The organism is Promicromonospora panici, assembly GCF_900608595.1.
GTDB lineage: Bacteria > Actinomycetota > Actinomycetes > Actinomycetales > Cellulomonadaceae > Promicromonospora > Promicromonospora panici.
In genome coordinates this window covers 113997-229339 of the sequence record NZ_UWYY01000001.1, presented here as the reverse complement: position 1 = coordinate 229339, position 115343 = coordinate 113997, and the positions used below count along the sequence as shown (strand labels likewise).

Below are 115343 nucleotides of genomic sequence, written 5' to 3'. Positions count from 1 at the left end.
ATGCCGTCGCCGCCCGTACGGGCGCCGAACAGCACCACCTTGTTGCCGAGGCCGGTGGCGTTGGCGAGGTGGATGTCCTCGTGCCGCAGCACGCCGAGGCAGAGCGCGTTGACCAGCGGGTTGCCCTGGTAGGAGCCGTCGAAGACGAGCTCGCCGCCGATGTTCGGCAGGCCCAGGGAGTTGCCGTAGCCGCCGACGCCGGAGACGACGCCGTGCACGACGCGCGCCGTGTCCGGGTGGTCGACGGCGCCGAAGCGCAGCTGGTCCATGACCGCCACGGGGCGCGCGCCCATCGAGATGATGTCGCGGACGATGCCGCCCACGCCGGTCGCGGCGCCCTGGTACGGCTCGACGAACGACGGGTGGTTGTGCGACTCGACCTTGAAGGTGACGGCCCAGCCGTCTCCGATGTCGACGACGCCGGCGTTCTCACCGATACCGACGAGGAGGTGCTCCTTCATCTCGTCGGTGACCTTCTCGCCGAACTTGCTCAGGTGCACCTTCGACGACTTGTAGGAGCAGTGTTCGCTCCACATCACGGAGTACATCGCGAGCTCGGCCGCGGTGGGGCGGCGGCCCAGGATGTCCTTGATGCGCTGGTACTCGTCCTCCTTGAGTCCGAGCTCACCGTACGGCTGCACCTCGTCGGGGGTGGCCGCGGCGATCTCGACGGTGTCCAGTCTCGGAGCGTCGAAATTCGGGCGGGAGGGTGCCTGGAACGCGGGCGCGGTCATGTAGTTCCTCGCGTGCGGGGTAGGTTTCTGGGCGCCGAAGCGCCCCGCCAGTCTACGACGGGTCACGCACCAGAGCGGTCCCACCGCCGTCGGACGCCGTGACCGCCCGCCGCCAGAACCCCGCTACATGTCAGACGCACCGGTCACGGGAGTGACCTGTGCGTCTGACATGCCGGTGTGCCGGTCAGAGCTGGGAGTCGTACACACGCACGTAGTCGACGACCATCTGCTGCGGGAACTGGGTGGTGCCGTCCGGGTTGCCCGGCCAGTTGCCGCCGACGGCGACGTTCAGGATGAAGAAGAACGGCTGGTCGAACACCCACGGGTTTCCGCCCGTGTCGGCGGTGGTACGGGTCTGGTAGGCCACCCCGTCCACCGACCAGGTGATGGACCCGGGGGACCAGTCGATCGCGAACGTGTGGAACGTGTCGGCGAACGACCAGCCCTGCGGGTGGGTGTACGCGGCACCGATGCCGTTGCCCCCCGAATAGCCCGGGCCGTGCAGGGTGCCGTGCACCATGTGGGGCTCGTAACCGACGTTCTCCATGATGTCGATCTCGCCGGAGTCGGGCCACGGGGTGTTCGGGAACTGGCCGCCGAGCATCCAGAACGCGGGCCAGATGCCTTGCCCGCGCGGGATCTGGATGCGGGCCTCCAGGCGCCCGTACCGGGGCTGGACCTTGCCCTTGGTGGTCAGGCGGGCCGAGGTGTAGCCACCGCCGTCCTGCCGGGCGGTGATGACGAGGTTCCCGTTGCCGTCCAGCGCCGAGTTGTCCCGGGAGTCCGTATAGGTCTGCAGCTCGTTGTTGCCCCAGCCGCCGCCACCGGTCTCGTGGTTCCAGTTGGCTGGGTCGGGGGCACTGCCGGCGGCGCCGTCGAACTCGTCGGACCAGGTCAGCGCGCCGACGGCGGCGTCCCGCGCGGGCGGTGCGGAGCCGCCGTCGGGCGCCTTCGGGGCCGCCGCGGAGGCGACGAGCGAGGCGGACAGGACGAGGGCCGCGGCAGCAGCCGCCGTGCCGGTGGTGCGGATGGTGCGGTGTCTCGTGCTACGCATCGGACGCTCCTTCGCGAACATGTGTCTCCCGTGGCACACGCTGCGTCGCGGGAGTGCGGTCGATCGCACTGGCAATTGTCAGGAGACGCTACTTTTCACCCGATCCGTGGAACAAGATCGGGAAAACACGTAGTCAGCGGCACTCGACCGTTCAGTCCCGCTGAACACTCGACCAGAGATACTCGCTGGACGTACAGGGTTGCTCCGGCCGACGATGACCGCATGCCCCTGCGCCACTCGCTGCTCGCCGTGCTCGTCATGATCATCTGGGGCGCGAACTTCCTCGCGATCGACCTCGGCGTCGGCGACGTACCGCCCGTGCTGTTCGTCGCGATCCGCTTCGTCGTCGTGCTGGTCCCGGCGATCTTCCTGGTGCCCCGCCCGGCGGCCGGATGGAAGGACGTGCTGGTGGTCGGGCTGTTCCTCAGCCTCGGCCAGTTCGCCCTCCTGTACACGGCGATGTGGCTCGGCATGCCGCCCGGCCTCGCCTCGCTCGTGCTCCAGGCGCAGGTGGTCCTCACCGTCCTGTTCGCGACGGTCGCGCTCCGCGAGCGCCCCACGACGCCGCAGCTCGTCGGGGTTCTGCTCGGTGCGGTGGGCCTGGTGATCGTCGGGATCGGCCGGTCGGCGGCGACGCCGGGGCTCGCGTTCCTGCTCACGATCGCCGCCGCGGCGTCGTGGGCGACCGGCAACGTGATAGTGCGGCGGCTGGGTTCTGCGACGCAGGCGGCCGGCACCCGGCAGAGCCCGCTGGCCGGTCTGTCGATGACAGTGTGGTCGGCGCTCGTGGTGCCGGTGCCGATGTTCGCGCTGGCCCTGGTGCTGGACGGCCCGGCCGCCGTCGGCTACTCGCTGACGCACCCGACCTGGGCCGCCGTGCTGTCGACCCTGTACACCGCGTGGCTCGCGAGCCTGGTGGGCTACGGCGTCTGGAACACGCTGCTGGACCGGTACCGGGCGAGCGCGGTGGTGCCGTTCACGATGCTGGTGCCGGTTGTCGGAATGACCGTGGCCTGGCTCGTGCAGGGCGAGGTGCCCAACGGGGCGGAGGCCGGCGGGGGCGTGCTGCTCCTGCTGGGCGTGGCGATCACGTCGGGGCTGCTGCGGTGGCCGCGCCGGCCGGGCTACAGCCCCCGGACGTCGTGACAGCAGCAGGACGTCGTTACAGCTCCAGCACGTAGCAGAGCAGGCCCACGCCCGGCACGGGCGTCCAGTCGCGGGCGGGTTCGCGCACGAACCCGAGCCGCTCGTAGAGCCGGTGCGAGCCGTGGGCGACGGTCTGGGTGGAGAGCACGACCCGCAACGTCCCCGCGCCGCCCGCGGACCGCGTCCTGGCCGCGCGGGCCAGGCACTCCCGCATCAGCGCGGTGCCGACGCCCCTGCCCTGGGCGTCCGGCGCCACGCCGAGCATGCGGATCTCCGCCTCGCCGTCCCGGGCGATGTCAGCCATGGGGCCGCCGTGCGGCACGAAGGTCACGCCACCCACCACGACGCCGTCGGCCAGCGCCACGATGATCTCCGCGGCAGCCGCGCGGCTCGCGACGTCCCGCAGGACGTCAGCGTAGAAGACGGCGTCGGGCGCCTCGAGCTGCCCGTCCGCGAAGAACGCCTCCGCGACGATCTCGCCGACCGCCGCGTACTCCGCGGGCTCCGCGTCCCGCACCTCGATGGCCCGTCCCGTAGCGGCCCGTCCTTCGATGCTCATGCGTGCACGGTAGGCCGTGCCTCTGACATTGCCCGGGTCGTGCCCCCGGAGACGCCCCGGGGCGCCGTCCGCGAGCGCCTGCGGCCTCCTGGCTTGTACACGGAGAGCAGGGTGGCCACGGCGAGCATGGTGAGCGACACCGCAGGCGGGAACACGAGGTTCGAGAGGTCGGTGGCCGGGACCTGGCCGGCCTCGATCGCGACGCCGGCGGCGCCGACGTCGGCCATGCCCGGTTGCAGCGCCACGACGATCAGGACGCACAGCAGCACGTTCATCACGAGCTTGACCGCCACCCACCAGTAGCGCACCAGGCCCCACTTGGTCGCGAGGCCGAGCAGCACGCCCGAGCCGAGGCAGACGAGCCCGGAGATCAGCATGGGCGCAACGACGAACTCGGCGAGGGCGCGCAGGGCGAGCCCGCGGGCGGCGTCCGAGCCGCCGGCGAGACCCACCCCGACGAGCACGGCGACGAGCACGTCGATGCCGATCCACGCCCCGGACGACACGATGTGCACGGTCAGCACGGCCTTGCGGGCGCGCGGTGCCAGCTTCACGGTGTCACCTCCCCCGCGGAACGGGCCGGCCCCGTCCGGGACGGGCGCCGCACCACGAGCACCGTCCCCGCCGCGAGCGTCGCAAGCACACCGACGACACGCAGGGCCGTCCCCGCACCCAGCAGCGGCTCGGCGAAGCCGAGGTTGCCGAGGCTCCCGGTCGCGACGACGCCCGCGGCCTCCGCGAGCGCCACGACCACGGCGACGACCGCGGGCCAGGTCCGGGTGCGGAACACGGCGAGCAGCACCGCTGCCACGACCATGAGCACGACGGCCGGCGGCACGATCGGCGCCGGCGCGCCGCCCGCCCGTGCCACGTAGATGCCGATCGTCGCGACGACGAGTCCGGCGATGGCGACTCCCCTGAGTTTCATGGTCCTGTCCCTCCTCGGACGCCGGGCGGCGTCCACGGTCCCAGCGTCCCGGCCCCGGTCCGGCGGGGGATCGGCCGTGGGACGGCACTCGGCCTGCGCCGCCCGACGTCGCCGGGCGGCGTCGCCTACGTCCGGGTGCGTACACCGGCATACGGCGCGCGGGGGGTGACGCCGGGTCCGCCGTCGGCCACAGTGGGGCTGGAGGTGAGGAACATGGGGAAGCTGCGTCTGGTCGACGTGGGTGTGACGGCGGCGCTGACGGCGCTCACGCTGGTCTCGCTGCCGTTCCTGGGCGAGGCGTACGGAGTCCGCCCGGTCGACGGCACGGCATATGTGCTGGCGATGACGGCCGCGGTGGGAACGCTCTTCCGTACCCGCTGGCCGGTGCCCGCGCTGGGTGTGGTCGTCGCTGCCACGGTCACCTACCTGCTGCTCGCCTACCCGTACGGCCCGGTGATGGTGTGCCTGGTGGTGGCGGTCTACTCCCTGGCCCGGAACCGCCCGCTGCGCCCTGCCCTGCTGTACGCCGGGGCGACGCTGATGCTGCTCCTGGTGCACGTCTTCACGCATCCGGCGGCGCTCGGCATGCCGGAGGGGCTGATCCCGGCGAGCGCCATCGTGATGGTGCCGTTCAGCATCGGCGTCGCGCGGCGGATGTGGCACGAGGCCCGGGCTGCCGAGCGGGACGCGGCGGAGCAGCAGGCACGCGACGACGAGCGGCTGCAGCTCGCGCACGAGGTGCACGACGTCGTCGGGCACGGGCTGGCCGCCATCCAGATGCAGGCCGACATCGCGCTCCACCTGGGCCGGCCGCAGGATGCGGCCACGGCCCTGGAGGCCATCTCGAAGGCCGCGAACGAGGCCCTGACGGAGCTGCGGACCACGCTCGCGGAGATCCGGCCCGGTTCCACCTCCGGGTCGGGCCCCGAGCGTGCTCCGACGGCCGGGCTCGCCAACCTGGAGGTGCTGGCAGAACGAGTGCGCACCGCGGGGGTCTCCGTGGACCTCGAGGTCAGCGGCACGCCCAGGCCGCTGCCCGACGCCGTCGACCTCGCCGCCTACCGTGTCCTCCAGGAGTCGCTGACGAACGTGGTCAAGCACGGGGAAGGTTCGGCGGCACGCGTCGAGGTCGTGTACGAGCCGGACGGCGTCCGGCTGGCCGTACGCAACCCCCGCGCGCCGGGCAGCGCCTTCGTCGCCGGCTTCGGCATCACCGGGATGCGGCATCGTGTCGAGTCCCTGGGCGGGCAGCTCGACGCCGGGCCCGTCGACGAGTCCTTCGAGGTGCGGGCGGCCCTGCCCGTTGGAGGTGTCGCATGATCTCGGTACTGCTCGTGGACGACCAGGACCTGGTCCGGATGGGCCTGCGAGCCCTCATCGCCGGTGAGGAGGACACCACTGTCGCGGGCGAGGCCGCCGACGGTATCGCCGCCGTGGCCGAGGCCCGCCGCCTGCGGCCGGACGTGGTGCTCATGGACATCCGGATGCCGGGCATCGACGGCATCGAGGCCACGCGGCGCATCGCCGAGGACCCCGATCTCACCGCCACCCGCGTCGTGGTGCTCACGACGTTCGAGCACGACCAGTACGTGGTCGACGGCCTGCGCGCCGGGGCCAGCGGCTTCCTCCTGAAGAACACGCCGCCGGCCGACCTCGTCGCCGCCATCCGCACGGTGCACGACGGCGGTGCGCTGCTCGCGCCGTCGGCCACGCGAACCCTGATCAGGGAGTTCACCGCCGCCTCGCCACGCGCCCTCGTGCCGCACCCGCGGATCGGGGACCTGACCGACCGCGAGCACGAGGTGGTCTCCCTCGTGGCGCAGGGGATGAGCAACCACGAGATCGCCGAGCACCTGGTGCTCAGCCCCGCCACCGCCCGGACCCATGTGTCGCGCGCGATGATCAAGCTGTCCGCACGCGACCGCGCCCAGCTCGTGGTGTTCGCCTACCAGTCGGGCCTGGCCTGAGTCGGCGGCCGCTATTGAGTTCTGACGTAACAAAGATGTCATCGGGGGGTTCCCGTCGTTTACCCGGTAGTGGTTTCATTCGGACATGAAGCTGCTCCGAACTTTTCCGAAGGTTGCCTTCGAGTTCGGGCTTGCCTCATGGCGGTGGATGGGGATTCGCGAGCAGACTCCTCGCTTCGCGACCTGTTTCGGCGACATCTTCCTCGAGTCGCTGGACGGATGGTGGTTCCTGGACACGGTCGAGGGCACGCTCGAGCTCCGCTGGACCTCAGCCGTCACGATGTACGCGGAACTCGAGTCGCCGGAAGGCCGCGCTACGTATCTCATGGACGACCTGGTCCGCGACGCGCGGAGCCGCGGCATCCACCTGGGCGAGGAGGACGTGTACACGTTCAACCCGCACCCCGCCGTCGGGGGCGAGCTCGGGGTGAACGGCCTCGGCACCATGCGCTTCGAGCTCGCGGTCAACTGGGCGGGGCAGGTGCACGACCAGGTGCTGCACAGCTCGGGCGAGATCAGGATCCCCCCGATGCCGGACGACGGCCGGCGCTCGACGGCGCCACGGGTCGCGGCGGCCTGGGACGCGGCGTGGTCGGACGACGAGACGTTCGACGTCCCGTTCGAGCAGTACCTCGCCACCACCACGTTCGCCGCGGTGACCGCCCCCGCGCCGAACGACAGCGGCTACCCGTCGCTCCCGCCCTCGCGGAGTCGCGAGCGGGACGACTCGGGCCACGTCCCGTACGCCGCGCAGAGCTATGGCGCCCACGGCTACGGCGCGGCAGCCCCGGGCGCCCCGGCCCAGGACGCGCTCACCGGCCCGGCCCAGCCGGATCCGACGACGCCCTGGCCGGGACCGGACCAGTCGGCAGCGCCGTGGTCGGGGCAGACCGCGTCGGCACAGCACTGGCCCGAGCCCAGCCAGGCGCCCCACGACGCCGCGCCGCCGGAGGGATACGACGCCCCGTACGACACATACGCCGCCGCGCCCGAGCAGTACGGGACGGACGAACAGCAGCCCGGCGAGCCGTATGCCCAGGAGACCTGGTCTCAGTACGGCGCCGACCACGACGCCGGCGCCCAGGTCGAGCCCGACCCGAACGGGGCCACGTGGGGAAATCCCGCCTGGGGCAACACCGGCTGGGGCGGGCAGACGCCGGCGGTCGCCGCGGGCGGCAGCCCGCAGCAGAACCCCTCCGCCGACCCCTTCACCGCGTGGGACGACCTCTGGGGGAAGCGCTGACCCGCTGACGCCTGGCTCTGGCCGCCGGAGCGACCCGCGGCTCTGCCTTGCGTTCCGGCCGGAGCCGCCGCTCGCGCTCGGTCCGCGCGACGAGGCTCAGCTCCCCGGGCGTCGTGGTGCGCGCGTGCTTGAGCAGGCGGGTTTCCAGCGCCACCCGGTTGGCCCGGCGCAGCCCGTCGGTGTACCCGAGGATCGTCTGCGCGTGCGCGTGGCTGATGTGCCCGCCACGCAGCGCGGCCAGCGTGCGCGGATGCTCGTGCACCAGCGCACGGGACTCCTCGATGAACGCGATCGCAGAGCCCTCCGGCACCCGCAGCGCCCTGGCGAGCTGCTCGACGAGCTCCGGCGCGAGCCCCGCGACGTCGTCCGCCTCAGCCTCAGGAGCGCCGAACAGCTCGGGCTGGTCGGCCACCCACTCCCGGACCGATTCCATGAGCACGGCACGCGAGGCAGCGAGCGAGGCAAGGAGCGCATCGACCGCCGCCACGGCGTCGACCGCCTCCGTGAGATTCGCGAAACCGCCCGCGAACCCCGACTCGCGCGGTGCGACCGCACCACGCGGAGACCGGCCCGGCACGTTGACCGGACCCTGAGTCACCACCACCTTGTTCGAACGCATGTTCTAAACATAGAGGGTGGCGCCGACACGCGCCACCCCGGCACGCCGACCGCGCCGGCTACCCGCACAATGGGTCCGTGCCCATCCGACCAGCCGTTGCGCGGCCCTTCGCTGTGTGCGCCGCGCTGGCCACGCTCCTCGCGATCAGCGGCTGCGACGTGCGCGAACGGGCGGACAGGGGCGGGACCGAGTCCGGAGCGACGTCCGAAGCATCGCAGCCGCCACCCACATCCAGGGATCCGGAGGCAGCCGGCGACAGCCGTCCGAAGCTGCGCGCCAGGACGATCACCATCGACGGAGTGGTCCTCCGCGTCGCCGCGCGGAAGGCGCCCGTCGTGACGGCCGACGAGGTCACGCCGGGCCTGCACACGGTCACCCTGGCCCTCGCCCGCGGCGGCTCGGCGCGCGTGGCTCTCGTCTCGCCCGGCGCGCTCGACGTCGACACCGACGGCAGCATCACGGTGCTCGACGGCAACGGCACCCCCGTCGCGGCGATCGGCCCGCCCGCACCGCCGTCGGGCACCGAGGGCAACACGCCCCGCATCGATGTCACCGATACCGACGCGACCCACGCCAGAGTGGAGGTGGACGACCGGGTCAGGCCGGTACAGGGGTCCGGGACCGCAGGGTCCGGGCCCCTGCAGGTCACCCTCGCGGTCGGGACGGACGCGATAGAGAGTGCCACCTGGGGGGAGAACGAGGGCGGGCGCTCGCTCGCCGTCGACCCGGCGGACTGGGCCCGGCACGCAGGCCAGGCGGGCGTCGACCTGATCCGGACGCAGCTCGTGGCCGCCGAGCCGGACGCGGGCAGCACCACCATGGACGACCAGCTCGTGTGTCATGCGGTAGGCGCGCCGGAGAAGGCCACGTGGAACCTCGAACCCTGGCGACCCGAGGTCGGACTGATCCTCACCGCCACCGCGCAGTGCAACCCCGTCTGACGCGCCCGGTCTGACCCAGGCCGTCCGGCAACCGGAGTCGTGACCGAGTCGTGACCAGGCGCGGGGCGATTCGAGGTGCGAACCAAGGCGGGTTGGGGTTTCCTGGAAACGACGGCGAGGCAGGCTCGCCACACAATCTGATGAGCCCCAGCTCAGCCGGACCTCCGCTGATGGTGCCGTGCGCTCCCAAGCGCCTGGGCACCATGCGCGGACGCCCAGCGATCCACGGGAGTTACCACCTGGGGTCAGGCATTTGCTCCTCGGAGACACCTTGGCAGGGAGGCTCCTGATGACCCGTGTACTAGTCCTGGGATCGATCGTGGCCGTGGGCAGCGGCGTACTGCTCGGGTTCACTCTCGCGTACCAGCTCATACCGCTCACGGTGCTCGCCGCCCTCCTGGGGCTGGCGGGCACTTTCCTTGTCGCCCGGGCGACGCCGGAGCCAGTGCCGGAGCTGCGCGTCCCGGTCACGCTCGGCGGGCCGCTCGCGCGTCCGGTGGAGGAGGACGAGGAGTCCGCCGCGGAGCCCGTCCCGGCTCCCGTGCAGCAGCTCCCCGTCCCCGTCGTGGCGTCGGTACCCGACGCCGCGTGACCACGGGCGTCAGGCCCGCTTGGCCTCCTGCTTGCGCAGCTCCTTCTCGCTGATCGGTGCCGTGCCGCTCGCGCGCAGCTCGCGGTAGTAGGCGCGCGCCTCGTCCTGGCGCACCTTCTCCGAGCCGTCGGCGATCGGGGCACGCAGGTGCTCCTGCGTGAAGCCCCAGGCGTCGACGACGTCGAGCACGTGCGGGCGGAGCTCCTTGAGCAGCCGGTCGATCGTCGTCGTCACGGCCTTCGCCCGCCCCGCCGAGATGCGGCCGTTGACCAGGTGCCAGTCGAGGTGACGCTCGATGGTGGTCAGGCCGTAGATGTCGCGGAGCAGCGTGAGCACCTGGCGGGTGCCGGCGTCGGACATCTTGGCGATCGCCTTCGTGAACGCGTCCCAGCGCACCAGCTCGGCCCATGCCTCCGCGGAGGCGAGGAGGCGCACCTGGTGGGCGTCGAAGATCTCCTGCGCCTTGATCGAGTCGGCCTTGAGCGCGGGCCGCATGCCCATCGCGACGTCCGCGACCATGCCCTCGAAGCGGTCGGCGATCAGCGCGCGCTGCAGTTCGGCGTCCAGCAACCGGTCCGCCGAGCGTGCGCCGCCGCCGTCGGCCACCGACTGGCCGAGCTTCTTCAGCGGGAGCTTGTGCAGCAGCGCGTCCTTGGCCTGCCCGGCCACGATGCCCGCCATACCGGCCGGGGTCTTGGCGGCCTTCGCCATCTTCTTGCCGTAGTCCCCTACGAGGCGCTTGGCCGCGAGCTGCAGCAGCACGTGGTTGTCACCCTCGAACGTCGCGTAGATATCGAGGTCCGCGCGCAGGCTCGTGAACCGGTTCTCGGAGAGGAAGCCGGCTCCGCCGCAGGCCTCGCGGCACTCCTGCAGGGTGTCGAGGGCGTACCAGGTGGACGTCGCCTTGAGCGCGGCCGCCGTCGTCTCCAGGTCCTCGCGCATGGCCGGGGTGTCCTCGCGGCCAGAGAAAACCGCGTCGAACAGGTCGAGCAGCTCGTCGTGCGCGAAGTGCATCGCGTACGCCTCGGCGATCTTGGGGAAGAGCCGGCGGCGGTGCGTCGCGTAGTCGAGCAGCGTCAGCTCGTCGGCGCCGGCCGACGGCGAGAACTGGCGGCGCTGGTCGGCGTACTTCGTGGCGATCGCGAGGCCGATCTTGGCCGCGGTGATCGCCGCGCCGTCGAGGGACACTCGGCCCTGCACCAGGGCGCCCAGCATGGTGAAGAAGCGACGACCGGGGCTGTCGATCGAGGAGGTGTAGGTGCCGTCCGCGGCCACCTGGCCGTAGCGGGCGAGCAGGTCCCTCCGGGGCACGCGCACGTTCGTGAAGTACAGCTTGCCGTTGTCGATGCCGTTGAGGCCGCCCTTCTGGTCGTCGTCCTCACCGCCGACGCCGGACAGGAACTCCATGGTCTGGGGGTCGCGGATGGGCACGTAGAAGCAGTGCACACCGTGGTCGACGCCGTTGGTGATGAGCTGCGCGAACACCGTGGCGGCGACGCCGTGCTCGGCCGCGTTGCCGAGGTACTGCTTCCACGCCCCGCGGAACGGGGTGTTGAGCAGGAACTCCTCGGTCTCCGGGTCGTACGTCGCGGTGGTGCCGATCGAGGCGACGTCGGAGCCGTGGCCCGTCTCGGTCATCGCGAAGGCGCCGGGGACCGAAAGGTCCATCGCGCTGGGGAGGAGCCGGTCCTGCTGCTCCTCGGTGCCCAGATGGAGGATCGCGGCGGCGAAGAGGCCCCACTGCACGCCGGACTTGATCTGCAGCGACGGGTCGGCGGCGACGAGCTCCTCGAAGCCCACCAGGTTGGCGCCCGCCTGGTCACGACCGCCGAGCCGCTCCGGGAACGCCCGGAGAACCTGGCGGTAGGTCACCAGCTCCTTCATCTGGGCGAGGGTGATCTCCCGGTGCTCCTCCTTGGTGATCCCTTCCTTCTTCCAGAGCTCGGGGTGCGCGGCCACCAGGCGACGCGCCTCCGAACGCTCCTCGGGCCAACGACCGAGCAGCATGTGCTGCAGGGCGGGCACGTCCACGCGGACGCCCGACGCCGGACGGGTCGCCTCGGGCTGGGGCGCCACGGCCTCGGTGGCCGTGGGGGTGGTCACGGGCTCGGAGGTGGTCGTCATCGGTTCTCCTCGGTGTTCGGCCGGCGGGGCCAGGTTCAGGTTCTCGGGAGGATGGGGTTCGCGGGAGGGCGGTCAGGGTCAGGCGGTCACGGATGCGGAGCCGGGACGGTTGTGGTGCAGCACGCCCACCGGGCCGGTCCAGAGCCAGAGCGACACGCGCTCGGTGAGCTCCTCCCGGGTCAACGGGCTGGCCTCGACGTTGCGGTGGCCGAGCCACCACTCACCGGAGCCCCGCACGAAACCGACGGCGCCCGCGGCCCAGGCCGCGGCGTCGGCATGGGGGACGTCGGTGGCCCGCGCGAACGGTTCGGCGACGAGCTCGATCACCGAGTCGAGGTAGGCGCCCAGGGGGTGCAGGTCGACTGGCGTGGTCGGCACCGCGGCATCGACCACGTCCTCGGCGGCCGGGGCACGACGGCCGCGGCGGCCGCTCTCGACCGGCGCCGGCTCGTTCCCGCCGATTGCGGTCCGGGTGACGAACCAGTAGACGTTGGGCGAGCTCTCGATCATCTCGAGGTAGACCCGTACCATCTCGCGGAGCGCCATCTCGGGGCTGTCGGCACCCTGCGCGGCGGCCCGCAGGGCGTCGTGCATCTGCATCACCACGGTCTCGGCGACGGCGAGCCGGAGCCCGGCCTTGTCGTCGAAGTAGCGGTAGACGATGGACTTGGACGTGCCGGCGGCGGCGGCGATCTCGTCCATCGACACCGCGGGTCCGAGGCGGTGCACGGCCTTGCGCGCGGCGCGGACGAGCTCGGCCCGGCGCGCCGTGCGGTGGTCGTCCCAGCGGGTCGAACGACCGTCGACTCCGATGCTCATCAGTCCGCCTCCCCACCGTGACTCGCTAGCGGTCTTGTGATTCGTCTCACGAGACTGAGAGTATCAGGTACTGTGAGTCCTGGGCACCATCCCGGTCGAGGCCGGGTCGCGGCCCGCCCCGGTCTCGACCAGGCTCAAACCAAGAAGCCACCCTGCCCGACGATGAGTGAGAAGGAACAGCGACGTGTCCACTACCCCCTCCCCCGTCCCGTCCACGCGCGAGGCCGTCATCATCGGCGGCAACCGCATCCCGTTCTCCCGCGCCGGCAAGAAGTACGTCCGCACCAGCAACCAGGACATGTTCACCGCAGCGCTCGAGGGCCTCGTCGCCCGGTTCGGCCTGCAGGGCGAACGCCTGGGTGAGGTCGCCGGCGGCGCTGTGCTGAAGCACAGCAAGAACTTCAACCTGATCCGCGAGTCCGTGCTGGGCTCCTCGCTGGCGCCCACGACGCCGGCCTACGACGTGCAGCAGGCCTGCGCCACCGGCCTCGAGGCCGCCATCGCGGTGACCAACAAGATCAAGCTCGGCCAGATCGAGTCCGCGATCGCCGGCGGCACGGACACCGTGTCGGACGCGCCCATTGTCGTCAGCGACCGCCTGCGCGCAGCCCTCCTGGACGCAAACCACGCCAAGACGACCGGTGGGAAGCTCAAGGCGCTCGCCGCGATCCGCCCGAAGGACCTGGCCCCCGTCAGCCCGAGCACCGGGGAGCCGCGCACGCACCTCTCCATGGGCGAGCACCAGGCCATCACCACCGCCAAGTGGGGCATCACCCGCGAGGACCAGGACGAGGTGGCGTACAACTCGCACCAGAACCTCGCCCGCGCCTGGGAGTCCGGCTTCTTCGACGACCTGGTCACCCCGTACAAGGGCCTGACCCGCGACGACAACATGCGTCCCGACACCTCGCTCGAGAAGCTCGCGAAGCTCAAGCCGGTCTTCGGCGCCAAGCTCGGGGAGCAGGCGACGATGACCGCCGGCAACTCCACCCCGCTGACCGACGGCGCCTCCGCCGTCCTGTTCTCGTCACGCGCGTGGGCCGAGGAACGCGACCTGCCGATCCTGGCGAAGTTCGTGGACGCCGAGACCGCCGCCGTCGACTTCGTGCACGGCCACGAGGGACTGCTCATGGCCCCGGCCGCCGCCGTGCCGCGCCTGCTGGCCCGCAACGACCTGCGGCTGGAAGACATCGACTTCTTCGAGATCCACGAGGCGTTCGCCTCCACCGTGCTGACCACGCTCGCCGCATGGGAGGACGAGGAGTACTGCCGCACCGAGCTCGGCCTGGACGGCGCGCTCGGCAAGATCGACCGCAGCAAGCTCAACGTGAACGGCTCCTCGCTCGCCGCAGGCCATCCGTTCGCCGCGACCGGCGGCCGCATCATCGCCACCGCCGCGAAGCTGGTGGCCGCGAAGGCCGCCGAGACCGGGCAGCCCGCACGGGCGCTGATCTCGGTCTGCGCGGCGGGCGGCCTGGGCGCCGTCGCCATCGTCGAGTCGGTCTGATCTCCCCAGAACTGGAAGGAAACCCGTGGCTGACAACTACACCAGGTTCGTAAACGGCGGACTCGGTAAGAAGCTCTCGAAGCAACTGGGCCTCCCCCGCCCGGCGATCCTGCGCCGCTATGTGCCCGACGCTCCGCTGACGGTGGGCCCGGTGCTCGTCGTGTCCGACGACGCCTCGGCCGCCGACGCCGACGCGCTCGCCAAGGCCCTCATGACCTGGGACGTCGACGTGCGCCGCACGCCCGAGGACGCCGGCGACGCCCGGTGGGGTGGCGTCGTGCTCGTGGGCACGGCCGCCGAGACCCCCGAGGCCGTGTCGGAGGCGGTGCTCGCCCTGGGCGGCACGCTGCGCAGGCTCGCCGGCAACGGCCGGGTCGTCGTGGTGTCCCGGGCGGCCGAGGCCGGGGACTCGCCGACGCTCGCCGCGACGCGAGCCGGTTTCGAGGGCTTCACGCGCTCGGTCGGCAAGGAGCTGCGGGACGGCGCCACGGCGAACGGGGTGCAGCTGACCGGCGGCGCCGCCGTCGACTCGGCGTCGGCGCTCGGCACGCTCCGCTTCTTCCTGTCGGCCAAGTCGGCGTACGTCGACGGTCAGGTGCTGCCCGTCGGCCCGTCGGAGGCGCCGTCCGACGTCGACTGGGAGCGGCCGCTGGCCGGCAAGGTCGCCGTCGTGACGGGTGCCGCGCGCGGCATCGGCGCCGCGATCGCGCGCACCCTGGCCCGCGACGGCGCCAAGGTCGTGGTCGTGGACGTGCCCGCGGCGGGCGAGTCGCTGGCCGCGGTCGCGAACGAGGTCAAGGGCACAGCCGTGCAGCTCGACGTGACGGCCGCCGACGCCGGCACCAAGATCCTGGAAGCCGCCAGGCACCTCGGAGGCCTCGACATCCTGGTGCACAACGCGGGCATCCTGCGCGACAAGCTGCTCGCGAACATGAAGCCCGCCCAGTGGGACGCCGTCATCGCGGTCAACCTCGCCTCGCAGCTGCGCATCAACGAGCAGCTGCTGGCCGCCGGGGTGGAGGGCCTGCGCATCGTGTCGCTCGCCTCGACGTCGGGCATCGCGGGCGGGAAGGGCCAGACCAACTACGCGTACTCGAAGTCCGGGGTGATCGGCCACACCGCCGCGACCGCGCCGCTCGTGGCCGAGCTGGGCGGCACCGCGAACGCGGTGGCGCCGGGCTTCATCGAGACCGAGATGACCAGGTCGATCCCGTTCGGCACGCGGGAGGTGGGCCGACGCGTCCTCCCGTCGCTCCAGCAGGGCGGCCTGCCGCTCGACGTCGCCGAGGCGATCGCGTTCCTGTCCTCCCCGGCGGCCGACGGCGTCAACGGTCAGGTGCTGCGGGTCTGCGGCCAGTCCATGCTGGGCAAGTGATGGCGTTCAACGCGACGGGAGCACCGGCGTCGTACGGCGTGACCGAGCTGGCCCAGCTGCCGAAGCTGGGCGGGCTGTTCGTGCGGGGTGTCGCAGGCTCGGTCGGCAAACGCCCGAAGGGCGCGGTCCGGCTGCCCGAGACGGCCTACCAGGTCGTCGGCGTCGAAACCACGGGCGAGGCGGCTCACCTCGCGGCGTACCAGCGCCTGCTCGGTGAGCCGGCGTCCGAGGTGCTGCCTGCCGGGTTCCTGCACGTGCTGGCGTTCCCGCTGGCCACGGCCGTCATGGTGCGGGGCGACTTCCCGCTGCCGCTGCTCGGCCTGGTCCATCTCAGGAACGTGGCGCGCGTGCTCCGGCCGGTGCGCCTGGGCGAGACGCTCGAGGTCCGGGCGTGGGCGCAGGACGCCCGCACCCACCGCCGCGGCGTCCAGGTGGACCTGGTCGCGGAGGTGCTGGTCGGCGGCGAGCTCGCCTACCAGGGCGTGTCGACGTACCTTGCCAAGGGCTTCACGGCGCCGGACGGCGGGGCCGCGGCCCCGGAAGCGCCCGACGCCGCCCCGGCCGCCGAGGCGCCTCGCGAGGAGTGGACGGCGCCCCTGCCGACCGCCCGCTGGCAGCTCGGCGGCGGAACCGGGCGGGCGTACGGCGCGGTCTCGGGCGACCAGAACCCGATCCACACGTCGAGCCTGGGCGCCAAGGCGTTCGGGTTCCCGCGAGCGATCGCGCACGGGATGTACACGGCGGCACGGGCCCTGGCCGAGGTCGGCCCGGCGCGACGGGGCGACACCTACGAGTGGACCGTCGAGTTCTTCAAGCCCGTGCTGCTGCCGGGCACGGTCGACGTGGCGATCCGGTACGCGAGGGACGCCGCCCCGACAGACGGCCCCGAACCGGTCCCGGCAACCCTGACCAGCGAGAACGGGGCTGCCGCCGGCCAGGGCTTCGTCTACGACGGCTGGCGCTCGGGCAAGAACACCCGCCACTTCCAAGGCACAATCACCCCTCTCTGACCCACTTCGCCGAGGTAGAGCTCTGGCGAGGTAGGACTGTGGCGAAGTAGAACGCCAGCGGGCAAGAATGCCAGCGGGGCCGAGCGCGCTTTCTGGCTACGGTCCTACTTCGCTGCGCTCCTACCTCGCCAGAGTTCTACCTCGCCAGAGTTCTACCTCGCCGGGGTTCTACCTCGGCAGGGTGGTGGCCAGGCGGGGGAGGAGGAGCTTCTCCCAGAGGATTGCGCGCTTCGGGCGGAAGAAGCCCGAGTGGCCGATGCGGCTCAGGCCATGGTCGGCGGCCCGCATCTCGACGAGCTCGATCTCCGCGTTCGGGAACTCCCGGCTCCAGTACCGGATCGAGTCCGGGGAGATCAGCTCGTCGTCAGCGGTCCAGAGGGCGGCGACCGGCGTCTCGACCTTCGCGAACCGGTCGCGCAGCCCGGGGTGTTCGCTGAACAGGTAGTCCGGGTGCAGGCACCAGCGGCCCCACTGGCGCATGACGCCGCCCGGCAGGTCGTCCAGGATTCGCAGCCGGCGCCCTGGGTAGTAGCCCGCTAGCGCCGTCGCGGCCGGTGCGACGACCCGCCACAGCAGCGGCGACCAGGTCTTGATCGTCGGGGCGGCCTTGCCCCGCCAGCCCGTCCCCGAGGCCACCATGACGCAGCGGTCGACACCGACGTCCGACAGGAAGCCCAGGCTCTGCCCGCCGAACGAGTGGCCCACCCAGGTGAACGGCACGCCGGCGGCGTCGGCCCGCGCGCGGGCATGAGCGGCGGCCACCTCGGCGTCGTGATACCAGTCGAGGGCGGTGACCGCGGAGTCCCGCATCGGGCCGTACAGCTCGGGCTCCGAACCGCGGTACGAGAAGGTGAGCACGGCGTATCCGCCGTCCGCGAGCCAGGCCGCGAGGTACCGGTAGAACCGCATGGGCATGGCCATTGCGGGCGCGATCGCCACGACGCCCACCGGTTCCCCGTCCGGCAGGAACCAGCGGCCGGCGACCTGCTCGCCGTCGACGGCGGGAAAGCTCACGTCCTCGGTGCTCACGTGCCGGAGGCTATCAATCGCGTATCCTCGCGACGGCGCTGCGAACCTCGTCCCGCGGGAGGATGCCCATGCTCGGCGACGTGCTCGGCCTGACCAAGTCGCAGTCGCTCGCCTACCGCGACCTGGTGGGCTCTCCGTCCCTCGACGCGGCGGAGCTGGGACGCCGGCTCGGCTGCGACCCGGGCGACGCGCTGGACGTGCTCCGCGCGCTGGAGAGCCACGGCCTGGCGACCCGGCAGAGCGCCGATGACTCCCGCTTCCAGGCCGCACCCCCCGAGATCGCGCTGGGCGCGCTGCTCGCCCTCCGGAAGGACGAGATCCGCGCGGCGCAGGAGGAGCTGATCGAGCTCGAGAGCGAGTTCCGGCGTTCGTCGGCGCTGCGGCCGGCGACTGACGTCGTCGACGTGGTGCGCGGGGCGGACGCCGTGAAGCACCGCATCATCCAGCTGCAGCTCGGCGCGCGCGAGACCGTCGAGTCCTTCACCAAGCCACCGGTGTTCGTGATGCCGGCCGACGAGAACACCGCCGAGGACCAGGCGGTGGCGCGCGGCGTCCGGTACCGGGTGGTGATCGACCGGGTGTTCCTCGACACGGGCGTGCTGCGGGTCGACGACATCGCCGAGGCGATCGAGAACGGGGAGGACGTTCGGCTGTCGGAGCGGGTACCGATCAAGCTGTTCATCATCGACCACCGGCTCGCGTTCGTGCCGATCCAGACCGTCGTCGAGGCGGGCACTGAGGGGTCCGGCCTGGCGCCCGACCTGGTGGGCGCGCTCATCATCCACCCGTCCGGGCTGCTGGACGCCCTCATCGCGCTGTTCGAGAGCGTGTGGCGCGACGCCACGCCGTTCACCCCGCCGGGGGAGGAAGCGCAGAAGTCCGGCCTCGACCGGGAGGACACCCGCATCCTCGCGCTCATGCTGGCCGGCCTCACCGACCAGTCGGTGGCCCACCAGCTCGGCATGTCCCTGCGGACGGTGCAGCGGCGCGTCAAGGTGCTGATGGGCGTCGCCGGCGTCTCCACCCGGATCCAGCTGGGTTGGCACGCCGCACGTAAGGGCTGGATCTGACCGCTCGCTCCATGACAGCGTGTGGGCCATGACCACACTGGCGTGCATCATCCGCCCCTCGACCCCGCCGTCCCGCATCATCCCGCTCGCCCGCGCCGTCGAGGCGGCGGGGATCGAGGAGATCTGGCTCTGGGAGGACTGTTTCCAGACGGGCGGGATCTCCGCCGCCAGCGCGATCCTGTCCGCCACGGACCGGGTCCGCGTGGGGATCGGCGTCATGCCGACGCCCCTGCGGAACGTGGCGCTCACCGCGATGGAGGTCGCGACGGTCGACGGGATGTTCCCGGGCCGGCTCATACCCGGCATCGGGCACGGTGTGCAGTCGTGGATGGCCCAGGTGGGGGTCAAGGCGGCGTCGCCACTGACTCTCATGCGCGAGTACTCGACCGCGCTGCGGGCGCTGCTCGCCGGCGAGCGGGTGACGACGTCGGGCAGGTACGTGTCCCTGGACGATGTCGCACTGGACTGGCCGCCGGCCGAGCCCGTGCGAGTGCCGGTGGCCGCGACGGGGCCGAAGTCGCTGCGCCTCGCCGGCCAGGTCGGCGACGGCGTGGTGCTCGAGGGTTCGGTCGGCCTGCCCGGGCTCCCGGCCGCGCTGGAGCGGGTCGCCGAGGGCAGGGCCGTCGCGGGCCGGGACGCCGCCGACCCGTTCCCGGTGATCCAGAACGTCTCCGCGGGAACAGGCCCGGACGCCGCCGCGCGGCTGCGTGCGGAGCTCACCGGCTGGGGCACGGACGTGGCCGACGACGCGGCGCTGGCGTCCTACGCGCTTTGGGGCGACGCGCAGGCTGTGGCCGACGGTGTGCGCCGGTTCGGGAAGGCGGGCGCGGACACCGTGGCGCTCCAGCCGACGGAGGACGACCCCGACCTCGAGCGGTTCATCGGCGTGCTGGGCGAGGCCCAGGACCTGCTGAGCAAGGACTGACGGCACCCGCTCGGGCCCGTACGCAGGTTCGCGGAGTAGAGCGCCTGTCCGGGTCTCCCTGATGTCGTCAGGGAGACCCGGACAGGCGCTCTACCTCGCGAACCTACCTGCCAGCCGGGTGCTCAGATGTCGCGCGGCGGCGGGGGCGCGAACGAACCCGACGCGGGAGCCGCGCCAGGTGCCGCCTCCGGAGTGGTGCCCGGCTCCGCGGCGGGCGTGGCAGCGGCGCCACCGCCCGACGACAGGGTGCCGAGGAAACCCTCGACGCGCGGCCGCATGGGGCCGATGAGCGCACCGCCGACACCGACGATCAGAATGCCGGCCAGCGTGGCCAGGAATGCCACGAGGATGGGCAGTGTCACCGTCGTGGCGACACCGATCTGGTTCACGGCGGCAATGACACCCAGCGCGATGATCAAGAACGAGACGGCCTTCGCAACAAGAGGGCCGTAAGAAACGCGGCCCATGGAGTTGAGAATGAGGTCCTTCACCGCATTCGCGATGGCACCCGCGATCACCACGATGACGATCGCGACGACCAGGCTCGGGAGCCAGGCGACGATGTCGTTGACGATCGCGCTCACCGGATTGGTGGGCCCGAACGCACTCAGCGCGAGCTGGAGCGTGATCAGCAGGATGAAGTAGTAGATGATCTTCGTGAGCAGTGAGATCGGCTCGATACCCGAACCCGCCAGGAGCCTGTTGGCCCCGGCCCGCTCAAGAACCCTGGTGAAGCCGATCCGCGTCAGGATCATCCCGACGAACCGGGCGATCGCCTTGGCGATGAAGTACCCGATGAGGAAAACGACCAGGAACACGAGGAGCTTCGGGATGAAGCTCGCGACCGCGCTGAGCGCGCTCGTGAGCGGCTCCAGCCAGTCGACCGCGTTCGGCACAACGAGACCTGCATTGAGGAATGGCATAGTTCTCTCCCCCTTCGAGACCTTTCTTGTCACCTCTGGCACGCCACGGTGGCGTGCCGTAAAGGTGCCGGCACTCCTTGAACATATGCCGGAGAAGCGCATTCTGCGCGGCGGGAATTGCTGCCTCAGCAGACCATTTGACATTGAGCGGAACATATGCGCAGGTCAGCCTCCTGGGAGCGACGTGTCACGTTCATGAATCTGGCTGAATCGCCCGTAGAGCGGGTGAGACATGCCAGACATTCCTCCGCACGTCGATGCCCGCCCGGCCCTCCGCCGACGAGCGCATAACCTGACCGGATGGATCCCCTGCATGAGCGGACCGCCGTCGAGCTCCGCGACCTCCTTGCCGCCGGCGAGCTCACGCCCGCCGAGGTCACCGAGTACTTCCTCGACCGGGTGGAGCGGCTCGACCCCGACGTCGGCGCCTTCGCCACCGTGACCCCGGAGCTCGCCCGGGAGCGGGCGGCGAGTCTCGGGAAGCCGCCGGCCGGGGACTTGGCCCCGGCACCGGGCAGCCTGTGGGGCATGCCCACCGGCGACAAGGACCTGTGGAACCGCGCGGGGGTTCCGACGGGCTTCGGGTCGCGCGCGTTCGCGGGCATGCCGCCGGCCGAGGAGAGCGACGAGATCGTCCAGGTGCTCGACGCCGCCGGGATCGTCAGCCTCGGCAAGACCGCGGCGCCCGAGCTCGGCTTTCCCGCCTACACCGAGCCCGTCGGCGCCCCGCCGGCGCGCACCCCGTGGGACCTGACCCGCGGTGCGGGCGGGTCGAGCGGCGGCGCGGCGGCCGCGGTGGCGGCCGGGATGCTCCCGTTCGCGCCCGGGTCCGACGGCGGCGGCTCGATCCGCATCCCGGCGGCCGCCTGCGGCGTCGTCGGCCTCAAGCCGACGCGCGGGCTGCTGCCCGCGGGCAGCGGCGTCGACTCGCTGGGCGGGCTGGTCGTCAGCGGGCCGATCGCACGCACTGTCGCCGACGCCGCCCTCCTGCTGGAGGCGATGCTCGCGCGGGACGCCGGGGGCGGCGTCGCGCACCCGTACACGCTGCGTGCGCCGTCGTACGCGGCGGGCGCGTACCTGGCCGCCGCTCAGCGCGCGACGCTGCCCGCGCCGGGAAGTGGGGAGCCCGGGCGCGCCGACCGGGTGGCACGGATCGGGGTGACCACCTCATCGGCGTGGGACGGGTACTACGCCATCACCGTGTCGCCGGAGGCGCGGGCGGCGCTGGACGCGGGGGTGCGGGCCCTGGCCGGGCTCGGGCACGAGGTCGACGAGACGGTACTGGCCGAGGCGCCAGAGTACGCACCGGCATTCCGAAGCCTGTGGATGGGCGGCGCGTCGGCGGTGCCCATCGACGACGCGGAGACGCTCGGCAAGCTGGAGCCCCTGACACGGTGGCTGATCCGGCGGGGCCGGGAACTGCCCGCGCGACAGCTCGCGGAGGCGGTGCGCACGCTCACCGCTTACGAGCGGTCGCTGGTCGCGCAGGTCAGCGCGCACGACGCCGTCGTCACGCCGGCCCTCGCGCTCACCCCTCGACCCATCGGCTGGTACGACGCCGAGGACCCGGAACGAAACTTCGAGCAGCAGTGCCAGTACACGCCGTTCACGTCGATGCTGAACGTCGCCGGGCTGCCCGCGATCACGGTGCCGACGCACTGGACCGAGCCCACCGCCGACGCGCCCGCCGGCCTGCCGATGGGTGTCCAGATCATCGGGCGGCCGGGCGGCGAGCTCACGCTGCTGGCACTGGCCGCGCAGCTGGAGGCGGCGCTCCCGCGCCCGCACGCCTTCCCCCTCTGACGTGTCAGACACGTGGGTTCGGCGGTGGCCGAAAATGGTACCGCTCCATGCGCGCCGGTGCTTGGATACCCAATGGGGGTATCAACTCGCACTCGGGACGAGGGGAACGGAACCATGACGGAGGCATTCGAGACCGCCGCTCGGGCTCGGCCGAGCCGCTGGACCGGGACCTGGCCCACCAATACCGCGTGGATCGTGGTCGGGGCGATCGCGGGCTTCGGGCTCCTGGTCGGCACGACGGCGGCCACGGGCGGCACCTGGCAGGGGGCGACGGCCGAGGAACCGGCCACCATCGTCGGCGTAGCGGCGCTCTGCTACCTGGCCGCCGCGGTGACCGGCGTGCGGTGGGCAGGATGGGTGGCCGTGATCCCGGCGTCCGCGATCCCGGTCGTGTCCGAGCTCGGCGACCTGCCGCGCTGGATCCCGTTCGCCCTGGTGGGCGTCGTGCTCGCCGGCGTGGGGCTGGCGCGCGGGCGCGCGGCGACCTGGCCGCAGACCGCCGCCATGATCGGCTACTTCGGGGTGGCGGCCGTGGCCCTGTACCTCGATCCGCAGCTGGGGCTCGTCCTCGCGGGGCTCGCCCTGGCCGCGCACGCCGCGTGGGACCTGGTGCACTACCGCCGCGACGTGGTGGTCAACCGCTCGCTGGCGCTGTGGTGCATCGGGCTCGACGTGACGGCGGGCGCCATCTGCGTGGCCCTCGCATTCTGACACCAGCAGTCAGACGTGCAGGTCACTCTGGTGACCTGCACGTCTGACACGCGTCAGGCCTCGTCCGGGAGGCAGCCGAAGGCCTCGTCGAAGCCGAGAGCGGCGGTCGCCAGCAGGCCCGCGAGGCCGGAGCCCTCGGGGACCGGGCGCGGGTCGTCGGTCACCACCCAGAGTCCGTCGACGACGTCGTACCCGGCCTGCGGGCCCTCCGCGACCAGCCGGCCGACGGCGGCGACGAGCCGCTCGACCTCTTCGCCCGCGGTGCCGACACCGACCGAGGCGCGCACCGCCCCGGCGTCGAACCCGAGGCGGCCGAGCAGCGGGTGCGCGCAGAAGCGGCCGTCCCGGACTCCGATGCCGTGCTCGGCGGACAGGTAGGCGGCCACGAGGCCGGGGTCGTAGCCGGTCACGGTGAAGGTCACGACGCCCACGGGGTCGACGGCGTCGGCCCAGACCCGCACGACCTCGACCCGGTCGATCGCCTCGAGCCCGGCCACGAGGCGGCGGCGCAGCGCGTTCTCGTGGGCCGCGACCTCGGCGGGGTCGAGCGCGGCGAGCTCCTCGCACGCGGCCGCCAGGGCGACGGCGCCGATCACGTTGGGCGAGCCGGCCTCGTGCCGGGCGGGGCCCTCGTGCCAGTCGGTGCCCGCCACCCGCACGCGGCGCACGGCACCGCCGCCGGCCAGGTACGGCGTGCCGGCATCGAGCCAGTCGCGGCGGCCCACCAGGGCACCCGCACCGAACGGGGCGTAGGTCTTGTGCCCGGAGAAGGCCAGGTAGTCGACGCCTGTCGACTCCAGCGAGATGCGGCGGTGTGGCACGAGCTGGGCGCCGTCGAGGACCACCCGCGCACCGAACTCGTGGGCGATCTCGACGATCCTGTCGACCGGGAGCGACTCGCCCGTCACGTTGGAGGCGCCGGTGAGGGCGAGGAGCGCGAACGGCCGGGTCGCGGCGGCGTCGGCCAGCTCCTCGCGGATCTGGGCGAGCGTCTCGGCCACGGTGCCACCGCCGGTCAGCACCGTCGCGTCGGTGTCGCGCTGCCACGGCAGCAGGTTCGCGTGGTGCTCGACGTCGAGCACGAGCACCCGGCCCGGCTCGCCGTCGGCCTGCGCCGGGACGCAGCCGGCCAGCAGGTTCAGGGAGTCGGTGGTGTTCCGCGTGACGATCGTCACGTCGTCCTCGCGGGCGCCCACGAACGCGCCGATGGTGCGGCGGGCGGTCTCGTAGAGGGCCGTGCTCACCTGGGAGAGGTACCCCGCACCGCGGTGCACGCTCGCGTACAGGGGCAGCACCTGGGTGACCCGGTCGGCGACGGCCTGCAGCGCCGGGGCCGACGCCGCGACGTCGAGGTTGGCGTACGGGACCCGGGTGCCGTCCACGAGCGGGACGAGCGTCGCGCCGCCGACGACGGGGCGCAGCGGTGCGACGTCGGCCACCGTGGCGTCGCGGGTGAGGGTTGCAGACATGGCGTCCTCCAGCACAGTCCTGGGGGAGGTTCCCCCGCGCTTGCCACGTGCGGCTGCACGCGGCCAGGTCGTCACCCGGGGCACCCCACCGCGGAGGGAGGGTTGCCGGCCAGCGAGCCGGGGCTTCGCGCTGGCGCTCATGACCTGACGCAATGTTGCGTGGCCGCACCGCGCGATGTCAACGATTGGGACGGACGTCTCGCATGTCGGACCGCTTGCGTCTCGTTTCTTTCGTTCGGAACGTCCCGAACAACGCGATAGGCTGGTCGCATGAGCGCCATCGAAGACTTCACCGAGGAAGCCGGGCTGTTCTACGAGCGGCTCGGCCTGAGCCGCACCGCCGGCCGCGTCGTCGGGCACCTGCTCGCGTCGGACGACGACAGCGCGGACGCCCCTGACCTGTGCGAACACCTCTCCGTCGCCAAGAGCAGCATGAGCGTGGCACTGCGCCAGCTCGAACAGGCGGGGATGGTCGAGCGGTTCCGGCGCCGGGGTGAACGCCGCGACCGGTATCGCCTCGCCGAGGACGTGTTCGGCCGGGCGTTCCGGGCGAAGATGGCCGAGTTCGACGCGTTCCAGGAGCTCGCCGCCCACGGGCTGGCCGCAGTGGGGGACGACCCGCACCGACGCAAGCGGCTGGAGAACATGCGCGACATGTACGCCTTCATGGCGGACCGGTTCCCCGCCCTCCTGGACGAGTGGGAGGCCACACGATGAGGGTTCTCCTGGTCACGATGGGCAGCCGGGGCGACGTCGAGCCGTTCGCCGCGCTCGCCGCCGGGCTCGCTCGCACGGGCCACGACCCGCTGCTGGCGGCCCCGCGACGCCTCACCGAGCACGCCGCGGCCCGCGGGGTTCCGGTGGCACCGCTCGACGACGGCATCTTCGCCCTCCAGGCGGAGGTCGCGGGGAAGGGGACGCGCGCGTCCGTTACAGCGGCCCGCTCGGCGCTGCCGCTGCTGCGCCGCTGGCTGGACGACGTGGCCACGCTGCAGGACAGTGACGCCGACGTCGTCGTCTACGCCCCCAAGTCTCTGGGCGCGCACCACCTGGCGGACCGCCTGGGGGTGCCGTCGATCGCCGCCCTGCCTGTCCCGCTGTTCAGCCCGACGGCGCGGTTCGCCTCCCCGCTCAGCCCGGTCCGGCTACCCCGGTTCCTCAACCGGGCGAGCTGGCGGCTCGCGGGTGCCGTCGAGGCGCCGTACCGGCGCATGGTGCGCACCTGGCGGTCCGAGGCGCTCGGCCTCACGGGCCCGACGTCGGGCCTCGTCAACCGGGTCGCGCGCGACGGCATCCTGCACGCGTGGAGCCCGCACCTGCTGCCCGCGCCGGACGACTGGCCCGCGGAGCTGGCGCCGATCGGCTTCTGGAGCGGCGCGTCGCACGACCGCTGGACGCCGCCCGACGCGCTGGCCCGGTTCCTGGACGCCGGTGAGCCGCCCGTCTACGTCGGCTTCGGCAGCATGCTGGCCAAGGATCCGGACGCCTTCACGCGGACGGTGCTCGACGGGCTGCACCGGTCCGGCCGGCGTGCCGTGCTGGCGACGGGCTGGGGCGCGCTCCGGCCGTCTGACGTGCCGGAGACCGTCCACGTGCTCGACCAGGCGCCGCACGACTGGCTGCTGCCGCGCACCTCCGTCGCGGTGCACCACGGCGGCGTCGGCACGGTCGCAGCCGCCCTGCGGGCCGGGGTTCCGCAGGTGATCAAGCCGTTCCTGGGGGACCAGCCGTTCTGGGCGCGGCGCGTGCAGGAGATCGGGATCGGAGCAGCGCCGCTGGCCGGGCGGCTCACCGCCGACCGGCTGGCGACGGCGCTCGACGACGCGGCGTCCGCCGCCGGTGCGGCCCGCGAGACGGCTGCCCGGGTGCGGGAGGAGGACGGCGTGGGCGTGGCCGTCGCGCGGATCGAGCGGCGGGTGGACGGGGCCTGACGCGGTCAGGCAGGCGCGGCCGCGTCGGCGAGCGCCGCGATCCGGTCCGCGTCCGCGCGGTACATCACGGCGTGCTCGCGCAGCTCGGCCGGGCCGCCGCCGTCCGCCCGGGCCTCGGACCAGGCGGCCAGGTCGCGCAGCTTGCCCACCGTCGCGCCCAGCACCTCCGTGCGCAGAAATGGCATCCCGTAAGCTCTGGTCAGCGCGTCGAGCCGCGCCATGGGGGCCAGGTGTCCCACGTCGTACGCCGCCCCCGCGAAAGCGTCACCCGACAGCGGCGCGAGCCGGTAGGCGAGATACGCCAGGTCCAGGATCCGCGGGCCCGGCGAGGCGGTGTCGACGTCGATCAGGCCGACCAGGCGGCCGTCGCGGAACACCATGTTGTAGGGCGCCGCGTCGTTGTGGCAGATCGCCTCGGCGGGCTCGGTCACCGGGAGGCGCCATTCGGCGTCGGCGTCGGCGAATCCAACCGTGGCGTCGTGGAAGCGCCGCAGGAGGCGGCCGGCGTCGGTCAGGACGCGCTCGGACCAGAGCCATTCGGGGGCGGGCCAGCCGGGCACGTCGCCGGGCAGGAACGAGACGACCTCGCGGCCCTCGGCGTCCAGGCCGAGCGGCTCGGGAACCTCGGCCAGGCCCCTCGCGCGGACGTGGGCGAGCAGCTTCTGGATCGTGGGCGTCCAGGGGCCCGCCGCGCGGTGCACGGTGTTGCCGATCCGCACGACGGCGGTGGTGTTGCCGCCGGTCAGTTCCTGCTCGTCCACAGCCTCGTCCACAGCCTCGTCCACACCGAGACTCTAGACCGACCAGCGTGCGAGACGGCATCCCACCCACCGGACGACATGTCGTACGATCGCGAACGACCATCCCGAGCGGCCGAGTGACGTGGCACGACGACGCCGCAGCAACCCAGCGTTCCCGCCCCGTGGCGAGGACGGACGAGGGTGCTACCGCCACGACCGATGGAGGAGCACCATGAGCGATCCCACGCACCTCGGAGCCCGGCCCGCCGACGGCTACGCCGGCGACATCACTCCCCAGCAGGCCTGGGACCTTCTCGCAGCCGACCCGGACGCCACGCTCGTCGACGTCCGTACGGAGGGCGAGTGGCAGGCGATCGGCGTCCCCGACACGGCGACGCTGGACAAGAAGCCGGTCTTCGCCGAGTGGGTGCGAGCCGGCGGACGCCCTAACACCGGGTTCCTCGAGGAGCTCAAGGCGGCGGGCGTCACGGGCGGCCCCGTCGTCTTCCTCTGCCGGTCCGGCCAGCGTTCGATCGGCGCGGCGCGGCTCGCCACGGCGGCCGGCGTCGCGCCGTCGTACAACGTGCTGGAGGGCTTCGAGGGCGCGCCGGGGGCCAACGGCGTCCGGGACCAGCAGGGCTGGAAAGTCGCCGGTCTGCCCTGGACGGAGGCCGCCAAGTGACGGTCACCGGAGCGTTCCCGCCTGACGCCACCCCCGGCGGGTCCGGCCGCAAGCCGCTGCCCAGCGGCGTGCGCCCCGCGACGCTCGCCGTGCGCGGCGGGCACCAGCGCAGCGAGTTCCAGGAGACGAGCGAGGCGCTGTACCTCACCCAGGGCTACGTCTACGACACGGCCGCCGAGGCCGAGGCGGCGTTCGCCCACGACGTCGACCGGTTCGTCTACTCGCGCTACGGCAACCCGACCGTGCACACGTTCGAGGAGCGCCTGCGCCTGCTGGAGGGCGCGGAGGCCTGTTACGCGACGGCCACCGGGATGTCGGCGGTGTTCACGTCGCTGGCCGCGCTCGTGCAGTCGGGCTCGCGGATCGTGGCGGCCCGTGCGCTGTTCGGGTCCACGGTGGTGATCTTCGAGGAGATCTTCAAGAAGTGGGGCGTGCACACCGACTACGTGGACGGGCACGTGCTGTCCCAGTGGGAGGAGGCGCTCGCGACGCCGGCGGACGTGGTGTTCTTCGAGACGCCGTCCAACCCGATGCAGGACATCGTGGACGTGCGCGCCGTCGTCGACCTCGCGCACGCCGCCGGGGCGACCGTGGTGCTGGACAACGTGTTCGCCACCCCGCTGCTGCAGAAGCCGCTGGAGCTGGGCGCCGACGTCGTCGTCTACTCCGCGACCAAGCACATCGACGGGCAGGGGCGCGTGCTGGGCGGAGCGATCCTCGGGTCGACCGAGTACGTGACCGGGCCCGTGCAGACGTTCATCCGCAACACCGGGCCGTCGCTGTCGCCGTTCAACGCGTGGACGCTGCTCAAGGGACTGGAGACGCTGCCGATACGCATCGCGGCGCAGGGCGCCGGCGCGCTCACGGTGGCGAACGCCCTCGAGGCGCTGCCCGGAGTGGGCGCCGTGCGGTACCCGTTCCTCGACTCCCACCCGCAGGCCGAGCTCGCGCGGGCCCAGATGAGCGGCGGCGGCACGGTCGTCACGTTCGACCTGGCGGTCCCCGAGGGCACCGACGCGGAGACCGCCAAGAAGCGGACGTACGCGTTCCTCGACGCGCTCCAGGTGATCGACATCTCGAACAACCTCGGTGACGCCAAGTCCCTCATCACGCACCCGGCGACCACCACCCACCGCAAGCTCGGCGCCGCAGGGCGGGCCGCCGTCGGCATCACGGAGACGACCGTCCGCCTCTCGGTAGGCCTTGAGGACACGCAGGACCTGATCGAGGACGTGGAACAGGCCCTCACCTCCGCGAGGTAGACCCGTGGCGAGGTAGAACCAGGGCGAGGTAGAACTGCAGCCTGCGCTGGAGTTCTACCTCGCCAGGGTTCTACCTCGCCGCCCTAGCTCGCGGTATTCAGGAATTGGTGGGCGCGGCCCTCGCGGCCCTCCAGGGATGCCACGTCGGATTTCGCGATCGCCCGCGAGGCCTGCGGCGGGACGCCGTCGGACGGGTCGAGTACCGCATCCTGCAGCTCCAAGCGCTGCTCGTCCAGGGGCGACGTGCGGCCGCCCGTCGACAGGCCCCAGCCGAACGGGAACAGCGGGTCGTAGTCCTCGTCGCCGACGTTCACCACCGGGTCGTCGGCCGACCGCGGCCACGAGACCGGCAGCCGGCCCGTGAACCGCCGTTCGCCGAACAGCACGTCCGCGACGCCGTCACCCTCGGTGCCGGGCAGCCACGAGGCGACGAGCGCATCGATGGAACCCAGCTGCTCGGTGAGGACCTGCGGCCGTCCGGACACGACCAGGACCACACAGGTCTCGATCTCCGCGCAGACCTTCTCGACGACCTCGACGTCGCCCGGCTGCAGCGCCATCGACTTCTCCTCGCGGGGCACCCCTCCGTCCGCCGGGTCCCACGCCCACTCGGGCCCGCCGACGTCACCGAAGCCCTCGGCGTACGGCGTCTCCCCCACGACGACGACGCCGACGTCGGCCCCGTCGGTCGGTGCGGAGGCGTCCTCGCTGAACGTGACGTCGTCGGCCGCCGCCTGGATACCCTCCAGGATGGTGGTGCCCTCGGTGACGTCACCCGAGAAGCCCTGCCACGTACCGGTCCAGCCGCCGGCCTGATTGCCCAGGTCGTCGGCGTTGCGACCCGCCACGTAGACGCTCGCATCGTCGTCCAGCGGCAGCGCGCCGCCCGCGTTCTTCAGCAGCACCTGGGACTTGGCCACCGCCTTGCGGGCGATCGCCCGATGCTCGGGCGAGCCGATGTCGTCGGCGCGGGACCGGTCCGCGAAGGGCTCCTCGAACAGGCCGAGCTCGAACTTCGCGGTCAGGATCCGGGAGACGGCGTCGTTGATGCGCTCCTCCGGCACCGCCCCGTCCTGCACCGCCGCGACGAGCCGCGTGTGGAACCGCTCGAACTGCGAGGGCTCCATGAACATGTCCACGCCGGCATTCACGCTGGTGACGATCTGGTGGGTGGTGGGCGAGTCGGCGGCGAGCGGCGGGATCTGGTGGATGCCCTGCCAGTCGCTGATGACGAAGCCGTCGAAGCCGTGGTCCTCCTTGAGCCAACCGTTGATCAGCTCGTCGTGGGCGTGCATCTTCAGCGGGTTGCCGAGGCCGTCGTCGGTCCAGTCGATGCTGGAGAAGCTCGGCATGATCGAGCCGACGCCGACGGCGAGCGCCGCTTCGTAGGGCGGCAGGTCGACGGCCTCGACGTGCTCGCGGCTCTGCTGGGTGATTCCCTGGTCGACGGTGTACTCGCCCTCGCCGGTGCTGTAGGCGGTGTCGCCGTCGGCCACGAAATGCTTGGCCGTGGCGAGTACGGACCTGTTGCTGTCGAGGTGCTTGCCCTGGAACCCGACGACGGCGGCCGCGCCGAGCACGCTCGCGAGCGCGGGGTGCTCCCCGAAGGACTCGTAGGTGCGGCCCCAGCGATCGTCGCGCACCACGCAGAGGCAGGGCGCGAAGGTCCAGGGGATGCCTGTCGCGCGGGTCTCGGCGGCGACCATGCGTTCCGCCCGCGCCACCAGCAGCGGGTCGCGCGTGGCGCCCAGCCCGATGTTGTGGGGCAGGATCGTGGCGCCGTGCAGGTTGCCGTGCCCGTGCACGGAGTCGACGCCGTAGATCAGCGGGATCTGCAGCCGGGTCGCCAGCGCCCGCGTCTGGAAGCCGTCGACCGCGTCGGCCCAGCCCTCGGGCGTGTTCTCGGCGGGCGTGGACCCGCCGCCACTGAGGACGGAGCCGAGCCCGAGCTCGGTGATGACCGCCGGGTCGCCCGCGACGCTCCCGCGCTCCGCCTGGGTCATCTGCCCGGCCTTCTCCGCGAGGCTCATGCGGCTCATGAGGTCAGCTACCCGCTCCTCGGTGGGCAGGCGCCTGTCGAGGTAGGGCAGGTCGTGCGCGCGCACCACGACGGTCGGGTCGGCCGAGATCTCCGCGTCCTGCGACTCCAGACTTACCGGAACGGTTTCCGCGGTCTCGCCCGACCCCGACTCCCGGGTCCCGATCTCGATGGTGCGCTCGGTGCCCGACGGCGTGCCCGCCGCGAACTCGACGGTGCCTGAGCCTGCCTCGTAGTCGGCGTCCGCCGTGGCCGTGCCGGAGCCGGTGCGCCAGCCGACGGCGACCGGCTCGGCGAGGGCGCCGCCGTCGACTGTCTGGACGGAGATCGTGACGGCCGCGGTGGCGCCGTCCTCCACGAGGACCACTGGTTCCGTGCTGACGACCACCGCGGCGTTCGCGACTGCGACCTGCGCGGTCGGGACGGCCTGGGCGGCGGGTGCGGTGACGAGGACGCTCGCGGCGAGTGCCGTCGCGGCGAGGAGTGCGGGGGTTCTGCGGGCGCGGGGGTTCTGCGCCATGCCGGGAAGGGCGGACATCCTGGGGTTCCTCTCGACATTGGGAGGTGATTTACCGATCACACACCGGAGCGCGCCCCAGCACAAGCCCTGTTGACCGCTGGATAGGGTGATCGGGTGGACCCTGTTGCCCAGTTTGCGAGGATGCTCCGCGCCGACAACCCCGGCCCGATGACGCTCGACGGAACCCGATCGTACGTGCTGCGCGCGCCCGGCGCCGCGAGCTGTGTGGTCGTGGACCCGGGGCCGCCGTTGGAGCCGCACCTGGCCGCACTGGCCGACGCCGGACCGGTCGCCCTGGCGCTCGTGACCCACCGGCACGCGGACCACACCGGCGGGCTTGCTCGGTTCCGCGAGCTGACCGGGGCGCCGTCGCGAGGCGCCCTGCCCGAGTTCAGCAAGGGCGGCGCTGACGGCGTTCCTGTCGAGCCGCTGTCCGACGGCGAGGTGCTCACCATCGCGGGCCTCCGCATCGAGGTGCTGACCACGCCGGGGCACACCGCGGACTCGGTGTGCCTCGTGGTGTCGGCGCCCGGCGGCCTGGGCAATTCGGCCGGCCTCGACGGTGCGGGGTCTCTGGAGGCGACCAGGGCTGCGTCGGGCACGGTGGTGCTCACCGGTGACACGGTCCTGGGGCAGGGGACCACCGTGCTGGCCGAGCCGGACGGCTCGCTGCGGGACTACCTCGCCTCGCTCGACCGGCTGAGCGAGCTGGACCTGCCGGATCCGGTGCCGGCCCTGCCCGGGCACGGGCCCGTTATCCCGGACCTCGGCTCGGCGGTGCGGGCGTATCGCGAGCACCGCCTGGAGCGGCTGGACCAGGTGCGCTCGACCCTCGCGAACCTCGGCGCGCGGCTGCCCGACGCCTCGGCCTCGCTCCCGGACCCGCTCCTGGATGAGGTGACCGGCGCGGTCTACGCCGACGTCGACGCGTCGGTGCTGTCCGCGGCTCGCTCGTCGGTGCGGGCGCAGCTGGAGTACCTGAGAGGGCGGTAGGGCGCGGGGAAATGGTTACGCCTGCGGGAGGGTAACGGAGAGACGCTTCCCGGGAGAGCGGCCCAGCGCGTCTCGGACCGTAGGTTTGCCCGGGCGCACCCAGGAATCAGAGCGGCTCGCCCCGGTTCAGAGCGGCTTGCCCAGGAAGAGGATCAGCGGGTCGTCCGGGCCGTCGTGCGGCGGGTACGGCAACACCGGCCGGTAGCCGAGCTTGATGTACAGCCGCAGCGCCTCCGGCTGCCGGATGCCCGTGCCGAGGTAGAGAGCGAGCCCGTTCCGGCGTAGGGCCTCGGCCTCGACCTGTCGGACCAGCGCCGTGGCGACGCCCGCGCGCCGGGCGGCCGGGTCCACGAACACGCTCCGCATCTCGAAGCCGCGTGTGTCCCGCGCTGCACTGCCGGAGTGCGCTGCACTGCCGGAGTGCGCGGCATCCGGAGCGGTGGGCGTGGCGGCCGCACCGGCGGCGGAGAGCCCGGCGACACCGCATAGCGGATCGGCCGTCAGATGTTCCGGCCCCGCCGGCGACGCCAGGAGCGTCGCGCAGCCGACGGGCCGCCCGTCGAGCGTCGCCAGGAAGGTCGCCAGGGCGGAGCGTCCGCGCTCGTCGTCGACGACGTCGTGGCCGCCACGCGCCTCGACGTCGCGTGCCAGCTCGGGATAACGCTCCTGGTTGAACGCCCACATGGCACGCCGGAGGGCCGCCGCGTCCGGGTCGCCCCAGGGCACCTCGCGCAGCTCCGGGCCGGAGGTTCCGACCGGCTCGACGGGCGACCGGGCCTCGACCACCGCGCGCCCCGCGGGCCGAGCCTGTCGAGGCCCAGGCCCCAGATACTTGCCGAAGCACCGCGACCCCGGCTCGTCCGAGAACACGCCGAACGACTCGACGGGGTCGTAGCCCATCCGCAGGTACAGCCCCAGCGACTCGGGCTGCATGAGCCCCGTCTCCAGGACCAGGTGCCGCACGCCGGCGGCGCGGGCGACGTCCTCCGCCGCGTTCATCAGGGTCCGGGAGAGCCCGCGCCCGCGGTAGCCCGGCGCGATGTAGACGCGCTTGACCTCGGACGTCCCGTCGGGATGCAGGCCGCCCCGGTAGTCGTCGCGGCCCGAGAGGTCGCGCAGCGCGGCGTGCCCGGCCGGCTCGCCGTCGACCCGCAGCAACAGGGTCGCGAAGACGTTCGAGGGGTCCACCTGGTCGCGCGGGTCCGGCCCGACCGCCGACGGCCTGCCCGGCTCCGCGTACCGCAGGTCGATCTCGTGCTGCTGCTCGTCGCGCAGGCGTGCGGCGTCGGCGTGGTCCCAGCCGACCGTCTCGATGGTGAGACCCGCGAGAACCTCAGCGGCCATGCGCGCCTGCCCGGAGCGACCCGGTCACGCGTGGACCAGCGAGGACAGCACGGACGTGAAGAACGTCAGCCCGTCGACGCCGGCGCGCGGGCCCTCGGCGGCCGCCGGGCCGAAGCCGGGCTCGACCGCGTGTTCCGGGTGCGGCATGAGGCCCACCACGTTGCCGCGGTCGTTGGTGATGCCCGCGATGTCGCGACGCGACCCGTTCGGGTTCCAGCCGTCGTAGCGGAAGACCACGCGGCCCTCGCCCTCGAGCTCGTCGAGCGTGCGCTCGTCGGCGACGAACTGGCCGTCCTGGTTCTTCAGCGGGATCGTGATCTGCTGGCCACGACGGAACTCGTTGGTCCACGCGGTACGCGCGTTCTCGACGATCAGCGACTGCTCCCGGCACACGAAGTGCAGGTGGTCGTTCTTGACCATCGAGCCGGGCAGCAGGTGCGCCTCGGTGAGGACCTGGAAGCCGTTGCAGATGCCGAGCACCGGCATGCCGCCCTTGGCGGCGTCGACCACGGCGGTCATCGCCGGGGCGAACCGGCTGATCGCGCCCGCGCGCAGGTAGTCGCCGTAGGAGAACCCGCCGGGCAGCACCACGGCGTCGACGTCCTGCAGCGACTCGTCCGCGTGCCACAGGGAGACGGCCTCGGCGCCGGCCAGGCGGACGGCGCGGGCGGCGTCCCGGTCGTCGAGCGTGCCGGGGAAGGTGAGGACGCCGATCCGGGCGCCGGCGATCCCGGGGACCGCCATGGCGGACGGCGACTCGGTCGCCGACATCAGGCGGTCACCTCTGCGGAAGCGTCGGTCACCGACACGACGTCCTCGATCACCGGGTTGGACAGCAGGGTCGCCGCTGCTTCCTGCGCGGCGGCGAGGATCTCCGGCGTCACCTCACCGTCCACCTCGAGCTCGAACCGCTTGCCCTGACGCACACCGGAGAACTGGGTGAAGCCGAGGCGCGGCAGCGCTCCGACCACAGCCTTGCCCTGGGGGTCCAGGATCTCGGGCTTGGGCATGACCTCGACGACGACGCGTCCCACGAAGGCTCCTTGAAGTGAGGGAATTCCGGGGAAAGTCTACTGGGGATGAGAGAACTCTCATCCCCGTCTCCTCACGGCCTCATCCGGCCACGTCAACGTATGGTTCGTCAACGTCGCCACCCCTCCGAGGAGAACTTCACGTGAACACTCGAGCCGCCGTCGCCCTCGGGCTGGATCGTCGCCCCGTCGCCGGCCTGTTCGGCATGCTGGTCGCCGTGGCCCTCGGTCTAAACGTGATCTTCCTGACGCACTCCTTCCTCGGGATCCCCGAGTGGACCGGCTTCCGGTTCGCGATGGAGCGCAGCGTCCCCGAGGTGGTCGGATACGTGTTCGCGGCATGGGCGTCCGGGCTCGCTCTGTACCTCGCCGTCGTGCACCGGCAGGCGGTGCTCGCGGGCTGGTCCGCCGTCTTCGCCGTGCTGCTCGCCGACGACTACTTCATGCTGCACGAGCGCATGGCCAAGGTGGTTTCGGCGAACGTCACCATCCCGTACCCGTACGGCCAGCCGGTCGGCGAGATCGCGTGGCTCGCGTTCATCGGCGGTGTGCTGCTGACGGCCATCGCCGTCACCTACCGGTACGCGGCGCCCGAATGGCGGGCCGCGTCCCGCGTGCTGACGGCGCTCCTCGCGCTCCTGGTGCTGTGCGGCGTGGGGATCGACGCCGTGCACGGTTTCACGACGAACCGCGGCGTCTGGCACGTGCTCCTCAGCTCGCTGGAGGACGGCGGGGAGGTGCTGCTGCTCGCGGTCGTCGTCACGTTCCTGTACGGGCTCGCGTTCTGCGGGCACCGTTCGACACCGGAGACGCTGACGCGGCGTCGGACGGCGGTGCGGGTGTGACCGCCGGGGACGGTCACACCGTCAGGTACTGGTCCGCCCACGCGCTGATGATGCGCGCTGCGCGCTTGGCCTGACCCGGCGCGGTGAGCAGGTGGTCGGCGCCCTCGAGGGACACGAACGAGCGCGGGTGCCGCGCCTCCCGGAAGATCTCCCCGGCGTTCGAGATGTCCACCGTGCTGTCCGTCGGCGAGTGCATGACCAGCAGCGGTGACCTCAGCTCGCGGATCTTCGACCGCAGCTCGGCCCGCCGGACGTCCTCCACGAAGTGCCGCTTCAGCGTCAGCGCGCGCCCGCCCACCATCCACTGGGCGTGGCCCTCGTCGAAGACGCGGCCCAGGACGGCGTCGTAGTTGTGTTCCGCGTGCCGGGGCTGGATGGGGGCGCCGATGGTCGCGACGGCCTGCACGCCTGGTACGTCCCCGGCGGCCGCGATCACCGCGGCGCCGCCGAACGAGTGGCCGACCAGCAGGTGCACCGGCCGGCCCTGGTCGGCCATGAACTCGGCGGCCCGCACGGTGTCCGCGACCTTGTGCGTGAACGAGCCGTCGCCCCAGTCGCCCTCGGAGTCGCCGAGGCCCAGGTTGTCGAAGCGGAGCATCCCGATGCCCTCGCTCGCGAGCTGCTTGCAGATCCGCGCCGCGGCGGGCGAGTCCTTGCCGAGCGTGAACCCGTGGGAGAACACACCCCAGCCACGCACCTCGCCGTCGGGCAGATCGATGATGCCTGCGAGCCGAGGCCCTGACGTGCTCTCGAACGTGACGCGTTCAGCCACGACCACTCCCCTGTCGACAGGCGGCGATATTAACGCCACCCAAGTTTCCCGGAGATGACGGCGACACGCGGCAAGACAGAACGACCGCGCAGCCGGGGCCGCCGAGCCGCAAGCTGGTCGCCACCACCCCGTCGTCGAACCGCAAGTTCCTCGCCAAGACAGACGTCGAACCGCAAGCCACACGTCGACTAGTGCCTCGATCGACGTGTGTCTTGCGGTTCGACGACGGCGCGACGGGCAAACTTGCGGTTCGGCGCCCGACCGGCTTACCGCTGCTAGCCGATCGCCGGGTAGGCGTTGGCGACGAGCATCTCGAACTGGGCCTGGAACCAGTGGCCCGACAGCGGTGCGCCCGCGAGCGCACCCGTGTAGTTCCCGCCCAGCTCGCTGGACTGGTATGTCGGGTCGCACATGCGGTCGAGGCGCTTGCCCTCGTCGTTCGGGATCTCCACGGACGAGCCGTCCGACTCACCCGGGGGCTTCACCCAGACGTACGCGTCGAGGTGCGACTCGGCGTGGCCCGACGGCGTCACGGTCGGCCGCTGGCCGATACCCGCGCCCTCCGGGTTGCACCAGGCACCGCGGTGGTTGCGGCGGTCCACCTTGGACTCGTTCACGTAGGTGTTGAGGTCGGTGGACGTGCTGACCGCCGTAGGCCGGTCCGGACCGCCCCAGCCGTTGCGGGAGGTATCGATGAGCATGCCGATGCTCGACGGCGCGCCCTGCGCGACCATCAGGTCGTAGAGGTGCGCCGTCCAGTCGATCTCGTCGAAGTCCGGGTTCCACTCGTACCAGCTCGCCGACTTCACCTGTCCGCTGCCGACCTGGAGGTCGGGGTTGGGCAGGAACGGCTCCTCCAGCGGCGTGGTGTTCGCCGTGTTGGTCACGAAGCCGGACACTGCGTCCCACCCGTAGGTGCTGCCCTCGATGACGTTGGCGAACTCCTGGGCGGAGCCGGTGGCGTTGTTCGGCCAGCCGAGCCAGCCCGAGTGGGCCCCGTCGATGTACGAGTACACGTTGCCCACTTCGTACAGCTCGGTGAGCGCGTACTGCACGCCCTCGCGGTAGTACGGCGCGGCGGCGACGCAGTCGGCGTCGGACTGGTTGGTCACGAGGTTGGGTAGCGAGTCCGGCTCGATGGTGGCGACGATCCGCAGGTTCTCGTACTCCGGCTGGTTCAGGAGGGCGGCGATCGGGTCGATGTACTCGGTCTTGTACCGCTGCATCCCTTCCGCGGTGGCCGGAAGCTCGCCGTTCGAGGCGAGGGCGTGGCAGTCGCGCCCCGGCAGGTCGTAGATGACCACGTTGAACACCAGGGGCGAGCCGCCCGCCTGGGCCACCGCCTGGTCGAGGTGCCATTCCAGGCCGTGCTGCCGCTCGGTGCCCTCGATCGCCGCGATCCGGTCCATCCAGACCGACGTCGGTTCGTCGGCGATGGCCCGCATGTCGGCGGCGAGACCGGCATCACCCACCTGCGTGGCGGCGTTCTCGACCAGCGCCGACCAGTCCGGGTTGACGTACTGGCCGGCCCCGACGAAGGGGTTGTCCTCGAGTGCTACCGCGGGCGCACTCGAGGCGACCAGCGCCGGAGCCGCGAGGAGAGCGCCCACCGCTGCCGCCGCGACGCTGCGGGACCTGCGTGGGGACGTGCCGCGTGTGCGGCGGGGTGCTGATGACACGGTGACCTCCATTGGCCGTACCGAGCGCGTATCGCCCCGGCCCGGCCGGGCAGCGACACACGCACCGCGGCGGCTCGTTCCGCCGTGGCATGTCGCAACTTTGCCTACCGTTTGGCCCGCACAGAACCGTCCTAAACGTTTAACTACCGGCCGGAGGCGCCGTCGAGCCGCGCACCACGAGCCGGCCCACCGGCACGATGCCCGACGGCGGGGTCTCGCCCTCCGCCGGTTCCGCCCCCATCACGCGCCGGGACGCGGCCGCGCCGAGCGCGGTCCGCAGGGCCCAGCCGGTCGCGCGGCCGAGCTCCTCGACGGGGTACGGGACGGCGGTGAGCGACGGCGTCGTCAGGTAGCACGCGGGCGAGTCGGTGCCGGCGACGACCGACAGGTCCCACGGCACGCCGAGGCCGAGCCGCCGGGCGACGTCGAGCACCAGGCCGGCGGTCGCGTCGTCGTCGGTCACTATCGCGGTGGGGCGGTCGGCGGCCGCGAGCAGCGGGAGCAGCGCCGCGGACGCACGCTCGGGGCCGTCGCCCGCGACGGTGCGCAGCTCGATGCCGTACCGGACCAGCCCCGACTCCAGCGCCGCGGCCCTGCGGACCGGCGCGACGAGATGCTCCGACCCGGCGACCATCGCGATCCGCCGGTGGCCGAGGTCGGCGAGGAAGGCGCCCACCTGGGCGAAGGCGTCGCCGTCGTCGAGCACCACGTGCTGCCAGGTGGCGGGGGCGGGGTCCACGGCGACACCCACCACCACAGCGGGCACGGGGAGGGAGCGCAGGGTGGCCAGGCGCGCGTCGTCGACCCGGACTCCCGTGACGACGAACGCCGCGTAGCGGCGCTCCGTCCACCACCTGTCCATGAGCTGCGCTGCGTGCGCCGGCGATCCGGCGACGTGCACGGCAAGCGTGAGCGTGTCGGGACCGAGAGTCTGCAGCGCGCCGGTCACGAGGTCGAGCGGGAACGCGGCGCGAGTGCCGAACGGCTGGTCGTGCACCACGACCAGGGCGGCCGCCGCCGGCCCGCTGCGGAGCGAGCGGGCCGCCGTGGCGGGCCTCCAGCCGAGCTCGTCCGCCACCCGGAGCACCCGCTCGCGGGTGGTCGCCGAGACGCCCCGGCGCCCGTTCAGCGTGTACGAGACGACCGCCGTGGAGACGCCGGCGGCCCTGGCAACGTCAACAATCGTCGGCCGCCGTGAATGTGTCGAGCAATCGGACAGTTCGGGATCGTTCGGTCTCGGCGTTGGGACCATAACCACGTAGCATGCACCCTCGGGTGAATTTTGCACAGCGTCAACGAAGACGGGTGTATTTGCATGCTTATTGGCAAGCGCAGGTATGTGATCGGGGTGCTGTCCCCGGTGGTCGGCGGTTACTACTTCGGACGGGTGCTCGCCGGTATCGCGCGCACCGTCCGCCCGGACGGGCACCGCGTCGTCGCGGTGCAGACCTACCCCGCCGACCTGGAACGCGACCAGTTCCCGGACCGTCCACCGGGCACGGCGTCCGTGGGCCTCGGCCAGCTCGACGGCGTCATCGTCATCACCTCGGCGGTGAACGAGGCGACACTGCTCCGCATCGAGGCCGACGGCACGCCGATCGTGCTGATCAGCGGGCGTACGGCCGGCATCCACGCGCCGGTGGTCGCGCCGGACAACGCGGGCGGCACCCGCGCCGCCGTCGAGCACCTCATCGCCCACGGGCACCGGGAGATCGGGTTCCTCGGCAGCCTGCGGCAGGCCGACATCGTCGAACGCCACGAGGCCTACCTCGCCACGCTCCTCGCACACGGCATCACGCCCCGGTCCGAATGGCTCTACCGCACCGCGGACAACCAGGAGGCGAGTGCCGCGACCGTGGCGCAGGCCCTCGTCGGCGGCCCCGGGCTGCCGACGACGGCGACGTTCGCCGCGACGGACCGCAACGCGATCGGGTTCTCCCGCGCGCTGCGCCTCCAGGGCCTCTCCCTGCCTGGCGACCAGGCGATCGTCGGGTTCGACCACTCCGAGGCCGGCGCCCGGGTGCGACCCCGGCTCGCGTCGGTCGACCCGCACCACGACCAGGTCGGCGAGCTCGCCGTATCGCTGCTCCTCGCCCGCATCCGGGGCGAACGTGTCGCCGGACAGCACCTGTCGCGCTCCACGCTCGTGACCCGGGAGTCGTGCGGGTGCCTCGACGCCCGGGCGGGCGCCCTCCTCGAGGGACCGCCCGCCCAGGACGCCTCGACGGCGTGGTGGCGGCTCGGCGAGGTGGCCCGCGCGACGTTCGACGGCGCGGAGGCCCGGCTCGGGCCCGGCGCCGACCTCGACTCCTGGCTGCGGGGCGTGCAGCGGGTGTTCCGGAGCGCCGCCGCGCTCGGCCAGCCGCCCAGCCAGGCGACGCTCACCAGCCTCGCCGAGAGCACCCGTGCCCTGCGGCCCCACCCCGAGGCGCTGGAACAGCTCATCCCCGCGCTACGGTCGGTCGAGGACGAGTTCCGGGAGCAGGTGCGGCGGGACCAGGTGCCGGCGGTGCTGACGGCGACGGGCGGCGAGCAGTCGTCGCCGGCCGCGGGCCCGGGAACGGCGGCGGCGACCGCGACCGCATCCATGAGGACCGCCAAGGCCCCGAGCCGGGCCGCCCGCGCCCGCGCGGTCACCCGGACCGGCACCGACGTGCTCGTCGCCCTCAGCGCCGGGTGTACCCAGACTCTGCTGGCCCGCTCCGGCCGGCTCGAACGCACCATCACCGACCAGTACGAGCTCGACCTCGACCTGCTGCACGCCGACGGCCGGGCGATCCGCGCCCTCACCTGGCTCCCGCGTGGGCACCGCGGGCCGGCCACGCTCGCCCTGTGGAGCGACGCCGAGGGCACCCCCGTGCCCGGCGCGGCCGCCCTACCCAGCCCGGCCGACGGGGCGCGCACCCTCGAGATCGTCGGCACCACCGCCCTCTCCCGGCAGGCGACGGCCCTGGTGGGCACCCACCTGCCCGTGGCGAAGTTTCCTCCGCCCGCACTGGCCGGCGAGGGCGTCGTGTTCGTGGTGCCGGTGACGTTCGGGCAGAGCGACTGGGGCATGCTCGCGATCGGCGGCGGCGTCGACACGCACGCCACCAGCTCGCGCGACAAGTTCGACCACTGGGCGGCCATGGTCGCCGTCGCCCTCGACCGGGAGGCCCGCCTCACGTCGCTGCAACGTCAGCAGGCGGCGCTCGCGGAGGCTGCCGACCGGGAGCGCGCGCTCGTGCTCGACCTGCGCACCGAGGTCGAACGCAACGCGCTGGTCCAGGACGTGGCGCTGGAGGGCACCTGGGACTGGGACATCGCCACCGGGCAGGTCTTCTACTCGCGCACCTGGCGGGCGCTGGTCGGCCTGCCCGACGACGCCCCGTGCACCGGCATCGAGGAGTGGACCGGACGCGTGCACCCGCAGGACGTCCGGGCCGTGCAGATCGCCATCGCCCGGCAGCTCGCGGGCGCCACCGAGCCGCTCGACCTGGAGCACCGTCTGCTGGCCGCCGACGGCCGCGAGATGTGGGTGCGCTGCCGCGCCACCACCGTGACCGACGACGCCGGCATCCGCGCGCGCATGATCGGCGTCCTGATGGACGTCACGGGCATGCCCGCAAGGGAACGCCGAGGCGTCTCGCGCTGACTGACGTTCAGCAGGCTCTGGCAGAGCCGTAACCCGGGCGGCCATGGCTCTGCCGGAGCCTGTTGAACCGAGGTCAGGCTGCTACGGGACCGTGACCTCGCCGCGTTCTGCCTTCAGGGCGATGTCGGTGCGGTGGTGCGAGCCCTTGAGGTCGATCCTCGCGACGCCCTCGTAGGCCCGGCGGCGGGCGTCGGCCAGGTCGGCACCCAGCGCGACGACGGAGAGCACACGCCCGCCGGCGCTGACCAGCTCGCCGGCCTCGGAGACGCCCGTGCCCGCGTGCAGCACGTGGACACCGGGGAGCGCCTCGGCGTCCTCGATGCCCGAGATCGGGTCGCCCGAGCGGGCCGACGCCGGGTACCCCTCGGACGCGACGACCACCGTCACCGACGCCTCCGAGCGCCAGCGCAAGGGCTCCAGCTCGGCCAGCTTGCCGCGGGACGCCGCGAGCAGGACCTCCGACAGCGGCGTCACGAGCCGGGCCAGCACGGACTGGGTCTCCGGGTCCCCGAACCGCGCGTTGAACTCGACCACGCGGGTGCCGCGGCCGGTGAGCGCCAGGCCGACGTACAGGACGCCGGAGAACGGTGACCCGCGGCGGGCCATCTCGTCGACCGTCGGCTGGGCCACGCGGCTCATCACCTCGTCCACGAGGCCGGACGGCGCCCAGTCGAGCGGGGTGTAGGCGCCCATGCCGCCCGTGTTGGGGCCGGCGTCGCCGTCGCCGACGCGCTTGAAGTCCTGTGCGGGGACCAGGGGGACCACCGTGGCGCCGTCGCACATACAGAACAGCGAGACCTCGGGGCCGTCCAGATACTCCTCGACCACCACGCGGCCGTTCCCGCCCTCCAGGCAGGCCTCGCCGTGGGCCAGCGCGGCCTCGCGGTCGTCGGTGACGACGACGCCCTTGCCCGCCGCGAGCCCGTCGTCCTTAACCACGTAGGGGGCACCGAACGCGTCCAGCGCGGCGGCGAGCTCGGTGACGTCGGTGCACACGTGCGCCATCGCGGTCGGCACGCCGGCGGCGGCCATGACCTCCTTGGCGAACGACTTGGAGCCCTCGAGCCGGGCCGCCTCGCCGGACGGCCCGAACACCGGGATGCCCGACGCTCGCACCGAGTCCGCCACACCCGCGACCAGCGGCGCCTCGGGCCCGACGACCACCAGCTCCGCGCCGATCTGCTCGGCGAGGGCCGCCACCGCCGTCCCGTCGAGCGGGTCGACCTTGTGCAGCGTGGCCAGCGCCGCGATACCGGGGTTGCCCGGCGCGGCGTGGAGCTCGTGGGCGGCGATACCCGACGCCGTCTCCCGGTGGAGGGAGTGGAGGATGGCGTGCTCGCGGGCACCGGTCCCGATGACGAGGATCTTCACTGTGGTGGAGCTCTTTCTCAGCGCGCGTGGATGAGGTCGTGGACGGGGATGATCTCGTCCCGCTTCGGGCCGACCCCGATCGCGGAGATCCGGGTGCCCGACATCTCCTCAAGGGCCTTCACGTAGGCCTGGGCGTTCGGCGGCAGGTCCTCGAAGGCGCGGGCCTTGGAGATGTCCTCCCACCAGCCGTCGAGCTCCTCGTAGATCGGCTTCGCGTGGTGGAACGCCGTCTGGTCGGTGGGCATCTCGTCATGGCGGACGCCGTCGACGTCGTACGCCACGCAGACCGGTACCTTTTCCATGCCGGTCAGGACGTCGAGCTTCGTGAGCACGATGTCGGTGAGCCCGTTGATGCGGGTCGCGTAGCGCGCGATCACGGCGTCGTACCAGCCGGTGCGGCGGGCGCGGCCCGTGGTGACGCCGTACTCGCCGCCGGTCTTGCGGAGGAACTCGCCCTTGTCGTCGAACAGCTCCGTGGGGAAGGGGCCCTCGCCGACGCGCGTGGTGTACGCCTTGATGACGCCGATCACGGAGTCGATCCGGGTGGGCCCGACGCCGGACCCGGTCACCGCGCCGCCCGCCGTCGCACTGGAGGACGTCACGAACGGGTAGGTGCCGTGGTCGATGTCGAGCATCGTGGCCTGGCCGGCCTCGAACAGGACGGTCTTGCCGGCGTCGAGCGCCTTGTCGAGCTCGACGGCGGTGTCCGTGACCATGGGCCGCAGCCGGTCGGCGTACTGGAGCAGCTCGTCGAGCGTCTCGTCGACCGTGATGGCGCGCCGGTTGTAGACCTTCACCAGCAGGTGGTTCTTCTGGTCGAGTGAACCCTCGATCTTGGCGCGCAGGATCTTCTCGTCGAACAGGTCCCACATGCGGATGCCGACGCGGTTGATCTTGTCGGCGTACGACGGGCCGATCCCCCGGCCCGTGGTGCCGATGCGGCGCTTGCCGAGGAACCGCTCGGTCACCTTGTCGATGGTGCGGTGGTATGGGGCGATGATGTGCGCGCTGCCCGAGACGAGCAGGCGGGACACGTCCACTCCGCGCGCGATCAGCGCGTCCAGCTCCTGGAACAGGACCTCGATGTCGACCACCACGCCGTTGGCGATGACCGGCACGACGCCCGGCGACAGGATCCCGGACGGCAGCAGGTGCAGCGCGTACTTCTCGTCGTCGATGACGACGGTGTGCCCCGCGTTGTTCCCACCGTTGAACTTGACCACGTAATCGACGCGGGAGCCTAGGAGGTCCGTCGCCTTTCCCTTGCCCTCATCGCCCCACTGGGCCCCGACGAGCACGACGCCTGGCATGGATCTCCACCTTCTCGGATTGCTTGAACTGCTCCGCCGAGTGCGCCGTCGTGGCGCCCGCGGGCCGCGCCCGAGTCTACTTCGTGGTGGAGGCCAGCGCGCTGACCTCGTCCACAGACGTGCCGGAGTCCACCAGGAACTTCGCGCAGCGCTCCGCCTCGTCCTCCTCGCCGATGCGGTGCGCCGCCCGGGAGAGCGCGAGCAGCGCGCGCAGGAAGCCCTGGTTCGGCGCGTGGTCCGCCGGGATCGGGCCCTGGCCGCGCCAGCCTGCTCGGCGCAGCGCGTCCAGGCCGCGGTGGTAGCCGGTGCGCGCGTAGGCGTAGGCCTCGACGTTCCCCGCCGCGCTGTCCGCGGTGAGCGCACCCTCCGCGAGGACTGCCCAGACGAGGGACGACGCCGGGACGGCCGCCACGACGTCGACCGGGTCGTCGCCGCTGGTCAGGCGCTCACGTGCGGCGGGGTAGTCGTCGGGGAGCAGGGTAGGGGCCGGGCCCTGCAGCAGGTTGTCGTGGGTGCTCATGCCCAGATCCTGACACCTCGGGGGCACGGATGAACAAACAGGGCGCACCGGATTGCCCCTGGCGCCTGCGGAGACGGTGAATTCTGCCTTTCATCCGGTGCGATCGAGCAACTGTCGTTACGCTCGACACATGATCGAGATCGCGACGTCTCCCACGACGACGACGCTCGTGATCGCCGGCGACCTCGACCTCGCCGAACGAGACCAGTTCCCGGAGATCGCGGCGCGCGTCGTCGGCCTGCGCCGGCAGCTGCTCGTCATCGACATGTGCCGGGTCACGTTCATGGACTCCACCGGCGCGGCGTTCCTCATCTCGCTGGCCGACGCCGGCCGCAAGCGCGGCGGTGCCACCGTCATCCGCGGGGCCGATGAGCGGGACCTGTTCGTGCTCGAGGTGTGCGGGGCGATGGAGCTCTTCCGCGTCGACGACGAGCACTCGTGCGAGCCGTCCGCCCCCGACTCGGGCTTTGCGGTCATGACATCGCGGGATGAGGACGGATCCCCGTTATCCCACCGCGACGCGTCCACTGCCTAAAACGTTATCCAACCCGCGCCTTTTGCCGGGGTAGTTCGCGCCATCGCGCTGAGCGATTGTGCCCGAACCCGCACTCCCTTTCGGGCACAATCGCACGGTACGGCGCCCTACTTCGGCGGGGTGGGCTGGCGGCGGAGCTTGGCCCAGACCAGCTTGCCCGAGCCCGACGGGCGCCAGCCCCACTCGGCCAGCCGGTCCACGATCTGCATGCCGAACCCGCCCAGGCGGTTCGGGTGGCCGTCGGTCGCCACGGGCGGCGCCGGGTTGTTGTCCTCGACCTCGATGCGCAGGCCGTCGCCCGTGTCGTACAGGCGCAGCGCGATGTGTCCCCAGCCGTGCAGCACGCCGTTCGCCACCAGCTCCGACACGACCAGCTCGGCCTGCGCCGACTCCTCGATGCCCCACGCCTGGCAAGTGCGCAGCACAGCGTGCCGCGCCCGGCCGATCGACGAGGGCTCGCTCGGCAGCATCCAGCGCCGCCAGCGCGGTGACAGGGCCGTCTCGCCGGCGTCGCCGGTCGGGTCGGGAATCCGCACGACCACGATCGCTACGTCGTCCTCCGGCGCGTCGGCCAGGCGGGAGAGCAGCTCCTCGCCCACACCCGCGGCGTCGCGGGCCGTGATCGCCGACGCCGTCTCCAGCAGCGCCTCCAGGCCCAGCCGCAGCGACCGGTCGCGCCGCTCGATGAGGCCGTCCGTGTAGAACAGCAGCGTGTCGCCGGGCTGGAGGCGCGCCTCGCCGGTGGTTCGCTCGCGGGAGCCGAAGCCGACGAGCGCGCCGCCGCCCTCGTCCAGCTTGATGACCTCGCCGCCGCGCAGCAGGAGCGGCGGCAGGTGACCGGCGCGGGAATACCCCACCGTCCACGTGTCCGGCTCCTCCTCGCGCTTCAGGGAGGCGTACACCATGCTTGCCGAGCGCGGTATGCCCATGCCCGCCACGAGCTGGTCGACACGTTCGAGCACGCGGCTCGGCGTCGACAGCTCGAAGGCGTACGAGCGCACCACGGAACGCAGCTGACCCATCGTGGCGGCGGCCTCGACGTCGTGCCCGACGACGTCCCCGATGACGAGGCCCACGAGGTCCGCCGAGATCTGCAGGACGTCGTACCAGTCGCCGCCGACCTGCGCGTGCTCCGCGTTCGGCGCGTAGTAGGTCCACACGTCGAGGCCTGCGACGTCGGCCTGCTCGGGGAGCATCGCGCGCTGCAGCGTCTCGGCGAGGCGATGCTCCCGCGCGTACATGCGCGCGTTGTCGATGGCGCTGCCCGCCCGGCGGGCCACGACCTCGACGACGGTGCGCAGCGTGTCGGGCTCGTCCGCCTCGACGTACTCGCCCGACTCGTCTTCGTCCGGGACGATCACGACCAGGCCGAGCACGTCCCGCCGTCCGGCGACGGGATGGACTACCACCGAGTCAGGGGCTTTGCCCAGCTCGTCCGCGAGGCGCAGCGTGAGATCGCGCTGCAGCCAGCCGGACGCCGAGTGCGGCGCGTGCGGGATGTCGAGGTGCAGCGTGACCGGGCCGTCGAGCACGCCGTCGAGCACGTCCTGCACCGAGTCCACGACCTCGAGGATCGGCATGGGGCCCGTCGTCACGGAGTCGCCGAGGGCATCGGTCTGCGGCCGACGCCGCTGCGTCTTGTCCGCGATGTTGTCGCCCTCGATGTACCGGGCATGACGGCGCCCGCGGCCGCTCGGTGGAGCGGCAACGTCGACTCCGGCGGCGTGCTTGAGGCCGTCGTCGTTCACGTAGAAGCCCGCCCAGCGCACCATCGACTGGAGCAGCTCCGCGATGTCGCGCAGGGCGTACGGGTACTCGAGATCCGTCAGGATCTCGGTGGTCTGCGCGATGAGGTCGAGGTCTTCCCGCTGCTGCCGCTCGACCTCCAGGCTCGCAAGCTGGGCGGCATGGCGCTCCATGTGCTCGGAGACGTCCACGCTGAAGCCCACCCAGTGCGTGATGCGGTCGTCGTGACCCGCGCGGGCCGGGGTGAGCGTGAGCTGGGCCCAGCCGTGGGTCCCGCCGCGCAGGTGGGACTTCACGGTCGCGTGCACCTCCTGGCCGGCGTTCACCAGCTCGGTCATGCGCTCGAGGTCCTGCGGCTCGACGAGCATCTCGCCAAGCCGACGCGCCGTGTAGCCCGCGAAGTCGCTGAACCGCACGCCCGCATAGTGCTCGAACGCGCTGTTGGCCCACAGCATGGGCATGCCGTCCTCGGTGGGGCCCGTGAGGAACACCGGGATGCCCACGTTCACCGCGGCGCGCAGGACCACGTCGCCGACCGACGGCGGAAGGGTGCGCGGGATGCCGGTCGCCGACAGCTGCCGGCGCGGCTCGCCACCCGCCCCGCGGTGGGCGCCGAGCGGCGGGTTGTTCGGCTGGATGCTCGGGGGCACGCTCGCGCTGACGGGCGGCACGGGACGGCCGGCGTCGAGACCGCTGCCGGTGGGCGTTCCGTTCTGCGTTCCGTTCGTTCTGCCGTTCGTCCCGTCCTGGGTCGGGCCCAGGCCGAACGTGGAGAGGCCTGGGTGCCGCGGCAGCGGAGAGGACGGTGTCAGACCGGATGAATCGGTCAAAATGCCCTCCCAACGGTATCTATTGCTCGAGGTGCTGTTCCAGCAGGACATTCAACCGTAGATTGGGACGGTCCGAGATCTGAACCTCAACCTCTATCATCAGACCGACACAGCGCCACGACCACTGCTCCCGGAAGGAGAACCGTGCAGGACGGAACTTACGACCCCCCGCGCGGTCCGCAGGGCGGGAGCCCCCAGGACCCCGGCCATCGGAACCCCGAGATCGGCGATCCCGCGAGCATCCACGTCATCGTGGGTCGCTCCCGTGCCCGGATCGTGCTCTCCGGGGAGATCGACGCCGACATCGGCGGCGATCTGCACGAGGCCACGGCTGCGGCCGAGGAATCGCGTCTCCCGGTCGAGATCGACGCACATCATGTGACCTTCATGGACTCGTCCGGCGTCGCGTTCCTCGCGCGCCTCGCGAGCCGCAGCCCGCACCGGGTGCGCGTGCTGCGGGCACCGCCGACCGTGCGCTTCCTGCTGGAGGTGACCCGGATCGGCGACCTCCTCGACATCGTGGACGAGGACCCGGGCTTCGAGCTGGACGACGACGGCCCGTCCGGCCCGCCGACGGGCGGCGCCCCCACCCCGGCGGGCGTAGGCGGCCCGCCCGCCTCGTAGTGGCGAGGTAGGACTGGGGCGGAGGTGCTGATCAGCACCTCCGCCCCAGTCCTACCTCGCCACAGTCCTACCTCGGCGACGGGAGGTCACATCTTGTGGCCGGCCGAGCGGAGCTGCTGGCAGGCCTCGACGATGCGGGCGGCCATGCCGGCCTCCGCCGCCTTGCCCCAGGCGCGCGGGTCGTAGGCCTTCTTGTTGCCGACCTCGCCGTCGATCTTCAGGACGCCGTCGTAGTTCTTGAACATGTGCTCGACCACCGGGCGCGTGAACGCGTACTGGGTGTCGGTGTCGATGTTCATCTTGATGACGCCGTTGTCGACGGCCGCGGAGATCTCCTCCGCCGTCGAGCCGGAACCGCCGTGGAACACGAGGTCGAACGGCATCTCCTTGCCGATCTCCGCACCGACGGACTTCTGGATGTCGAGCAGGATCTCGGGACGGAGCTTCACCGCGCCCGGCTTGTACACGCCGTGCACGTTGCCGAAGGTGAGGGCCGTCAGGTAGCGGCCCTTCTCGCCCGCGCCGAGCGCCTTGACCGTGGCCAGGCCGTCCTCGACCGTGGTGTACAGCTTGTCGTTGATCTCGGCCATGTGGCCGTCCTCCTCGCCACCGACGACGCCGATCTCGATCTCGAGGATCGTGCGCGCTGCCTGCGACAGCTCGAGCAGCTCGGCCGCGATCACGAGGTTCTCCTCGATCGGCACGGTGGAACCGTCGAACATGTGCGACTGGAACGTCGGCAGGCCGCCGTTCTTGACCTGCTCGGCCTCGATCGCCAGCAGCGGCTTGACCCAGGAGTCGAGCTTGTCGGCCGTGCAGTGGTCGGTGTGGATGGCGATGTTGACGCCGTAGCCCTTGGCCACCTCGGTGGCGTAGGCCGCCAGCGCGAGGGAGCCCGAGACGCGGTCCTTCACCGTCGAGCCCGACGCGTACTCGCCGCCGCCCACGGACACCTGGATGATGCCGTCGGACTCGGCCTCGGCAAAGCCCTGAAGTGCGGCAGTGATGGTCTGCGACGAGGTGATGTTGACGGCGGGGTAGGCGAACTTGCCGGCCTTCGCCCGGTCGATCATCTCGGCGTAGACCTCAGGGGTTGCGATGGGCATCTGCGAAACTCCAAACGACTGGTGAGATGGGCGGTCGCAAAGGAGTGTCCAAGGCCGCCCGGGTATGCACCTTCGATCTTGCCACGATCCACAGGCACCCGTGTGCGGCCGTTCGACAGTCGAACGGCCGAAACACTGTGGTCTTCGTACGTCCGACGACATCACACCCCCTCGGCAGAGCTCCCTACGGTCTCCGGGCTCCGGCCGCGGATCGGGGTGAAGCCGGCGACGCAGACCACTGCCAGGTAGACGACCGCGACGGCGAGCAGCGGTCCGGACGCGCCGAACCGGTCTGCGGCCCCGGTGAGCACCGCGGCGCCGAGGGGCGCCAGGCTGTAGTGGATCGTCCAGAACGCAGCGGTGACGCGCCCCAGCAGGGGATCGGGTGTGACCAGCTGGCGCAACGACATCGAGCAGACCGCTGCCAGCATCAGCCCGAACCAGAACACGAAGGCCGCAGCCCCCATGACGATCACGTCGTGGTTCAGCGCCAGCGCCACGCCCGCCGCGCCGCACAGGGACATGGCCGTGAGCCAGCAGACGCCGAAGCCGAACCTCCGGCGCAGCCAGGCGGACATCGCCGCCGCGAGGCACGTCCCCGCCCCGGCAGCCGCCATCACGTAGCCGACGACGTTCTCGCTCTGCCCCAGGCCGTGGCGCACCTGGTAGATGATCACGTCGGTCAGGCCGTAGGTCACGAACGTGGTGATCGTCAGAAAGATGGTGAGCACCCGCAGCACGGGGTGCCGCCACAGGAACCGGGCGCCCGTGACAAATCCCGTCCGGAGATCGCGCCCGAGGCCCGGGCGGGCGGCAGTCGCCGCGGGCGCCACCCTGGTCAGCCGGACGGCGAGCAGGCCCAGCGCCGAGACGCCGAAGGTCGCCGCGTCGATGGCGATCGCCGCGGTGACCCCGAACGCCGCGGCGACGAGCCCGGCAAGCGCCGGTCCGCCGATGCTGGCGAGCGACGCGGTCGCCTGCAGCTTGCTGTTGGCCTCGGGCACCCGCTCGCGGCCGACGATGTTCGGCACGGCGGTGATGTAGGTGATCTGGAACAGCTGCCCGAACACCGACGCGACACCCGCGACCACGAACAGCAGCCAGGTCTGCGGCTCGATCGCCCAGCAGACGGGGACCGCCGCGAAGAGGAGCAGCCGCGCCACGTCGCAGGCGATCAGGAGCCGACGGCGGTCGAACCGGTCGACGATCGCCCCGCCGACGAGCCCCATCGACAGCGAGCCGGCCGCCATGACGCTCGTCAGCAGGCCCATCTGCAGCAGGGACCCCGTGGCCTCCAGCATCAGCAGCGGGAAGGCGATCACGGAGAACGAGTCGCCGAGGACCGAGAACGTCTGGGTGCCCCAGAAGACCAGGAAGTTCCGGTCTCGCCCCAGGGATCGCGGATTCACCCGTCGATCCTGTCCGAGCGAAGGGAACGAGGCAACGGAGTTCTCCGGAAGCCGTTGCCTGCGGTCGGCTCAGAGACCGAGCGTCCGCAGCGTCGCGACGGCGACCGCACCCAGCGTGACCAGGATCGCGTACGTCCACTCGGCCGGCGTCAGCCGAACCCTGCCCACGCGGACCTGTCTCGTCAGGTTCACCGGTGCGCGGACCTGGAGGCGAATCCGCTCCAGATCCGCCGCGAGCCGGATCATCGGGCTCCTCCGCCTGACCAACCTGGCCTGCCAGGGACGCTCGACGAGCCGGATCGTCACAGACTCGCCCTGCTGATCCGTCACCACCAGCCCGGTGTCTTCGTGGCGGACTCCTGCCACGTCACCCCAGGAGTAGTCGTGCTGCCGAGCCCCTGATCGAATCGACAGACGCACGCCGTCCAGCCGGACGGCGTTTCCGTCGCCGATCAGCATGAAGAAGCACATCCCGACGGCAAGGCCAGCACCCACCCAGCCGTCGATCACCCGGCCCTCCGTGTGCAGGAAGAACCTGTCGACGGGGTAGTGCACGAAGACGAACGGGATGCCCACGAGGATCGGCAGCAGCACGACACGCGATCCCCAGACAGAGGTCCGGGACGGCCAGGTGTACGGCAGACGCAGCGCGTCAACCGGCGCGCGCCGGTCCGCCCCGCGGGCGCTGTCGCCCGGGACCTGGGTCCGGCCGACCGGATACTCCGTGACCATCTGCTCTCCTTGTGCTCGCCCGGCCCCATGGCCGGGCAGGCAGGAGAGTAGCGGTCCGGCATCAGGGCACCGGGGGCGTCTCGCCGTCGAGCAGCATCTGGCCGGCCCGCACCTTGGTCTCGATGAAGCCCGTGTCCCACAGGCCGCTCAGCACCTCGACGTCGTCGGCCGTGTAGCCGGAGTCGATGAACGCACGGGTCGCCGCCTGCTCGGCCGCCGACAGCTCCGGCGCGGTGTACGTACCCGGCTCGAACGGGAGCTCCTTGCCGTCCAGGATCATCTGGCCGGCACGTGCCTTGGTCTCGGTCTCGTCGAGCGACCACAGCGCCTGCAGCTCGGCCAGGTCCTCGCCGCTGTACTCGGCGCTCCAGAACGCCTCGTGCTGCTCGCGCGTGTAGCCGTCGGGCATCGAGGACCAGTTGACGCCGACGGCGTGCGCGACGCCGTCGACCGCAGCGGCGAACTCCGTGTAGGGGTTGGCCGCCGCGGCGGTGGCCGCGCCGACCACGCCCAACGCCGACGTGACGACGCCGGTGACCGCGATCAGGCCCGCACGCCGGACGAACGGGGTGACGACTCCGCTCCGACCGTCGGCCGCCGCGGCGACGCGGGCAGCGATCAGCCGGGCGGTGGCCGCGGTCTCGTCGGCATCGGGCTCGCGGGCGCGCAGGGCCGCGGTGATCTGCTCGGCGAGGGCGTCGTGCCCGACGTCGCCGGCCGGCCGGGGTCCGGGTGCCGGGGCACCGGTGGGACGGTCCTGGTTCATCTCGTCTCCATGAAGGTCGGGTCGGTGCGCCGGAGGGTGGCCAGGGCGCGCGCGGCGTGGGACCGGACGGTGGCCGGCGTGGTGCCGAGCACCGTCGCGATCTCGGTGTCCACCAGGCCCTCGTAGTACCGCAGCACGAGCACCGTGCGCTGCCGTGCCGGGAGCTGTTCGAGACGACGCCACATGGCGTCCTCCTGGGCGAGGTGCTCCGCGTGGTCGCCTGCGGTGCCAGCGTGCGTGACCAGCGCGTCGTCGGCGGTGGGCCGGATCATCCGGACGTGCCAGCGGCGGCGCCACGACAGGTGCTCGTTGGTGACCATGCGCCGGAGGTACAGGTCGGGCCGCTCCGTCAGGGCGATCCGGTGCCACCGCTGGTGGGCGCGCAGCAGCACCTCCTGTACCAGGTCGGCGGCGGTGTGCTGGTCACCGACGAGCACCGTCGCGTACCGGATCAGGCCGGGCAGGTGCGTCCGCACGAGCTCGTCGAGCGTCCGGGCCGGGCCGGCGTGGGCAGCGTCGGCGTCGTGCGCGGGCACCCGCTCCGCCGCCACGCGTGGGACGGGCGTGCTGTCCGGGCTGGTGGCGGGCAGCCAGACGGTCATCGGCGGGCTCCCGTCGTCGCCAGGGCCAGCAGTGCCCCGGCCGGGTCGTGCGCCGCGTCACCGTCGGGCCGCGGGATCGGGCTGTCGTCGAGGCAGCGCAGCAGCAGCCGCTCGACGAGCGCGGCGCCCTGCACGATGTCCGAGGCGTCCAGCGCACCGGGCAGGATGCGCACCTCGACGGTGTCGCGCACGGGGCGCGGGGCGACGAGCTGGGTGAGGTTCACGTCGGCGTACTTCGTCAGGCCGATCTCGCGCGCGGCGGCGCACAGCTCGCCCCACGTCTGGTCGTCGCGCTCCACGAGCCGGAGCAGCTCGGCGGGCAGCGGGGCCAGGCGCCGGCAGGCGGGGTTCGTGCCCAGCGCGTCCCAGAGCGGTTCTCGCCAGTACCCGAACAGCCGCACCAGGTTCGCGAACGCCGCGGGCCTCCGGAAGGGTGCCCCGTCCAGGTGCAGGTGGACGGCGGCCTCGGCGGGGACGGTGAACCTGAGGTCCCGCGCGGGCCTGAGCAGCTCGTCGAGGACCCTGCCGTGGTCGCCGGCGATCGGCGGGGTGATCACCTCGCAGGGCCGCTCGCGTCCCGCCGGCAGCGGCATCACGACGGCGATGGTGGCTCCCGTGGCGTCGTTCACCCGTGCGGCCCCGCGCATCACCTCGACGTGGGTGCCGAACAGGTCGGCGACCGGGGCGAGGACGTCGCTCAACGGGGCGTCGGGGTTGACGAGCCTCTCGATCATGCGCAGCAGGCGGGGCTCGTCGCACAGCACCCGGTACCAGCCGCGGTGCCCGGACCGGGTGGTCGTGCCGGCCAGATCGGCCACGAGGGTGATGTCGTCCACGAGCCGTGCCACCGGCGCGCCGTCGGTGTCGACCACGTCGAACGCCGGGGAGAGGTGCCGGAACACGCCCACGCCCGGCACGGCTGACGGCTCGCTGTCGGTGTGGAACGACCGGCGCACCCGGCCGGTGCGACCAGCGGCGAGCGCGTCCGCGAGCACCTGCCGGTCGGAGCCGGCGGGCGCGAGCAGCTCGATCTCGAAGCCGATGCGCAGCGTGAGGGTGTTGATGGTCGCCTCCTGGCGAGTCGTCAGCAGTGCCGGGCGCACGGATCAGCTACCGGACGTGGTGGCCACGTCGGCGGTGTCGAGGGGCAGCTCCTCGCCGTCGAGCACCATCTGGCCGGCGCGGACCTTCGTCTCCATGTACTCGGTGTTCCACAGGGCGCTCAGCGTCTGGACGTCCTCCGTCGAGTGGCCGGCGTCGAAGAACGCGGCGATCGCCGCCTGCTCGTCGGCCGGCAGCTCGGGCGTGGTGTACGTGCCGGGCTCGAACGGGAGCTGCTCGCCGTCGAGGATCATCTGGCCGGCGCGGGACTTGGCCTCGGTCTCGTCGAGCGACCAGAGCGCCTGCAGCTCGATCAGGTCCTCGCCGCTGTACTCGGCGCCCCAGAACGCCTCGTACTGCGCCTTGGTGTAGCCCTCGGGCATGTGGGACCAGTCGACGCCGGCTGCGTGCACGGTGGTGCCGACCGCCTGGCCGAATGCCGAGGCCGGGTTGGCCGCCGCGGCCAGGCCGGCGCCGCCGGCGCACAGGGTGGTGGCCGCGATGCCGATCGCGGTGAAGCGGACGGTCTTGGAGCGGAGGGTGCGGGTGGTGCTGGTCACGGAGACCTCCAGGAGAGTGGAATGTGCTTGCACTCCTAAGACGCCGCCCAACCGCCAGATGTGGAGTCGCCGCGGCCACGACTTCCCGGCCGGGCCGCCCGACGGCCTACGGCGCGTGCTGGGTGGCCCACGCGTGCATGGCGATCGCGGCCGCCGCGCCCGCGTTGATCGACCGCGTCGAGCCGTACTGGGTGATGTGCAGGACGACGTCGCACGCCGCCTGCGCCTCGGCCGTCAGGCCCGTCGATTCCTGGCCGAACAGCAGGACGCACTCGCGCGGGAGCGCGTAGCCCTCGATCGGGACGGAGCCGGGCACGTTGTCGATGCCGATGATCGGCAGGCCTCCGGACGCCGCCCACCCGGCCAGCGCCGTCGCGTCCGGGTGGTGCGACACGTGCAGGTACCGGTCGGTGACCATCGCACCGCGGCGGTTCCACCGCCGTCGGCCCACGATGTGCACGCCCGCCGCGTTGAACGCGTTGGCCGTGCGGACCACGGAGCCGATGTTGAGGTCGTGCGCCCAGTTCTCGATCGCCACGTGGAACGGGTTCCGGCGGGTGTCCAGGTCGGCGACTATGGCCTCCACCGACCAGTACCGGTACCGGTCGGCGACGTTGCGGCGGTCGCCTTCGGCGAGGAGCTCCGGGTCGTAGCGGGGGTCGTCGGGCAGCGGACCTGTCCACGGGCCGACGCCGACAAGCGGCTCGGGAGTCATTCCGCCTCGGCGGGCACGACCGGGCGCGGCGCCCGCCGCGCCTCCCACCAGATCGCGACCAGGACGACGGCGGCGCCCACCACGGCGAGCAGCGCCGGGACGGCGACGCCACCCGCGGGCGCGAGCAGGCCGCCGGCCTCGTCCTGCCAGGGCCACAGGGCGCGCAGCGAGCCGAGCATGAGGCCGGCGAGCAACGCCATCGTCGCCTGCCGGCGGTGCTCCAGCAGCCAGTGCAGCAGCTTGACGAACGAGCCGAGGCCGATGACGGCGCCGAGCAGGAACGTTCCGACGAACGGGATGTCCCGGTCGTGCAGCGCCTCCTGCAGCGGGACGTACAGGCCCATGGCGAGCAGCACGAACGACCCTGACACGCCGGGCAGCACCAGCGCGTTGATGGCGACCGCGGCGCCGACGAACACGAGCCACAGCGGCGGGTCGGCGAGCTCGGCCGCCGGCAGCCCCGTGAGGAAGAAGGCGGCGACCGCGCCGCCCACCAGCAGCACGACGTCGAGCGGCCGGAACCGGTCCGGCATCATCCGCAGCGGCACGCCGACCGACACGGCGATCATGCCGAAGAACAGCGCCCGCATCGGCACCGGGTTCGACTCGAGCAGCGGCGCGATCGTGTTCAGTGAGACGAGCAGGATCACGACCATGCCGGTGAGCACGGGGACGAGGAACGGCCAGTCGATCTGGCGCAGCGCCGCGGCCGCCGGCCGCAGGCCGCGCCGTCCGGCGACTCCCTGGACGAGCTCGCGCGCGGCGTGCACGAGCTGGCTGGCGGCGCCGAGCAGCCCGTCGTACAGGCCGACGACGAGGGCGATGGTGCCGCCGGAGATGCCGGGGACGGACTCGGCGGCGCCGACCAGCCCGCCGCGCACCGCGTTACCGGGTGCGGCCGACCAGGGTGTCTTGGTGGGCGGGGAGGCATGGCGACGGACCGTCCCGGGGCGCGTCGCGTCGGCTTGCGGCAGGGTGGTCACGCGCGAAGCCTACGACCCGCCGCCGGTGCCACGCGCCTTCGTCAGACCAGGTCGACGATGTCCGCTATGGAGTTCACCACGTGGCTGGGCCGGAACGGGTACTTCTCGACCTCGTCCGCCGACGTCGACCCCGTGAGCACCAGGAACGTGTCCAGGCCGGCCTCCATGCCGCCCAGGATGTCCGTGTCCATGCGGTCACCCACCATCGTCGTCGACTCCGAGTGCGCGCCGATCAGGTTGAGCGCGGACCGGAACAGCACCGGATTGGGCTTGCCCACGTAGTAGGGCTGTCGGCCGGTGGCCGCCGCGATCATCGCGGCGACGGATCCGGCGGCGGGCAGCAGGCCCTCCTGCGACGGCCCGGTCACGTCCGGGTTGGTGCAGATGAACCGCGCACCACCGACGATCAGGCGGATGGCCTTGGTGATCGCCTCGAACGAGTACGTGCGGGTCTCGCCGAGCACCACGTAGTCCGGGTCCGACTCGGTGAGCGTGTAGCCCGCCTGGTGCAGCGCCGTCGTCAGGCCGGCCTCGCCGATCGCGTACGCGCTGCCGTTCGGGATCTGGTCCGCGACGAACTGAGCGGTGGCCAGGGCCGAGGTCCAGAGGTTCTCCTCCGGCACGTCGATCCCGCTGTACGCGAGGCGGGCACGCAGGTCACGCGGCGTGAAGATCGAGTTGTTCGTCAGGACGAGGAACGGCAGGTCCTTGTCCCGCAGCGTCTTGATGAACTCGGGGCCGCCGGGGATGGCGGTGCCCTCGTGCACCAGCACGCCGTCCATGTCCGTGAGCCAGGCTTTGGTGGTCCGCTCCATGCGGTCAGCCTAATGGTGCGACGGATCAGGTCAGGCCCGGGATCCCGAAGCCGTCGATACCGCCGCCGGTCTCGAAGCGTGGGCCGCCCTTCTCCAGCGGCAGCACGATCCGCGCGACGTCCGCGATGCGCTTGGCCCGCTCGTTCAGGGTGGTCACGTCCGTCCGCCCCGGGCGCCACAGCAGCACGGACGGCCCCTCGATCCGCAGCCGGGAGCCGTGGAAGTCGGGCAGCATCACGATGTTCGCCAGGCGTGCGTCCAGGGCCCGGCGCGCGAACACCTCATCGGACGTACGCACGAGCCACTGCCCGTCGAAGGCGGGGTTGTCGATCTGGACGTCCTGGGCGCCGAAGAGCTTCTGCCACTTCTCGCGGATGCCCTCGGGAGACAGGTCGACCACCGGCTCGCCGGGCACCGCGTCGAGCGCGACGACGTGCGCGGTATGGCGCAGGCCGGCGCGGCGCGAGTCGGCGTCCGGGGATCCCGAGCGCCATACGTACGTGAAGGAGACGACGTCGTACCCGTCCACCCTGCCCCGCATGACGTCGCGGGCCTCACGGTCGATGCCGATGCCGAAGGGCCGGCCGCTCCACCGTTGGGCGAGCACCGGGTCCTTGCCGACGTACTCCCAGCCGTTCGCCTCGGCCCATTGGGCATAGTCCTGCGAGCGGCCGCGCTTCATCAGCCACACCGCCGTGACGGTGAACGCCACCACTCCGATAACGAGCAGGACTAAAGCGACAAATGTCCCCATGAACCTAAAGATACAGTAGTGCTAGGCAAAAGTCTTCACGGGAAGTGATATCGAGACGCCCGGATTACGGTATCGAGATCCTCAGGGCTCTGGCCGTTCCGGCTCAGGCGAGGCCGAGATCCTGCAGGCCGTACAGGTAGTGGTACGGCACGCCGAGCGCCTCGATCTTCTCGCCCGCGCCGGTCGCCCGGTCGACGATGGTGGCCACGCCGAGCACCTCGGCGCCGGCGGCACGGGCCGCCTCGATCGCCGCGATCGGCGAGCCGCCGGTGGTGGTGGTGTCCTCCACGACGACCACCTTGCGGCCCGCGATGTCCGGCCCCTCGATCTGGCGCTGCATGCCGTGCGCCTTCGCCGCCTTGCGCACCACGAACGCGTCCAGGTCCTGGCCGCGCGACGCCGCCGCATGCAGCAGCGCGTCCGCGATCGGGTCGGCGCCCAGGGTGAGCCCGCCGACGGCGTCGATCTCGGCAGTGCCCAGACCGATCTCCTCGAGGTGGTCCAGGAGCACGTGCCCGACGAGCGGCGCGGCCCGGTGGTGCAGCGTGATACGGCGCAGGTCGACGTAGTAGTCGGCCTCCTTGCCGGAGGACAGGGTCACCCTGCCGTGCACCACGGCGAGCTCCTTGATGAGCTCGGCCAGCTGCTCGCGCGGGGTCGGGGAGAAGTCAGCGTTCACGGTGCAAGAGTACGTGGCCCGCCGTCGTCGGAGCCCGGACACCGTCCGGGGTTGCCGCCCGTCTCTGGGAGGGTTCTGCTGTGAGCATCATGGACAACGCGGTGTACGTGGACGGCAAGCGCACGGCCAACCCGGCCGACCTCGAGGAGACCTGCGAGGTCACCCGCGAGCGCGGCGGGATCGCCTGGGTCGACATGTCCTGGCCCGCGCCCGCGGAGATCCAGGCCGTGGCCGAGGAGTTCGCTCTGCACCCGCTGGCCGTCGAGGACGCCATCCACGCGCACCAGCGTCCCAAGCTCGAGCACTACGACGACGTCCTGTTCGTGGTGCTGCATCCGGCCCGCAGCGTGGACGACGACGGCGACGGGCACGTGGACCGCGTCGAGTTCGGCGAGGTGCACGCCTGGGTGGGGCCGGACTTCGTCGTCACGATAAGACGTTCGCGCACGCCCGACCTGGACGCGATGCGAGCCGGGCTCGAGGAGGCCCCGGACCTGCTGCGGCTCGGTCCGATGGCGATCCTCGCGACGCTGCTCGACCAGGTGGTCGACACGTACCGGCCGGTGGTCGCACGGCTGCGGCGTGACATCGACCAGGTCGAGGACCAGCTGTTCTCCCGCGATCCCGAGGTGTCCCTGCGGATCTACGAGGCGACCCGCGAGGTGATCGGCCTGCAGCGGGCCACGAGCCCGCTCGTCGACATGCTGCGGGAGCTGCACGACGAGCGCGAGGCCGAGACCGAGGCCGACGCCGACGCGGCGGCCGCACCGGACCACCGCCACGTGGAGCTGCAGCGCAACCTGCGCAACGTGCTCGACCACGCCATCAAGCATGCGGAGACCTCGGACACATACCGGTCGCTGCTGACGAACGCCCTGAACGTGCACTCCGCCCTCGTCACGCAGGAGCAGAACGAGGAGTCGCGGCGGATGACGGAGATCAGCTTGAAGCAGGACGAGCAGATGAAGAAGATCTCGGCGTGGGCTGCCATCCTCTTCGCGCCGTCGCTGATCGGCACCATCTACGGCATGAACTTCGACTACATGCCCGAGCTGACCTGGACGTTCGGGTACCCGCTCGCGCTCGCCTCGATGGTCGGCCTGGGCGGGATCTTCTACTGGATCTTCAAGCGCGTCGGCTGGCTCTGACAGCAACCACGGCCCGGACCACGGCCTCGCGAGCCGGGCAGCGGCTGAGAGCGTTGCTCAGCGGTACGAGCCGAGGGCGCGGACCGCCCAGCGCGGCATGACCCGCAGGGCCGCCGACGCGACCTTGAACCGCACCGACGGCGTCGAGATGACCACGCCCCGGCGCACGTCGGCGAGCGCGACCCGCACCACGTCCTCGGCGTCGAGCCAGCCCCACGACGGGACTATCGACGACTCCCCGATGCCCGCCCGGGCGTGGAACTCCGTGTGCACGAACCCGGGGCACAGCACCGTCGCGGTGACGCCGGAGCCCTTGAGCTGCCCGGCCAGCGACTCGGTGAACACCCGCACGTAGCTCTTCGCGGCGGCGTAGGTGCCGCCGGCGGTGAGGGCGGCCACGGAGGCGACGTTGCAGATCGCGCCCTGCTTGCGCTCCGTCATCTGCCCGACGGCGGCGTGCGTCAGCTCCACGACCGCGCTGACCATGACGGCGATCGCGCGGCGCTCGGTGGTGATCCGGCTCGTCACGAAGTTCGTGCCCGAGGCGAAGCCCGCGTTGTTGACGAGCAGGTCGACGGGCCGCAGGTCGCCGTCCTCGGGCCGACCGCCGACGACGGCGAGCCGCTGTGCGACCCGCGCGACGTCGTCGGGCACCGCGAGGTTCGCCGGGAGCACCTCGACCGCCACACCGTGGGCGGAGCGAAGCTCTTCGGCGACCTCGTTCAGCCGTTCCTCGGTGCGTGCCACCAGCACCAGGTCATGTCCGGCCGCGGCGAGCTGCCGGGCGAACTCGCGGCCCAGGCCGGCGGAACCTCCGGTGATCAGAGCGGTTCCCATGCCCGGCACACTACCGGCACACGACCGGCCCGGACCCGGCCGTCACCCGGTAGCCGTCACCTGTCGTCGCCGTCGCCCGCCGTCACAGCCACCCCGGTGGCCTGCTCCCGGCGTCGCAGCCAGAGCCCCACGGCGAGCAGCACCGCTATCGCGACGTACGCGGTGGCCGCGAACGGGCTGGTGACCAGGTAGCTCAGGTCGCCCTGGCTGATCGCGAGGGAGCGGCGCAGCCGGTCCTCCGCCATCGGGCCGAGGATCATACCGACGACCAGCGGCGCCACGGGGTAGCCGTACCGCCGCATGAAGAACCCGACCAGGCCGATGAGCACCAGGAGCAGCACGTCGACGGGCGAGAAGTTCAGGGCGTACGAGCCGAGCGCGCCGAACATCAGGATGCCCGCGTACAGGTAGTGCCGCGGGATCCGCAGCACCCGTACCCACATGCCCACGAGCGGCAGGTTCAGCACCACCAGCATGACGTTGCCGATGTACAGGCTCGCGATCAGCGCCCAGACCAGCGCGGACTCGCTCTGCAGCAGCAGCGGGCCGGGCTGGATGCCGTAGGACTGGAACGCCACGATGATGATCGCCGCGGTCGCCGTCGTGGGCAGGCCCAGGGTGAGCAGCGGGACCAGCACGCCGGACGCCGCCGCGTTGTTCGCGGCCTCCGGGCCGGCCACGCCCTCGATGGCGCCCTTGCCGAACTCCTTGCGCCGCTCCCTGCCGGCGAGCCGGCGCTCGGAGGCGTAGGACAGGAACGTCGCGACGTCGGCTCCGCCCGCCGGGATGGTGCCCACCGGGAACCCGATGGCGGCGCCGCGAAGCCACGGCTTCCAGGAACGGCGCCAGTCGTCGCGCTTCATCCAGGTGCGCCAGCCCTTCTCGACCGGGATCACCTTGACGGGGCCGTGCCGCATGCGGGAGCCCACATACAGGGCCTCGCCGACGGCGAACAGGCCGACGGCGACGATCACGACGTCGATCCCGTCCGCCAGGTTGAGCACGCCGAACGTGAAGCGCTGCTGGCCGGTGAGGGTGTCCGTGCCGACCAGGCCGAGGAACAGGCCGAGGGACAGAGCGGCGAGGCCTCGCGGGACCGACGACCCGAGCAGGGCGCCCACGGTGACGAACGCGACCACCATGAGGGCGAAGTAGTCGGGTTCGCCGAGCTGGACGGCCCAGCGGGCGACCACCGGCGCCAGGAACGTGAGCGCGACCGTGGCGATCGAGCCCGCGACGAACGACCCGATGGCCGCCGTGGCGAGCGCCGCCGCCCCGCGCCCGGCGCGGGCCATCTTGTTCCCCTCGATCGCCGTCACGATCGACGCCGACTCACCGGGCGTGTTCAGCAGGATCGACGTCGTCGACCCGCCGTACATGCCGCCGTAGTAGATCCCGGCGAAGACGATGATGGCCGCCGTCGGCTCCAGGGAGTACGTGAGGGGAAGGAGCAGGGCGATGGCCATGGCCGGGCCGATGCCCGGCAGCACGCCGACCGCCGTCCCGATGAACACGCCGAAGAGCGCCCACAGCAGGTACGTGGGGTGCAGGACGGTGGCGAACCCGTCGAGCAGCGCGGAGAAGTTATCCACGGAGGAACGGCACCCCTTCCAGGAGCGGACCGGCCGGGAGCGACAGCCCCAGCAGCCCGCCGAAGATCACTTGGATGACGAGGCCCAGCACGAGCCCGATCAGAGCGGCGCGCCACCACGGACGCGCCCCGAGGATGACCGCGGCGCCCGCGAACAGAACCGCGGCGGCGAACGGCCAGCCGATGACGTTGATGACGAACACGTGGACCACCAGTGCGACCACGAGCAGCACGACCGTCAGCCAGTCGGTCCGCACGGTCGGGTCGACGTCCTCGCCGCCCTCCTCCTCGCCGGCCCGGCCGGTCAGGAACAGGACCACCAGGACGACCCCCGCCGCGACGAGCATGCCGCCCACCAGGTACGGGAAGGCACGCGGGCCGAGCGTGTTGGTCGAGCCCGGCACCGTGATGCTGCCGGCGGCCACCAGCACGTACACGCCGAGGGCGGCGGTGGCCGCGGCCAGGACGAGCTCGCCCCACCGGCGGCGTGGCGGCTCGTCGTGCGCCCGGACCGGGGCGTCCGACGGCGGAGGACCGGCCTCCGCCGTCGGCTGACCTGGGGTGGTGGGCGCCTCGGGCGCCCCGTTGTCGGACCTCACTTGACGAGACCGATGTCCTTGAGCACCGCCACGGACTCAGCGATGTTGCCCTCCAGGTACGAGTCGAACTCGTCCCCGGCGAGGAAGGCGTCGTCCCAGCCCTTCTCCTCGAGCGTGGCCTGCCACGCGTCGGACTCGGCGAGCTCGGTGACCGCGGTGGTCAGCGCCTCCTTGTCGGCGTCCTCGATGTTCCCGGGGGCGACCACGCCGCGCCAGTTCGTCAGGACCACGTCGTACCCGGCCTCGGTCAGCGTGGGCGTGTCAGGGAGGGCGTCGACGCGCTCCTCGCCGGACACCGCGAGCGCCCGCAGCTCGCCCGCCTCGACCTGCTCGGCGTACTCGCTGACGCCGGAGATGCCCGCGTTCACGTTGTTGCCGAGCAGTGCCGCCAGGGACTCGCCGCCGCCGGAGTAGGCGATGTAGTTGAGCTTGTTCGCGATGCTGGCCGACGGCACGCCCGCGGCCTGGAGCAGCATGCCGGCGAGGATGTGGTCGGTGCCGCCGGCGGAGCCGCCGGTGATGGCCACGTCCTTGCCGTTCTTCTCGATGTCGGCGACGAGGTCGTCGATGGTCTGGTACGGCGACTCGGCCGGGACCACGATGACCTCCTGCTCCTCGGTGAGGCGCGCGATCGGGGTGGTCTGCTCGATCCGGGCCTGGGACTCGTTGGTCTCGACGGCACCCACCATGACCAGGCCCATCACGAGCAGGGTGTTGGGGTCGGTGGAGTTGGCGATGTTCGCCAGGCCGACCGTGCCACCCGCGCCGTCGACGTTGGTCACCGTGGCGGTGCCCACGAGGCCCTCCTCCTGCATGTCGGCCTGCATGGCGCGGCCGGTCTGGTCCCAGCCGCCGCCCGGGCCCGCCGGGACCACGATGCTCAGCTCGTCGATGGCCGCGGCGCCGCCACCGCCGCTCGGCTCCAGGCTGGAACAGCCCGCGAGGGCCAGGGCCAGAACGATTCCGACGGGGGCAGCCCCGGTTCGGATGATGCGCATGTCTCCTCCTTGAGCGGATGCGTGGACCCGGCACCGGCTACGTCGCCGGCACTCGGACCACCTCGGCGAGAGCGTAGGGAGGGCCCTGTTCAGGAGGCGGGTTCTGGTCGCAACGAACGTTGTGGTCGTTTTGATCGTGGCCCCTCGGCTACCGCACCGGCCGCAACCCGGTGCACACTTGCGTCCGTGAGAAGAGCGATGACGCTCCGGGCGCAGCTACTGGTGCTGCAGGTCGTCATCGTGCTCGTGCTCGTCTGCACGACCGGGCTCGTGGCCTCCACCCTGCAGGAACGCCAGCTTCGTGAGGCGTACGTCGACCGGATGACCGGGGTGGCGCTGTCGGTCGCGCGCCTGCCCGCCATCCTCGACGCGTTCGACGACGCGGATCCTTCCGCCACGATCCAGCCGATCGCCGAGGTCATCCGGGAGGCGTCCGAGGTGACCTACGTGGTCGTCACCGACGACCACGGCGTCCGCTACTCCCACCCCGACCCGGAGCAGATCGGACGGCGGGTCTCGACCGACCCGTCCGTGCCGCTGTCGGGTCAGCTGTGGACGGGCACGCAGACCGGCACGCTCGGCACGTCGTGGCGCGTCAAGGTCCCGGTCTACGGGGACGCGGCGGACGACGCCTCGCCCGCCCCCGTCATCGGCACCGCCAGCGTCGGGATCCTCGAGTCCGAGCTGCGGGCCGACCTGACCGACGATCGCGGCTGGCTGCTGGGGTCGCTCGCCGCCGCCACGGTGGTCGGCGTGCTGTGCGCGGCGTGGGTGACCCGCCTGGTGCGCCGCCGTATCTACCTGCTCGAACCCGAGGACATCGCGGGGCTGCTGGAGACCAGGGGACTGACCGACGCGCTGCGTTCCCAGTCGCACGAGTTCGCCAACACCGTGCACGTGATCTCGGGGCTGCTGGAGCTCGGCCGGACCGAGGAGGCGGTCGCCTTCATCGAGCGGTCGGGCTACGGCGGGCTCCTCACCTCATCGGCGGTCGCCCCCGGCGTGCGGTCCCCGGAGCTCGCGGCCCTGCTCCTGGTGAAGGCGATCACGGCGCGGGAGCGGGGTGTGATCCTCGACGTCGCCGAGGAGTCGGCGCTCGACGCCCCGACGACCTCGGAGGCATCGGCCCTGCACACCGACGTCCTCGTTGTGCTCGGCAACCTCATCGACAACGCGGTGGACGCCGCCGGCCCGGACGGGCGGGTACGCGTGCTCCTGGTGACGGACGGGGTGCACCTGCGCCTGCGGGTGGACGACAACGGCCCCGGCATACCCACGAACCTGCACCACCAGGTGTTCAAGGCTGGGTTCTCCACGAAGGTACCCGGGACGCGGGAGCACAGCCGTGGCATCGGCCTGGCGCTGGTCAGGCGTGTGGTGGACCGGCGCGACGGCGAGGTGGTCATCGGCTCCGGCGATCTCGGCGGGGCGCGGGTGACCGTGGAGCTGCCCGCAGGGGCGACGGCATTGGCCGGGCATGTCAGCAGCGCCGGGGAGGCGACGACATGACCGAGCAGGCACGGACGCTCGTGGTCGAGGACGATCCGGCCGTCGCCGTCGTGCACCGCGGGTTCGTGGAGAGCCATCCCCGGTTCGTCGTGGTGGGCGAGGCGCGCAACGGCGCGGACGCGCTGCGTCTCGCGGCGGCGCTACGGCCGGACCTGGTGCTGCTCGACCTGAACCTGCCGGACATCGGCGGGCTCGACGTGCTCCGTCGGCTGCGCCTGCTGCCCGGCCCGCCCGTCGACGTCGTCGCCACCACCGCGGCCCGCGAGCTCGACAGCGTGCGGCAGGCCATGGCCGGCGGCGTCGTCGCCTACCTGGTCAAGCCGTTCACCGCCGCCACGCTGCGCGAACGGCTCGACGAGGTGTGGCAGCGGCGCGAGGACGTGCGCCGCGCGCAGGACACGCTCGACCAGGAGGAGGTGGATCAGCTCCTCGCCGGGCCGCGGTCCACCACGACGCTGCCGCCGAAGGGGCTTTCCGAGCGGAGCCGGGACCTGGTCCGGGAGGCCCTGGTGCGGCTGTGCGGGGTGGCCGTGGATGCTGCCGGGGCGACCGTGGATGCTGCCGGTGTGGCGGCCCGGGACGCGTCGGCGGCCGAGGTCGCGGAGGCGGTCGGGATGTCCCGGGTGAGCGCCCGCCGGTACCTGGAGCACCTGGTCGCGGAGGGATACGCGCAGGTCACGCCACGGTATGGGGCGACGGGCCGCCCGGAGAACCGCTACCGCCCGGCGTGAGGTCGCTGCGGCCCCGGGACCGAGCGATTGTGCCCACTTTCAGGCCGAACTTTGGGCACGATCGCCCGGTCCCGGGCCGACGAGCGTCGCTCGGTCAGAGCGGGGCGGCCAAGGGGTCCGGGGCCGGATTGGTCCGGCCCTGCTTCGTGTCGTAGGCGAAGCCCTCGCGCACCCAGTACTCGAAGCCGCCGATCATTTCCTTGACGTCGTAGCCGAGCTTCGCGAACTCGAGCGCTGCCTTGGTCGCCGCGTTGCAGCCAGGCCCCCAGCAGTACGTGACCACGGGCCGGTCCCGGTCGATGACCTGCTCGGCGCGCAGGCGCACCTTGCCGCTGGGCAGGTGCACCGCGCCGGGGACGTGGCCCTGGTCCCAGGACTCCTGGGACCGGACGTCGACGAGGGTGAACGGGGCGTCCGCCGCGGCCAGCCCGGCGAGCGCGGTGTGGACGTCGGCGACGTCGGTCTCGAAGGCGAGCCGCCCGGCGAAGTGTGCGACGGCGGCGGAGGTGTCCTGGGAGGTCGTCATAGCCTGAGTGTGCGGACGTGCGTCCGCCCGGGACAAGGCCCCGGCGCCCCATTGTTCCTGAAGGGTGCGTAAGCCGGACTACTCCGAGCGCCAGGTGCTGCGCCAGTCGTAGAGCGGGGCAGTGGTCTGGTACTCGCGCAACGTGCGGATGAGGCCGTCTCCGGTTCGGGCCACGGTAGCGCCGTCGAGGGTGCTCCTGGTGCCGTCCCACGTGCACTCGAACGTCCACTGCGCGATCTCGCGGTCGCCGGTCACGATGTGGTCGGTGATGTCCCAGCGGTGCACGACGCCGCCCGCGGCGAACCAGTCCTGACCCCACCGACGCACCCAGTCGCGCCCGCGGTAGACGGGCCCGTAGCACTCGGTGATGACGCAGTCGTCCGCGACCGTGCCCGCGATCCGCTCCGCGTCCCCGGCGACCCAGGCGTCGATGTAGTCCGTCAGCGCAGTCATGGGACCGACCCTAACCGGGTGGATGCAGCTGACCGGTCAGTCCGTCACGACGTCGCGGAGGAACCGCACGACCCTCCGCGCCCGGAACATCAGCGCGTACCCGATGGCGATCACGTGGCCCACGACGCGCATCGTCTCGTTGACCGCACCCTCGAGCAGGGTGTCCTCGTCGTCGACCACGCCGTCCCTGGCCGATCGCAGGCTCAGGATCCTGGCCCGGTCGTCGGGGCCCAGCTCCTCCAGGAGTTTCGGCACCGTCGACAGCGACTGCGCGAACGGCGCGTTGCGCAGGAGCACCGGCTTGATGATGTCCTCGGGCTCCAGGAACTTCCCGGCGATGATCACGACGGCGACGATCGAGCGGCGTCGGGCGTATGCGGCGAGGACCGCGCCGGCCCCTGCCGACGCACCCATGAGCGCGACCCGCTCGCCCCGCTGCTCGTACCGTTCGACCATCTCGTCGAGCCGGTCCAGCCGGTCCTGGAACGACGCGTCCGACGACCAGCGGACGCGGAACATCGTGGTGCGCACACCGAGGGCACGCCAGGTCCGGAGCGCCTCACGCTGGAGGTGCACCAAAGGCGGCAGCCGGTCGCCGAGCCCGGGCACGAAGATCACGCGGATCGGTGGCTTCCCGCTGCGCCGGGACTCGTCGGAGGCACGCGTCATCTCGCTCATGTCGAACCGGAGGCTACCGGACGGCGAAACCCCCGACTGCGGCGAGAACGGGGTTGCGTTCCCGGAAGGCACCGGAAGGAGCACAACCCCGTTCTCGGCGCGGTCGGCGGTCAGCGGACCAGCAGCGGGGTCGCGTCCCGGAGGCGGCGCGTGTACTCGTGCTGCGGCGTGTCGTAGACCTGGGCGGTGGGCCCCTGCTCGACGATCCGGCCGTCGCGCATCACCGCCACGTGGTCGCAGACGTGCCGCACCACGCCGAGGTCGTGCGAGACCAGGAGCAGCGTCAGGGCGTACTCGTCCGCGAGGCTCGCCAGCAGGTCCAGCACCTGCCGGCGGACCGAGACATCGAGCGCGCTGACCGGCTCGTCCGCGACGAGGATGCGCGGCCGGCACACCAGGGCCCGCGCGATCGCGATGCGCTGCCGCTGCCCGCCCGAGAACTGGTGCGGGTACCGCTCCGTCGCGTCCAGCGGCAGCCCGACGGCGTCCAGCATCTCGCGTACCGCGTCGCGGCGGGCGGACGCCGTCCGCGGGCCGGCATCGCGGACGTTCGCCGGGTTTAGGAGCGGCTCCGCCACGATGTCGCCGACGGTCATGCGGGGGTCGAGCGAGCCGTACGGGTCCTGGAACACGAGCTGCAGGGCGGCGCGCAGGTCGCCCAGCTCGGCCGACGTCGGCCCGCCGCGCGTCCCCCGCACGCCCCGCGTGCCGCGCGGACCGCCCGCGTCACGAACGGCGTCCGACGCCGGGTTCAGGTCCACACCCGCGCTGACGACCCGGCCCGACGTCGCGTGGTCCAGGCCCGCAACGATCCGCAGCAGCGTCGACTTGCCCGAGCCGGACTCGCCGACGATTCCGAACCGCTGCCCCTCGGCGACCTCCAGGGAGACACCCTGCAGCGCGTGCACCGCCTGCCCGCGGCTCCGGTACGTCCGGGTCACGTCCTCGACCCGGAGGAGGGCCGGGGCGATCGGCGTTGCCAGCGCGGTCTCGACAGGCCCGGCCAGCGAGGGCTCGGCCCGCGGAGGCGCGACCCGCGGCTCCAGCGTAGAAGCCGCCAGCAGCCGCTTCGTGTAGTCGTGCTGGGGATCCGCGAAGACCTCGGCGACCGGGCCCTCCTCGACCACCACGCCGTCGAGCAGCACCACCACCCGCTCGCACACCTGGGACACCACGGCGAGGTCGTGCGTGATGAACAGCAGCCCGGCGCCCCGGTCGCGGACGAGCCGCACCATGAGGTCCAGCATCTGGCGCTGCACGGTCACGTCGAGGGCGGTGGTCGGCTCGTCCGCCACCAGCACGGCCGGGTCGTTCGCCAGCGCCATCGCCAGCACCACCCGCTGCCGCTGCCCGCCGGAGAGCTCATGGGGGTAGCGCCGGGCGGCGCCGTCGGGCAGGCCCACCTCGGCCAGGAGCTCGGCGGCGCGCTCGGTCGCCGTCCCGCGCGTCGCGCCGTGCAGCGTCATCGTCTCGGCGACCTGGCGGCCCACCCGCATCAGCGGGTTGAGGGCGGTCATGGGTTCCTGGAAGACCATCGACAGCGCCTCGCCCCGCAGCCCCGCCATGCCGCGCTCGCCCCGGTCCAGGAGGTTCCCCGGTACCCCGGCGAGGCCGACGTGCCCGGTGGCCCGGACGCCGTCGGGCAGCAGGCCGAGGGCCGCGAGCGCCGTCATCGTCTTGCCCGAGCCGGACTCGCCGATCAGCCCGACCCGCTCGCCAGGGGCGACGCTCAGGGTGACGTCGGCGAGGAGGGCGCGTCCGATGTCGGTGCGGACCGAGAGGTGGCGGACGTCGAGCGCCGGGGTCGGTTCCTGAGCCTCCCGAGGGGCAGCCTTGTCCACCGGTGCGGGCCAGGTCTCGGCCGGCCCGACCTGCGGTGCGGACCCGGTCTGCGATGCGGCCTTCGGGTCCTCCCCCGACGAGCTGACGGCGGAGAGCCTCGGGTCGAGGACGTCGCGCAGGCCGTCGCCCAGGAGGTTGAACCCGAGCACCGCCACGGCGATGGCGACGCCGGGCACGATCGCCAGGTGGTCGGCGACGCCGAGGAACTGCTGCGACTCCTGCAGCATGCGCCCCCACGACGGCGTCGGCGGGGGCGTGCCCAGGCCGAGGAACGACAGCCCCGCCTCGGCGAGCACGGCGATCGCGAAGTTCACCGAGCACTGCACCAGCACGGTGCCGGCGATGTTGGGCAGCACGTGCCGCGCCGCGATCGCGAGCTCGCCGCGGTTGGCGGCGCGCGCGGCGAGCACGTAGTCGGAGCGCATGACCTGCAGCGTCCCGCTCCGGGCCACGCGCGCGAAGGCGGGGATGGAGCCGATGCCGAGCGCGACCATCGCCGTCACCGTGCCTGCTCCGTAGACGGCGCCCAGCACTATGGCGAGGAGCAGGCCGGGAAACGCGAGCAGGATGTCGCTGCCCCGCATCAGGAGGGCCCCGAGCCGGCCGCCGCGCATCCCAGCGAGCACGCCGAGCGGCACGCCCACCACCGCGGCGATCCCGACCGCGACCACGCCCACCAGGAGCGTGATCTGCGCACCGGCCATGACCTGCGAGAACACGTCGCGGCCGAACCGGTCGGTGCCGAACCAGTGCTCGGCGCCGGGCGGCGGGAGGAGGCGCTCGGCGCCCGCGTGCTCGGGGTCGTACGGCGTCCAGACGAGCGACACGAGTGCCGTCACGACGACCAGCGCCACCAGCACGGCGCCGATCACGAGCTGGGGGTGCACGCCGGGGCGGCGGGTCTCGACAGGCTCGACCACCGGGGACCGGGGGTCGAGGTGGCCGACGGCGACCGCGGCCGGGTCCGTCATGACGCCCTCCTCAGCCGGGGGTCCAGCAGGGTGTACGCGAGGTCGACCAGGAAGTTCAGCAGCACCACCAGGACCACGAGCACCGCCACTATCGACTGCACGGCGAGCAGGTCGCGGTTGCCCACCGAGTCGAGCAGCAGGCTGCCGAGCCCGGGCACGGCGAACACCCGCTCGATCACGACGGCGCCGATCAGCATGGACGCGATCTGCACGCCCACGACCGTCACGATCGGCACGCCGGCGTTGCGCAGCCCGTGCCGCACCAGCGCACCCGTGAAGGTGAGCCCCTTGGCGCGGGCGGTCCGCAGGAAGTCCTCGCGCATGATCTCCAGCACGGCGCTGCGCACGTACCGCGTGATGATCGCGGCCTGCACGGAGCCCAGCGCGAGCGCCGGCAGCAGCACGTGTCGCCAGAACTCCCCGAGCCCTTCGACGGGCGCCACCCAGCCGCCCGACGGCAGCCAGCCGAGCCGCACCGCGAACAGCGCCACGAGCAGCACACCCACCAGGAAGTTCGGCACTGCCACGCCCACCTGGCTTACCGCGGACAGCGTCACGCCGCCCGCGTTCCGGTGCCAGACGGCGGCCAGCGTGCCCACCGGCACTGCCACCACCAGGGCGATCAGCATGCCGAGCAGCACGAGGATGCCAGTCACCTGCACCCGGTCGGCGACCAGCGGCGTGAGGTCCTGCGACGTCACGTAGCTCGTGCCGAGGTCGCCGGTCAGCAGCCCGCCGACCCACTCCAGGTACTGAGCGACGAGCGGGCCGTCCGTGCCGTGCTCGGCCCGCCAGGCCGCGAGCGCCTCGGGGGAGGCCTCGATCCCGAGCGCGACGACGGCCGGGTCGCCGGGGAGCACCCGCAGCAGCACGAAGATCGCAGCCGTCGCCACGAGGAGGGTGGCGACGAGCTGGGCGAGGTGCGAGGCGAGTTGTCTGGCCACGGGTGGTCGTCCGGCGTCGGCCGGGTCAGTCGTCGGACCAGCGCAGGCCGGTGAGGTCCATCGACTCGGTGGTCGCGTTCGCGGCGATGCCCGTCAGTCCGGCGTCGGCGACGACGGTGTTGGGGAAGAGGAACAGGGGGTCGCTCGCAGCGTCGTCCACGATCATCCGGGCGACCTCCTGGATGCCCGCGACGTACTGGTCGGGGCTGCCCTGGTCGGCCTCCTCGGCGATCTCGTTGATGCGCGGGTTGTCGTAGCCGATGTAGTAGTCGGGGTCACCGAAGATGGTCAGCATGTCCCGCGCCTCGGTGTGGAGGATCACGGACATCTGGTAGTCGTGCTCGGTGAACACCTTGTCCAGCCAGACGGCGGGGAACTCCGCCGGGACGATCTTCGCGTCGATGCCGACGTCCTTGAGCTGCGACACCACCACCTGGGCGACGGCTTCCGCGTAGGGGCGGGTCGGGACGTCGAACGTGATGCTCAGGTCCTCGGCGCCGGCTTCCTCGAGCAGGTCCCGTGCCCTGCCCGGGTCATACGGGTAGGCGTCGGTCAGGTCCTGGAAGTACGGATCGGTGGGCGGCACCATCGAGCCGATGAGCTCGCCGTGCCCGGCCCACGCGGTGTCGAGGACCGCCTTCCGGTCGATCGCGTACATGACCGCTCGGCGCACCCTGAGGTCGTCGAAGGGCGGGGCGGCGTTGTTCAGCGCGAGCAGCACCTCGCCCGTGGAGGTGCCGTCGATGACCTGCAGGTTCTCGTCCTGCTCGAGGCCGCCCAGCAGGTCGGGCGCCTGCATGTTGTACGCCATGTCGATGTCGCCGGACCGGACCGCGTTGGCCTGGGCGTTCGCGTCGGCGAAGTAGCGGACGGTGACATCCGGGATGGCCGGGGCCTCGCCCCAGTAGTCGTCGCGGGCGGCGAGCGTGACGTGGTCGCCGGGCGCGACCTCCTCGACCGTGTACGGGCCGGTCCCGACCGTCTCGGTCGCCAGGTCGGCGGACAGGTCGTCCGGGAACATGGTGCCCACGGACGTGCCCATGTCGAACAGCCAGGAGTTGCTCGGGTGCTTCAGCGTGACGGCGACCTCGGTGTCGCTGATCGCCTCGGCCTGCTCCACGACGTCCATCTTGGACTTCAGGCTCAGCGTCCAGTCGTCCTGGACCCGCTCGATCGACGACACGACGTCGTCCGCGGTGAAGGGCGAGCCGTCGGAGAAGGTCACGCCGTCGTGCAGCGTGAAGGTGTAGACGGTGCGGTCCCCGTTGACCTCCCACGACTCGGCGAGCTGCGGCTGCACCTCGCCCTCCTGGTCGATGGTCACCAGGCCCTCGTACACGTTGTTCATCAGCAGCTGCGGGATGGCCGATCCCGACGTCGTCGTGAAGTCGAGGTTGGTGGGCTCCCCCGTCAGCCCGACGACGACGTCCGTGCGTGCTCCTCCGGTGGCCTCGCCGGAGCCGGCCGAACATGCCGCGACCAGGGCAGCAGTGGTGAGGACGACGACGGCACCGACGGCGCGACGCCTGGTGAGGATCTGCACGTCACCAGGGTAGTCGGGGTGAACCTCACGGTTGTCAGGGTCCGAGAAGTGCGGCGGGAATCACAGCCACGCTGCTGCCAGGGCGCCACTCCGACTTCGGTCGGTTGCACGGTGGCCGCTCCGACTTCGGTCCGTTGCTCTGAGATCGGTCGTTTGATTGACCGATCTCAGAGCAACGGACCGAAGTCATTTGCTGTGCCGTGCAAGGGACCGAAGTCGGGATCAGATGGCGGGCTGTCGCCAGCTTGCCGGATGGCATGTCTACTGGACCACGCGCACATGCTCTACCAGACCTCTCGCGCAGTCTTTAGTAGACCTTGTGCGCACCAGCAACTGGATCGCACCCCTCCACTGTCCTCACTGAATAGACTCGTTTGCGTGCGCCTCGTCACCTGGAACGTCAACTCCATCCGCACGCGACTCGACCGCGTGCTCGCCTTTCTCGACCGGTCCCGGACCGACGTGCTGGCGATCCAGGAGACCAAGTGCCGAGACGACCAGTTCCCCACCGCGGCGTTCGAGGCCGCTGGGTACGAGGTAGCCCACTTCGGGCTGTCGCAGTGGAACGGCGTGGCGATCGCGTCGCGGGTGGGCCTGGCCGACGTCGCCACGCAGTTCCCGGAGCAGCCGGGCTTCGCCAAGCCGATCATCGAGGACGACGTGAACCCGCTGCTCGACGTCATCCCGCCGATCGAGGCGCGGGCCATGGGCGCCACCTGCGGCGGCGTCCGCGTGTGGAGCCTGTACGTGCCGCACGGCCGCGCGCTCGGCGACCCGCACTACACCTACAAGCTGGCCTGGCTGGAAGCCCTGCGCACCTCGGCGCAGACCTGGGCCGACGCCGGGGACGCCGTCGCGCTCATGGGTGACTGGAACGTGATCCCGCTCGACACCGACGTGTACAACCCCGCGGACTTTTCCGGGAAGACGCACGTCTCCCCGCCCGAGCGGGCCGCGTTCGAGGCGTTCGGCAAGGCCGGGTACACGGAGCTGACGCGGCAGTTCATCCCCCAGGAGCACACCTACACCTACTGGGATTACCAGCAGCTCGCCTTCCCGCGGAACAAGGGGCTGCGGATCGACTTCTGCTGGGCGTCGCCGGCTCTCGCCGGCCGTGCTTCGGGTGCGGTCATCGACCGCGACGAGCGCAAGGGCAAGGGCGCGTCCGACCACGTCCCGGTGATCGTCGACCTGACCGACTGACGCGTTCCGCGTACGGGCACGGACCGCTCCAGGTTCCACTCGTGATGGGGAAATCAGCGGGTGAAATTGTCCATAAACGGAGTGCACCCGAAGCGGGTGTCGCCCCGGTAGCAAGGTCGTTGCCGAATGTCGGTAAGTTAACCTGCATGACGTCGACGCCCGACCAGTTCCCGGCCGCCACCGAAGTCGCAAAGATCCCTGTCACGGATCCTGCCGACAAGGCGACCGAGGCCGGGTCGGAGCGGAATCCCGGGCGGGACGACGCCGGGGCCAGCGAGCCCGAGGGCCGCGCGGAAGAGTCCGAGCAGGCCGGCGACGCGAGCGAGACCGGCGAGCCGACGAACGGGATCACCGAGTCGGCGCCATCGACGGGGGCAGCGGCGTCGGCCGAGGGTGAAGGGCCTGAGACGTCGAACGGGCAGGCTGCGGACACCGCGGCCGTGGAGCCGGTCGACGACGTCCCCGAGGAGTCGGCGGAGGAGGCCGAGACCGAGCCGGAGCCGGAGGCTTCGTCGGCGCAGGAGACTTCTGCGGCCGCTGAGTCCGAGGCGGGCCCCGCGGCCGACGAGCCCGAGACGACCGCCGGTCCGGTCGACGAAGCCGAAACCGTCGAAACGGAACACGCCGGCGGCACGGAACCGGCAGGCGAAGCGGAGCCTGCCGACACCGCACCCGGGGCCGCGACGAACACATCGGCGGCTGAGACTCCCGCTACTGCAGCTCCCGCGGGCGAGACCTCGGCGGCTGACGTTCCCGAGCGGCCCGCCGGGGCCGCCTCCGGGCTGCCGCGCCGGCCGAAGCGCGACGAGGCACCCACCGAGGAGATCGCCGTCGTCCCGGCGCCCGAGCGGCCGGCTCCCGCCACGCCCGCGCCCGGGCAGGACGTGCCCGCCGGACCAGCTGCGCCAGCCGCAACGCCCGCCGCGCCAGCTGCCGACGAAGCCGCATCCGAGCCTGCCACCAAGTCCGCGCAGGCCGCCCCGGCCGAGCCCGACGATGACGACGCCGGGCCGACCCCGTCGACGCCGGCCGCGGCGAGCACGACCAGCGCCCCGACGCCGTCGGGCAGCGCGACGGTGCCGGACATCGACGAGACGTTCGACTTCAAGGCGCTCTCCTTCGCCGCGATCGCCGAGGCGCACAAGAAGGCGCTGGGCCCGCGCACCGTCGTCGGCGAGGTGGCGCCGCCCGAGGAACCGGAGCCCGACGAGCCGAATGCCGGGGACGAAGCCGCCGCCGAGAGGACACCGGCCGAGGCGACGGCCACCACGGACACGCCGGCGCCGGCGGAGACCGCCGAGGACGCCGCCGAGACCGAGACGTCCGCCGCGGCGACCGAGCTCTTCGCGTCGCCCACGACGCACACCCCGCCGGCCCCCGCGCGGCCCAGCCCGTTCCCGACGCCCGCCGCGCCGGCGCAGCATCAGCCCGGAGCGCCTGCGCAGGCCCAGCCCACCGTTCCGCAGCAGCCCCCGTCGCCGTTCCCGACATCGCCCGGCAGCTCGGCACACGGCTTCCCAGCCGTGCACGACTACGCGCCGGAGGCCTCCTATGCCGGCTGGCGTCCGCCCACCCCCGAGGACCAGTCCGCCAAGCGGCGTCGGTTCGCGCTGATCGGCGGAGCGGTGGTGGCCGTGATCGCAGTGGTCGCGGTCATCGCGATCATCGTGAACCTGGTCAACAGGCAGCAGTGGGAGCCGATCGAGGCGATGATCGCGGAACCACAGGAGGTGCACCCTCTACAGCTGGTGCTCGGCTCGTGCGTGGAGTCCATCCCCGACGACGGTGAGGTCTCCGAGGTGCTCGCGGTCCCCTGCGACGCCTCGCACACCGCGCAGGTGGTCGGCCGCACCGACTTCGCCGACGCCGCCGTGTGGCCGGGCCGCGACGAGGTCGACAAGCGAGTGGCACTGGTCTGCGGCACCAAGCAGCTGGGGCCAGTCGCCCGCACCAGCCCGCTCGCCGACTCCGTGCGGTACGTCGTCTGGGGCCCGAGCGAGGAGTCCTGGGACGACGGCGACCGGGTGGGCCTCTGCCTCGCGACCACCGCGGAACCGATCACACAGGATCTCCTGCAGTAACCGGCTGCGACCCGAGCGTCCGTGCCTCCGCGGTCGGCATCGCCGCCGTCGGCATCGCGGGGAACCGCCCGACGCAGCCGTCCAGAAGGGTCTGTCCCAGCGGAGTCAGCGCGTGGATCACGGTGTTGCGCTCACGCCCAGAGGCGATGAGCCCGGCGTTGCGCAGCACGGTGGCGTGCTCCGACGCCGACGCCGGGGAGATCTCCAGCCGTTGCGCGATCTCGCTGGTCGTCGCGCCCGTGCCGAGCACTCGCAGCACGGCGGCCCGGGTGCGGCCGAGGAGCGCGACGAGGCGCCGCCCGCCGTCGGACCGGATCTCGATGCTCCGGTCGATGCCGGCCTGCTCGTGCACGATCGGGTAGAGGAGCACCGGCGGCAGCTCCGGGTCGGCCAGCGTGATCGGGGCACGCTGGCAGAAGTACGACGGGATGATGAGCAGGCCGCGGCCGGCCAGGTACACGTCCCGCTCGGCGGCCGTCGATACCGACAGGACGGGGTGCTGCCAGCGCACCGCGGGGTGCAGGGTCCGCAGCGCATGCTCCGTACCCCCCTCCACCCAGGCGCGGGTCCGCGCCGCGCGATCGACGTCGACGGCCGCCCGGATGCCGCTCCAGTACGGTCCGACCGCCTGCTCGTAGTAGATGCGCATCGCTGCGCCGAGCCCACGGAGGGCAGGCGCGGAGCCGTCGGCGAGGTCGCGCATCCAGAGGTGCGGCCGGTGCCCGCGGGTCAGCAGCGCGAGGTCGTCGCGGAGCCGGTCCCTGGGCGTGGACAGCACCGCGTCGAGCCCGGTCTCGAAGTCCTCGGTGCCCGTCACCGGCGTCAGAAAGTCGGGTGAGTACCCCCGCGGCGGAGTCAGCCGCAACAGCATCCGGGCCGCAGGGTGCAGGCCGGACAACACTCGCTCACGCCAGGGCGCGAACAACAACGAGCCCGAACGCTGATTCACCACGTGGGCGCTGAGCAGCATCTCCCACATAGGGTCCGGGCCCGGTGCTATCCGGACCCGGGCAAGATCGTCGGAAGTGAAGTGGAACCGCAGCATCAGGCCCTCCCTGACCGTCCGCCTCTCCCCATGGCCCCCATCGGCTCGCCCCCCGCGCGCCCTGACCGTGCCGGGCACGTACGCGGCACGCCGCGCACGGTTTCACCCCGCACACACAGAGGGACGTGCGGGATTTCAGGTTCTGGGCGATCGGGCAGTCACCTTCACAACACCATCACATGGTGACGTTGCCGACGGCCGGATCGACCAGATCCCGCGGTAGTTCCCTCGTAGCCACCAAGGATGGCAGGCGGACGCCGCACTCCACATCGACCGAAAAGCGTAGTCCGGTGTACGCCGACCGACGTACACCGGACGGCTGGGTCACGCCGTCAGGACGCGCCGTTCGAGCATCAGACCCTCGCCGGGCGCGCGGTCCACGACCACCGTGTCGCCGTCGGACACCTCGCCCGTGAGCAGCAGCCGCGCCAGACGGTCGCCGATCTCGCGCTGCACCAGCCGGCGCAGGGGCCGGGCTCCGTACGCCGGGTCGAAGCCCTCCAGGGCGAGCCACTCGCGTGCCGCCTCGGTCACGTCGAGCGTGATGCGACGGTCCTCGAGCCGCTTCGCGAAGGCCCCGACCTGCAGCTCCACGATGCGGCCGAGCTCGTCCAGCGTCAGCGCGTCGAAGATCACGACGTCGTCGAGCCGGTTGAGGAACTCGGGCTTGAACGCAGCGCGCACCGCAGTCATCACGGACTCCCGGCGTTCTTCGTCCGACAGCATCGGTTCCACCAGGAACTGCGATCCCAGGTTCGAGGTCAGCACGAGGATCGTGTTGCGGAAGTCCACGGTGCGACCCTGGCCGTCGGTGAGACGGCCGTCGTCGAGCACCTGGAGCAGGACGTCGAAGACCTCGGGGTGGGCCTTCTCCACCTCGTCCAGCAGCACGACCGAGTAGGGCCGACGCCGGACGGCCTCGGTGAGCTGGCCGCCCTCCTCGTACCCGACGTACCCCGGAGGCGCACCGACCAGCCGCGCGACGGAGTGCTTCTCCCCGTACTCGGACATGTCGATGCGCACCATGGCGCGCTCGTCGTCGAACAGGAAGTCCGCCAGCGCCTTCGCGAGCTCGGTCTTGCCCACGCCCGTGGGGCCGAGGAACAGGAACGAGCCGGTCGGCCGGTCGGGGTCGGAGACGCCGGCCCGGGTGCGCCGCACGGCGTCGGACACCGCGGCCACCGCGGTCCGCTGCCCGATGAGGCGCTGGCCGAGCACCTCCTCCATGTGCAGGAGCTTCTCGGACTCGCCCTGCAACAGCCGCCCGGCGGGGATGCCGGTCCACGCGGCGACGACCTCGGCGATCTCGTCCGCACCGACCTTGTCGGCGATCATCGGCGGCTCGGCGGTCTCCGGGCCCAGCCCCTCCGGCTCGTCCTCCGAGACCGCCTCGGCCTCCTCAGCCGCCACCAGCTCCTTCTCGACCACCGGGATCTCGCCGTACTGGATACGCGCGGCGCCCTCGAGGTCACCCTCGCGGAGCTTGCGCTCGGCGTCCGTGCGCAGCTCGTCGAGGCGGGCACGCAGGTCGCCGACGCGGTTGTGCCCGGCCTTCTCGGACTCCCACCGCGCGGTGAGCGCGGCCAGTGCCTCGCGGCGGTCGGCGAGGTCGGCCCGCAGCCGCCCCAGCCGCTCCTTGGACGCGGCGTCCTCGGACTCGGACAGCACGACCTCCTCCATCTCGAGGCGCGTGACGGCGCGTTGCAGCTCGTCGATCTCGACCGGGGACGAGTCGAGCTCCATGCGCAGGCGGGACGCCGCCTCGTCGACCAGGTCGATCGCCTTGTCGGGAAGCTGCCGCCCGGAGATGTACCGGTCGGAGAGCGATGCGGCGGCCACGAGCGCGGAGTCGGCGATGGTCACCTTGTGGTGCGCCTCGTAGCGCTCCTTGAGCCCACGCAGGATCGCGACCGTGTCCTCGACCGAGGGCTCACCGACGAAGACCTGCTGGAACCGGCGCTCCAGGGCCGGGTCCTTCTCGATGTGCTGGCGGTACTCGTCGAGTGTGGTGGCACCCACCATGCGCAGCTCGCCGCGCGCCAGCATGGGCTTGAGCATGTTGCCGGCGTCCATGGCACCCTCGCTGCCAGCCCCCGCGCCGACGACCGTGTGCAGCTCGTCGATGAAGGTGACCACCTCGCCGTCCGACGCCGTGATCTCTTCCAGGACCGCCTTGAGTCGCTCCTCGAACTCACCGCGGTACTTCGCGCCGGCCACCATCGAGGCCAGGTCCAGCGCGACCAGGCGCTTGCCCTTCAGCGACTCGGGCACGTCGCCCGCGACGACCCGCTGGGCCAGCCCTTCGACGACCGCCGTCTTGCCGACGCCGGGCTCGCCGATGAGCACCGGGTTGTTCTTGGTGCGGCGGCTCAGGACCTGGATCACGCGCCGGATCTCCGAGTCGCGGCCGATCACGGGGTCGAGCTTTCCGTCCCGGGCGCGCTGCGTCAGGTCGGTGCCGTACTGCTCCAGCGCCTTGTACGTACCCTCGGGGTTCGGGCTGGTGACCCGGCCGGATCCCCGGACGGCGGGCAGCGCGGCACGCAGAGCGTCGGCGGTGGCACCGGCGTCGGACAAGATCTGGGCCGCGGACGACTGGCCGGCCGCGACGGCGATCAGCAGGTGCTCGGTAGAGACGTACTCGTCGCCCAGCCCCTGCGCCTCCTTGGACGCCAGGTCCAGAACCGTGGCCATGGCCCGGCTCGCGCTCGGTTGAGCGGTGCTCGCGCCGCTGGCCTGGGGCAGCGCGACGAGGGCCGCGCGGACCTGCTGGCCGATCGCCTGTGCGTTCGCCCCGACCGCGTCGAGCAGGCCGACGGCGACGCCGCGCTCCTGCTGGAGCAGCGACGCCAGCAGGTGGACGGGCTCGAGCTGCGGGTTGCCGGCGGCCGACGCCGACTGGATCGCGTCGCCGATCGCCTGCTGCGACATGGTCGTGAACTTGGTGTCCATGAAGCCTCCGAGAGTGCTGAGTCTGCACGAGATGAAACCGCGCCAAAGTTGAGTCTATTCCGCTCAACTTGGAATTCAACTGTAGCGCGCACCACCGACACTCGTACCGTTGCCGCATGAACACCCAGGTCATCGTTCTCAACGGCGGTTCGAGCTCCGGGAAGTCCGGGATCGCGCGCAGCCTGCAGACCGTCCTCGCCGACGCGTGGCTCTCGCTCAGCATCGACACGCTCGTCGACGCGATGCCCGCCCGCCTGACGTCCGGCGGAGACGGGATCGGGTTCACGGACGACGGCGGCGTCGACGTCGGGCAGGAATTCATGGCACTGCAGGACGCCTGGATCGCCGGGCTGGTCACGATGGCGCGCACGGGCGCGCACATCGTGGTCGACGACGTGTTCCTCGGGGGTGCGGCGTCGCAGCAGGGCTGGCTGGATGCCCTGGGCGACGTGCCGACGCTCTGGGTGGGGGTGCGCTGCGACGCCGCGGTCGCCGAGTCCCGCGAGGCCGTCCGCGGCGACCGGGTGGCGGGCATGGCCGCGAAGCAGGCCGACGTCGTCCACAAGGGCGTGACCTACGACCTGGAGGTCGACACGACCAGCACCGAGTCCATGGACTGCGCGCGGACCATCGCCGCTCACCTGAGATCATCGCGGGGTGACCGACCAGACTGACGCCTCCCTGACCCCTCCCCGCGCCGTCCTCGTGGGGATCGTCGGCGGGACCTTCTCCGGGCTGTTCGGCCTCGGCGGTGGCATCGTGATGGTGCCTCTCCTGACCTCGCTCGGCGGCCTGACGCAACGCCGGGCCAGCGCCTACTCGCTCGCGGCGATCCTCCCGGCGGCGATCGTCGGGTCCATCCCGTACCTGACGCACGACGCCGTCGACCTGATCGCAGCCGGGCTGCTCGTCGTGGGCTCGGTGATCGGCGCGGTGGTCGGGGCGCGGATGCTCGCCCGGGTCCCTGAGACCCTGCTGCGCTGGCTGTTCGTCGGGGTACTCGTCGCGGGGATCGTGCGGTCGCTGCTGGACGGGTTCGGCGAGCCGCCGTCGGTCGACACCGCCGAAGGGCTGCCCAGCGTGCTCGACGGCGCGGGGATGATCGGGCTCGGTCTCGTCATGGGTGTCGCGTCTGGCCTGCTCGGCATCGGCGGCGGTCAGCTCGCCGTGCCGGGCCTCTCCGCCCTGTTCGACTTCGCGCCCGCGCTCGCCAAGGGCACGTCCCTGGTCGCGATGATCCCGACTGCCATCTCGGGGACCTGGGTCAATGCCCGCAACCGCCTGGTCCGCCTGAAGACTGCCGCGCTCATCGGCCTGGTCGCGTCGGGCTTCTCGTTCGGCGGCGCCAGCCTGTCGGTGATGCTGCCCGACAACGTCGCGTCGATCGCGTTCGCGGCCCTGCTCGTGTTCGCACTCGCGCAGCAGATCCGCAAGGCCATCGAGAAGCAGCGCCACTGAGGAGCACGTCGGGACGAACGGTCGGTCAGTCCGCGTCGGACGGCGGTCCCTGGCGGTGGACGCGCACGAGCAGCGGCAGGCTGATCGCGAGCGCCACCACCCGAAGCGCCCCGGCGACGGGATAGCCCGCCCGGATGCCGATCTCGTGGGCGATGAGACCTCCGGCGAGCGCACCCAGCGGGATGAGACCCCAGCCGAGCAAGCGGTAGACGCTGTTGACCCGGCCGAGCAGATCGAGCGGGACCAGTTCCTGCCGCAGGGTGACCGTGACGACGTTCCAGACCGCGGTGACCAGACCGCTGAGAGCCAGCAGGGCCGCGAGCGTCCAGGCGCTCGGGCTGAGTCCCAGCAGGACGAAGACGACGGCGTTGATCGCCAGCGCGACGGCGAGCACGGGGAGCTGCCCGAGCACCCGTGTGAGCCGCGCGGTGAGCAGCCCACCGAGAACACTGCCGACGGCGGCCACCGCCAGCAGCAGCCCGTAGCCCGCCGTGGTGACGCCGAGCTCGCGCGTGGCCAGGAGCACGAGCGTGACGTTGCCGAGCTGGAAGCAGAACGTGTTGACGCCGAGCAGCAGGGCCAGCGTGCGCAGCAGCCGATGGCGGACGAGCCAGCGCAGTCCCTCGGTGATCGCACGTCGTGCCGGCTGTCCGGTTTCCCGCAGCCGCGGCCGGGACGTGCCGCGCAAGGTCGTCAGTAGGAGCGCGGAGGCGACGAGAGCCACGACGTCGAGACTGAACGGCAGAGCGATCGCGAGGCCGAACAGGAGACTCCCGACCGGCGGGCCGAGAAAGCTCTGCCCGATGGTCGTCGCCAGGTACTGGCGGGCGTTGGCCGGCCCGAGCAGCCGGGTCTCGACGATCTCCGGCAGCACGGACTGGCTCGCGATACCGAAGACGACCTGGCCGACGCCGATCGCGAAGGCCGCGGCGGTCAGGCTTCCGATGTTCATGGCACCGGCGGCCACCAGGATCACGATCCCCGCGACGACCACCGCCTGGAACAGCTGCGCGCCGCGCATGAGGTCGACCCGGCTGTGCCGGTCCACGCGCGCACCGACCGGGAGCGAGAACAGCAGCCACGGCACGAAGCTCGCGGCAGCGACCATCGAGATCAGCCGGGGGTCCGTGGTGAGCGTGACGGCGAGCAGCGGCAGCGCCGTCACGAACGCGCCGTTGCCGACGTTGTCGATCGCCCCGGCCCACCACAGCCGCCAGTACCGGGCCGGCAACCGCTCTTCGGATGTCATGCCGGGAGCGTGCGGGCACCGCCGGCCGGCCCACCACGGTTGAGCGCTGCGCTACATAATCGGGGCTGTGTCCCTCAGCATCGAGATCAGTGCGGACGACCTCGCGGGCACCCGGTTCGCCGTCTCCCCGCTCGCCGAGACGATCTCCGGGCTCCAGCAGCTCGCGGAACCCGGTTCGGACCCGCGCACCCGCTGGTGGGTCGAGTGGGCCCGAGAACGACTGGCGCTCCGACCGCTGCGGCTCGCGGCGGCGTGGCCGCTGCTCGTCACCGGCCGGCCCGGGTGGCCCCAGTTCCTGCTTCCGGCCCCCGCCACCACTCGCACCAGCATCAACGACGACCTCGAGGCCATGCAGCGAACGACGCCCGAGGAGGTGGTCGAGAGCCTGCACCGCGTGTTCGGAGACGAGCCGCCCCCGGCGGCCCAAGAACTGGCCGAGGCACCGGCCGAGCAGCTCGCCGCCATCGCGGCGGAGCTCCACGACGCCCACGACTACCTCGTCCGCCCGCACTGGCGGCGGATCCGCGCGCTGCTGGAGAGCGATATCGCGCACCGGGCCGCGCAGCTCACCTCCGGCGGTGCCGCCAAGCTGTTCGAGGATCTGCATCCCGACGTCGTCTGGTCGGCCGGGCGCCTGACCTTCCGGGCTGATCAGCGCGGTGGCACGACCCCCGCGGCGCGCGGAGGACTGGTACTGCTCCCGGTCGCGCTCGGCCCCGACCGAGTCGTCGTCAAGCGAAACACCACCACCCGGACCACCCTGCGCTACCCCTGCCGGGGGACAGGGCGCCTCGCCCGGTCGCTCGACCGGTCACCCGTCCCGCGCGACACCGCACGGCTCCTCGGCCGGAGCAAGGCGGGCCTGCTTCGCGCACTGCTCTCACCGTCCACGACGACGGACCTCGCCCGGGAGCTCGGCACGACGCCGAGCGCCGTAGCCCAGCACCTGGCTGTGCTGCGCGCCAACGGCCTGATCAGCGGCCAACGCCATGGCCGCCGCGTCCTCTACGAAACGACGCCTCTGGGCCGGGCATTGCTCGACGGCGCCCGGCCGGATCACCGGTTGCAGACTTGAACGACCGCCTCACGGACAAGCTCCTACTGCAGACTTTTCTCACGCCCGGCCGACGGCTGCAGACTTGGTTGCGGTTTGCGGGCCTCTAACCGCAACCAGGTCTGCGGTCGATATCTGCGTCCGCGGCTAGATCTGCAGTCGGCGGCGAAGCCCGTGGTCACCTGGGAGCTGTGCTGATCAGCTGCCGCCGCTCGGCACCGCTCGGGCCGTCACAGCAGCTCGGGCCGTCACAGCAGCTCGGTGCAGCTCACAGGTCCCGCAGCATCGCAGCGCATTCCGCCGCTACCGCCACAGCTACGTCCCGTGCGCTGTCGCCGTCGTACTCCGGGACCACGCGCTGCACCGCGCCCTCGGCGAGCAGGTCGACGGCCCGGATGTGCTGCGCCTCTGCCATCTGCGCCGCGTGCGCGGTGTCCCCGTGCACGATGACGCTCGCCCCCTCGGGCGGGAGCGGCGACAGCCAGGCGTGCTCCGCCGCGATCACCGCCTGGGCCGGCAGCAGCGCGAGCGCCCCGCCGCCGCAGCCCTGACCGAGGATGACCGACAGGGTCGGCACCGTCATCCGGGTGAGCGCCGCCATGCAGCGCGCGATCTCGCCGGCGATCGCACCTTCCTCGGCGTCCTGCGAGAGCTCGGCGCCCGGGGTGTCGATCACCGCGACCAGGGGCAGCCGCAGTTCCTCGGCCAGCCCCATCGCGCGGCGCGCCACGCGCAGCGCGGCGGGCCCCATCGGGGTGCTCTCGGTCTGCCGGGTCCGGTCCTGCCCGACGAGCAGGCACGGCCGCCCGTCCAGCCGCGTGAGCGCGACCAGCATCGACTCGTCGCGCTCGCCCTCGTCCGTCCCGGACAACCGGACGGTCCCTGATGCCCCGTAGCGCAGCAGGTCACGCACGCCCACCCGGCCCTCGGCCCGGGTCCGGGTCACGGAGTCCCAGGCGGACGTCGTGCCGGACGGCTCGCCCTCCCGGCGGGGCAGGGACGGCGCCGACGGCGGGTCCACGAGCACCGCGAGCGCCCGCTCCACCAGAGCGGGCAGGTTCTCGGGCGCGACGACGCCGTCGAGCACGCCCTTGGCGGCGAGGTTCTCGGCGGACTGGACGCCGTCGGGCAGGGCCTTGCCCGTCAGGGCCTCGACCACGCGCGGCCCGAGGAACCCGATGAGCGCCCCCGGTTCGGCGACGGTGAGGTGCGCGAGCGAGCCCCACGACGCGTACACGCCGCCGGTGGTGGGGTGCCGCAGGTACACGAGGTACGGCAGGCCGGCGTCGCGGTGGTCCATGACGGCGCGGGAGATCTCGACCATCCGCAGGAACGCGGGCGTGCCCTCCTGCATCCGGGTGCCGCCGGACGCCGTGGTCGCCAGGAGCGGCAGGCGTTCCGCCGTCGCGTGCCGGACGGCGGCGGTGATCCGCTGGGCCGCGGCCCGGCCGATGGAGCCGCCGAGGAACCGGAACTCGTTGACGACGACCACCACGGGCCGGCCCCGGACACACCCGCGGCCGGTGAGCACCGACTCGTCGGTGCCCGCCTTCTCGGCCGCCTTCGCCAGGACCGCCCGGTACTCCGCCGGGTGCCCGGACGTGTCGACCGGCTCGTCCCAGGACTCGAAGCTGCCCTGGTCGAGGACCAGGTCGAGCAGCTCGCGGGCCGTCCAGCGGCGGGTCATCGACCTGCCTCGGCCCCGGAGCCGGGCCTCGACATGTCGAGCCAGGCCCGGATCCGGGCGGCGTGCTCGTCCAGCACCGGGGGCGCCTGGTGGTCCCGACGCGTGACCTCGGCGCCGGACGGGTCGAAGAACCGCAGCGGCGGGCCGGGCAGCGTCACCGTACCGAGGCTCGTGTGCTTCACGTCCACCAGCAGGCCCTGGCTCGCCGTCTGCTCCCATGCGTACACCTCGTCGAGCGTACGCACCCGGCCCGCCGGGATCCCGGCGTCGGCGAGCCGGGTCAGCAGCGGGTCGGCGTCGAGCTCGGCGAACGCCGTCTCGATCGTCTCGATGACCTGGTCGCGGTGGGCCACCCGCTCGGCGTTGTCCCGCATGCCCTCCGCGTCGGCGTCGAGCCCGAGGGCCAGGCAGAGCCGCTGCCACAGCGTCTCGGAGCCGACTGCTATCTGGACGGCGCCGTCACGGCAGCGGAACAGGCCGTACGGCGCTATGGAAGGGTGGTGGTTGCCCTGCGCGTGCCCCACCTCCCCGGCGACGGTCCACCGGGTGCCCTGGAACGCGTGCACCCCGGTGACGGCGGCGAGCAGCGACGTCCGCACCACCTGCCCGACGCCGGTGGCGTGCCGCTCGTGCAGCGCCGCGAGCACGCCGTACGCGCCGTAGATCCCGGCGAGGAGGTCGCCGATCGGCACGCCGACCCGCTGCGGGTCGTCGGGACCGGACCCGGTCAGCGACATCAGCCCGGCCTCACCCTGGGCGATCTGGTCGTACCCGGCGCGGCCGCCCTCCGGGCCGTCGTGCCCGAACCCGGTGATCGAGAGCACCACCAGGCGCGGGTTGCGCTCGAGCAGCGTGTCGACGCCGAGCCCGAGCCGGTCCAGCACGCCGGGCCGGAAGTTCTCCACGAGCACGTCGGCGCGGTCGACGAGTGCGAGGAGCGTCGCCCGGCCGGCATCACCCTTGAGGTCGAGCGCTATCGACTCCTTGTTGCGGTTGGCCGACAGAAAGTACGTCGACTCGCGCTCTCCCTCCTCCCCGACGAACGGCGGGCCCCAGCCGCGCGTGTCGTCGCCGCGGTCGGGCACCTCCACCTTGACGACGCGAGCGCCCAGGTCGCCGAGCATCATCGTGGCGTGGGGCCCGGCGAGCGCCCGGGAGAGGTCGACGACGACGACGTCGTCCAGGGGTCCGGTCATCGTGCTCACCAGCCCGGCAGGACGAGGATGCCCCACACCAGCAGCGGCCCCGCGAGAGTGACGATGATGGCGTAGTTGAGGATCTGCTTGTAGTAGGCCTGCTCGGAGATCGTGTCCGGGCGGTTGGCGAGCATCAGGGCTCCGTTCGTGGAGAAAGGGCTGACGTCGACGATGGTCGACGAGACAGCCAGGGCGGCCGCCATCGCCCAGGGGCTGACGCCGCCGCCGGCGATGAGCGGCACGGCGATCGGGATGATCACCGGCAGCAGCGCCGTCGACGACGCGAACGCCGAGGCGATGCCGCCGACGTAGCAGAGGATCAGGGCGCCGATGGCGGCGATGCCCAGGCCTGCGGCCCAGTTCCCGATGTACTCGGGCGAGCCGGCCTCGGTGAGGATCGTGGCGTAGGTGCTCACGCCCGCGACGAGCAGCACGGTGGGCCACGCGATCTGCTTGACGGCGTCCTTGTGCTGCTGCGGGGACAGCATCGCGAGCACGACCGCCGCGGTGATCGACACGAAGCCGATGTTCTGGTCGAACGCGAGGGCGGTGGTGGCGACCGCGGCGAAGGCGACGAGAGTCAGCACGTGGTCGCGGCGCACGCCTACGGCCCGGGTCATGGTCGAGACGCCGGCGCCCTGGCCGCTGACGGTCACCGACTGCCCGCCCTTGTGCAGGTCGTCGACGACGTGGCCGGCCGCGTCGGCCGGGTCGACCCGCTCCTGCATGAGCTGGCGCCCGCCGAGTGCGAAGAACAGGATCACGGCCATCGCGGTGTTGACGGCGAGGGAGGCGATGAAGACGCCCATCTCGGTGCCCTCGTAGCCGACGTCGGCCATGACCGAGTTGGTGATGGTGCCGTAGATGCTGATCGGGGAGAACCCGCCGCCCTGGGCGCCGTGCACCACGAACATGCCCATCATGAGCGGGTTGATCTTGTAGCGGCGGGCGAACCCGAGCGCGACAGGGCCGATGATCGCGCAGGCCGCCGGGCTGGCCGCGCCGATGGCGGTGAGCAGCGCGGTCACCGCGAACATGACCCAGGGGATGAGCGCCACCCGGCCCCCGACCGCTTGGATGGCCTTGGCGACTATGAGGTCGACGGTGCCGTTGTTCTTGGCGATGGAGAACAGGTAGGTGACACCGATGAGGGTGAGGACGAGATCGGCGCTGATGCCGCCCAGGATCTCCTTCTCATCCATGTGCAGCGCGAAGACGCCGACGAACCAGGCCGCGACGTAGGCGAGCGCGCCCATGTTGATCGGCAGCACCGTCCCGGCGACGAACAACGCGACGAGCGCGATGATCGCGATCCACTCAGGACCCATGACAACTCCTCTTCCCATCGCGGCGGACACCTTTGACCGACGAGGCGCGATGGATCAGTGGCCTAGCCAATAGGCCAGTGCGCCATCTGTCAAGTATTCTCGGCGGGTGACCCCCAAGGCTTCCGCCGAACTGCCGTCCCGAATGACCCGCACGCGCCTCTACGAGCAGGTCGCCGAGCAGATCACGGCCTGGATCCAGCAGAACGGGCTCGAGGCCGGGGATCGGCTGCCGCCCGAGCGCGAGCTCGCGTCCCGTCTCGGCGTCAGTCGCGCGACCCTCAGTCAGGCCCTCGTCGCGCTCGAGGTGGTCGGCGCCGTGGTGGTGCGGCACGGGGACGGCACCGTGCTGACCGGCAAGCACAGCGAGAGCCGCATCGTCGAGGCCATCCGCGCCCACTCCGACCGCTTGCCCGAGATCATCGACATCCGGGACGCGCTCGAGACCAAGATCGCGGCGCTGGCCGCGCAGCGGCGCACCAAGGACGATCTCGTCGCCATCGACGCCGCCCTCGACGCGATGGAGGAGTCCATCGAGCACGGGGACCGAGGCGTGGACGCCGACGAGCAGTTCCACGCGGCGGTGACCGCCGCCGCGCACTCCGATCTCCTGGCCCAGACGATGCGGGAGATCGCGAGCCTGATCCGGGAGAGCCGGATCGAGTCGCTCTCGCAGCCCGGCCGGCCGCGCAACTCGCTCAACGGCCACCGCGCCATCACCGACGCCATCCGGGCGCAGGACCCGGAGGCCGCCGCCGCCGCCATGCACGCGCACGTCGAGATGGTGAGCGACGTGGCGCTTCTGCGGGACCAGGGCCGCGATCAGGCTCAGGATCGATGACCGGCTGGGAACAGCTCGCGGTCCTCGGCGCCGGGCTCGGCGCGGGAGTCCTCTCCTCGACGGTCGGCGTCGCGTCGCTGCTGAGCTTCCCGGTGCTCCTCGCCGTCGGGCTGCCGCCCGTCGTGGCGAACGCGTCGAACACCGCGGGCCTGGTGGCCGCGGGGGTGAGCGGCTCGTTCGGCTACCGCCAGGAGCTGCGCGCGCATCCCGCCGCCACCCTGGCCGTCCTCGTGACGTGCGCGGTCGGCTCGGTGGGCGGGGCGGTCCTGCTGCTCGCGCTCCCGCCGGGCGTGTTCGAGGCGGTCGTGCCCTGGCTGATCCTGATCTCCTGCCTGCTGGTGGGCGCGCAGCCGTGGATCAGCAGGTGGCTGCGCCGCACCCGCGACGAGCCGACCCGGCTGCGCCACCACATCTCGCCGGCGACCGTCGTCTTCTCGGTGCTGACCGGCGCGTACGGCGGCTACTTCGGGGCGGGGGCCGGGGTCATGATGGCCGCCGTGCTCGGGCTCGGGACCGACCTGCCGGTGCACGTCGTGAACGCGCTGCGGACCGTGTCGCTGCTCGCCGCGAACGTCGTGGCGACCCTCATCTTCGTGTTCGTCGCCGACGTCGACTGGCTGGCGATCGGACTGCTGGCGGCCGGGTCCGTGGTGGGCGGATACGTCGGCGCCCGCATCGGCCGCAGGATGCCGCCGACGGTCTTCCGGGTCCTGGTGGTCCTGGCGGGCACGGCCACCGCCGTCGTCATGCTGCTCTGAGGCTTGGTGCTCGCGGGAGAGCTGTGCATAAATTTTGTGCACGGGTCTTGTGCATAGAGTTTGTGCATGGTTATTGTGCACGCATGAGCACTCCGCACGACGACTTCCGCCTTACTCCCGAGGCCGTCAAGGTCCTCGCCCACCCGCTGCGGTCACGCCTGCTCAGCACGCTGCGGCGCGGCGGCCCTGCGACGGCGACCACGCTCGCGACGGCGCTGAGCACGAACTCCGGCGCCACCAGCTACCACCTGCGCAAGCTCGAGTCCGTCGGCCTGGTCGCCGACACCGGCGAGGGCGCGGGCAAGCAGCGCCTGTGGCGGGCAGCCACGAGCTCGCACAGCTGGGAACGCACGGAGCTGTCCCACGACGAGGACGCCGCCACCGCGCTCGGCTGGCTGGAGCGCGACTACCTGCGCCTGTTCAGCACCGAGTTCGGCCACTGGCTCGACGTCGCCGAGGCGTGGCCCGGAGATTGGCAGGACGCCACCGGCATGGGCGACGCCTGGGTCACGGTGAACCCGGACCAGCTCAAGGCGTTGCGCCGAGAGCTGGACGAGGTCATGGCGCGCTACCGCGACGCCGATCCAGCTCCGGACGGGCGACGCGTGACCTTCTGGCACGCGGCCTTCCCGCTGGAGCCGGACGACATCCCAGGCACCGACGACGCGGCGGACGACGCCGGCACCACCGAAGAGGGAGCTGACCGGCCATGACCCCGCTGACACCCGCGCGCGCCCGGCAGGTCTTCCTGCTGCTGACCCTGACCCGCTGGTTCCCCGTCGGTCTGATCGTCACGGTGACCACGCTTCTCCCGCTCGAGCGCGGCCTGTCCGTGACCCAGGCGCTGACGGCGCTGGCCCTCACGGGCTTCACCGTGTTCGTCCTGGAGCTGCCCACCAGCGGTCTGGCCGACGCGCTGGGCCGCAAGCCTTTGCTCGTCGCGGCGGGCGTGCTGCAGGTGGCGGCTGCCGTGCTGTTCCTCACCGCGCAGTCGTTCTGGGCGTTCGCCCTGGCCGCGGCGGTCACGGGCATGTTCAGGGCGCTCGACTCGGGCCCGCTGGAGGCCTGGTTCGTCGACACGGTGCACGCGACCGAGCCGGGGGCCGACGTCGACCGGCCGCTGGCCGCGCACAGCACGGTGCTCGGCGTGTCCATCGCCGCCGGGGCCCTGGTCTCGGGCGGGCTCGTCTGGTGGCACCCGTTCGACGCGTGGTCCGCCCTCGCGCTCCCCTACGCGGTGTACGCCGGGCTCTCGGCCGTTCACCTCGTCGCGGTGACGGTCCTGGTTCGCGAGGTGCCGCGGGTTCAGGCACCCGTGGCCGACGGCGCCGGCGCGGCCGGGCCCGGTGCGCCGCCGACCGTCCCGCCGTCGAGCAGCGGGCGAAGGCACGTGGGAAGCCGGGCGCTGGAGTCCGCCCGCCGGACGCCCGGGGTGATCCGCGACGGCCTGCGGCTGGCGCGGGACAACCGGGTGCTGCGCTGGCTGCTGCTGGTCGAGGTGTTCTGGAGCACCGGGATGGTGGTGTACGAGACGTTCCAGCCCATCCGCCTGTCCGAGCTGCTGGGCGGCACCGCCGCCGGTGCGGCCGTCGCGGGTCCCGCCGCCGCGGCCGGGTGGGCGGTGTTCGCCGGCGGGGCCGCGCTCAGCGGGCTCGCCACACCCCGCATCGGCGTGGCCCGCACGGCGATCCTGGCGCGGGTCCTCAACGGGCTCGGGGCGGTCTGGATGGGCCTGGCGCTCGGCCCGGTCGGCCTGGTCGCCGCCTATCTCGTGACCTACGGGCTGCACGGCGCGAACGGGCCCGCCTACCAGGCGCTGCTGCACCGCGAGGCCGAGTCCCGGAACCGCTCGACGGTGCTGTCGATGGCGTCGATGCTCTCGTTCGCGGCGTTCTCCCTGGCCGCCCCGGTGCTCGGCTGGACGGCAGGCGTCCTGTCCACCCCGATGGCCATGGTGATCGGCGGGGCGTTCAGCACGCTGGGCGCCGTCTGCTTCCTGCCGGCGCTGCGCCGGGAACGGGCGCTGGCCCGGGACGCGGCCGCGGCCGCGCCCGCCGCCGTCGTCTGACCGCCTGGCCATACCCGCTACCCGGCACCCCGGCCATGGGGACAACTCCCCACTATCAGGCTTTTCGATACCGAGGCTCGGCCTGCATGCTGTCTCAGTGATCCGTTCCCGCCGCGTCGAAGGCGCAGCCGTCCTCGCCGTACTGACCCTGGCTCTGTCCGGGTGCGTGCGCCTGGGCGTCGAGGTGGACCTGAAGCCCGACAACGCGGCGGCGTCGGGCATGGTGCTCGCCGTCGAGGACAGGTACCTGGACCAGACGGGGCAGTCGCCCGCCGACGTCATCGACACACTGACCCAGGGCCAGGAGGACCCCGCGCAGGACGCGCTCCGGACCGAGGACTTCACGCAGGGCGGCTACACCGGCACGCGCTACGTCTACCCGGAGGTGGGCATCGGCAAGGTGGGCGCCCGTGTGGGCTGGCCGATCGAGGTGGTCCGCAAGGGCGACGACTACCTGGTCTCCGGCGTGCTCGACCTCACCGAGCAGGGCCTCGGCGGCCGGGGCGGCGCGTCGCTGGACAACCTCAGCGTCACCGTCGACATCACGTTCCCGGGCAAGGTCAAGACCTCGAACGGCACCGTTGACGGCAACACCGTGCGCTGGGAGCCGCCCGTGGGCGAGACCGTCGAGATCTCCGCGCGCGGCTCGGCGATCGGCCCGACCGAGAAGAAGGACGCGGCGGCGGCGACCGGGGCCACCGAGGTGGTGGCGATGCCCGTCGTGCCGGAGTGGATAGTCCTCGTGCTCGGGCTGAGCGGCCTGGTGATCTTCCTGCTCATCGGCGTGATCGTGTGGCAGGCCATGCTGCGCGTCCGCGACCGCGACCGCCGACCGGCCGACGGCGCACCGCCGTACCCGCAGCAGCAGGTGCCGCCGCCGGTGGCGCCCCAGCCCGTGCCGCAGCAGTACGGCGCCGTCCCTGCGCATCCGCAGGAACATGTCACGCCGCAGGACCCGAACCGGCCGCCGAGCTTCCCGCCGGGGTTCTGACCCGGACGGATGTCGGGCATCATGACCGGGTGAACCTCGTCCGGGCCCTCGCGGGCGCGACGCTCGTCCTGGCACTCGCCGGGTGCGTGCGCCTCGACCTGCAGACCACGCTCACCGACCACGACACGGCGGACGGCACGCTCGTCATCGCGCTGGCCGATGACGCGGTCGGCATGTTCGGCAGCGACCCCGCCGACGTCTGGGCCGACTACAAGGGCGAGGTGGTCGGCGACATCCCGAAAACCGTGACCGAGGAGCCGTACGCCGAGGACGGCTACACCGGCTCCCGCTACACGTTCGACGACGAGCCCCTGGCGACCCTGGCCGCGATCAGTGACGGTGAGCTCGAGGTCACCCGCGAGGGCGACGAGTACGTGGTCTCCGGCGTGCTCGACCTGTCCCAGCGGATGCAGGGCATCGAGAACGCTCCCGAGGGCGCGCTCGGCTCCGTCGAGGCCACGATCGCGCTGACCTTCCCCGGCCCGGTCACGGAGGCCAACGGCCGGATCGACGGCAGCACCGTCACCTGGCGCCCGGACGCCGAGCAGGCCACGACCCTGTCGGCGCGCGGGCCGGCCACGCCGCCCGCCGTCGGCCCCATGCCGACCGCCGAGGCGACGCCCACCGCGGAAGGAAACCCCGCGGAGGGCATCATCTCCGACTGGGGCGCACCGATCACCCTGGCCACGTTCCTGGTACTCGTCATCGGCGGGCTGATTGCCTATATCGTCAGCCGACGGCAGCGCGCGCGGCAGGCCGACCAGGCGCACGCATGACGCACGGGAGCGACATGGAGATCGACGGGGACGGCTGGACCGAGGACGTGCTGGGCGCGGGCTTCGAGGCCCGCACGCTGCGGCTGCCGGGCGGCGCCGAGGCAACGCTGGTGCGCTACCTGCCCGAGGAGGGACCCGGCGTCGGGCGAGCGCCCGTGCTGTACGTGCACGGGTTCACCGACTACTTCTTCCAGCGGCATGTCGCGGAGGCGGTCGCCGGGCGCGGGTACCCGTTCTACGCGATAGACCTGCGCGGCCACGGGCGCTCCATCGACACGTGGACCGCGTCCGGCCACGACGCGAACCTGGTGAACAGCCTGCGGCTCTACGAGCAGGACCTGGACGCGGCGGCGGACGCCATCGCCGCAGACGGCCACACCGGGCTGGTGCTCCTCGGGCACTCGACGGGCGGGCTGATCACCTCGATGTACGCGCACTCGCACCCGGGCCGGGTGACCGCCCTGGTGCTGAACAGCCCGTGGTTCGACCTGCGGGGCAGCTGGTCCGACCGGACGCTGGTCACCCAGGCGGTGTACGTGCTCGGCTGGATCGCCCCGCGCACCGTCGTGGCCACGCTCGGCGGGGACTACGGCCGGGCGCTGCACCAGACCACGGGCGGCGAGTGGGACTACGACCTGGCCTGGAAGCCGACCCCCGGGTTCCCTGTCCGGGCGGGCTGGCTGGCCGCGATCCGGCGGGGCCACCGCCGGATCGGGCGAGGGCTGGCCGTGCAGTGTCCGGTGCTCGTGTGCACGAGCGATCGCACCGGGCCCGACGGCGGTGAGGCGGCCGTGATGCTCAGCACGGACGCGATCCTCGACGTCGCGCACATGCACGCGCGGGCGCCGAAGCTGGGCAAGACGGTGACCATCTCGATCATCGAGGGCGGCGCCCACGACCTGGCGCTGTCCCCGAAGCCGGCCCGGGAGAAGTACCTGACGACCGTGCTGGACTGGCTCGACGCCGCGACCTGACGGGCGAAACACACATTCGGCATGAAACCGTAACCAGTTCCACGCGTGCCGTACAGCCTGCGAACCGCACGGCTCGGCCAGGCTTCCGCCATGGAAGAGACGTGGGTCGGTCACGCACTGAGGCGGCTGCCCGATACCCGAACCTGCCCCGGATGCGGCACGATCCTGCGGGACGGCGTGTGTGGTCACTGCAGGCTCGACCTCCGCGGCCAGCGCGGGATCGAACTGCACGAGGCCTCGCTCGTCGCCGAGCGGGCGATCCGGGACCGGCAGCGGATCCTCGACGAGATCCGCGCCGAGCAGCCCGCGGCGGGCCGGTTCGCGCGGATCGCGGACGGCGGGCAAGCTGCGGGCGGCGCGGCAGGGGGCTCGACTGGCTCGGGCAGCGGTGCGGGCTCTGCGAGCGGTGCGGGCTCGGGCACTTCTCTGGTCGAGCCGATCGAGCCGGTCGGGACCCAGGTTTCGACAGGCTCAACCCGCGACGCGACGGCCAAGACCACCGCTGAGATCCCGGTCGAGCCGCGCAGTACGGTGGCCCTCCAGCCGATCCTCGCCGGCGTGGGCGCCGCGCTGCTCGCCGTCTCGGCGGTGGTCTTCGTCTTCTTCACGCTCGCCGACCAGCTCGTCCTCCGCACGATCGCGACGCTGCTGGTCACCGTCGCCTCGATCGTCGCGGCGGCGCTGATGCGGCGCGCCGGCCTGCGGTCGTCGGCGGAGGCGGTGGCTGCCCTGGCCGTCGCGCTGTCCTGGGTGTGCGCGGAGCTCGGCCTGCAGGCAGGGCTGCTCGGCGGCGTCAACGACTTCCTCGCTCGCGCCGTCCTACTGGCGCTGCTCGCCCCGTCCCTGGTCGTCCTGGGCGCGCGGCTGAGGGTGCGCTCCTGGGCGGCCGCCGGCACGGTCTCGGCGCCGCTGGTCCCGCTGCTCCTCGCGGCGGGCCTGTCCGACGTCGTCCCGCGCGGCTGGGTGTGGATCCTCGCCCTGGTCGCCGCCGCCCTCGTGGCGCACGCCGGGATCGGCGTGCTGCGGCGGGTGAGCGAACGCCTCGGTCTGGCTCCTCGGTGGGAGGCGCGGGTGCTGGGCGTCGCCCGGACCGTCGCAGTCCCGGCGGCACTGGTCGCGACGGTCCTGGCCGGGTTCGCCCCGCTGCCGTTCGCCGCCTGGTGGGCGCTCGTCTCGGTCGGCGCGGTCGCTGTCGGACATTCGCTGCGCGTCCGCACGTGGGTCACGACGGGCCTGGTCATGGCGCCGTTCGCCGCGTTCCCGGCGGCGCTCGCCCTGCCGGACGACGCCGTGGCCCGGCCGTGGGCGATCAGCACCGGAGCCCTGCTCGTCGCGCTGGCCACGCTGGGCGGCCCGGCGGTCGCACGGATCACCGGGCCGCGCGTGGGCTCCGCACTGCGGGTGGAGCTCCGGCTGCTCGAGGTGGCGCAGGCCCTGTCGGTGGTCGTCGCGGTCGGCGCGGCCCTCCTGGTCCCGCCGGTAGCGGCGCTGGCCGGCCTGCCGGGCGACGGCGAGACCGCCGTCCTGCTGGCGACGACCGCCGTGGTCGCCGCAGTGCTCCGCCGCGGGACGCATCGCCGCTGGTGGACCTTCACCGCCGGTTCCCTCGGCGCGGTCGCCGCCCTGTTCCTCGCGACGTGGGACGGGGTGGACTTCCTGTGGGTCCTGCCCGCGGCGGCCGGCACGGCCTGGCTGGGGCTCGCGGTCGCGCTGACCGCCCTGGTCGCGATGCGGGCGCGCCGGCTGGTGCCCGCCGCCCGGACGCGCGCCGACCTGCTGCTCGCGGCGTGGCTCGTCGGGGTGCTCGTGTCCGTTCCAGCCGTCTGGGCGACCATTCCGCGCGTGTTCGAGGTGCTGTTGGTGGCGCTGGAGCTCAGCCCCGCGCCCGAGCTGGGCGCCGGCCCGCTCGGCGCCCGCTTCATGATGACCGAGGCCCGCGACCCCGGCCTGTTCGGGCTGGTCGTGCTGACGCTGCTGGTCCTGGCCGGATCGCGGCTGGGCGTCGCCGCGGGCACCACAGCCACCCGGACCGCGCCGGTGGTGCGCACCGCGCGCGTCCTCGCGCCCTGGGTGACCGTCGTCCTCGTCCTCGCGGCGGCCCTGCACCCGGGGCTCTCGGCCGCGACGTCGCTCGCGCTGCTGGCGGGTCTCGCGGCCGTGCTGCTCGCCGCCGCCGCGGATCCGGCGCGGTCCTGGCGTGGGCTGCGGCCGGTGGTCGCCGGGGTGCGGTCCGGGTTCGACGCCGTGCGCCGGGCTTCCGGCGTCCTCGCCCGGGTCGGCGGGGCGCCGATGCGGCCGGACGAGGTCCCGTCCTGGCGGGCCGCCGCCCTGACCGGGGCCTGTGTCGCGCTCGGCCTGCTGGCACTCGGCTCCTGGCAGACCCGCCCGACGGTGCTGGCCGCGTCCGTCGTCGTCGTGCCGCTGGTGCTGGCCGGCCGGGCGGCCCTCCCGCGCCCGGCTCACCCCGCCCTCGTGGGCGGCGCGTACGCGTACGCCCTGGTGGTGGGCGGGGTCTGGCTGGGCTGGCTCGGGCTGGACTGGGTGGCGGCGGTGTGCACTGTGTCGGCGGCCGCGTCCCTGACGGCGGCCGCGGTGACCGTCGGTTCCCGGGCAGCCCGCGGCGAGTGGTTCGCCGTGCTCGGCGTGACCGCCGTGCCGTTCGCGCTCGGCGTGCTGACCGTGATCGCCGAGCGCACCTGGTGGTCCGCCGGGTCCGCCTCCGCGATGCTGCTGCTGGAGCTGGTGCTGCTGCTCACCCGGCGGGCCGGCCTGGGACCGGCCGTGCGCGTGCTGGCCGCGGGCCTGTTGCTGCCCACCGTCTCCGTCGTGACGGTGAGCGCCGGCGCGATGCTGCTGCCGGTCAGCGGGTCGCCGGTGCTGCTCCCGATCATCGCGGCGGCCGTCGCCGTCGTCGCGGGCGGGGCGCCGCGCGTCGCGGGATTCCTCGCGGACCGGGTGCCCGACGGCGCCGTCGTCGGACGCCAGGTGCGCGTCGTGCTCGAGCTGAGCGCCGTGGTCACCGGCGCGATCACCGTCGGGCTGGCCTACGGTCGCCCCTCTGCCGGGCCCGACATCGCGGTGGCCGTGCTGCTGCTCCTCGCCGTCGGGGCCGGCGTCGTGGCGCGCGAACCCGACCGGACCCGTGTCTGGTGGCTCACCGGCGCGCTCGCGACGGCGGCGGTCTGGACCGCGCTGGCGGACGGCGGCGTTCGGCTCGTCGAGGCGTACACCCTGCCGCCGGCGCTGGCCGCGGTCCTCGTCGGGACACTGCTGGCCCGGCGGGTGGTGCACGGCTGGCGGCTCGCTGCCGCCGGCACCGTGCTCGCGCTGGTGCCGAGCGTCCTGACGATGGCCCTCGTCCCGGAGCCCGGGAACCCGCGTGCCTGGATCCTCCTGGCGGTCGGGCTCGTCGTGACGCTCACGATCGTGGGGCTGCGGCGGTGGCCTGTCGTCTCCGCGGACTGGACGGCGCGTGCCCGCGCGCTGCTCGCCGGCGCCGCGCTGCTGGCGAGCGCAGGTCTCGCCGTGGAGTCCCTGCAGGTCGCGAGCCACGCCGTCGGCTTGCCCGGAGCGCGCTTCGCGATCGGGCTCGGCTGGGCGAGCGCGGCCGGGGTGCTCTCCTTCGGCGCGATGACCGGCGCTTTCGGAGTGACGGCCGGCCCGCTCGGCACGATGACCGGCGCGCGGGCGGGGGCGCCGTCGGGCCGCCTGCGGCGTGCGATCGACCTGGGCGGCCACGCGCCCGCGCTGCTGTTCCTCGTCGCGGGGGCCGTGGCGAACGTGGAGCCGCACTGGGGCGCGATAGTCACGCTCTGGGTGCTGGAGGTCGCGCTGCTGGTCCTGCTCGTGCTGGTCGCGCGCCGGCTCCTGCGAGGGCTGACCACCGGTATCCCGTCCTGGGCCGTCTGGCTGGGCGCGCTGGCGGCGGCGATCGCTGCCTGGACCCCGCGTGAGCTGCGGGTCGAGGTCTTCTCCGTGCCGCTCGGCGTCGGTCTGGTCGTCGCGGGCTGCTTCGCGCTCGGCGAGTGGGAGGCGCAGACGAAGGTCGGCGGGCCCGACTCCGCCCGCGTCCCGCAGCGCACCCTGGTCGGCTGGCCGGTCGGCTGGACCGGCTCGTGGGCGCTGCTCGGCCCGGGCATCCTGGCCTTGCTCGGGCCCTCGGTGCTCGCCACCTTCACCGACCCGCAGACGTGGCGGGCGGTGCTCGTGGTCGGCGTGGCGCTGGCGGGCGTGCTCGTGGGCTCCCGCCGGGGGCTCGCGTCGCCGTTTTTGCTCGGCGTCTGGGTGCTGCCGGTCGAGGTGCTCGTCGTGTTCCTGACCCAGCTCGGGACCGAGATCTCCGCGGTGCCGTGGATGCTCACGCTCGCGGCGGCCGGCGGGGTGCTGCTCATCATCGCCACCCTGGACGAACGACGCACCGCAGGCTACGGGGGTGCGGCGGCGTACCTCCGCGACCTGCGGTGAGCGCGGGCGGCGTCGGCCGGGTGCGTCCGGAGCCCGTCTGACGGCGCTCACTGCCGTGTCCGAATCCCGCTAGCCGCCGCGTCCGGACGGGGCGCAGGATGGTGGCTATGACCGACGTCGAGCTCCGCGATCCCGCGTTCACCGAGCGTTATCGCGCCATCGCCGCGCGCGACTCCCGCTTCGACGGGCAGTTCTACACGGCGGTGCGCACCACCGGCATCTACTGCCGGCCGTCGTGCCCCGCACGCACGCCGAAGGCCGAGAACGTGTCCTTCTACCTGACCTCCGCTGCCGCGCACGAGGCCGGGTTCCGCGCCTGCAAGCGCTGCCTGCCCGAGGCAGCGCCCGGCACCCCCGCGTGGGACCTTCGCCGGGACCTCACGGGGCGCGCGATGCGCCTGGTGGCCGACGGCGTCGTCGACCGGGAGGGGGTATCCGGGCTGGCCACGCGCCTGGGCTACTCCGAGCGGCAGCTGCACCGCCTGCTCGTCAGCGAGCTGGGTGCGGGGCCGCTGGCGCTGGCCCGGGCGCAGCGCGCCCAGACGGCCCGGGCCCTCCTGGTCGGCACGTCGCTGCGCCTGGCCGACGTCGCCTTCGCGGCCGGGTTCGGCTCGATCCGGCAGTTCAACGACACCGTGGCCGAGGTGTTCGGCGCGACGCCGTCGGAGCTGCGGGCCCGTCGGCGGCGGACCGCGCGCGAGGCTGCGGGCTCCGGGCGCGAGTCTGGGGGCTCCGGGCGCGAGGCTGCGGGCTCCGGGCGCGAGGCTGCGGGCTCCGGGCGCGAGTTCGGTCCGTTGCTTCGAGATCGGTCGGCTGATGGACCGAACTCGAAGCATCCGGCCGAAGTCGGTGCAACGGACCGAACTCGGACCGCCCAACCGACCGAACTGGCGCCCGCGCTCGTGGAGCCCGTCCGGATCTCGCTCGCCCTGCCCGTGCGGGAGCCGTTCGACGCGCGTGGTGTGCTGGAGTTCCTCGCCGTCCGCTCGGTCGAGGGCGTGGAGTCGGCCGACCTGGACGCTCTCCGGTACGCACGCACCGTCGCCCTGCCGCACGGCCCCGGGGCGTTCGAGGTACGCGTGCCGCGTCCGGGCAGCGGCCGGGTCGAGCTGGATCTCGAGCTGACCGACCTGACTGACGCCCCGGTCGCCGTCGCGCGGGTGCGGCGGCTCCTGGACCTAGACGCCGACCCGGTCGCCGTCGACTCCGCGCTCGCCGCCGACCCGGCGCTCGCGCCGTCGGTCGGCACGGTGCCCGGGATCCGGGTGCCGGGCACGCTCGACCCTGCGGAGCTCCTGGTCCGCGCGATCGTCGGCCAGCAGATCAGCGTCGCCGCGGCTCGTACCCACCTGTCCCGGCTCGCGAAGGGCGTAGGCACCCCGTATGCCTCGGCGTTCGGCGGCCTGACCCGCCTGTTCCCCACGGCCGCACAGGTGGCCGACGGCTCCGAGGCGCACCTGCGCCTGCCTGCCCGGACCCTGGCGACGGTGATCGGCGCCGGCCGCGACCTCGCCGCCGGGACCCTCACCCTGAGTGTCGGCGACGACCCCGACGACCTGCGCCGACGCCTGGTCTCCCGGCCAGGGATCGGCCCGTGGACGGCCGGCTACGTGGCGCTGCGGGTGCTCGGCGACCCCGACGTCCTCATGGACGGCGACGTCGCCCTGCTCGCCGGCGCCCGCAACCTCGGCCTGGTCTCCGCGGAGGATCCCCGGCCCCACCAGTTCAAGGAGCTCGCCCGGCGCGGTGCAGTGTGGGCGCCCTGGCGCTCGTATGCCGCGATGCACCTCTGGCGCTCCGCCTGACGTGTCAGAAACACAGGTCACTGCGGGTGACCCATGCGTCTGACAACCCGACCCACGGAAGGAAGCACCACCCATGTACGCAACGACTCTCACCACCCCCGACGGACCCTTCAGCATCCTCGTCGGCGCCGAGGCCTCCGGAGCCGCAGGCGGCCCGGCCCAGGAGGCGGTCCTCGCCTCCGGCTGGACCACGGACCTCGACGCGCTGCACGCGCTCGTCCACCCGACGGTGCGCGGCACTGTGAGCGCTGAGCAGCTCGACCGGCCGTCGACGCCGGACGGCGTCCTCGGCGAGGCCGCGGACGCCGTCCGCTCCTACTACGACGGCGACCACGGGGCGCCCGGCCGTGTGCCCGTGCGGCAGGCGAGCGGGCCGTTCCGGACCCACGCGTGGGACGTGCTGCGCGAGGTGAATGCCGGCGAACGCCTGACGTACAGCGAGTACGCGGTGCGGGCCGGCCGCCCGGCGGCGGTGCGTGCGGCCGCCGGGGCGTGCGCCATGAACGCTGCGGCGCTGTTCGTGCCGTGCCACCGCATCCTGCGCCTGGACGGCACCCTGGGCGGTTTCCGCTACGGCCTACCGATCAAGGAAAGCCTGCTGGCCCGCGAAGCCACCCTGCCGAGGTAGAACCAGGGCGAGGTAGAACTCTGGCGAGGTGAGAACCAGCGGGTTCGCTGCGGTTCTACCTCGCCAGAGTTCTACCTCGCCCTGGTTCTACCTCGCCAGCTTGGGGTCAGCCCTTGACCGAGCCCGCCAGCATGCCTCGGACGAAGAAACGCTGCAGTGCGAGGAACACGATCAGCGGGACGATGATCGAGATGAACGCACCGGCGGACAGCACGTGCCAGTCGCCGCCACGCGAGCCCGCCATCTCGGCGATGCGCACCGTCAGCGGCGACGTGCTCGTGGAACCCATCACCAGACCGACGAGCAGGTCGTTCCACACCCACAGGAACTGGAAGATCCCGAACGCGGCGATCGCCGGAGTGAGCAGCGGCATCATCACCTTGAAGAAGATCTGCACGTGGCCCGCACCGTCGACGCGAGCTGCCTCGACCAGCGAGGACGGGACGTCCTTCATGAAGTTGTGCAGCAGGAAGATGGCCAGCGGCAGCGCGAACATCGAGTGCGACAGCCAGATGGGCCAGAACGTGCCGTTGATCCCCGTGTCGACGTAGGCGGACAGCAGCGGGATGAGCGTGATCTGGATCGGTACGATCTGCAGCGCGAAGACCATGACGAACAGAAAGTCGCGGCCCTTGAAGTCGATCCACGCGAACGCGTACGCCGCGAGCAGCGCGATGGTGATCGGGATGAACACCGCGGGCAGCGTGATCACGAACGAGTTCACGAAGTAGTCGATCAGGTTGGTCGAGCTGCCGAACAGCGCCGTCTCGTAGTTGCGCATCGAGAACACGCCCTCGCCCGCGAACGCGTCACCGAAGACCGTCCACCAGCCGCTGCGCCGGATATCGAGCTCTGGGCGGAACGACGTGACCAGCAGGCCGAACGTCGGCACCGTCCAGAGGATCGCGATCACGATGGCGAGCGTGCTCGCCCATGGCGAGGTGAGCGCCTTCTTCGCCTTGCGCGCTCGATCGCCGACCGTCGACGGCGGAGCGGTCACCTTGGGCGTCACGGCCGGCTGTGCGGTACTCATCGGACCTCCTCGGCCAGGCGCATCTGGCGCACGTTGTAGATGATCACCGGGATGACGATGATGAACAGCAGCACGGCGAGAGCGGCGCCCATGCCGGCGCTGTTCTGCCGGAAGCTCTGCTCGTAGAACTCGTTCGCGACGACCGAGGTGCCGTACCGGCCGGCGGTCATCGTGCGGACGATGTCGAAGGCCTTGAGCGTGGTCATCGCGATCGTGGTCAGCACAACGACGAGCGCCGGGCGGATGCTCGGGATCGTGATGCGCCAGAACATGCCGAAGCCGGACAGGCCGTCCAGGCGGGCCGCCTCGACGATGTCGGTGGGGATGGCCCGGATCGATGCCGAGAGCAGGGTCATCGCGAAGCCCGTCTGGATCCAGATGAGCACGACCATCAGCAGGAACGTGTTGGCCGGCCGCTCCAGCAGGAACTGCACGGGCGTGCCGCCGAGCCAGACGATGAGCTGGTTCAGGAGGCCGGTCTGTTCGATGCCCGGCTGGTCGGGCTTGTACTCGTAGACGAACTTCCAGATGATGCCCGCGCCCACCATCGAGATGGCCATCGGCAGGAACACCAGTGCCTTGGCGAACTTCTCGAACCGGCTGTGGTCCACCACCACCGCGTAGACCAGGCCGATGAACGTGGCCAGGGCCGGCGCGACCAGCACCCAGAGCGCCGTGTTCCCCAGGACGAGGAGGAACGCGGGTTCGCTGAACGCCCTGATGTAGTTGTCGAGACCGACGAAGGCCGAACCGTTGCGGTTTTGGAACGAGTTCACGAAGGTGCCGACTGCCGGGTAGAGCAGGCCGGCCGCCAGGAGCAGCAGCGCCGGGCCGACGAATCCGCCCGCGACGAACCACTTCGAGGGATTCCGTCTCCGGTCCACCACGAAGAGGATCAGGGCCATCACCACGACGAAGAGCGCGATCGCGATGATCATCAACAAGAACTTGTGTACCGGGTCGTCACCGGCATTCAGAAACCAGTCCACGGATCCTCCAGATCCTGGTTGTCGGTCCGGCCGTCATCGCCCGGGCCATGTCCCGAGCCTAGGCCGACGGAGGCGCGGGACACGAGGTCCCGCGCCTCCGCGCGTCACTCAGGGCCGAGAACTATGGGTCAGTCCTCGGGCCAGGAGGCTTCGATGTCGTCCGTGACCTCCTGGCTGCTGAGGTCAGAGGCGAACCACTCGGTGATTCCGGCCCAGAAGGTGCCGGCACCGACCTCGGACGGCATCAGGTCGGAGGCGTCGAACCGTGCCACCGTGGCCGGGTCGGCGAGGATCTCGGCCGAGAGCCGGTCGAAGTCCGTGGCGAGCAGCTCCTGGTCCAGGCCGTTGTTGGCGCTCACCCAGCCACCGGCCGGGGTGGCCGCCGCCTTGGCGTTGGCCCAGTCGGCGCTGGACAGGTAGGTCTGGAACGCCTGCACCTCCGGGCGGTCGGTGAACGCACCGATGAACTCGCCGGCCACCAGGGTCGGACGCTCGTCGGTGGTCTCGGCCGGCAGGTAGAACGCGTAGACGTCGCCGTCGGGCGCCACCTCGGTGCCCTCAGGCCACTGCGTCTGGTAGAAGTTCGCGGCCCGGTGCATCCAGCACGAGCCCTCGAGGATCGGGTAGCCCGCGTCGGTCCAGGGCGCCGTCGCGATCGAGTCGACCCCGCCCAGGCCACCGTTCACGTAGTCCGGGTTCTTGAGGATCTCGCCTGCCTGGTCCCACGCCTCGACGATCTGCGGGTCGTTGAACGGGATCTCGTGGGTGTACCACTGGTCGTAGACCTCGGGCCCCGCCGAGCGGAGCACGACGTCCTCGATGAAGTCGGTGCCCGGCCACCCGGTGGCGTCACCGGACTCGACACCGGCGCACCACGGGATCGCGCCGCTGTCGGCGATCTCCTGGGTGAGCGCCATCATGTCGTCCCAGGTCTCCGGGATCTCGTAACCCGCCTCCTCGAACATGGACGGCGAGTACCAGACGTACGACTTCACGTTGGAGCCCAGCGGCGCCGCGTAGAACGTGCCGTCGACCGTGCCGTACTCCTTCCATTCGGGCGCCCAGCCCTCGTCGACGTTGGCCTCGACCTGCTCGGGAGCGGGCAGGACGGCGTCGTACTGGCGCACGAGCGTCTGGAGCAGGCCCGGCTGCGGCAGGATCGCGATGTCCGGCGGGTTGCCGGCCTGGACACGCACGGGAAGCTGCGCCTCCATCTCGCGCGACGCCTCGTACTCGACCTCGACGCCGGTGCACTCCTCGAACGGTTCGTACGACGCCTGCTGGGTCTCGCCCTCAGGGTCGACGATCGTGGTGTAGACGGTGACCGTCGTGCCGTCGAGGTCGCCGAACTCCTCATAGGGGGCGCAGTCGATCTGGTAGGGACCTGCTGTCTCTTCTCCGCCTCCGCCACCGCCGTCATCGGTGTCGGCACAGGCCGACAGGATCAGGGCCAGGCTCGCGCCCGTCGCCACAAGGGCGGCCGCTCGGCGCTTGGAAGCCATCCGGATAGTCATCTCGTGCTCCTCCACTGCTTCGTGTGGGCTGAGAACCCTCTGACGTGCGGGTACGGCCCGGCAGACTGCCAGGTTGCCCTTCCTCAACGCAACCGTGGTTCACGATCCAATGCAAGCCCATACAGCACCGCCTTGCATTACGAAACCGTTGCAATCGACCGCACCGCCCAAGCCAGGTGAAACCCCCGGTCGGCTCCGCGCAAGCACCCAGGCTGACGTGTCGGCGGCGGGACGTAGGCTTGTGCCGCCAGATCACTGGTGCCCCTACGGAAGGACGGAAATGATCGAGCTGAGGACGCCGCGCGAGATCGAGGAGATGCGCCCGGCGGGACGCTTCGTCGCGGACGTGCTGCTCGCCGTCCGGGAGGCCGCCGGGGTGGGCGTGAACCTCCTTGAGCTGGACGAGGTCGCCCACAAGATGATCCGCGACCGCGGCGCGGAGTCGTGCTACATCGACTACCACCCGTCCTTCGGCGCCATGCCCTTCGGCAAGACCCTCTGCACCTCGGTGAACGACGGCGTCCTGCATGGCCTGCCGTACGACTACGCGCTCCGGGACGGAGACCTGCTGTCCATCGACTTCGCCGCCTCCGTGAACGGCTGGGTCTCCGACTCGGCGATGTCGTTCGTGGTGGGCAATCCCGCGCCCGGCCGCGCCGAGGCGGACGCGAAGCTGATCCGCACGACCGAGGTAGCGCTCGACGCCGGCATCGCCGCCGCGCAGCCGGGCAAGAAGATCGGCGACATCTCCGCGGCGATCGCCGAGGTCGCGCATGCGGCCGGGTACTCGATCAACACCGACTTCGGCGGGCACGGTGTGGGCCGCACGATGCACGGCGACCCGCACGTACCGAACAACGGTCGCGCCGGGCGGGGCTTCCCGCTCAAGCCGGGCCTCGTCATCGCCGTCGAGCCGTGGTTCCTGGAGACGACCGACGAGATCTTCACTGACCCGGACGGCTGGACCCTGCGTTCCGCGGACGGCTCCCGCGGTGCCCACTCGGAGCACACGATCGCGATCACGGAAGACGGCCCGCTCATCCTGACCGCCCGCGACTGACCCACCCCGCCGAGGTAGAACTCTGGCGAGGTAGAACCGCAGCGGGCTGACCGCTGCTGCAGTCCTACCTCGCCCTGGTTCTACCTCGCCAGAGTTCTACCTCGGCGATCGCGACGTCAGATGAGGGTCTTCAGGGCCTGGATCACGCCGTGCTGGCTGATGTCGCCGACGGTCTCGTTCGCGATCGCCTTCACCTCGTCCGGGGCGTGCCCCATCGCGACGGCGCGGGCGGCCCAGCTCAGCATCTCGATGTCGTTCAGCCCGTCGCCGACGGCGAACGTGTTGTGCCGCGGGACGCCGAGCGCGGAGCGGATGTTCTCCAGCGACGTCGCCTTGCTCAGGTGCCGCGGTGTCACGTCGATCCAGTCGGACCCGGCCTGCGTGGCCGTGACGCCGTGCCGGCGCAGCGGCTCCAGGAGGTCCAGCACGTCCGGGCCGCGAAGGATCGCGCGCGACGCGGGCAGCGCGCCCAGCCCGTCGGTGTCGACCACCCGTTGTTCGCCGTTGACCTCGTGCGGCTCGAACAGCCGGTTCACGCGGTAGCCGATGCCGATCTCCTCGACGCCGATCTGCACGTCGGGGAACCGGCTGAGCGCCATCTGGGCCACGGGCCCGACGTCGAACGTCAGCACATCCTCGAGCATGTAGCCATTGGCGCAGGTCACGCACAGCCGCGCCGTCACCGCGCCGTTGGACGCGACCACCCAGCCGTCGGTGATGCCCAGCTCCTTCGCCACGGGCAGGATTCCCGTCAACGACCGGCCCGACGCGAGGACCACGTGGTGCTTGCGTCCGCGCACGAGCTGCACGGCCAGCACCGTCGGCTCGGGCACGCGCTGCCCGGTGACCAACAAGGTCCCGTCGATGTCGAGGGCGACCAGGTGAGGCGCATCGTTGCGCACCCGCATGGACACCGGCTGGTCGTCCAGGATCATCACGTACCCCCATGGCACCGTGAGCGCCGTCACCCTTCGACGGATCGCGCCCAAATGTACAGGCATCCAGCAGTGGATCCATACCTTTGCACGAATAACTTTCACCCGCGTCTTCAACCGCTGGCGTTTCTGCTTTCCGTCGAGCGCTGCCGTCAGAGCAGCGAGCGGAGCACTTCCACCACGCCGTCGTCGTCGATCGAACCGGTGACCTCGTCAGCCGCGGCCCGCACGGTCTCGGAGGCGTGGCCCATGGCCACGCCGCGCCCGGCCCACCGCAGCATGTCGATGTCATTGCTGCCGTCGCCGACGGCGACGGTGAGCTCGGCCGCCACGCCGAGCTCCTTGCGCACCTCCTCCAGGGCGGACGCCTTGGTCACGCCCTGAGGCGCGATGTCCATCCATGCGGACCAGCCGACGGCGTAGGTCACGTCGTCGAACCCGAGACGAGCCGCGATCTCGTGGAACTCCGCACTGGTCTCCCCGGGGCTGCGCACGACCACGCGCGTGACGTGGCCCGCCCACAGCTCCTCGAAGTCGACCACGCGGTGTTCCCCGTTCAGCTCGCCCTCGGGGAACAGCTCGGTCATCCGGAAGCCGACGCCGACGTCCTCGACCGCGTATCGCGCGTGCGGCAGCTCCTCCTTGAGCATGCGGAGCACTGGCTCCGGGTCGAACGTCTCGACGCGCTCCAGGGTGTAGCCCATCTCGGCCGCCGGGTCGAGACGCGCGGTGACGGCGCCGTTCGACGCGACGATCCAGGACTGATCGATCTTGAGCTCCTCCGCGATCGGCGTCATCGCGATGAGCGACCGGCCCGATGCCAGCACCACATAGTGCCCGGCAGCGCGGACGGCGGCGACGGCGTCCCGGGCGGCATCGGAGAGCACTTCGTCGTAGGTGACGAGAGTGCCGTCGATGTCGAGGGCTATGAGCTTTCGATCGATGTCGCTGGGCACAAGCGCAGCCTACCGACCCGGATATGAACACCGGCCGACCACCAGCCCGAGATCACCCGAATGTCAGGTGATCGCCCTGAATAGTTGTGGGCGGGATCGTTGCGGCTACGCGCCCGTTTTAGGCGCAACGATCCCGCCCACCACCAAGGTGGTTAGTGCACGGACAGGGCGGTTACTTGGTGGGTTCCAGGAGCTCCTGGCCGCCCAGATACGGGCGCAGGCCCTCCGGCACGTAGACCGAGCCGTCCGCCTGCTGGTGGTTCTCCAGGAGGGCGACGATCCAGCGTGTGGTGCCGAGCGTGCCGTTCAGCGTGGCGATGTTCCGGGTGGAGCCGTCCTCGGTGCGCTCACGGACGCCCAGGCGGCGGGCCTGGAACGTGGTGCAGTTCGACGTCGAGGTGAGCTCCAGCCAGCGCTCCTGGGTGGGCAGCCACGCCTCGCAGTCGAACTTGCGGGCCGCCGACGAGCCGAGGTCGCCGGCCGCCGTGTCGATGACCCGGTAGGGCAGCTCGACCTTGGCCATCATGGCCTCTTCCCAGCCCAGCAGGCGCTGGTGCTCGGCCTCGGCGTCCTCGGGGGCGCAGTAGCTGAACATCTCGACCTTGTGGAACTGGTGCACGCGAATGATCCCGCGCGTGTCGCGGCCCGCCGAGCCGGCCTCGCGGCGGTAGCAGGCGCTCCATCCTGCGTACCGCAGCGGCCCGTCCGACAGGTCGAGGATCTCGTCGCTGTGGTAGCCGGCGAGCGCCACCTCGGAGGTGCCGACCAAGTACAGGTCGTCCTTCTCGAGGCGGTAGACCTCGTCGGCGTGCGCGCCGAGGAAGCCCGTGCCCCGCATGGTCTCGGGCTTGACGAGGGTCGGCGTGATCATGGGCGTGAAGCCCTCCTGCACTGCCTGGTCCATCGCCATGTTCAGCAGTGCCAGCTCCAGCCGCGCGCCGACGCCGGTGAGGAAGTAGAACCGCGCCCCGGAGACCTTGGCGCCGCGCTTGGTGTCGATGGCGCGCAGGCCCTCGCCGAGCTCCAGGTGGTCCTTCGGCTCGAAGCCCTCGGCCGCGAAGTCGCGGCGCTCACCCACCTGCTTGAGCTCGATGAAGTCGTCCTCGCCGCCCGCGGGCGCGCCCTCGATCACGTTGGCGATCGAGTACAGCACCCGGTCGAGCTCCTGCTCGGCGTCCGACGCCGCTGCCTGGTGGCTCTTGACGTCCTGGGCGAGCTGCTTGGTGTGCGCCAGCAGGGCCTGCTTCTCGTCGCCCTGGGCCTGGGCGACCTTCTTGCCCAGAGACTTCTGCTCGGCGCGCAGGTTCTCGAACTCCGCGAGGGAGGAGCGCCGGCGCGCGTCGGCGTCGAGCGCCGCGTCCACGAGGTCGGGGTCGTCGCCGCGGGCCACCTGGCTCGCGCGGACGACGTCTGGGTTGTCGCGCAGAAGTCGGAGATCGATCACGGGACTGAGCCTATCGGGGCTGTCCCGCCGATTTCGTGCGCAGCGCGACCATCGTGAGGAGCGGCACGGCCGGGATGAGCGCGATCACCGCGATCCGGAGGCCGAAGTCGTTGACCAGGGAGCCCAGCACTGCCATTACCCACATCGCCACGAGCGCGGGCCGGAGGAACTCCCAGCGCTCCTGCGCGCGCCCGAACCAGGCAGGGCTGAGCCGCTCCCGCCAGGCCGCGGGGCCGAAGAGCGCCAGCCCGACCACCACGAGCACGAGCACCGTGGCCCAGACCGCCGGACCGCCGGTGATCGAGTTCAGCGCGTACAGGGCCTTGCGCAGCACCGTGGACACCGCCTCGCCGTCGATCACCTGGCCCACGAACCGACCGAGATGGGAGCGCGAGTCCGGGGGCCGTAGCCAGTCCAGGACCCCCACGAGGGCCACGACGCCGACACCCGCGGCCCCCACCCAGACGAACCGCCAGAGCGTGAGCCGTAGGCCGGACGCAGCGGTCGCGACCACCACGAACGCCGGGACGAGCACCAGCCCGCCACCCAGGTCGGCCCCGAGGGTGGGCCAGACGTCGACCGCCATCGCGATCAAGCCCACGACGGACACGGCGAGCGTCGCCAGGACGCGTCTGCCGCGGGTCACCAGGAGCTGCGCCAGCGCGGCGGCGAGCACTATCGCGGCCACCGCGTACACCGAGAAAGTGGGGTTGCCGAAGCCGTAGAAGCGCGCGCCGAACGTGGGCGCGGAGCCCAGGGGCGCCGCTCGGTTCAGCGGCGTGCCGAACAGCGCGTCCACGGTGAGCGCCACGAAGGTGATGCCCGCGACCGCGGCGGGGGCCGCCCAGAGGGGTCTGCGGGGGGCGAGCAGGCTCAGCCCGGTCACTGCCGCCGTCACGAGCGCGGTAGCGCCCACGATCGCCAGCCCGGGCAGGTCGAACCGCCACCAGCCGGTCAGGGAGACGAGGAAGCCACCGGCCGGGAGCGCGGTCAGCGCCGTGGCGCCGACCTCGGCCGCGCGGTGCCACCCGGGCGGCACCGCGCCCAGCCCGCGCGCGCGGCGCCGGCGCGGCACCCACCAGCACACCGCCGCCAGGGCGAGGCCCAGCCAGAACGGCACGTCCACGAGCCAGATGTACGCGTCGCGGCGCACGTGGTCCCGAGCGGTCATGTCGGCGAGCTCGTCGGCGGTGAGCCACGCCGAGGCGGGACGCTCGCCGGCCCGCAGCAGCGGCGTCGGGTCGACGTCGGCGGGTCGGTCCACGTCGACGGCGTCGAGCACCGCCGCCGGGACGTCCATCAGGCGCGCCACGCCCTCCGTACGGGTCGCGGTGCTGGCCAGGTAGCGCGGCAGGCCCTCGTTCGCCGCGGACGGGCGCATCATGGCGAGCCCCAGCTCGAGCGCGTGCTCCGGCACCGTCGCGACGTCGATCACGAGGACCGTCGCGTCCGCGGGGGCGGCGTCCAGGATGCGCCACACGGCAAGGTCGACGTCGGAGACGAGGTCGGCGCGCAGCTCCTCGACGCGGTCCCGGCCGTCCGGCTGCTCCTCCAGGTCGGCGCGCTCCGCGACGTCCAGCAGCGCTGAGCCGGCGTCCACGAAGGTGACCGGGCAATCCCACGCGCCCGACCCCTCGGACACGGCCGTGTCGAAGTCGAAGTACCGCCCGACGCTGCCGTCCCGACCGGCGAGCGCCACCGCGGCGCCCGGGCCGACCGCCGTCGCGCACTCGCCGGCGAGGGCCTCGCCGAGCGTGCCCGGGTGGGCGGCGTAGCCGGACCCGTGCTGCAGCTCCAGGAAATGGTCCCACTGGTCGACGACGGCGGGGCTGTCCCCGCGCGCCGGCGTCACGGTGATGTCGTCGCAGATCCAGTGCCGGTCCGCGTCCCGCTCGTCGGCCACCTCGGCCAGCCGGCCCGCCGAGAGACTCAGCCAGCCGCTGTCCGGGCAGCGCGCCGCGCGCCCGTTCGGCAGGGTGAGGCCCGCGGCGTCGGCGCCGTCGGTCAGCAGGCCGTACAGGGTCGGCGCGGGCGCCTGGCCGGTGTCCAGGGACGGCTGGACGTCGGTCCAGCGCAGTCCCTGCGTGCCGATCACGACGATGCTGCCGCCCGGCGGCACCACCGGCGAGGCGGTGCTCAGCGAGCCGGACTCCTCGCCCGCCGCGTCGGCGCCGGGCACCGGGAGCACGGCCGCCGCGAACAGCAGGCTGAGGAGCAGCGCGCCGGACAGGCCGAGCACGGCGGACGGCACGCGGCGCACCGGCTCGGTGGGCCTGCCCGACGGGAGCCAGCCGCGGGCGCCGAGGAACCGGGTCACCACGTCGGGGCGTGCCGCGAGCAGGGCGACCAGCGCGAACGGCACGAACAGGGCGAGCCCGCGGAGCCGGTCCCCGAGGAACGGCGCCGCGTCCACGCCGACGGTCACGAGCGCGACGACGGCGACCGCGGCCGCGGCCCGCCAGACCGGCCGGGACGGCCGTCCGCCGTCGGACCGGGCGGCGGTGTCGCCCAGCACGGCGCCGGCGCTGGTGGACGTGCGCCGGCGGGCCAGGTAGGCCGCGAGCCCTCCCGCGAGCACCAGCCCGGCGACGGCGTAGAGCACGAAGGCCACGTCGGAGAACCCGTAGAACCGGTCCGCGGTGGCGAGCGAAGGGCCGAGCAGCGAGCCCTGCAGCAGGGTGAAGCCGGTCAGCCCGTCGACAGTGAACACCAGCCAGGTCACGCCCGCCGCGGCGACGGCGTTGCGCCACGGGGCCGGGGAGAGCAGGCGCGACAGCGCGCGCACCGTGAGCGCGACGAGGACCGTCGCCGCGGTGAGCGACAGGGCCAGGCCGAACTCCGGCGCCGGCCACACCCACCAGCGGGTCAGTGTCGCCAGGCTCGCCGCCGCTGGGGCCGAGACGGCGAGCAGCGCCGCGCCCAGCGCGAGCCGCTGCCGGTAGGGCCCCGGCTCCCGGCGCGGCTGCCCGGTGCGGCGCGGCAGCACCAGCACGAGGACCGCGATCAGCAGGAACAGGACTATCGCGCCCGCGAACGCGGGCACCTGCGCGGGGATCGTGTCGGACAGCACGTTGATGTACTGCCGGTTCTCGACGGTGCGCGCGACGGTCGTCCGACGCGGCTCGCCCACCTCGATCGGCATGCCGTCGATCGCCGGCTCCTCGAGGGCCGGGCCGGACTCCGGCTCCTCCGCCTCCGGGTCGGGGATCGCGCCCCCGGCCTCCGCCGCGGTCGCCGTCAGGTCGGTGAGCTGCACGAACCCGGTGCTGCGCGAGGCCTCCGACGTCAGCCAGCGCACCCGCGGGACGTCCACCACCCAGTCGACGACGACCTGCAGCCCCTGCTGCGTCAGCGGGGTGTCGGCGATGCCGGCCACCAGCACGCGAGTGCCGGACGGCAGGCCGGTCCGCAGGGTGCTCAGGGTGTCGTCCAGCGTGTCGAGCGCCTCCGCCCGCTCCGGCCCCTCGGGCAGGCTCCCGGCGTCGACGACGGTCACCGGGCACTCGGTGAGGACGTCGCCCCAGCTCGCGTCGGGCGAGCCGGCGCCCGGCGGGTCGGTGGCGCCCCCCGGGGCCGCGGCGCCGTCCGCGATCAGCGCGTCCAGCGACGGGACGTACCGGTCGACCGTCCCGTCCTCACGCGCGAGCATGACGGCGGCACCCGGCCCGACCGCCGTCGAGCAGGTGCCCGCCTCGTCCAGCATCTCGCCGAGGAGCCCGGGGGCCGGCGTCGCGGCGGCGTCTGCGGTCTCCTCCTCGTCGTCCTCCCGCTCCGGGAGGCCGGCCCAGCCGTCCACCGTCGCGCCCGCAGGCTGAGGACCGCCCGCACCGAGCGCCCCGGGCACCGGGGTGCACGACGTCGCTCCGCGCGCCTCGGGCGAGTCGTCAGCGCGCTCGGGGTCGGGAGCCTGCGCGCGCTCCGCGCTGCCCGCCGAGACCGTCCGGCTGCCCGCGGAGAGGGTGAGCCACGCGTCGAGCGGGCAGGTCGCGGGCGCCGCGGTGCGGACGTTGATGGAGGCGACCGAGCCGCCGCCGATCATGTGCCACAGGTTCGGTGTGGTGCTGCGCGACACATCGGTCCAGCGCAGGCCGGCGACGCCGACCACCACGACGGGAGCTGCAGGCTCCGCGACCGGGGCCGACACGGTCCCCTGGGCGGGCTCGGGATCCGGTGCCGCCCACGCCGTCGGGCCGATCAGGCCCAGCAGTGACGCCACGAGCATGACCAGGACAGCGGGCAGGGTCAGAGCTCGCGTGGAACGGGGATTCACCCGCCCAGGGTAAGAGATGACCCGGGCAGTCACGGCGCGCGGACGAGCAACGCGCCCGCCTGCACGTGCACGTCGATCTCCACGGCCCGCCCGAGCGGGTCGCCGTCCACCTGGGCCTCCTCGCCGGCCGGCACCCGGATGCGCGCGCGGCGAGCCTTGGTGTGGTCGATGCGCCCCAGCTTCTCCGGCAGGTCGTTGCGCACGCCCACACCCTGCATGGCGATCTCCAGCGTCAGCTGGGCCCAGCCGAACACCCCGCCGCGGACGTCGACGGCGGCCACGTCGAGCACGCCGTCGTCGAGCACGGCGTCGGGCAGCAGGGTGACGCCGCCCGGGAGCATGCCGCAGTTGCCGACCATGATCGACCGGGCGCGGGCCTCCACGGCCGGACTGTCGTCGAGCTGCAGGGTGGCGCGCATGCGCCTGGCCTGCATGTGCGAGAGCCCCGCCACGAAGTAGGCGACCCAGCCCACGCGCTTCTTCAGGCCGGAGTCCGCGGTGGCGACCATCGCCGCGTCGAAGCCCAGACCGGCGAGGACGAGGAAGATGTGCCGGCGCTCGGTGTCGGGCTCGTGGTCGGGCTGGTTGGGGTGGTCGCCGTTGCGGGGCGTCTCCGCGAACTCGGTCACCCGCAGCCAGCCGACGTCGATGGCGCGCGTGCGGCCGTGCAGGATGACGTCGAGGGCATCGTCCACACCGGTCAGCGGCAGCTCGAGGTTCCGCGCCAGGAGGTTGCCGGTGCCGACCGGCAGCACGCCCATCGGCTTGTCCGCCTCGACCATGGTCTCGGCGACGGCCCGCACCGTCCCGTCGCCGCCCGCGGCGATCACGACGTCCGCCCCGTCGTCCAGGGCCTGCCGTGCCGGGCCTTTGCCCGGGTCGTCGACGGTGGTCTCGTACCAGAGGGGCTCCGCGAGGCCGTGTGCGCTGCAGTACGCGCGCACCTGGACCAGCAGGCCGCCTGCGCCCTGCTTCGACGGGTTCACGATCACCGCGAGCTGGGGCAACGCCTCCACGCTCTGCGGCGTCGCGCGACGGAG

At 72.3% G+C, this 115343-nt stretch carries 100 protein-coding genes and 1 riboswitch (2 of these 101 cut by a window edge); of the genes, 41 read left to right on the top strand and 59 right to left on the bottom strand.

The window, feature by feature from the left end; translation table 11 throughout:
• Both purL and EW117_RS01020 read right to left on the bottom strand, forming a co-directional pair.
• A protein-coding gene (gene purL / locus EW117_RS01025; protein WP_129782853.1) for a phosphoribosylformylglycinamidine synthase subunit PurL crosses the window boundary here: on the bottom strand, window positions 1-734 show its start. The gene continues 1606 nt to the left of window position 1, outside the view; the window shows 734 of its 2340 coding nt (coding positions 1-734); the start codon lies at window positions 732-734; the stop codon falls past the left edge of the window.
• Window positions 735-918: 184 nt separating this feature from the next.
• A complete protein-coding gene (locus EW117_RS01020; RefSeq protein WP_129782852.1) occupies window positions 919-1788 on the bottom strand; it encodes a glycoside hydrolase family 16 protein in 870 nt (289 codons plus the stop codon).
• A gap of 222 nt (window positions 1789-2010) precedes the next feature.
• Here EW117_RS01020 and EW117_RS01015 point away from each other — a divergent pair, with 222 nt between their 5' ends.
• The gene (locus EW117_RS01015; protein WP_129782851.1) at window positions 2011-2934 is read left to right on the top strand and encodes an EamA family transporter; all 924 of its coding nucleotides are present in this window, start codon (window positions 2011-2013) and stop codon (window positions 2932-2934) included.
• 16 nt (window positions 2935-2950) lie between these two features.
• Here the strand turns inward: EW117_RS01015 and EW117_RS01010 are convergent, their stop codons facing one another.
• Genes EW117_RS01010 through EW117_RS01000 form a run of 3 tightly spaced genes read right to left on the bottom strand, consistent with a single transcriptional unit; the run spans window position 2951 to window position 4421 of the window.
• Window positions 2951-3493 (bottom strand): GNAT family N-acetyltransferase, encoded by a 543-nt coding sequence (locus EW117_RS01010; RefSeq protein ID WP_129782850.1) that lies wholly within the window; start codon window positions 3491-3493, stop codon window positions 2951-2953.
• The gene (locus EW117_RS01005) at window positions 3490-4047 is read right to left on the bottom strand and encodes a hypothetical protein (RefSeq protein ID WP_129782849.1); all 558 of its coding nucleotides are present in this window, start codon (window positions 4045-4047) and stop codon (window positions 3490-3492) included. Before EW117_RS01005 ends, EW117_RS01010 begins: the two co-directional genes overlap by 4 nt.
• Window positions 4044-4421, bottom strand: coding sequence for a hypothetical protein (locus EW117_RS01000; protein ID WP_129782848.1), 378 nt, complete (start codon window positions 4419-4421; stop codon window positions 4044-4046). Before EW117_RS01000 ends, EW117_RS01005 begins: the two co-directional genes overlap by 4 nt.
• Window positions 4422-4634: 213 nt before the next feature.
• On the opposite strand from EW117_RS01000, the gene EW117_RS00995 reads away from it, so the two are divergent.
• The 3 genes from EW117_RS00995 (at window position 4635) to EW117_RS29595 (ending at window position 7631) form a co-directional block, all read left to right on the top strand.
• Window positions 4635-5741: a sensor histidine kinase gene (locus EW117_RS00995; protein WP_129782847.1), complete on the top strand. Its 1107-nt coding sequence runs from the start codon at window positions 4635-4637 to the stop codon at window positions 5739-5741.
• The gene (locus EW117_RS00990; RefSeq protein WP_129782846.1) at window positions 5738-6388 is read left to right on the top strand and encodes a response regulator; all 651 of its coding nucleotides are present in this window, start codon (window positions 5738-5740) and stop codon (window positions 6386-6388) included. The genes EW117_RS00995 and EW117_RS00990 overlap by 4 nt, the downstream gene beginning before the upstream one ends.
• A gap of 85 nt (window positions 6389-6473) precedes the next feature.
• A complete protein-coding gene (locus EW117_RS29595; RefSeq protein WP_207211706.1) occupies window positions 6474-7631 on the top strand; it encodes a hypothetical protein in 1158 nt (385 codons plus the stop codon).
• Here the strand turns inward: EW117_RS29595 and EW117_RS00980 are convergent.
• A complete protein-coding gene (locus EW117_RS00980) occupies window positions 7597-8250 on the bottom strand; it encodes a DUF222 domain-containing protein (protein WP_129782845.1) in 654 nt (217 codons plus the stop codon). The two genes, EW117_RS29595 and EW117_RS00980, sit on opposite strands and share 35 nt — an antisense overlap.
• Window positions 8251-8327: 77 nt before the next feature.
• Between EW117_RS00980 and EW117_RS00975 the strand changes: the two genes are divergently transcribed.
• Window positions 8328-9191 carry a DUF2599 domain-containing protein gene (locus EW117_RS00975; protein ID WP_129782844.1) on the top strand — a complete coding sequence of 288 codons (864 nt, stop codon included), beginning with the start codon at window positions 8328-8330 and terminating at the stop codon, window positions 9189-9191.
• A gap of 289 nt (window positions 9192-9480) precedes the next feature.
• A complete protein-coding gene (locus EW117_RS00970) occupies window positions 9481-9783 on the top strand; it encodes a hypothetical protein (protein WP_129782843.1) in 303 nt (100 codons plus the stop codon).
• 9 nt (window positions 9784-9792) lie between these two features.
• Here the strand turns inward: EW117_RS00970 and EW117_RS00965 are convergent, their stop codons facing one another.
• Both EW117_RS00965 and EW117_RS00960 read right to left on the bottom strand, forming a co-directional pair.
• A complete protein-coding gene (locus EW117_RS00965; protein ID WP_129782842.1) occupies window positions 9793-11907 on the bottom strand; it encodes an acyl-CoA dehydrogenase family protein in 2115 nt (704 codons plus the stop codon).
• A gap of 78 nt (window positions 11908-11985) precedes the next feature.
• The gene (locus EW117_RS00960) at window positions 11986-12726 is read right to left on the bottom strand and encodes a TetR/AcrR family transcriptional regulator (protein WP_129782841.1); all 741 of its coding nucleotides are present in this window, start codon (window positions 12724-12726) and stop codon (window positions 11986-11988) included.
• 184 nt (window positions 12727-12910) lie between these two features.
• Here EW117_RS00960 and EW117_RS00955 point away from each other — a divergent pair, with 184 nt between their 5' ends.
• The 3 genes from EW117_RS00955 to EW117_RS00945 are packed head-to-tail and all read left to right on the top strand — an operon-like array spanning window position 12911 to window position 16618.
• Window positions 12911-14233 (top strand): acetyl-CoA C-acetyltransferase, encoded by a 1323-nt coding sequence (locus tag EW117_RS00955; RefSeq protein ID WP_129782840.1) that lies wholly within the window; start codon window positions 12911-12913, stop codon window positions 14231-14233.
• A gap of 25 nt (window positions 14234-14258) precedes the next feature.
• Window positions 14259-15608 carry a 3-oxoacyl-ACP reductase gene (locus EW117_RS00950; RefSeq protein WP_129782839.1) on the top strand — a complete coding sequence of 450 codons (1350 nt, stop codon included), beginning with the start codon at window positions 14259-14261 and terminating at the stop codon, window positions 15606-15608.
• Entirely contained in the window at window positions 15608-16618 is a 1011-nt protein-coding gene (locus tag EW117_RS00945; RefSeq protein ID WP_129783085.1) for a MaoC/PaaZ C-terminal domain-containing protein, read from the top strand. The genes EW117_RS00950 and EW117_RS00945 overlap by 1 nt, the downstream gene beginning before the upstream one ends.
• Before the next feature lie 168 nt (window positions 16619-16786).
• Here the strand turns inward: EW117_RS00945 and EW117_RS00940 are convergent, their stop codons facing one another.
• On the bottom strand, window positions 16787-17647 hold the full coding sequence (locus EW117_RS00940; protein WP_129782838.1) for an alpha/beta hydrolase family protein: 861 nt from the start codon (window positions 17645-17647) through the stop codon (window positions 16787-16789).
• Between the two features lie 68 nt (window positions 17648-17715).
• Between EW117_RS00940 and EW117_RS00935 the strand changes: the two genes are divergently transcribed.
• Both EW117_RS00935 and EW117_RS00930 read left to right on the top strand, forming a co-directional pair.
• Complete coding sequence (locus EW117_RS00935) at window positions 17716-18717, top strand: helix-turn-helix domain-containing protein (protein ID WP_129782837.1); 1002 nt, start codon at window positions 17716-17718, stop codon at window positions 18715-18717.
• A gap of 28 nt (window positions 18718-18745) precedes the next feature.
• Window positions 18746-19642, top strand: coding sequence for an LLM class flavin-dependent oxidoreductase (locus EW117_RS00930; RefSeq protein WP_129782836.1), 897 nt, complete (start codon window positions 18746-18748; stop codon window positions 19640-19642).
• A gap of 122 nt (window positions 19643-19764) precedes the next feature.
• Here the strand turns inward: EW117_RS00930 and EW117_RS00925 are convergent, their stop codons facing one another.
• The gene (locus EW117_RS00925; RefSeq protein WP_242504000.1) at window positions 19765-20709 is read right to left on the bottom strand and encodes a mechanosensitive ion channel family protein; all 945 of its coding nucleotides are present in this window, start codon (window positions 20707-20709) and stop codon (window positions 19765-19767) included.
• Between the two features lie 156 nt (window positions 20710-20865).
• Here EW117_RS00925 and EW117_RS00920 point away from each other — a divergent pair, with 156 nt between their 5' ends.
• Both EW117_RS00920 and EW117_RS00915 read left to right on the top strand, forming a co-directional pair.
• Entirely contained in the window at window positions 20866-22368 is a 1503-nt protein-coding gene (locus tag EW117_RS00920; protein WP_129782835.1) for an amidase, read from the top strand.
• Window positions 22369-22482: 114 nt separating this feature from the next.
• Window positions 22483-23079: a hypothetical protein gene (locus tag EW117_RS00915; RefSeq protein ID WP_129782834.1), complete on the top strand. Its 597-nt coding sequence runs from the start codon at window positions 22483-22485 to the stop codon at window positions 23077-23079.
• Window positions 23080-23132: 53 nt separating this feature from the next.
• On the opposite strand, the gene EW117_RS00910 is transcribed toward EW117_RS00915, so the two are convergent.
• The gene (locus EW117_RS00910) at window positions 23133-24548 is read right to left on the bottom strand and encodes an aminotransferase class V-fold PLP-dependent enzyme (protein WP_129782833.1); all 1416 of its coding nucleotides are present in this window, start codon (window positions 24546-24548) and stop codon (window positions 23133-23135) included.
• Window positions 24549-24579: 31 nt separating this feature from the next.
• Window positions 24580-24693, bottom strand: a riboswitch (SAM riboswitch).
• Between the two features lie 125 nt (window positions 24694-24818).
• On the opposite strand from EW117_RS00910, the gene EW117_RS00905 reads away from it, so the two are divergent.
• Together EW117_RS00905 and EW117_RS00900 are read left to right on the top strand one after the other, a co-directional pair.
• On the top strand, window positions 24819-25265 hold the full coding sequence (locus tag EW117_RS00905; protein WP_129782832.1) for a MarR family transcriptional regulator: 447 nt from the start codon (window positions 24819-24821) through the stop codon (window positions 25263-25265).
• Window positions 25262-26479: a glycosyltransferase gene (locus EW117_RS00900; protein ID WP_129782831.1), complete on the top strand. Its 1218-nt coding sequence runs from the start codon at window positions 25262-25264 to the stop codon at window positions 26477-26479. The genes EW117_RS00905 and EW117_RS00900 overlap by 4 nt, the downstream gene beginning before the upstream one ends.
• A gap of 5 nt (window positions 26480-26484) precedes the next feature.
• Here the strand turns inward: EW117_RS00900 and EW117_RS00895 are convergent, their stop codons facing one another.
• Window positions 26485-27264, bottom strand: coding sequence for an aminoglycoside phosphotransferase family protein (locus EW117_RS00895; protein ID WP_242503999.1), 780 nt, complete (start codon window positions 27262-27264; stop codon window positions 26485-26487).
• A gap of 187 nt (window positions 27265-27451) precedes the next feature.
• On the opposite strand from EW117_RS00895, the gene EW117_RS00890 reads away from it, so the two are divergent.
• Entirely contained in the window at window positions 27452-27901 is a 450-nt protein-coding gene (locus tag EW117_RS00890) for a rhodanese-like domain-containing protein (protein WP_129782830.1), read from the top strand.
• Window positions 27898-29163 (top strand): O-succinylhomoserine sulfhydrylase, encoded by a 1266-nt coding sequence (locus tag EW117_RS00885; protein ID WP_129782829.1) that lies wholly within the window; start codon window positions 27898-27900, stop codon window positions 29161-29163. Before EW117_RS00890 ends, EW117_RS00885 begins: the two co-directional genes overlap by 4 nt.
• Before the next feature lie 83 nt (window positions 29164-29246).
• On the opposite strand, the gene EW117_RS00880 is transcribed toward EW117_RS00885, so the two are convergent.
• A complete protein-coding gene (locus tag EW117_RS00880; protein WP_129782828.1) occupies window positions 29247-31739 on the bottom strand; it encodes a glycoside hydrolase family 3 N-terminal domain-containing protein in 2493 nt (830 codons plus the stop codon).
• Window positions 31740-31862: 123 nt separating this feature from the next.
• On the opposite strand from EW117_RS00880, the gene EW117_RS00875 reads away from it, so the two are divergent.
• Complete coding sequence (locus EW117_RS00875; protein ID WP_129782827.1) at window positions 31863-32714, top strand: MBL fold metallo-hydrolase; 852 nt, start codon at window positions 31863-31865, stop codon at window positions 32712-32714.
• A 126-nt stretch (window positions 32715-32840) separates the two neighbouring features.
• On the opposite strand, the gene EW117_RS00870 is transcribed toward EW117_RS00875, so the two are convergent.
• From EW117_RS00870 to purS, 3 genes are read right to left on the bottom strand one after another with little or no spacing between them, the layout of a single operon-like run.
• Window positions 32841-34058 carry a GNAT family N-acetyltransferase gene (locus EW117_RS00870; RefSeq protein WP_129782826.1) on the bottom strand — a complete coding sequence of 406 codons (1218 nt, stop codon included), beginning with the start codon at window positions 34056-34058 and terminating at the stop codon, window positions 32841-32843.
• Window positions 34059-34082: 24 nt separating this feature from the next.
• Window positions 34083-34829, bottom strand: coding sequence for a phosphoribosylformylglycinamidine synthase subunit PurQ (gene purQ / locus EW117_RS00865; protein WP_242503998.1), 747 nt, complete (start codon window positions 34827-34829; stop codon window positions 34083-34085).
• Window positions 34829-35092, bottom strand: a complete 264-nt coding sequence (gene purS, locus EW117_RS00860; protein ID WP_129782825.1) for a phosphoribosylformylglycinamidine synthase subunit PurS — start codon at window positions 35090-35092, stop codon at window positions 34829-34831. The genes purQ and purS overlap by 1 nt, the downstream gene beginning before the upstream one ends.
• A 140-nt stretch (window positions 35093-35232) precedes the next feature.
• On the opposite strand from purS, the gene EW117_RS00855 reads away from it, so the two are divergent.
• Window positions 35233-35934, top strand: coding sequence for a hypothetical protein (locus EW117_RS00855; RefSeq protein WP_129782824.1), 702 nt, complete (start codon window positions 35233-35235; stop codon window positions 35932-35934).
• Between the two features lie 13 nt (window positions 35935-35947).
• Here EW117_RS00855 and EW117_RS00850 read toward each other — a convergent pair whose 3' ends face one another.
• The 3 genes from EW117_RS00850 to EW117_RS00840 form a co-directional block, all read right to left on the bottom strand.
• Complete coding sequence (locus EW117_RS00850; RefSeq protein ID WP_129782823.1) at window positions 35948-36706, bottom strand: alpha/beta hydrolase family protein; 759 nt, start codon at window positions 36704-36706, stop codon at window positions 35948-35950.
• 275 nt (window positions 36707-36981) lie between these two features.
• Window positions 36982-38385: a glycoside hydrolase family 6 protein gene (locus EW117_RS00845; protein ID WP_242503997.1), complete on the bottom strand. Its 1404-nt coding sequence runs from the start codon at window positions 38383-38385 to the stop codon at window positions 36982-36984.
• A gap of 139 nt (window positions 38386-38524) precedes the next feature.
• Window positions 38525-39637 (bottom strand): LacI family DNA-binding transcriptional regulator, encoded by a 1113-nt coding sequence (locus tag EW117_RS00840; protein WP_129783077.1) that lies wholly within the window; start codon window positions 39635-39637, stop codon window positions 38525-38527.
• A 63-nt stretch (window positions 39638-39700) separates the two neighbouring features.
• Between EW117_RS00840 and EW117_RS00835 the strand changes: the two genes are divergently transcribed.
• On the top strand, window positions 39701-42019 hold the full coding sequence (locus EW117_RS00835; RefSeq protein ID WP_129782821.1) for a substrate-binding domain-containing protein: 2319 nt from the start codon (window positions 39701-39703) through the stop codon (window positions 42017-42019).
• Window positions 42020-42100: 81 nt separating this feature from the next.
• Here the strand turns inward: EW117_RS00835 and purD are convergent, their stop codons facing one another.
• The 3 genes from purD to EW117_RS00820 form a co-directional block, all read right to left on the bottom strand.
• Window positions 42101-43390: a phosphoribosylamine--glycine ligase gene (gene purD, locus EW117_RS00830; protein WP_129782820.1), complete on the bottom strand. Its 1290-nt coding sequence runs from the start codon at window positions 43388-43390 to the stop codon at window positions 42101-42103.
• Between the two features lie 17 nt (window positions 43391-43407).
• A complete protein-coding gene (locus EW117_RS00825) occupies window positions 43408-44700 on the bottom strand; it encodes an adenylosuccinate synthase (protein WP_129782819.1) in 1293 nt (430 codons plus the stop codon).
• 76 nt (window positions 44701-44776) lie between these two features.
• Window positions 44777-45220 (bottom strand): DUF3151 domain-containing protein, encoded by a 444-nt coding sequence (locus EW117_RS00820; protein WP_129782818.1) that lies wholly within the window; start codon window positions 45218-45220, stop codon window positions 44777-44779.
• A gap of 130 nt (window positions 45221-45350) precedes the next feature.
• Here EW117_RS00820 and EW117_RS00815 point away from each other — a divergent pair, with 130 nt between their 5' ends.
• A complete protein-coding gene (locus EW117_RS00815; RefSeq protein WP_129782817.1) occupies window positions 45351-45755 on the top strand; it encodes an STAS domain-containing protein in 405 nt (134 codons plus the stop codon).
• A 107-nt stretch (window positions 45756-45862) separates the two neighbouring features.
• Here EW117_RS00815 and EW117_RS00810 read toward each other — a convergent pair whose 3' ends face one another.
• Window positions 45863-48172: a SpoIIE family protein phosphatase gene (locus EW117_RS00810; protein ID WP_129783075.1), complete on the bottom strand. Its 2310-nt coding sequence runs from the start codon at window positions 48170-48172 to the stop codon at window positions 45863-45865.
• Between the two features lie 303 nt (window positions 48173-48475).
• On the opposite strand from EW117_RS00810, the gene EW117_RS00805 reads away from it, so the two are divergent.
• The gene (locus tag EW117_RS00805; RefSeq protein ID WP_242503996.1) at window positions 48476-48955 is read left to right on the top strand and encodes an STAS domain-containing protein; all 480 of its coding nucleotides are present in this window, start codon (window positions 48476-48478) and stop codon (window positions 48953-48955) included.
• An 86-nt stretch (window positions 48956-49041) separates the two neighbouring features.
• On the opposite strand, the gene fbaA is transcribed toward EW117_RS00805, so the two are convergent.
• From fbaA to pyrE, 12 genes are all read right to left on the bottom strand, one after another.
• Complete coding sequence (gene fbaA / locus EW117_RS00800; protein ID WP_129782816.1) at window positions 49042-50061, bottom strand: class II fructose-bisphosphate aldolase; 1020 nt, start codon at window positions 50059-50061, stop codon at window positions 49042-49044.
• Window positions 50062-50222: 161 nt separating this feature from the next.
• On the bottom strand, window positions 50223-51470 hold the full coding sequence (locus tag EW117_RS00795; RefSeq protein ID WP_129782815.1) for an MFS transporter: 1248 nt from the start codon (window positions 51468-51470) through the stop codon (window positions 50223-50225).
• A 69-nt stretch (window positions 51471-51539) separates the two neighbouring features.
• Window positions 51540-52202: a hypothetical protein gene (locus EW117_RS00790; protein WP_129782814.1), complete on the bottom strand. Its 663-nt coding sequence runs from the start codon at window positions 52200-52202 to the stop codon at window positions 51540-51542.
• Window positions 52203-52263: 61 nt separating this feature from the next.
• Window positions 52264-52968, bottom strand: a complete 705-nt coding sequence (locus EW117_RS00785; protein ID WP_129782813.1) for a hypothetical protein — start codon at window positions 52966-52968, stop codon at window positions 52264-52266.
• Complete coding sequence (locus EW117_RS00780; protein WP_129782812.1) at window positions 52965-53570, bottom strand: RNA polymerase sigma factor; 606 nt, start codon at window positions 53568-53570, stop codon at window positions 52965-52967. Before EW117_RS00780 ends, EW117_RS00785 begins: the two co-directional genes overlap by 4 nt.
• Window positions 53567-54673, bottom strand: coding sequence for an amidoligase family protein (locus EW117_RS00775; protein WP_129782811.1), 1107 nt, complete (start codon window positions 54671-54673; stop codon window positions 53567-53569). Before EW117_RS00775 ends, EW117_RS00780 begins: the two co-directional genes overlap by 4 nt.
• Window positions 54674-54676: 3 nt before the next feature.
• A complete protein-coding gene (locus tag EW117_RS00770) occupies window positions 54677-55231 on the bottom strand; it encodes a hypothetical protein (protein WP_165362401.1) in 555 nt (184 codons plus the stop codon).
• A 106-nt stretch (window positions 55232-55337) separates the two neighbouring features.
• Entirely contained in the window at window positions 55338-55946 is a 609-nt protein-coding gene (locus EW117_RS00760; protein WP_129782808.1) for a TrmH family RNA methyltransferase, read from the bottom strand.
• The gene (locus EW117_RS00755) at window positions 55943-56929 is read right to left on the bottom strand and encodes a DUF368 domain-containing protein (RefSeq protein WP_242503995.1); all 987 of its coding nucleotides are present in this window, start codon (window positions 56927-56929) and stop codon (window positions 55943-55945) included. Before EW117_RS00755 ends, EW117_RS00760 begins: the two co-directional genes overlap by 4 nt.
• A 41-nt stretch (window positions 56930-56970) precedes the next feature.
• Window positions 56971-57744 carry an HAD-IIA family hydrolase gene (locus EW117_RS00750; protein WP_129782807.1) on the bottom strand — a complete coding sequence of 258 codons (774 nt, stop codon included), beginning with the start codon at window positions 57742-57744 and terminating at the stop codon, window positions 56971-56973.
• Between the two features lie 25 nt (window positions 57745-57769).
• Window positions 57770-58498 carry a type III secretion system chaperone family protein gene (locus EW117_RS00745; protein ID WP_129782806.1) on the bottom strand — a complete coding sequence of 243 codons (729 nt, stop codon included), beginning with the start codon at window positions 58496-58498 and terminating at the stop codon, window positions 57770-57772.
• Window positions 58499-58601: 103 nt separating this feature from the next.
• A complete protein-coding gene (gene pyrE, locus EW117_RS00740; RefSeq protein ID WP_129782805.1) occupies window positions 58602-59177 on the bottom strand; it encodes an orotate phosphoribosyltransferase in 576 nt (191 codons plus the stop codon).
• A gap of 80 nt (window positions 59178-59257) precedes the next feature.
• Here pyrE and EW117_RS00735 point away from each other — a divergent pair, with 80 nt between their 5' ends.
• Window positions 59258-60325 (top strand): magnesium and cobalt transport protein CorA, encoded by a 1068-nt coding sequence (locus EW117_RS00735; protein ID WP_129782804.1) that lies wholly within the window; start codon window positions 59258-59260, stop codon window positions 60323-60325.
• Window positions 60326-60382: 57 nt separating this feature from the next.
• Here EW117_RS00735 and EW117_RS00730 read toward each other — a convergent pair whose 3' ends face one another.
• The 4 genes from EW117_RS00730 to EW117_RS00715 are packed head-to-tail and all read right to left on the bottom strand — an operon-like array spanning window position 60383 to window position 64350.
• The gene (locus EW117_RS00730; protein WP_129782803.1) at window positions 60383-61162 is read right to left on the bottom strand and encodes an SDR family NAD(P)-dependent oxidoreductase; all 780 of its coding nucleotides are present in this window, start codon (window positions 61160-61162) and stop codon (window positions 60383-60385) included.
• A gap of 56 nt (window positions 61163-61218) precedes the next feature.
• The gene (locus EW117_RS00725) at window positions 61219-62754 is read right to left on the bottom strand and encodes a tripartite tricarboxylate transporter permease (RefSeq protein WP_129782802.1); all 1536 of its coding nucleotides are present in this window, start codon (window positions 62752-62754) and stop codon (window positions 61219-61221) included.
• Window positions 62747-63352 carry a tripartite tricarboxylate transporter TctB family protein gene (locus EW117_RS00720; protein ID WP_129782801.1) on the bottom strand — a complete coding sequence of 202 codons (606 nt, stop codon included), beginning with the start codon at window positions 63350-63352 and terminating at the stop codon, window positions 62747-62749. The genes EW117_RS00725 and EW117_RS00720 overlap by 8 nt, the downstream gene beginning before the upstream one ends.
• Window positions 63349-64350, bottom strand: a complete 1002-nt coding sequence (locus EW117_RS00715) for a Bug family tripartite tricarboxylate transporter substrate binding protein (protein WP_129782800.1) — start codon at window positions 64348-64350, stop codon at window positions 63349-63351. The genes EW117_RS00720 and EW117_RS00715 overlap by 4 nt, the downstream gene beginning before the upstream one ends.
• A gap of 186 nt (window positions 64351-64536) precedes the next feature.
• Here EW117_RS00715 and EW117_RS00710 point away from each other — a divergent pair, with 186 nt between their 5' ends.
• Window positions 64537-65859 carry a sensor histidine kinase gene (locus EW117_RS00710; RefSeq protein WP_242503994.1) on the top strand — a complete coding sequence of 441 codons (1323 nt, stop codon included), beginning with the start codon at window positions 64537-64539 and terminating at the stop codon, window positions 65857-65859.
• Entirely contained in the window at window positions 65856-66590 is a 735-nt protein-coding gene (locus tag EW117_RS00705) for a response regulator (protein ID WP_129782799.1), read from the top strand. Before EW117_RS00710 ends, EW117_RS00705 begins: the two co-directional genes overlap by 4 nt.
• Window positions 66591-66684: 94 nt before the next feature.
• Here EW117_RS00705 and EW117_RS00700 read toward each other — a convergent pair whose 3' ends face one another.
• The 6 genes from EW117_RS00700 to EW117_RS00675 form a co-directional block, all read right to left on the bottom strand.
• Complete coding sequence (locus tag EW117_RS00700; RefSeq protein WP_129782798.1) at window positions 66685-67116, bottom strand: rhodanese-like domain-containing protein; 432 nt, start codon at window positions 67114-67116, stop codon at window positions 66685-66687.
• Window positions 67117-67194: 78 nt separating this feature from the next.
• A complete protein-coding gene (locus tag EW117_RS00695) occupies window positions 67195-67569 on the bottom strand; it encodes a nuclear transport factor 2 family protein (protein WP_129782797.1) in 375 nt (124 codons plus the stop codon).
• 36 nt (window positions 67570-67605) lie between these two features.
• Window positions 67606-68247, bottom strand: coding sequence for an alpha/beta fold hydrolase (locus EW117_RS00690; protein ID WP_129782796.1), 642 nt, complete (start codon window positions 68245-68247; stop codon window positions 67606-67608).
• A gap of 110 nt (window positions 68248-68357) precedes the next feature.
• Window positions 68358-71060, bottom strand: a complete 2703-nt coding sequence (locus tag EW117_RS30590) for a dipeptide ABC transporter ATP-binding protein (RefSeq protein ID WP_129782795.1) — start codon at window positions 71058-71060, stop codon at window positions 68358-68360.
• Complete coding sequence (locus tag EW117_RS00680; RefSeq protein WP_129782794.1) at window positions 71057-72004, bottom strand: ABC transporter permease; 948 nt, start codon at window positions 72002-72004, stop codon at window positions 71057-71059. The genes EW117_RS30590 and EW117_RS00680 overlap by 4 nt, the downstream gene beginning before the upstream one ends.
• Window positions 72005-72029: 25 nt before the next feature.
• Window positions 72030-73547, bottom strand: coding sequence for an ABC transporter substrate-binding protein (locus tag EW117_RS00675; RefSeq protein WP_129782793.1), 1518 nt, complete (start codon window positions 73545-73547; stop codon window positions 72030-72032).
• 378 nt (window positions 73548-73925) lie between these two features.
• On the opposite strand from EW117_RS00675, the gene EW117_RS00670 reads away from it, so the two are divergent.
• Window positions 73926-74750 (top strand): exodeoxyribonuclease III, encoded by an 825-nt coding sequence (locus EW117_RS00670; protein ID WP_129782792.1) that lies wholly within the window; start codon window positions 73926-73928, stop codon window positions 74748-74750.
• 146 nt (window positions 74751-74896) lie between these two features.
• Window positions 74897-76831: a septum formation family protein gene (locus tag EW117_RS00665; RefSeq protein ID WP_129782791.1), complete on the top strand. Its 1935-nt coding sequence runs from the start codon at window positions 74897-74899 to the stop codon at window positions 76829-76831.
• On the opposite strand, the gene EW117_RS00660 is transcribed toward EW117_RS00665, so the two are convergent.
• On the bottom strand, window positions 76809-77876 hold the full coding sequence (locus EW117_RS00660) for an ArsR/SmtB family transcription factor (protein WP_129782790.1): 1068 nt from the start codon (window positions 77874-77876) through the stop codon (window positions 76809-76811). The genes EW117_RS00665 and EW117_RS00660 overlap by 23 nt on opposite strands.
• Before the next feature lie 324 nt (window positions 77877-78200).
• Window positions 78201-80828, bottom strand: coding sequence for an ATP-dependent chaperone ClpB (clpB, locus tag EW117_RS00655; protein ID WP_129782789.1), 2628 nt, complete (start codon window positions 80826-80828; stop codon window positions 78201-78203).
• A gap of 116 nt (window positions 80829-80944) precedes the next feature.
• Between clpB and cpt the strand changes: the two genes are divergently transcribed.
• On the top strand, window positions 80945-81502 hold the full coding sequence (gene cpt, locus EW117_RS00650) for a chloramphenicol phosphotransferase CPT (RefSeq protein ID WP_129782788.1): 558 nt from the start codon (window positions 80945-80947) through the stop codon (window positions 81500-81502).
• Window positions 81486-82286, top strand: coding sequence for a sulfite exporter TauE/SafE family protein (locus EW117_RS00645; protein WP_129782787.1), 801 nt, complete (start codon window positions 81486-81488; stop codon window positions 82284-82286). Before cpt ends, EW117_RS00645 begins: the two co-directional genes overlap by 17 nt.
• 25 nt (window positions 82287-82311) lie before the next feature.
• On the opposite strand, the gene EW117_RS00640 is transcribed toward EW117_RS00645, so the two are convergent.
• Window positions 82312-83535: an MFS transporter gene (locus EW117_RS00640; protein ID WP_129782786.1), complete on the bottom strand. Its 1224-nt coding sequence runs from the start codon at window positions 83533-83535 to the stop codon at window positions 82312-82314.
• A 67-nt stretch (window positions 83536-83602) separates the two neighbouring features.
• On the opposite strand from EW117_RS00640, the gene EW117_RS00635 reads away from it, so the two are divergent.
• The gene (locus EW117_RS00635; protein ID WP_129782785.1) at window positions 83603-84610 is read left to right on the top strand and encodes an ArsR/SmtB family transcription factor; all 1008 of its coding nucleotides are present in this window, start codon (window positions 83603-83605) and stop codon (window positions 84608-84610) included.
• Window positions 84611-84857: 247 nt separating this feature from the next.
• Here the strand turns inward: EW117_RS00635 and EW117_RS00630 are convergent, their stop codons facing one another.
• From EW117_RS00630 to EW117_RS00620, 3 genes are read right to left on the bottom strand one after another with little or no spacing between them, the layout of a single operon-like run.
• Window positions 84858-86276: a carboxyl transferase domain-containing protein gene (locus tag EW117_RS00630; RefSeq protein WP_129782784.1), complete on the bottom strand. Its 1419-nt coding sequence runs from the start codon at window positions 86274-86276 to the stop codon at window positions 84858-84860.
• The gene (locus tag EW117_RS00625) at window positions 86273-87472 is read right to left on the bottom strand and encodes a CaiB/BaiF CoA transferase family protein (protein ID WP_129782783.1); all 1200 of its coding nucleotides are present in this window, start codon (window positions 87470-87472) and stop codon (window positions 86273-86275) included. The genes EW117_RS00630 and EW117_RS00625 overlap by 4 nt, the downstream gene beginning before the upstream one ends.
• 5 nt (window positions 87473-87477) lie before the next feature.
• Entirely contained in the window at window positions 87478-88800 is a 1323-nt protein-coding gene (locus EW117_RS00620) for an SLC13 family permease (RefSeq protein ID WP_129782782.1), read from the bottom strand.
• Between the two features lie 142 nt (window positions 88801-88942).
• Between EW117_RS00620 and EW117_RS00615 the strand changes: the two genes are divergently transcribed.
• From EW117_RS00615 to EW117_RS00570, 10 genes are all read left to right on the top strand, one after another.
• Entirely contained in the window at window positions 88943-89638 is a 696-nt protein-coding gene (locus EW117_RS00615; RefSeq protein WP_129783067.1) for a FadR/GntR family transcriptional regulator, read from the top strand.
• Window positions 89635-90396 (top strand): sulfite exporter TauE/SafE family protein, encoded by a 762-nt coding sequence (locus EW117_RS00610; protein WP_129782781.1) that lies wholly within the window; start codon window positions 89635-89637, stop codon window positions 90394-90396. Before EW117_RS00615 ends, EW117_RS00610 begins: the two co-directional genes overlap by 4 nt.
• An 83-nt stretch (window positions 90397-90479) precedes the next feature.
• A complete protein-coding gene (locus tag EW117_RS00605) occupies window positions 90480-91109 on the top strand; it encodes a winged helix-turn-helix domain-containing protein (protein ID WP_129782780.1) in 630 nt (209 codons plus the stop codon).
• A complete protein-coding gene (locus EW117_RS00600; RefSeq protein ID WP_129782779.1) occupies window positions 91106-92464 on the top strand; it encodes an MFS transporter in 1359 nt (452 codons plus the stop codon). Before EW117_RS00605 ends, EW117_RS00600 begins: the two co-directional genes overlap by 4 nt.
• 97 nt (window positions 92465-92561) lie before the next feature.
• Window positions 92562-93455, top strand: coding sequence for an LppM family (lipo)protein (locus EW117_RS00595; RefSeq protein WP_129782778.1), 894 nt, complete (start codon window positions 92562-92564; stop codon window positions 93453-93455).
• Window positions 93456-93484: 29 nt separating this feature from the next.
• Complete coding sequence (locus EW117_RS00590; protein WP_129782777.1) at window positions 93485-94231, top strand: LppM family (lipo)protein; 747 nt, start codon at window positions 93485-93487, stop codon at window positions 94229-94231.
• Window positions 94228-95205, top strand: a complete 978-nt coding sequence (locus tag EW117_RS00585) for an alpha/beta hydrolase (protein ID WP_242503993.1) — start codon at window positions 94228-94230, stop codon at window positions 95203-95205. Before EW117_RS00590 ends, EW117_RS00585 begins: the two co-directional genes overlap by 4 nt.
• 90 nt (window positions 95206-95295) lie before the next feature.
• A complete protein-coding gene (locus EW117_RS00580; protein WP_129782776.1) occupies window positions 95296-99669 on the top strand; it encodes an SCO7613 C-terminal domain-containing membrane protein in 4374 nt (1457 codons plus the stop codon).
• A 107-nt stretch (window positions 99670-99776) separates the two neighbouring features.
• Window positions 99777-101474, top strand: coding sequence for a DNA-3-methyladenine glycosylase 2 family protein (locus EW117_RS00575; protein WP_129782775.1), 1698 nt, complete (start codon window positions 99777-99779; stop codon window positions 101472-101474).
• A gap of 73 nt (window positions 101475-101547) precedes the next feature.
• Window positions 101548-102102 carry a methylated-DNA--[protein]-cysteine S-methyltransferase gene (locus EW117_RS00570; protein ID WP_129782774.1) on the top strand — a complete coding sequence of 185 codons (555 nt, stop codon included), beginning with the start codon at window positions 101548-101550 and terminating at the stop codon, window positions 102100-102102.
• 106 nt (window positions 102103-102208) lie between these two features.
• Here the strand turns inward: EW117_RS00570 and EW117_RS00565 are convergent, their stop codons facing one another.
• The 3 genes from EW117_RS00565 to EW117_RS00555 all read right to left on the bottom strand — a co-directional run bounded on the left by EW117_RS00565 (window position 102209) and on the right by EW117_RS00555 (window position 105638).
• Window positions 102209-103135: a carbohydrate ABC transporter permease gene (locus EW117_RS00565; RefSeq protein WP_129782773.1), complete on the bottom strand. Its 927-nt coding sequence runs from the start codon at window positions 103133-103135 to the stop codon at window positions 102209-102211.
• The gene (locus EW117_RS00560) at window positions 103132-104124 is read right to left on the bottom strand and encodes a carbohydrate ABC transporter permease (protein ID WP_422889933.1); all 993 of its coding nucleotides are present in this window, start codon (window positions 104122-104124) and stop codon (window positions 103132-103134) included. Before EW117_RS00560 ends, EW117_RS00565 begins: the two co-directional genes overlap by 4 nt.
• A 128-nt stretch (window positions 104125-104252) precedes the next feature.
• A complete protein-coding gene (locus tag EW117_RS00555) occupies window positions 104253-105638 on the bottom strand; it encodes an ABC transporter substrate-binding protein (RefSeq protein ID WP_242503992.1) in 1386 nt (461 codons plus the stop codon).
• A 280-nt stretch (window positions 105639-105918) separates the two neighbouring features.
• On the opposite strand from EW117_RS00555, the gene map reads away from it, so the two are divergent.
• On the top strand, window positions 105919-106698 hold the full coding sequence (gene map, locus EW117_RS00550; protein WP_129782772.1) for a type I methionyl aminopeptidase: 780 nt from the start codon (window positions 105919-105921) through the stop codon (window positions 106696-106698).
• Between the two features lie 116 nt (window positions 106699-106814).
• On the opposite strand, the gene EW117_RS00545 is transcribed toward map, so the two are convergent.
• The 5 genes from EW117_RS00545 to EW117_RS00520 all read right to left on the bottom strand — a co-directional run.
• Window positions 106815-107666, bottom strand: a complete 852-nt coding sequence (locus tag EW117_RS00545; protein ID WP_129782771.1) for an HAD family hydrolase — start codon at window positions 107664-107666, stop codon at window positions 106815-106817.
• A gap of 119 nt (window positions 107667-107785) precedes the next feature.
• Window positions 107786-108589, bottom strand: a complete 804-nt coding sequence (locus EW117_RS00540; protein ID WP_129782770.1) for an HAD family hydrolase — start codon at window positions 108587-108589, stop codon at window positions 107786-107788.
• A gap of 172 nt (window positions 108590-108761) precedes the next feature.
• Entirely contained in the window at window positions 108762-110033 is a 1272-nt protein-coding gene (serS, locus tag EW117_RS00535; RefSeq protein ID WP_129782769.1) for a serine--tRNA ligase, read from the bottom strand.
• Window positions 110034-110043: 10 nt separating this feature from the next.
• Window positions 110044-114303: a hypothetical protein gene (locus EW117_RS00530; RefSeq protein ID WP_165362400.1), complete on the bottom strand. Its 4260-nt coding sequence runs from the start codon at window positions 114301-114303 to the stop codon at window positions 110044-110046.
• Between the two features lie 29 nt (window positions 114304-114332).
• Window positions 114333-115343 carry the 3' portion of a diacylglycerol/lipid kinase family protein gene (locus tag EW117_RS00520; RefSeq protein ID WP_129782766.1) on the bottom strand. Its footprint extends 108 nt past the window's final position, so only the last 1011 of its 1119 coding nucleotides appear in the window; the start codon falls outside the window, past its right edge; it ends in the stop codon at window positions 114333-114335.

What these genes read in the sequence shown, in the direction of transcription:
- EW117_RS00555 (WP_242503992.1), bottom strand. Translation starts at nt 105,638, where the DNA reads ATGACTATCCGGATGGCTTCCAAGCGCCGAGCGGCCGCCCTTGTGGCG.
- EW117_RS00900 (WP_129782831.1), top strand. Translation starts at nt 25,262, where the DNA reads ATGAGGGTTCTCCTGGTCACGATGGGCAGCCGGGGCGACGTCGAGCCG.
- EW117_RS00910 (WP_129782833.1), bottom strand. Translation starts at nt 24,548, where the DNA reads ATGTCTGCAACCCTCACCCGCGACGCCACGGTGGCCGACGTCGCACCG.
- EW117_RS00930 (WP_129782836.1), top strand. Translation starts at nt 18,746, where the DNA reads ATGACCACACTGGCGTGCATCATCCGCCCCTCGACCCCGCCGTCCCGC.
- EW117_RS29595 (WP_207211706.1), top strand. Translation starts at nt 6,474, where the DNA reads ATGAAGCTGCTCCGAACTTTTCCGAAGGTTGCCTTCGAGTTCGGGCTT.
- EW117_RS00925 (WP_242504000.1), bottom strand. Translation starts at nt 20,709, where the DNA reads ATGTCAAATGGTCTGCTGAGGCAGCAATTCCCGCCGCGCAGAATGCGC.
- EW117_RS01010 (WP_129782850.1), bottom strand. Translation starts at nt 3,493, where the DNA reads ATGAGCATCGAAGGACGGGCCGCTACGGGACGGGCCATCGAGGTGCGG.
- EW117_RS01020 (WP_129782852.1), bottom strand. Translation starts at nt 1,788, where the DNA reads ATGCGTAGCACGAGACACCGCACCATCCGCACCACCGGCACGGCGGCT.
- EW117_RS00825 (WP_129782819.1), bottom strand. Translation starts at nt 44,700, where the DNA reads ATGCCAGGCGTCGTGCTCGTCGGGGCCCAGTGGGGCGATGAGGGCAAG.
- EW117_RS00750 (WP_129782807.1), bottom strand. Translation starts at nt 57,744, where the DNA reads ATGGAGCGGACCACCAAAGCCTGGCTCACGGACATGGACGGCGTGCTG.
- EW117_RS00715 (WP_129782800.1), bottom strand. Translation starts at nt 64,350, where the DNA reads ATGCGCATCATCCGAACCGGGGCTGCCCCCGTCGGAATCGTTCTGGCC.
- EW117_RS00630 (WP_129782784.1), bottom strand. Translation starts at nt 86,276, where the DNA reads ATGACCCGCCGCTGGACGGCCCGCGAGCTGCTCGACCTGGTCCTCGAC.
- fbaA (WP_129782816.1), bottom strand. Translation starts at nt 50,061, where the DNA reads ATGCCCATCGCAACCCCTGAGGTCTACGCCGAGATGATCGACCGGGCG.
- EW117_RS00620 (WP_129782782.1), bottom strand. Translation starts at nt 88,800, where the DNA reads ATGGGTCCTGAGTGGATCGCGATCATCGCGCTCGTCGCGTTGTTCGTC.
- EW117_RS00705 (WP_129782799.1), top strand. Translation starts at nt 65,856, where the DNA reads ATGACCGAGCAGGCACGGACGCTCGTGGTCGAGGACGATCCGGCCGTC.
- EW117_RS00780 (WP_129782812.1), bottom strand. Translation starts at nt 53,570, where the DNA reads ATGACCGTCTGGCTGCCCGCCACCAGCCCGGACAGCACGCCCGTCCCA.
- EW117_RS00695 (WP_129782797.1), bottom strand. Translation starts at nt 67,569, where the DNA reads ATGACTGCGCTGACGGACTACATCGACGCCTGGGTCGCCGGGGACGCG.
- map (WP_129782772.1), top strand. Translation starts at nt 105,919, where the DNA reads ATGATCGAGCTGAGGACGCCGCGCGAGATCGAGGAGATGCGCCCGGCG.
- EW117_RS00760 (WP_129782808.1), bottom strand. Translation starts at nt 55,946, where the DNA reads ATGACTCCCGAGCCGCTTGTCGGCGTCGGCCCGTGGACAGGTCCGCTG.
- EW117_RS00575 (WP_129782775.1), top strand. Translation starts at nt 99,777, where the DNA reads ATGACCGACGTCGAGCTCCGCGATCCCGCGTTCACCGAGCGTTATCGC.
- EW117_RS00905 (WP_129782832.1), top strand. Translation starts at nt 24,819, where the DNA reads ATGAGCGCCATCGAAGACTTCACCGAGGAAGCCGGGCTGTTCTACGAG.
- EW117_RS00870 (WP_129782826.1), bottom strand. Translation starts at nt 34,058, where the DNA reads ATGGCCGCTGAGGTTCTCGCGGGTCTCACCATCGAGACGGTCGGCTGG.
- EW117_RS00585 (WP_242503993.1), top strand. Translation starts at nt 94,228, where the DNA reads ATGACGCACGGGAGCGACATGGAGATCGACGGGGACGGCTGGACCGAG.
- EW117_RS00640 (WP_129782786.1), bottom strand. Translation starts at nt 83,535, where the DNA reads ATGACATCCGAAGAGCGGTTGCCGGCCCGGTACTGGCGGCTGTGGTGG.
- EW117_RS00785 (WP_129782813.1), bottom strand. Translation starts at nt 52,968, where the DNA reads ATGAACCAGGACCGTCCCACCGGTGCCCCGGCACCCGGACCCCGGCCG.
- EW117_RS00615 (WP_129783067.1), top strand. Translation starts at nt 88,943, where the DNA reads ATGACCCGCACGCGCCTCTACGAGCAGGTCGCCGAGCAGATCACGGCC.
- EW117_RS00840 (WP_129783077.1), bottom strand. Translation starts at nt 39,637, where the DNA reads ATGGTCCCAACGCCGAGACCGAACGATCCCGAACTGTCCGATTGCTCG.
- EW117_RS00700 (WP_129782798.1), bottom strand. Translation starts at nt 67,116, where the DNA reads ATGACGACCTCCCAGGACACCTCCGCCGCCGTCGCACACTTCGCCGGG.
- EW117_RS00965 (WP_129782842.1), bottom strand. Translation starts at nt 11,907, where the DNA reads ATGACGACCACCTCCGAGCCCGTGACCACCCCCACGGCCACCGAGGCC.
- cpt (WP_129782788.1), top strand. Translation starts at nt 80,945, where the DNA reads ATGAACACCCAGGTCATCGTTCTCAACGGCGGTTCGAGCTCCGGGAAG.
- EW117_RS00935 (WP_129782837.1), top strand. Translation starts at nt 17,716, where the DNA reads ATGCTCGGCGACGTGCTCGGCCTGACCAAGTCGCAGTCGCTCGCCTAC.
- EW117_RS01015 (WP_129782851.1), top strand. Translation starts at nt 2,011, where the DNA reads ATGCCCCTGCGCCACTCGCTGCTCGCCGTGCTCGTCATGATCATCTGG.
- EW117_RS00915 (WP_129782834.1), top strand. Translation starts at nt 22,483, where the DNA reads ATGACGGAGGCATTCGAGACCGCCGCTCGGGCTCGGCCGAGCCGCTGG.
- EW117_RS00980 (WP_129782845.1), bottom strand. Translation starts at nt 8,250, where the DNA reads ATGCGTTCGAACAAGGTGGTGGTGACTCAGGGTCCGGTCAACGTGCCG.
- EW117_RS00875 (WP_129782827.1), top strand. Translation starts at nt 31,863, where the DNA reads ATGCTCCGCGCCGACAACCCCGGCCCGATGACGCTCGACGGAACCCGA.
- EW117_RS01000 (WP_129782848.1), bottom strand. Translation starts at nt 4,421, where the DNA reads ATGAAACTCAGGGGAGTCGCCATCGCCGGACTCGTCGTCGCGACGATC.
- EW117_RS00890 (WP_129782830.1), top strand. Translation starts at nt 27,452, where the DNA reads ATGAGCGATCCCACGCACCTCGGAGCCCGGCCCGCCGACGGCTACGCC.
- purQ (WP_242503998.1), bottom strand. Translation starts at nt 34,829, where the DNA reads ATGTCGGCGACCGAGTCGCCGTCCGCCATGGCGGTCCCCGGGATCGCC.
- EW117_RS00920 (WP_129782835.1), top strand. Translation starts at nt 20,866, where the DNA reads ATGGATCCCCTGCATGAGCGGACCGCCGTCGAGCTCCGCGACCTCCTT.
- EW117_RS30590 (WP_129782795.1), bottom strand. Translation starts at nt 71,060, where the DNA reads ATGACGGACCCGGCCGCGGTCGCCGTCGGCCACCTCGACCCCCGGTCC.
- EW117_RS00995 (WP_129782847.1), top strand. Translation starts at nt 4,635, where the DNA reads ATGGGGAAGCTGCGTCTGGTCGACGTGGGTGTGACGGCGGCGCTGACG.
- EW117_RS00730 (WP_129782803.1), bottom strand. Translation starts at nt 61,162, where the DNA reads ATGGGAACCGCTCTGATCACCGGAGGTTCCGCCGGCCTGGGCCGCGAG.
- EW117_RS00565 (WP_129782773.1), bottom strand. Translation starts at nt 103,135, where the DNA reads ATGAGTACCGCACAGCCGGCCGTGACGCCCAAGGTGACCGCTCCGCCG.
- EW117_RS00660 (WP_129782790.1), bottom strand. Translation starts at nt 77,876, where the DNA reads ATGCTGCGGTTCCACTTCACTTCCGACGATCTTGCCCGGGTCCGGATA.
- EW117_RS00835 (WP_129782821.1), top strand. Translation starts at nt 39,701, where the DNA reads ATGCTTATTGGCAAGCGCAGGTATGTGATCGGGGTGCTGTCCCCGGTG.
- EW117_RS00690 (WP_129782796.1), bottom strand. Translation starts at nt 68,247, where the DNA reads ATGAGCGAGATGACGCGTGCCTCCGACGAGTCCCGGCGCAGCGGGAAG.
- EW117_RS00960 (WP_129782841.1), bottom strand. Translation starts at nt 12,726, where the DNA reads ATGAGCATCGGAGTCGACGGTCGTTCGACCCGCTGGGACGACCACCGC.
- EW117_RS00880 (WP_129782828.1), bottom strand. Translation starts at nt 31,739, where the DNA reads ATGTCCGCCCTTCCCGGCATGGCGCAGAACCCCCGCGCCCGCAGAACC.
- EW117_RS00970 (WP_129782843.1), top strand. Translation starts at nt 9,481, where the DNA reads ATGACCCGTGTACTAGTCCTGGGATCGATCGTGGCCGTGGGCAGCGGC.
- EW117_RS00820 (WP_129782818.1), bottom strand. Translation starts at nt 45,220, where the DNA reads ATGAGCACCCACGACAACCTGCTGCAGGGCCCGGCCCCTACCCTGCTC.
- EW117_RS00990 (WP_129782846.1), top strand. Translation starts at nt 5,738, where the DNA reads ATGATCTCGGTACTGCTCGTGGACGACCAGGACCTGGTCCGGATGGGC.
- EW117_RS00745 (WP_129782806.1), bottom strand. Translation starts at nt 58,498, where the DNA reads ATGGGGACATTTGTCGCTTTAGTCCTGCTCGTTATCGGAGTGGTGGCG.
- EW117_RS00790 (WP_129782814.1), bottom strand. Translation starts at nt 52,202, where the DNA reads ATGGTCACGGAGTATCCGGTCGGCCGGACCCAGGTCCCGGGCGACAGC.
- EW117_RS00815 (WP_129782817.1), top strand. Translation starts at nt 45,351, where the DNA reads ATGATCGAGATCGCGACGTCTCCCACGACGACGACGCTCGTGATCGCC.
- EW117_RS00665 (WP_129782791.1), top strand. Translation starts at nt 74,897, where the DNA reads ATGACGTCGACGCCCGACCAGTTCCCGGCCGCCACCGAAGTCGCAAAG.
- EW117_RS00945 (WP_129783085.1), top strand. Translation starts at nt 15,608, where the DNA reads ATGGCGTTCAACGCGACGGGAGCACCGGCGTCGTACGGCGTGACCGAG.
- clpB (WP_129782789.1), bottom strand. Translation starts at nt 80,828, where the DNA reads ATGGACACCAAGTTCACGACCATGTCGCAGCAGGCGATCGGCGACGCG.
- EW117_RS00600 (WP_129782779.1), top strand. Translation starts at nt 91,106, where the DNA reads ATGACCCCGCTGACACCCGCGCGCGCCCGGCAGGTCTTCCTGCTGCTG.
- EW117_RS00605 (WP_129782780.1), top strand. Translation starts at nt 90,480, where the DNA reads ATGAGCACTCCGCACGACGACTTCCGCCTTACTCCCGAGGCCGTCAAG.
- EW117_RS00580 (WP_129782776.1), top strand. Translation starts at nt 95,296, where the DNA reads ATGGAAGAGACGTGGGTCGGTCACGCACTGAGGCGGCTGCCCGATACC.
- EW117_RS00570 (WP_129782774.1), top strand. Translation starts at nt 101,548, where the DNA reads ATGTACGCAACGACTCTCACCACCCCCGACGGACCCTTCAGCATCCTC.
- EW117_RS00625 (WP_129782783.1), bottom strand. Translation starts at nt 87,472, where the DNA reads ATGACCGGACCCCTGGACGACGTCGTCGTCGTCGACCTCTCCCGGGCG.
- EW117_RS00610 (WP_129782781.1), top strand. Translation starts at nt 89,635, where the DNA reads ATGACCGGCTGGGAACAGCTCGCGGTCCTCGGCGCCGGGCTCGGCGCG.